Origin of the sequence: Paraburkholderia sp. CNPSo 3076, from assembly GCF_026343935.1 — a bacterium.
Lineage (GTDB): Bacteria > Pseudomonadota > Gammaproteobacteria > Burkholderiales > Burkholderiaceae > Paraburkholderia > Paraburkholderia nodosa.
Genome location: NZ_JAPMAL010000003.1, coordinates 279,925 through 393,003, shown reverse-complemented (window position 1 = coordinate 393,003; position 113,079 = coordinate 279,925). Strand labels below are relative to the sequence as shown.

General features: G+C 65.4%; 105 protein-coding genes and 2 pseudogenes (2 of these 107 cut by a window edge). 53 read left to right on the top strand and 54 right to left on the bottom strand.

From position 1 onward, the window contains the following. The 3 genes from M3A49_RS05640 to M3A49_RS05630 all read left to right on the top strand — a co-directional run. Positions 1–61, top strand: the 3' end of a protein-coding gene (locus M3A49_RS05640; protein ID WP_266227792.1) for a mechanosensitive ion channel family protein. The gene continues 2,834 nt to the left of window position 1, outside the view; only the last 61 of its 2,895 coding nucleotides appear in the window; its start codon lies off the left edge, out of view; it ends in the stop codon at positions 59–61. Positions 62–306: 245 nt separating this feature from the next. Beyond that, positions 307–768 (top strand): cupin domain-containing protein, encoded by a 462-nt coding sequence (locus M3A49_RS05635; RefSeq protein ID WP_266227790.1) that lies wholly within the window; start codon positions 307–309, stop codon positions 766–768. Positions 769–845: 77 nt separating this feature from the next. Continuing rightward, on the top strand, positions 846–1,244 hold the full coding sequence (locus M3A49_RS05630; RefSeq protein WP_266227789.1) for an FKBP-type peptidyl-prolyl cis-trans isomerase: 399 nt from the start codon (positions 846–848) through the stop codon (positions 1,242–1,244). An 85-nt stretch (positions 1,245–1,329) separates the two neighbouring features. Here the strand turns inward: M3A49_RS05630 and M3A49_RS05625 are convergent, their stop codons facing one another. From M3A49_RS05625 to M3A49_RS05600, 6 genes are all read right to left on the bottom strand, one after another. Then, positions 1,330–2,664, bottom strand: a complete 1,335-nt coding sequence (locus M3A49_RS05625) for an AAA-associated domain-containing protein (protein ID WP_028207896.1) — start codon at positions 2,662–2,664, stop codon at positions 1,330–1,332. A gap of 14 nt (positions 2,665–2,678) precedes the next feature. Then, positions 2,679–4,427: an ABC transporter permease gene (locus M3A49_RS05620; RefSeq protein ID WP_254353515.1), complete on the bottom strand. Its 1,749-nt coding sequence runs from the start codon at positions 4,425–4,427 to the stop codon at positions 2,679–2,681. Positions 4,428–4,633: 206 nt separating this feature from the next. Then, positions 4,634–4,804, bottom strand: a complete 171-nt coding sequence (locus tag M3A49_RS05615) for a hypothetical protein (protein WP_154677869.1) — start codon at positions 4,802–4,804, stop codon at positions 4,634–4,636. 889 nt (positions 4,805–5,693) lie between these two features. Continuing rightward, the gene (locus tag M3A49_RS05610; RefSeq protein ID WP_266227788.1) at positions 5,694–6,092 is read right to left on the bottom strand and encodes a hypothetical protein; all 399 of its coding nucleotides are present in this window, start codon (positions 6,090–6,092) and stop codon (positions 5,694–5,696) included. A 210-nt stretch (positions 6,093–6,302) separates the two neighbouring features. Continuing rightward, positions 6,303–6,767, bottom strand: a complete 465-nt coding sequence (locus M3A49_RS05605; protein ID WP_266227787.1) for a zinc-finger-containing protein — start codon at positions 6,765–6,767, stop codon at positions 6,303–6,305. Between the two features lie 158 nt (positions 6,768–6,925). Next, the gene (locus M3A49_RS05600; RefSeq protein ID WP_266227786.1) at positions 6,926–8,194 is read right to left on the bottom strand and encodes an MFS transporter; all 1,269 of its coding nucleotides are present in this window, start codon (positions 8,192–8,194) and stop codon (positions 6,926–6,928) included. Between the two features lie 192 nt (positions 8,195–8,386). On the opposite strand from M3A49_RS05600, the gene M3A49_RS05595 reads away from it, so the two are divergent. After that, positions 8,387–9,007 carry a hypothetical protein gene (locus M3A49_RS05595; RefSeq protein ID WP_266227785.1) on the top strand — a complete coding sequence of 207 codons (621 nt, stop codon included), beginning with the start codon at positions 8,387–8,389 and terminating at the stop codon, positions 9,005–9,007. A gap of 146 nt (positions 9,008–9,153) precedes the next feature. Here M3A49_RS05595 and M3A49_RS05590 read toward each other — a convergent pair whose 3' ends face one another. From M3A49_RS05590 to M3A49_RS05575, 4 genes are all read right to left on the bottom strand, one after another. Continuing rightward, the gene (locus M3A49_RS05590) at positions 9,154–9,447 is read right to left on the bottom strand and encodes a hypothetical protein (protein ID WP_266227783.1); all 294 of its coding nucleotides are present in this window, start codon (positions 9,445–9,447) and stop codon (positions 9,154–9,156) included. A gap of 93 nt (positions 9,448–9,540) precedes the next feature. Then, positions 9,541–9,954 carry a winged helix-turn-helix domain-containing protein gene (locus M3A49_RS05585; protein WP_254353522.1) on the bottom strand — a complete coding sequence of 138 codons (414 nt, stop codon included), beginning with the start codon at positions 9,952–9,954 and terminating at the stop codon, positions 9,541–9,543. Positions 9,955–10,003: 49 nt separating this feature from the next. Next, positions 10,004–10,612 carry a nitrogen fixation protein NifQ gene (locus M3A49_RS05580; protein WP_323183109.1) on the bottom strand — a complete coding sequence of 203 codons (609 nt, stop codon included), beginning with the start codon at positions 10,610–10,612 and terminating at the stop codon, positions 10,004–10,006. 25 nt (positions 10,613–10,637) lie between these two features. After that, positions 10,638–11,066, bottom strand: a complete 429-nt coding sequence (locus M3A49_RS05575; protein WP_266227779.1) for a TOBE domain-containing protein — start codon at positions 11,064–11,066, stop codon at positions 10,638–10,640. A 173-nt stretch (positions 11,067–11,239) separates the two neighbouring features. Here M3A49_RS05575 and M3A49_RS05570 point away from each other — a divergent pair, with 173 nt between their 5' ends. Beyond that, positions 11,240–12,133 (top strand): extracellular solute-binding protein, encoded by an 894-nt coding sequence (locus tag M3A49_RS05570; protein WP_266227778.1) that lies wholly within the window; start codon positions 11,240–11,242, stop codon positions 12,131–12,133. Then, entirely contained in the window at positions 12,130–13,998 is a 1,869-nt protein-coding gene (locus tag M3A49_RS05565; protein WP_416338920.1) for an ATP-binding cassette domain-containing protein, read from the top strand. The genes M3A49_RS05570 and M3A49_RS05565 overlap by 4 nt, the downstream gene beginning before the upstream one ends. A gap of 414 nt (positions 13,999–14,412) precedes the next feature. Here M3A49_RS05565 and M3A49_RS05560 read toward each other — a convergent pair whose 3' ends face one another. Then, positions 14,413–15,435 (bottom strand): hypothetical protein, encoded by a 1,023-nt coding sequence (locus tag M3A49_RS05560; protein ID WP_266227776.1) that lies wholly within the window; start codon positions 15,433–15,435, stop codon positions 14,413–14,415. 743 nt (positions 15,436–16,178) lie between these two features. Between M3A49_RS05560 and M3A49_RS05555 the strand changes: the two genes are divergently transcribed. The 10 genes from M3A49_RS05555 (at position 16,179) to M3A49_RS05510 (ending at position 27,627) form a co-directional block, all read left to right on the top strand. Further along, positions 16,179–17,591, top strand: coding sequence for a DUF2957 domain-containing protein (locus M3A49_RS05555; protein ID WP_266227775.1), 1,413 nt, complete (start codon positions 16,179–16,181; stop codon positions 17,589–17,591). Positions 17,592–17,696: 105 nt separating this feature from the next. Then, positions 17,697–18,962, top strand: a complete 1,266-nt coding sequence (locus M3A49_RS05550) for a DUF2957 domain-containing protein (protein ID WP_266227774.1) — start codon at positions 17,697–17,699, stop codon at positions 18,960–18,962. A gap of 205 nt (positions 18,963–19,167) precedes the next feature. Continuing rightward, the gene (locus M3A49_RS05545; protein WP_266227772.1) at positions 19,168–19,992 is read left to right on the top strand and encodes an OmpW/AlkL family protein; all 825 of its coding nucleotides are present in this window, start codon (positions 19,168–19,170) and stop codon (positions 19,990–19,992) included. A 133-nt stretch (positions 19,993–20,125) separates the two neighbouring features. Further along, on the top strand, positions 20,126–21,073 hold the full coding sequence (locus tag M3A49_RS05540) for a MerR family transcriptional regulator (RefSeq protein WP_254353532.1): 948 nt from the start codon (positions 20,126–20,128) through the stop codon (positions 21,071–21,073). A 214-nt stretch (positions 21,074–21,287) separates the two neighbouring features. Beyond that, complete coding sequence (locus M3A49_RS05535) at positions 21,288–22,832, top strand: flavin-containing monooxygenase (protein ID WP_266227771.1); 1,545 nt, start codon at positions 21,288–21,290, stop codon at positions 22,830–22,832. A gap of 32 nt (positions 22,833–22,864) precedes the next feature. Further along, positions 22,865–23,749 (top strand): SDR family NAD(P)-dependent oxidoreductase, encoded by an 885-nt coding sequence (locus tag M3A49_RS05530; protein WP_266227770.1) that lies wholly within the window; start codon positions 22,865–22,867, stop codon positions 23,747–23,749. 32 nt (positions 23,750–23,781) lie between these two features. Continuing rightward, entirely contained in the window at positions 23,782–24,681 is a 900-nt protein-coding gene (locus tag M3A49_RS05525; protein WP_266227769.1) for a metal-dependent hydrolase, read from the top strand. An 8-nt stretch (positions 24,682–24,689) separates the two neighbouring features. Next, positions 24,690–25,580: an alpha/beta fold hydrolase gene (locus M3A49_RS05520; RefSeq protein ID WP_266227768.1), complete on the top strand. Its 891-nt coding sequence runs from the start codon at positions 24,690–24,692 to the stop codon at positions 25,578–25,580. Further along, on the top strand, positions 25,577–26,623 hold the full coding sequence (locus tag M3A49_RS05515; protein WP_266227767.1) for an alpha/beta fold hydrolase: 1,047 nt from the start codon (positions 25,577–25,579) through the stop codon (positions 26,621–26,623). The genes M3A49_RS05520 and M3A49_RS05515 overlap by 4 nt, the downstream gene beginning before the upstream one ends. A gap of 110 nt (positions 26,624–26,733) precedes the next feature. After that, positions 26,734–27,627, top strand: coding sequence for a DUF1571 domain-containing protein (locus M3A49_RS05510; protein WP_266227766.1), 894 nt, complete (start codon positions 26,734–26,736; stop codon positions 27,625–27,627). Positions 27,628–27,755: 128 nt separating this feature from the next. Here M3A49_RS05510 and M3A49_RS05505 read toward each other — a convergent pair whose 3' ends face one another. The 6 genes from M3A49_RS05505 to M3A49_RS05480 all read right to left on the bottom strand — a co-directional run bounded on the left by M3A49_RS05505 (position 27,756) and on the right by M3A49_RS05480 (position 32,478). Then, positions 27,756–28,409 (bottom strand): thioredoxin fold domain-containing protein, encoded by a 654-nt coding sequence (locus tag M3A49_RS05505; RefSeq protein ID WP_266227764.1) that lies wholly within the window; start codon positions 28,407–28,409, stop codon positions 27,756–27,758. Between the two features lie 114 nt (positions 28,410–28,523). After that, complete coding sequence (locus M3A49_RS05500) at positions 28,524–29,108, bottom strand: hypothetical protein (protein WP_266227762.1); 585 nt, start codon at positions 29,106–29,108, stop codon at positions 28,524–28,526. 187 nt (positions 29,109–29,295) lie between these two features. Further along, positions 29,296–29,775, bottom strand: coding sequence for a nuclear transport factor 2 family protein (locus M3A49_RS05495; RefSeq protein ID WP_266227761.1), 480 nt, complete (start codon positions 29,773–29,775; stop codon positions 29,296–29,298). Next, a complete protein-coding gene (locus tag M3A49_RS05490) occupies positions 29,768–30,490 on the bottom strand; it encodes a TetR/AcrR family transcriptional regulator (protein WP_266227760.1) in 723 nt (240 codons plus the stop codon). Before M3A49_RS05490 ends, M3A49_RS05495 begins: the two co-directional genes overlap by 8 nt. Before the next feature lie 98 nt (positions 30,491–30,588). After that, positions 30,589–31,563, bottom strand: coding sequence for a DMT family transporter (locus M3A49_RS05485; protein ID WP_266227759.1), 975 nt, complete (start codon positions 31,561–31,563; stop codon positions 30,589–30,591). A gap of 90 nt (positions 31,564–31,653) precedes the next feature. Beyond that, entirely contained in the window at positions 31,654–32,478 is an 825-nt protein-coding gene (locus tag M3A49_RS05480; RefSeq protein ID WP_266227758.1) for an AraC family transcriptional regulator, read from the bottom strand. A gap of 202 nt (positions 32,479–32,680) precedes the next feature. Here M3A49_RS05480 and M3A49_RS05475 point away from each other — a divergent pair, with 202 nt between their 5' ends. Continuing rightward, positions 32,681–33,358: a YceI family protein gene (locus M3A49_RS05475; RefSeq protein ID WP_266227757.1), complete on the top strand. Its 678-nt coding sequence runs from the start codon at positions 32,681–32,683 to the stop codon at positions 33,356–33,358. Between the two features lie 24 nt (positions 33,359–33,382). On the opposite strand, the gene tdh is transcribed toward M3A49_RS05475, so the two are convergent. Both tdh and M3A49_RS05465 read right to left on the bottom strand, forming a co-directional pair. Continuing rightward, a complete protein-coding gene (gene tdh / locus M3A49_RS05470; protein WP_266227756.1) occupies positions 33,383–34,414 on the bottom strand; it encodes an L-threonine 3-dehydrogenase in 1,032 nt (343 codons plus the stop codon). A 17-nt stretch (positions 34,415–34,431) separates the two neighbouring features. Next, positions 34,432–35,631, bottom strand: coding sequence for a glycine C-acetyltransferase (locus M3A49_RS05465; RefSeq protein ID WP_266227755.1), 1,200 nt, complete (start codon positions 35,629–35,631; stop codon positions 34,432–34,434). Between the two features lie 152 nt (positions 35,632–35,783). Between M3A49_RS05465 and M3A49_RS05460 the strand changes: the two genes are divergently transcribed. The 3 genes from M3A49_RS05460 (at position 35,784) to M3A49_RS05450 (ending at position 38,041) form a co-directional block, all read left to right on the top strand. Continuing rightward, the gene (locus M3A49_RS05460) at positions 35,784–36,446 is read left to right on the top strand and encodes a helix-turn-helix domain-containing protein (protein ID WP_266227754.1); all 663 of its coding nucleotides are present in this window, start codon (positions 35,784–35,786) and stop codon (positions 36,444–36,446) included. Between the two features lie 98 nt (positions 36,447–36,544). Further along, positions 36,545–36,952, top strand: coding sequence for a DUF2471 family protein (locus tag M3A49_RS05455; RefSeq protein ID WP_266227751.1), 408 nt, complete (start codon positions 36,545–36,547; stop codon positions 36,950–36,952). A gap of 96 nt (positions 36,953–37,048) precedes the next feature. Then, positions 37,049–38,041, top strand: a complete 993-nt coding sequence (locus tag M3A49_RS05450) for a tyrosine-type recombinase/integrase (RefSeq protein WP_266227750.1) — start codon at positions 37,049–37,051, stop codon at positions 38,039–38,041. A 65-nt stretch (positions 38,042–38,106) separates the two neighbouring features. Here M3A49_RS05450 and M3A49_RS05445 read toward each other — a convergent pair whose 3' ends face one another. Beyond that, on the bottom strand, positions 38,107–39,309 hold the full coding sequence (locus M3A49_RS05445; RefSeq protein ID WP_266227749.1) for a DNA-binding protein: 1,203 nt from the start codon (positions 39,307–39,309) through the stop codon (positions 38,107–38,109). A 1,876-nt stretch (positions 39,310–41,185) separates the two neighbouring features. Between M3A49_RS05445 and M3A49_RS05440 the strand changes: the two genes are divergently transcribed. After that, positions 41,186–42,544, top strand: a complete 1,359-nt coding sequence (locus M3A49_RS05440; RefSeq protein ID WP_254353553.1) for a replication initiation protein — start codon at positions 41,186–41,188, stop codon at positions 42,542–42,544. Positions 42,545–42,682: 138 nt separating this feature from the next. Here the strand turns inward: M3A49_RS05440 and M3A49_RS05435 are convergent, their stop codons facing one another. Then, entirely contained in the window at positions 42,683–43,762 is a 1,080-nt protein-coding gene (locus tag M3A49_RS05435; protein WP_254353554.1) for a ParB/RepB/Spo0J family partition protein, read from the bottom strand. A 24-nt stretch (positions 43,763–43,786) separates the two neighbouring features. Beyond that, the gene (gene parA / locus M3A49_RS05430) at positions 43,787–44,449 is read right to left on the bottom strand and encodes a ParA family partition ATPase (protein WP_042271984.1); all 663 of its coding nucleotides are present in this window, start codon (positions 44,447–44,449) and stop codon (positions 43,787–43,789) included. Positions 44,450–44,938: 489 nt separating this feature from the next. On the opposite strand from parA, the gene arsC reads away from it, so the two are divergent. Beyond that, entirely contained in the window at positions 44,939–45,292 is a 354-nt protein-coding gene (gene arsC / locus M3A49_RS05425; RefSeq protein WP_266227748.1) for an arsenate reductase (glutaredoxin), read from the top strand. A 362-nt stretch (positions 45,293–45,654) separates the two neighbouring features. Then, a complete protein-coding gene (locus tag M3A49_RS05420) occupies positions 45,655–46,209 on the top strand; it encodes an NADPH-dependent FMN reductase (RefSeq protein ID WP_266227747.1) in 555 nt (184 codons plus the stop codon). A gap of 39 nt (positions 46,210–46,248) precedes the next feature. Here the strand turns inward: M3A49_RS05420 and M3A49_RS05415 are convergent, their stop codons facing one another. Together M3A49_RS05415 and M3A49_RS05410 are read right to left on the bottom strand one after the other, a co-directional pair. Beyond that, positions 46,249–46,980, bottom strand: coding sequence for a hypothetical protein (locus M3A49_RS05415; protein ID WP_266227746.1), 732 nt, complete (start codon positions 46,978–46,980; stop codon positions 46,249–46,251). A gap of 166 nt (positions 46,981–47,146) precedes the next feature. Then, positions 47,147–49,426 carry a hybrid sensor histidine kinase/response regulator gene (locus M3A49_RS05410; protein WP_266227745.1) on the bottom strand — a complete coding sequence of 760 codons (2,280 nt, stop codon included), beginning with the start codon at positions 49,424–49,426 and terminating at the stop codon, positions 47,147–47,149. Positions 49,427–49,465: 39 nt separating this feature from the next. Between M3A49_RS05410 and M3A49_RS05405 the strand changes: the two genes are divergently transcribed. From M3A49_RS05405 to M3A49_RS05365, 9 genes are all read left to right on the top strand, one after another. After that, positions 49,466–49,672, top strand: coding sequence for a hypothetical protein (locus tag M3A49_RS05405; RefSeq protein WP_266227744.1), 207 nt, complete (start codon positions 49,466–49,468; stop codon positions 49,670–49,672). Between the two features lie 372 nt (positions 49,673–50,044). Next, positions 50,045–50,413 (top strand): response regulator, encoded by a 369-nt coding sequence (locus M3A49_RS05400; protein ID WP_028202798.1) that lies wholly within the window; start codon positions 50,045–50,047, stop codon positions 50,411–50,413. Continuing rightward, on the top strand, positions 50,406–51,029 hold the full coding sequence (locus tag M3A49_RS05395) for a chemotaxis protein CheC (RefSeq protein WP_110383369.1): 624 nt from the start codon (positions 50,406–50,408) through the stop codon (positions 51,027–51,029). The genes M3A49_RS05400 and M3A49_RS05395 overlap by 8 nt, the downstream gene beginning before the upstream one ends. Continuing rightward, the gene (locus M3A49_RS05390) at positions 51,026–51,970 is read left to right on the top strand and encodes a diguanylate cyclase (RefSeq protein ID WP_254353561.1); all 945 of its coding nucleotides are present in this window, start codon (positions 51,026–51,028) and stop codon (positions 51,968–51,970) included. The genes M3A49_RS05395 and M3A49_RS05390 overlap by 4 nt, the downstream gene beginning before the upstream one ends. A gap of 268 nt (positions 51,971–52,238) precedes the next feature. After that, a complete protein-coding gene (hpnD, locus tag M3A49_RS05385) occupies positions 52,239–53,090 on the top strand; it encodes a presqualene diphosphate synthase HpnD (RefSeq protein ID WP_266227743.1) in 852 nt (283 codons plus the stop codon). Further along, positions 53,090–54,358 (top strand): hydroxysqualene dehydroxylase HpnE, encoded by a 1,269-nt coding sequence (hpnE, locus tag M3A49_RS05380; protein ID WP_266227742.1) that lies wholly within the window; start codon positions 53,090–53,092, stop codon positions 54,356–54,358. Before hpnD ends, hpnE begins: the two co-directional genes overlap by 1 nt. Before the next feature lie 47 nt (positions 54,359–54,405). Beyond that, positions 54,406–56,385, top strand: a complete 1,980-nt coding sequence (gene shc, locus M3A49_RS05375) for a squalene--hopene cyclase (RefSeq protein ID WP_266227842.1) — start codon at positions 54,406–54,408, stop codon at positions 56,383–56,385. A gap of 53 nt (positions 56,386–56,438) precedes the next feature. Beyond that, positions 56,439–57,104, top strand: a complete 666-nt coding sequence (locus tag M3A49_RS05370; RefSeq protein ID WP_266227841.1) for a phosphorylase — start codon at positions 56,439–56,441, stop codon at positions 57,102–57,104. A 118-nt stretch (positions 57,105–57,222) separates the two neighbouring features. Beyond that, positions 57,223–57,708, top strand: coding sequence for an acyl-CoA thioesterase (locus M3A49_RS05365; RefSeq protein ID WP_266227741.1), 486 nt, complete (start codon positions 57,223–57,225; stop codon positions 57,706–57,708). Between the two features lie 102 nt (positions 57,709–57,810). On the opposite strand, the gene M3A49_RS05360 is transcribed toward M3A49_RS05365, so the two are convergent. Then, positions 57,811–58,872: a VacJ family lipoprotein gene (locus tag M3A49_RS05360; protein WP_266227740.1), complete on the bottom strand. Its 1,062-nt coding sequence runs from the start codon at positions 58,870–58,872 to the stop codon at positions 57,811–57,813. After that, positions 58,869–61,496: an MMPL family transporter gene (locus M3A49_RS05355; protein ID WP_266227739.1), complete on the bottom strand. Its 2,628-nt coding sequence runs from the start codon at positions 61,494–61,496 to the stop codon at positions 58,869–58,871. Before M3A49_RS05355 ends, M3A49_RS05360 begins: the two co-directional genes overlap by 4 nt. 242 nt (positions 61,497–61,738) lie before the next feature. Here M3A49_RS05355 and M3A49_RS05350 point away from each other — a divergent pair, with 242 nt between their 5' ends. Then, on the top strand, positions 61,739–62,347 hold the full coding sequence (locus M3A49_RS05350; RefSeq protein ID WP_254353567.1) for an MlaC/ttg2D family ABC transporter substrate-binding protein: 609 nt from the start codon (positions 61,739–61,741) through the stop codon (positions 62,345–62,347). A gap of 67 nt (positions 62,348–62,414) precedes the next feature. Here M3A49_RS05350 and M3A49_RS05345 read toward each other — a convergent pair whose 3' ends face one another. Together M3A49_RS05345 and M3A49_RS05340 are read right to left on the bottom strand one after the other, a co-directional pair. Next, on the bottom strand, positions 62,415–63,080 hold the full coding sequence (locus M3A49_RS05345) for a response regulator (RefSeq protein ID WP_254353698.1): 666 nt from the start codon (positions 63,078–63,080) through the stop codon (positions 62,415–62,417). 2 nt (positions 63,081–63,082) lie between these two features. Next, positions 63,083–64,576 carry a cache domain-containing protein gene (locus M3A49_RS05340; protein ID WP_266227738.1) on the bottom strand — a complete coding sequence of 498 codons (1,494 nt, stop codon included), beginning with the start codon at positions 64,574–64,576 and terminating at the stop codon, positions 63,083–63,085. A 338-nt stretch (positions 64,577–64,914) separates the two neighbouring features. Between M3A49_RS05340 and M3A49_RS05335 the strand changes: the two genes are divergently transcribed. The 3 genes from M3A49_RS05335 to M3A49_RS05325 all read left to right on the top strand — a co-directional run bounded on the left by M3A49_RS05335 (position 64,915) and on the right by M3A49_RS05325 (position 69,496). After that, entirely contained in the window at positions 64,915–67,002 is a 2,088-nt protein-coding gene (locus tag M3A49_RS05335; protein ID WP_266227737.1) for a carbon starvation CstA family protein, read from the top strand. 26 nt (positions 67,003–67,028) lie between these two features. Continuing rightward, positions 67,029–67,235: a YbdD/YjiX family protein gene (locus tag M3A49_RS05330; RefSeq protein WP_028202784.1), complete on the top strand. Its 207-nt coding sequence runs from the start codon at positions 67,029–67,031 to the stop codon at positions 67,233–67,235. Positions 67,236–67,522: 287 nt separating this feature from the next. Then, entirely contained in the window at positions 67,523–69,496 is a 1,974-nt protein-coding gene (locus M3A49_RS05325) for an SMP-30/gluconolactonase/LRE family protein (protein ID WP_266227736.1), read from the top strand. A gap of 76 nt (positions 69,497–69,572) precedes the next feature. On the opposite strand, the gene hpnH is transcribed toward M3A49_RS05325, so the two are convergent. Together hpnH and ispH are read right to left on the bottom strand one after the other, a co-directional pair. Then, complete coding sequence (gene hpnH / locus M3A49_RS05320; protein ID WP_266227735.1) at positions 69,573–70,724, bottom strand: adenosyl-hopene transferase HpnH; 1,152 nt, start codon at positions 70,722–70,724, stop codon at positions 69,573–69,575. A gap of 12 nt (positions 70,725–70,736) precedes the next feature. Beyond that, a complete protein-coding gene (gene ispH, locus M3A49_RS05315) occupies positions 70,737–71,681 on the bottom strand; it encodes a 4-hydroxy-3-methylbut-2-enyl diphosphate reductase (protein ID WP_028202780.1) in 945 nt (314 codons plus the stop codon). Positions 71,682–72,089: 408 nt separating this feature from the next. On the opposite strand from ispH, the gene hpnC reads away from it, so the two are divergent. Next, on the top strand, positions 72,090–72,959 hold the full coding sequence (gene hpnC / locus M3A49_RS05310; protein ID WP_266227734.1) for a squalene synthase HpnC: 870 nt from the start codon (positions 72,090–72,092) through the stop codon (positions 72,957–72,959). After that, complete coding sequence (locus M3A49_RS05305) at positions 72,956–74,134, top strand: glycosyltransferase (RefSeq protein ID WP_266227733.1); 1,179 nt, start codon at positions 72,956–72,958, stop codon at positions 74,132–74,134. Before hpnC ends, M3A49_RS05305 begins: the two co-directional genes overlap by 4 nt. An 82-nt stretch (positions 74,135–74,216) precedes the next feature. Here the strand turns inward: M3A49_RS05305 and M3A49_RS05300 are convergent, their stop codons facing one another. Together M3A49_RS05300 and hpnA are read right to left on the bottom strand one after the other, a co-directional pair. Continuing rightward, positions 74,217–74,846 (bottom strand): hypothetical protein, encoded by a 630-nt coding sequence (locus M3A49_RS05300; protein ID WP_266227732.1) that lies wholly within the window; start codon positions 74,844–74,846, stop codon positions 74,217–74,219. Positions 74,847–74,955: 109 nt separating this feature from the next. Then, on the bottom strand, positions 74,956–75,978 hold the full coding sequence (gene hpnA, locus M3A49_RS05295) for a hopanoid-associated sugar epimerase (protein WP_266227731.1): 1,023 nt from the start codon (positions 75,976–75,978) through the stop codon (positions 74,956–74,958). 127 nt (positions 75,979–76,105) lie between these two features. On the opposite strand from hpnA, the gene M3A49_RS05290 reads away from it, so the two are divergent. Continuing rightward, entirely contained in the window at positions 76,106–76,402 is a 297-nt protein-coding gene (locus tag M3A49_RS05290) for an acylphosphatase (protein WP_254353576.1), read from the top strand. Positions 76,403–76,469: 67 nt separating this feature from the next. Here M3A49_RS05290 and M3A49_RS05285 read toward each other — a convergent pair. Next, a pseudogene (locus M3A49_RS05285) lies at positions 76,470–77,308 on the bottom strand (L-histidine N(alpha)-methyltransferase). Between the two features lie 465 nt (positions 77,309–77,773). On the opposite strand from M3A49_RS05285, the gene rarD reads away from it, so the two are divergent. Continuing rightward, entirely contained in the window at positions 77,774–78,667 is an 894-nt protein-coding gene (rarD, locus tag M3A49_RS05280) for an EamA family transporter RarD (RefSeq protein WP_266227730.1), read from the top strand. Positions 78,668–78,685: 18 nt separating this feature from the next. On the opposite strand, the gene M3A49_RS05275 is transcribed toward rarD, so the two are convergent. Next, on the bottom strand, positions 78,686–79,225 hold the full coding sequence (locus tag M3A49_RS05275) for a DUF962 domain-containing protein (RefSeq protein WP_266227729.1): 540 nt from the start codon (positions 79,223–79,225) through the stop codon (positions 78,686–78,688). A gap of 115 nt (positions 79,226–79,340) precedes the next feature. On the opposite strand from M3A49_RS05275, the gene M3A49_RS05270 reads away from it, so the two are divergent. From M3A49_RS05270 to M3A49_RS05260, 3 genes and pseudogenes are all read left to right on the top strand, one after another. After that, complete coding sequence (locus tag M3A49_RS05270) at positions 79,341–80,066, top strand: Crp/Fnr family transcriptional regulator (RefSeq protein WP_266227728.1); 726 nt, start codon at positions 79,341–79,343, stop codon at positions 80,064–80,066. A 177-nt stretch (positions 80,067–80,243) separates the two neighbouring features. Beyond that, positions 80,244–80,924 carry an HAD family hydrolase gene (locus M3A49_RS05265; RefSeq protein ID WP_266227727.1) on the top strand — a complete coding sequence of 227 codons (681 nt, stop codon included), beginning with the start codon at positions 80,244–80,246 and terminating at the stop codon, positions 80,922–80,924. 41 nt (positions 80,925–80,965) lie between these two features. After that, positions 80,966–82,206: pseudogene (locus M3A49_RS05260) on the top strand (dienelactone hydrolase family protein). Between the two features lie 24 nt (positions 82,207–82,230). Here M3A49_RS05260 and M3A49_RS05255 read toward each other — a convergent pair. From M3A49_RS05255 to M3A49_RS05245, 3 genes are all read right to left on the bottom strand, one after another. Beyond that, on the bottom strand, positions 82,231–82,491 hold the full coding sequence (locus tag M3A49_RS05255; protein ID WP_028202769.1) for a hypothetical protein: 261 nt from the start codon (positions 82,489–82,491) through the stop codon (positions 82,231–82,233). A 34-nt stretch (positions 82,492–82,525) separates the two neighbouring features. Further along, positions 82,526–83,314, bottom strand: a complete 789-nt coding sequence (locus M3A49_RS05250) for a DNA/RNA non-specific endonuclease (protein WP_266227726.1) — start codon at positions 83,312–83,314, stop codon at positions 82,526–82,528. A 242-nt stretch (positions 83,315–83,556) separates the two neighbouring features. Then, the gene (locus tag M3A49_RS05245; protein WP_028202768.1) at positions 83,557–83,916 is read right to left on the bottom strand and encodes a DUF3564 domain-containing protein; all 360 of its coding nucleotides are present in this window, start codon (positions 83,914–83,916) and stop codon (positions 83,557–83,559) included. 307 nt (positions 83,917–84,223) lie between these two features. Between M3A49_RS05245 and M3A49_RS05240 the strand changes: the two genes are divergently transcribed. The 3 genes from M3A49_RS05240 (at position 84,224) to M3A49_RS05230 (ending at position 86,765) form a co-directional block, all read left to right on the top strand. After that, complete coding sequence (locus M3A49_RS05240) at positions 84,224–84,646, top strand: rubrerythrin family protein (protein WP_028202767.1); 423 nt, start codon at positions 84,224–84,226, stop codon at positions 84,644–84,646. Positions 84,647–84,791: 145 nt separating this feature from the next. Further along, on the top strand, positions 84,792–86,144 hold the full coding sequence (locus M3A49_RS05235) for a heterodisulfide reductase-related iron-sulfur binding cluster (protein WP_266227725.1): 1,353 nt from the start codon (positions 84,792–84,794) through the stop codon (positions 86,142–86,144). Positions 86,145–86,183: 39 nt separating this feature from the next. Then, complete coding sequence (locus tag M3A49_RS05230) at positions 86,184–86,765, top strand: DUF3501 family protein (RefSeq protein ID WP_266227724.1); 582 nt, start codon at positions 86,184–86,186, stop codon at positions 86,763–86,765. Positions 86,766–86,783: 18 nt separating this feature from the next. On the opposite strand, the gene M3A49_RS05225 is transcribed toward M3A49_RS05230, so the two are convergent. Continuing rightward, on the bottom strand, positions 86,784–87,248 hold the full coding sequence (locus M3A49_RS05225; protein WP_266227723.1) for a GNAT family N-acetyltransferase: 465 nt from the start codon (positions 87,246–87,248) through the stop codon (positions 86,784–86,786). Positions 87,249–87,350: 102 nt separating this feature from the next. Here M3A49_RS05225 and M3A49_RS05220 point away from each other — a divergent pair, with 102 nt between their 5' ends. Then, positions 87,351–88,883 carry a PLP-dependent aminotransferase family protein gene (locus M3A49_RS05220; RefSeq protein WP_266227722.1) on the top strand — a complete coding sequence of 511 codons (1,533 nt, stop codon included), beginning with the start codon at positions 87,351–87,353 and terminating at the stop codon, positions 88,881–88,883. On the opposite strand, the gene M3A49_RS05215 is transcribed toward M3A49_RS05220, so the two are convergent. From M3A49_RS05215 to M3A49_RS05160, 12 genes are all read right to left on the bottom strand, one after another. Beyond that, entirely contained in the window at positions 88,831–89,805 is a 975-nt protein-coding gene (locus tag M3A49_RS05215) for an aldo/keto reductase (protein WP_266227721.1), read from the bottom strand. The two genes, M3A49_RS05220 and M3A49_RS05215, sit on opposite strands and share 53 nt — an antisense overlap. 115 nt (positions 89,806–89,920) lie before the next feature. Beyond that, positions 89,921–91,225 carry an NAD(P)/FAD-dependent oxidoreductase gene (locus M3A49_RS05210; RefSeq protein WP_266227720.1) on the bottom strand — a complete coding sequence of 435 codons (1,305 nt, stop codon included), beginning with the start codon at positions 91,223–91,225 and terminating at the stop codon, positions 89,921–89,923. Continuing rightward, on the bottom strand, positions 91,225–92,517 hold the full coding sequence (locus M3A49_RS05205) for an NAD(P)/FAD-dependent oxidoreductase (RefSeq protein ID WP_266227719.1): 1,293 nt from the start codon (positions 92,515–92,517) through the stop codon (positions 91,225–91,227). The genes M3A49_RS05210 and M3A49_RS05205 overlap by 1 nt, the downstream gene beginning before the upstream one ends. Positions 92,518–92,578: 61 nt before the next feature. Continuing rightward, positions 92,579–94,162 carry a DUF3138 family protein gene (locus tag M3A49_RS05200; RefSeq protein ID WP_266227718.1) on the bottom strand — a complete coding sequence of 528 codons (1,584 nt, stop codon included), beginning with the start codon at positions 94,160–94,162 and terminating at the stop codon, positions 92,579–92,581. 94 nt (positions 94,163–94,256) lie between these two features. After that, positions 94,257–95,168 (bottom strand): ABC transporter permease subunit, encoded by a 912-nt coding sequence (locus M3A49_RS05195; protein ID WP_266227717.1) that lies wholly within the window; start codon positions 95,166–95,168, stop codon positions 94,257–94,259. Then, the gene (locus tag M3A49_RS05190) at positions 95,165–96,136 is read right to left on the bottom strand and encodes an ABC transporter permease subunit (RefSeq protein WP_266227716.1); all 972 of its coding nucleotides are present in this window, start codon (positions 96,134–96,136) and stop codon (positions 95,165–95,167) included. Before M3A49_RS05190 ends, M3A49_RS05195 begins: the two co-directional genes overlap by 4 nt. A gap of 13 nt (positions 96,137–96,149) precedes the next feature. After that, positions 96,150–97,301 carry a polyamine ABC transporter ATP-binding protein gene (locus M3A49_RS05185; protein ID WP_266227715.1) on the bottom strand — a complete coding sequence of 384 codons (1,152 nt, stop codon included), beginning with the start codon at positions 97,299–97,301 and terminating at the stop codon, positions 96,150–96,152. Positions 97,302–97,551: 250 nt separating this feature from the next. Then, entirely contained in the window at positions 97,552–98,673 is a 1,122-nt protein-coding gene (locus M3A49_RS05180; protein ID WP_266227714.1) for a polyamine ABC transporter substrate-binding protein, read from the bottom strand. A 75-nt stretch (positions 98,674–98,748) separates the two neighbouring features. Then, positions 98,749–100,191 (bottom strand): aspartate aminotransferase family protein, encoded by a 1,443-nt coding sequence (locus M3A49_RS05175; protein WP_266227713.1) that lies wholly within the window; start codon positions 100,189–100,191, stop codon positions 98,749–98,751. 18 nt (positions 100,192–100,209) lie between these two features. Continuing rightward, a complete protein-coding gene (locus M3A49_RS05170) occupies positions 100,210–101,544 on the bottom strand; it encodes a glutamine synthetase family protein (RefSeq protein ID WP_266227712.1) in 1,335 nt (444 codons plus the stop codon). A gap of 32 nt (positions 101,545–101,576) precedes the next feature. Beyond that, entirely contained in the window at positions 101,577–102,386 is an 810-nt protein-coding gene (locus M3A49_RS05165) for a gamma-glutamyl-gamma-aminobutyrate hydrolase family protein (RefSeq protein ID WP_266227711.1), read from the bottom strand. A 278-nt stretch (positions 102,387–102,664) separates the two neighbouring features. Further along, positions 102,665–102,889, bottom strand: coding sequence for a hypothetical protein (locus M3A49_RS05160; RefSeq protein WP_233271840.1), 225 nt, complete (start codon positions 102,887–102,889; stop codon positions 102,665–102,667). A 444-nt stretch (positions 102,890–103,333) separates the two neighbouring features. Between M3A49_RS05160 and M3A49_RS05155 the strand changes: the two genes are divergently transcribed. After that, entirely contained in the window at positions 103,334–103,885 is a 552-nt protein-coding gene (locus M3A49_RS05155; protein ID WP_028202752.1) for a cupin domain-containing protein, read from the top strand. An 80-nt stretch (positions 103,886–103,965) separates the two neighbouring features. After that, positions 103,966–105,456, top strand: a complete 1,491-nt coding sequence (locus M3A49_RS05150; RefSeq protein ID WP_266227710.1) for an aldehyde dehydrogenase — start codon at positions 103,966–103,968, stop codon at positions 105,454–105,456. Between the two features lie 19 nt (positions 105,457–105,475). On the opposite strand, the gene M3A49_RS05145 is transcribed toward M3A49_RS05150, so the two are convergent. Continuing rightward, positions 105,476–105,919 (bottom strand): MarR family winged helix-turn-helix transcriptional regulator, encoded by a 444-nt coding sequence (locus M3A49_RS05145; RefSeq protein ID WP_254333113.1) that lies wholly within the window; start codon positions 105,917–105,919, stop codon positions 105,476–105,478. 233 nt (positions 105,920–106,152) lie between these two features. Here M3A49_RS05145 and M3A49_RS05140 point away from each other — a divergent pair, with 233 nt between their 5' ends. The 3 genes from M3A49_RS05140 (at position 106,153) to M3A49_RS05130 (ending at position 108,919) form a co-directional block, all read left to right on the top strand. Continuing rightward, positions 106,153–107,640 (top strand): DHA2 family efflux MFS transporter permease subunit, encoded by a 1,488-nt coding sequence (locus M3A49_RS05140; protein ID WP_266227840.1) that lies wholly within the window; start codon positions 106,153–106,155, stop codon positions 107,638–107,640. A 69-nt stretch (positions 107,641–107,709) separates the two neighbouring features. Beyond that, positions 107,710–108,651 (top strand): AEC family transporter, encoded by a 942-nt coding sequence (locus M3A49_RS05135; protein ID WP_266227709.1) that lies wholly within the window; start codon positions 107,710–107,712, stop codon positions 108,649–108,651. A 64-nt stretch (positions 108,652–108,715) separates the two neighbouring features. Continuing rightward, positions 108,716–108,919, top strand: a complete 204-nt coding sequence (locus M3A49_RS05130; protein ID WP_254353597.1) for a glycine zipper 2TM domain-containing protein — start codon at positions 108,716–108,718, stop codon at positions 108,917–108,919. Positions 108,920–108,974: 55 nt separating this feature from the next. On the opposite strand, the gene M3A49_RS05125 is transcribed toward M3A49_RS05130, so the two are convergent. The 3 genes from M3A49_RS05125 to M3A49_RS05115 form a co-directional block, all read right to left on the bottom strand. Beyond that, a complete protein-coding gene (locus tag M3A49_RS05125) occupies positions 108,975–109,820 on the bottom strand; it encodes a carbohydrate ABC transporter permease (RefSeq protein ID WP_254353598.1) in 846 nt (281 codons plus the stop codon). Continuing rightward, the gene (locus M3A49_RS05120) at positions 109,817–110,722 is read right to left on the bottom strand and encodes a carbohydrate ABC transporter permease (protein WP_254333111.1); all 906 of its coding nucleotides are present in this window, start codon (positions 110,720–110,722) and stop codon (positions 109,817–109,819) included. The genes M3A49_RS05125 and M3A49_RS05120 overlap by 4 nt, the downstream gene beginning before the upstream one ends. Before the next feature lie 184 nt (positions 110,723–110,906). Continuing rightward, complete coding sequence (locus M3A49_RS05115) at positions 110,907–112,139, bottom strand: ABC transporter substrate-binding protein (protein ID WP_028202744.1); 1,233 nt, start codon at positions 112,137–112,139, stop codon at positions 110,907–110,909. Between the two features lie 289 nt (positions 112,140–112,428). Here M3A49_RS05115 and M3A49_RS05110 point away from each other — a divergent pair, with 289 nt between their 5' ends. Next, a protein-coding gene (locus M3A49_RS05110) for an SDR family oxidoreductase (protein WP_266227708.1) crosses the window boundary here: on the top strand, positions 112,429–113,079 show its 5' portion. Its footprint extends 132 nt past the window's final position; the window shows 651 of its 783 coding nt (coding positions 1–651); its start codon is at positions 112,429–112,431; the stop codon falls past the right edge of the window.

The following is a 113,079-nucleotide window of genomic DNA, read 5'->3' as shown; positions in this document are numbered from 1 at the left end:
CAATGGCCGCGCCGGCGCATCGGGCGACGGTAGCGGGTCGTCGAGCGGCAAGCCGAATTGATGCGTCGACACCCTGGCCGGTGCGCGGCTCGCGCGCACCGGGCTCACCCTTTGCTTCGCTCGATCGATCTCCTGAAAAGTCTCACCGATGCAGCGCAAGCAACCTCGCGGCGCAACGCTGACAGGATAAAGTTCTCCGTCTAATCAAGGGTCTGCGAGCGGTGGCACGGTGCGCCGCACGCGCGGCGCGGTGGGTCCCGAAGAAGCTCACCTTATCCTCTGCCTTCGCAAATTGTGGAGTCGTCTATGCCGAAGATCGACATCGCGAGCGTGCCGAAGCGTCAGGGCACCGGCTATCCCGCGCCATTCGACGCGCCATGCGCCGAGCGGATACGGCAGCGGCTCGGCGACGCCGGCGGTCTGCGCGACTTTGGCGTCAACTTGATGCACCTGCCGCAGGGGAACTGGTCGAGCCAGCGCCACTGGCATTCGGACGAAGACGAATTCGTCTACGTCCTCGAAGGCGAGTTGACCCTGATCGAGGACGACGGCGAAACCGTGCTGCGCGCGGGGGACTGCGCGGCGTTTGCGAAGCACTCCGGTAACGGGCACCACATGATCAACCGGTCGGATCGCGTCGCCGTGTATCTCGAAGTCGGCTCGCGTTCGCCGGCAGACGTCATCACCTGCTCCGACGTCGACATGATCAGCCCCAGCAGTGACGGACGGTTTCTGCACAAGGACGGCACGCCGTACGCCAGCGCCTGAACCGTCGCACCGGCAAGGAACCGGGACCCAGGCCGCGCGCCCGATATAATCGATTTGCCATTCAACGAGGACATCTCATGAAATCACTGATTGCCCTGGTCGCCGCTGCCACCGTTGCAACGACCGCGTTCGCCGCCAACACCATCGACAAGTTGCCGTCGGGCGTCGTCATCGAACACATCAAGCAAGGCACCGGTCCGCAACCCTCCGCCACCGACGTCGTGCGCGTGAACTATCGCGGCACGCTCGCGAACGGCACCGAATTCGACAGCTCCGACAAGCACGGCGGCCCGGCGACCTTCCCGCTCAATCGCGTGATTCCGTGCTGGACGCAGGGCGTGCAGAAGATGAAGGTCGGCGGCAAGGCAAAGCTGACCTGCCCGGCGGCGACCGCTTATGGCGATCGCGCGGTGGGCCCGATCCCGCCGAACAGCGACCTCACGTTCGAAATCGAGCTGATCGGTATCGGACAATAAGGCCAGCAGATTTTGAAGGTAAAAAGAACGGGCGGTTGAGGTGTCACCCTCGCCGCCCGTTCTTGTTTTTGCGACAACGCGGGCCTTACGCCTCGACGTCCTCGAAACTGAAGATTTCCGACTGGTCGTTGTACGAAAAGACCTCGCCATAACGCGCCCACTCGATCACGGTATCGAGCGTTTCTTCGGCGTCGACATCGGAAAGCACGTCCTCGAGCTCCTGCTCGAAGCGCACGCGCGGCGCGCGATGGCCCGGCCGCTCGTCGAGCACTTTCTTGATCCGCGCCGCGAGCGGCACGTTGCGCAGCAGGTGATCGGCGAACATGAGCTTGCGCGCCTGCGTGCCCATCTCCGAAAACACGCGTGCGGGCGGCGTGAGCAGCACGTCGCCTTCGCGCACGTCGGCAAAGCCGAGCTGCTGCAGCATTTCCACGATCGGGAACAGGTCGTCCACTTCCAGATGCAGCGAGCGCGCGATTTCCGGCATGTCGGCGCGGCCGTGATACGGCGCGGCCGCCAGTGTCTCGATCAGACCCGCCATGATGTTGGTCGACACGTCCGGCAGGCGGCTGCCCACTTCGAGACGGCGAGTCGTGGCCTCGGCGGCTTCGCGCGCCGTCATCTTCGCGTAGATGTCATCGACGAGCTTGCGGAACGCCGGGTCGAGACGGTTGCGCGGATGCTTGAACGGCACCTTGATCTCGGCCGACACGCGGCCCGGATTCGACGACAACACGAGAATGCGGTCGCACATGAACACCGCTTCCTCGATGTTGTGCGTGACGATCAGCACGGACTTGATCGGCAAGCGGCCTTGCGTCCACAGGTCGAGCAGATCGGTACGCAGCGTTTCGGCGGTCAGCACGTCGAGCGCGGAGAACGGCTCGTCCATGAGCAGGAGCGTCGGGTCGACCACGAGCGCGCGCGCGAAGCCCACGCGCTGGCGCATGCCGCCCGAAAGCTCACGCGGGTAGGCGTTTTCGAAGCCGTCCAGACCGATCAGGTCGATGGCCGCCAGCGCCCGCTCGCGGCGCTGGCGCGCGCCCACGCCCTGCGCTTCGAGGCCCGCTTCCACGTTCTGCAGCACGGTGAGCCACGGGAACAGCGCGAAGGTCTGGAACACCATCGACACGCCTTCGGCGGGCCCTTCGAGCGGTTTGCCGAGCCAGTTCACCTCGCCTTCGGTCGGCTCGATGAGCCCGGAGATGATCCGCAGCAGCGTGGACTTGCCCGAGCCGGAACGGCCCAGCAAGCCGACGATCTCGCCCTCGCGCAGCGAGAGGTTCACGTCGTCGAGCACGAGGCGTTCGTCCTCTTTCTTCGCGAAGCCGCGCGAAACATGCTTGACGGCGAGCACTTCCTGGCCGGGAGCGGGCCGCATCGGCAGCAGGTCGGATGAGACGATTTTCGGATTCAGCATGATGTCACTCCATCTCAATCGAGGCGCAGCCGGGACTCGGCGTACGTGTACAGCGGACGCCAGAGCACGCGGTTGAACAACGTAACGAACAGGGACATCATCGCGATGCCCAGAATGATCTTCGGGAAGTCGCCGGCGGCGGTCGTTTGTGCGATGTAGGCGCCCAGGCCGTGCGCGACGACTTTCGTGTCGCCCCATTGCACGAACTCTGAGACGATGCTCGCGTTCCATGCGCCACCGGAAGCCGTGATCGCGCCCGTGATGTAGTACGGGAAAATGCCCGGCAGCATGGCCTTCTTCCACCATTGCCAGCCGCGAATGCGGAAGTTCGTGGCCGCTTCCTTGTAATCGTTCGGATACGAGCTTGCGCCCGCGATCACGTTGAAGAGGATGTACCACTGCGTGCCGAGCACGATGAGCGGCGAGAGCCAGATGTCCGGGTTCAGGTGAAAGCGCACGATCACGATCACGAACACCGGGAACAGCAGGTTCGCCGGGAACGCCGCGAGGAACTGCGCGAGCGGCTGGACCTTCTCGGCGAGCGCCGGACGCAGGCCGATCAGCACGCCGAGCGGCACCCAGATCACCGAAGCGATGGCGATCAAGAGCAGCACGCGAAAGAGCGTGATGAGGCCGAGCACGAACACGTGCCAGACTTCATCGAGCGTAACGCCCGTGCGCACATAGGCCACCACGTGCCACACCACGAACACGGTCAGCGCGATCACGAACGCGGCCCAGACGATATCGCCAATGCGCGAGCGCTTGCTCATCGTGGTGACGACGGGCAGCGACTTCGGCAGTTGCACGCGCAACGGAATGCGCGCGAGCGTGGCGAGCAGGAAGCCCATCGGCACGAGCAGACGGTGAATGAGGCGCGTGCGGCGAATGAGGTCGAGCAGCCACGATTCCGGGGCGTCGCCCGAGCTCGTGTTCTCCATGCGGAACTTGTCGGCCCACGCCACGAGCGGGCGGAACAGGAACTGGTCGTACGCGAGAATCACCACGATCATCGCGAGGATCACCCAGCCCACGGCGTGCAGGTTCTTTTCCGCGATCGCCTGGGCCAGATACGCGCCGACACCCGGCAGCGTGATCGTGTTGTTGCCCACCGTGATCGCTTCGGAGGCCACCACGAAGAACCAGCCGCCCGACATCGACATCATCATGTTCCAGATGAGGCCTGGCATCGAGAACGGCACTTCGAGCTTCCAGAAGCGCTGCCAGCCCGTGAGGTGGAAACCTCGCGAGACCTCGTCCAGATCGCGCGGCACCGTGCGCAGCGACTGGTAGAAGCTGAAGGTCATGTTCCAGGCCTGGCTCGTGAAGATCGCGAAGATCGCCGCGAGTTCGGCCCCCAGCACGCGCGAGGGAAACAGCGCGAGAAAGAACGTGACCGTGAACGAGATATAGCCGAGCACCGGCACCGACTGCAGGATGTCGAGAATCGGCACGAGCACCTGGCCCGCGCGCCGGCTCTTCGCCGCGAGTGTGCCGTACACGAGCGTGAAGATGAGCGACGCCACCATCGCCGCGAGCATGCGCAGCGTGGTGCGCATGGCGTACTCGGGCAGGTTCGCGGGATCGAGCGAGATGGGCTGCGCCTTCAACGTCGCGATGGGCGCCATCGTTTCGTGAAAGCCCACGGCTGCCATCGCGATCAGGCCGATCATCAGCGGGAACGCCACGAAGTCCCAGCGGTTCGGCAGCACGCGCCACGCCGAGGCGTTGGCCGTGCGGTTCAGGTTGAAGCTGAACTCCATTAGCGGCCTCCGTTAGCGAGAACAGGCGTGGGCACGAGCACGCCGGCGCAGGCGCGCGCTGCGCGGCGGGTCGTTCGCAATGTGTGGTTGAACTGGTTCATGTCGAAGCACCGGCGATTGGTTATTGCGCGAATCCCTCGCGCGGCGCGTACGGCCGGCCGGGCCGGCTGGGCATACGCGCGGGGATCCGTTACAGCTTGTCTGATTCAGACCCGAAACACGCGCGCTCGCAGATCTCGCCAGCGCGCGGCGAGTCGCGATTTCCGGCAGGGCGGCGGGGCGCTCGCGCGCTCACGCGCGCCGAGCACATCGGGATGGAGGGTGTCCTGCGTTTGTTGCAGTTGCGACAGATGCGGCAAAAGAAGGCCGAAGTTCATACTGGTTCTCCTGGCGTCGCGGGGGGACGCGTTGGGGAGGAAAGCCAGCAGACCCGGCAGCGCGCTTTGTTCAGCGCGCGGCGGCTCGCGTCTGCCCGCTTTCCTCAATGCAATTCAAAAGGAAGCGGCATAACGGATAACTGTCACTGTCGGACATCGGAACTCCTCAACGTCACGGCGGCTGACCCTGGGGACTTGCATCGAGCCGTTGGCTCGAACGCGAAGCGGCTTCAAGGGCCTCAAGGCGCGCATGTGTCGATCCGCGCGTCGCGCTTGAGGGCGCAACGAACGAACCGTGCCGCAAGCGCGCATCGATCAGGGCGGGCTTACGGCGCGATGTCGGCCATCCGCGGCGCTCGATACGTTCAAGGCGCTGCGGCGTCGGTCGACGCTATTCAAGAGTGCACGAGGAGTTACTGCTGGACGCGCACCATCTGCCTGGCTGGCAAGACGGCGGCTGAAAGAAAGGGAGCGCGGACGTCCTGCCGGGTCAGGCAGCGAAACTGTTCGAAGATCGACAACTGCTACTGTCCAAGGCGTCAGCCCCTTTTGTTAAGACGGGCGAATTTTAGGCGCGCCACCTGTCCGAAGTCAACACGATTCGCGTCCCGCGTCAAATCTCGTGCCAATGTCGCCACAGCGCCCGCTGGGGGCTCGCGTCGGGCTAGCCCCAGGTTCGCTCCAGTGCGCCCCAGGCTCGACTGGAGCGGCCATGCATTTTTTGGGGATGCATCGCCGGCAACCGTCCGTCTATCGCCCTCGATCCGGCTCGTCTCGCAAAGAGGGATCGTTCGCTTCACCCTACTGCCGGCTTATCCATTGCCGCTGTGCGACGACGACTATCGAACCTGGCCGCAAGGGGTGTACCCGGCGTGCCCCATCCCTCGCGTCACGCGCTCTTGCGCAAGGCCTGGTGGCTGGTTTCGCCGGCGCCCATGCGCTCGAGCCGCTCGCTTGCCTCGGTCAGCGCCCACAGCGGCGCGCTTTGCAACTGCCGGTCGTACACATTCACGAGCTGCGCAACCGCCTCGAAGCCCGCTTCTTCCAGTTGCCAGCCGCCGCCCGTGTTGCCGCGCTCGAAGCAGGCGATCAGCGCGGCATCGGCCGCCCGCACCTGGTCCGGCTCGAGCACGCCATATCCGGCCTCCGCAATCGATTGCGCGAGCACGTGAGCATGGAGCAAGGCGCGTGCGTCGTCGCCGGTGCCGCCGCGGCGCAGCGCGGCGAGCCCGAGATGCACCTGCAGCGCAAGCTCGTTGGCGACTGCGCGCGGGATCGGCAGCAACATCGACTTGCTGCGTCGGGGGCGACCGGCTTGCGAGCGCTGCGGAAAAGGGATGGTCCTGGCCATGGAAGGGCAAGTAAGAGTCTGTTCCGTGCAATAACGGCACGGCGCGCCGAAGGTTAAGCGCCGACCCTCAAATCGAATGTAACGAACAGTGACAGACATGCGCTGCGCATCGCCTGACGGGCGGGCAACCGGTCGGCCGTGGCCGGCTCAGCGCGGTTCGCGCTCGCCCCCGCCCTCCGCGCGCCGCGCAGCCATGAACGCCTCGATGTGGGCGATGGCCTGCTCGCACTGCTCGAGGCTCAGGAGGTGGATCGACGGATTGGGCAGGTCGAAGCCCAGCTCCTCCCCAAGCCAGCGGATGGCCTTGCCGCGCGCCTCGAAGGCGTTGACCTTGTCGCGCCGCATCTTCGCGGCCACCAGCGGCTCGAGCGCGTCGTGCAGGCGGCTCTTGGCGTCGCGCAGGGCGGCGTTGGCAAGCCGGCCGAGCGGCACGTTGCGCGTGCTGCGCGCGGGCACGCCGATCCAGGCCTCACAGGGCGTACAGACCCAGAGCGGGCCGTGATCGTCGCGATACGGGTAGGCCTCGTCGGCGAAGCGCGCGAGCACCGCTTTCGCGCCGCAGTAGTCGCACAGCGGCTGCGGCAGCGCCTTGACGGGGCGGCCTACGCGCATGCGGCGCTCCTCGGGGCGATGGTCGATGGATGCATGACTTGATGGGTGGATGAGAAAAACGGGGGTCCGCTGCTGCGAGCGGGCCCTGGAGAAAGGATAGCGGCAAACCCCGGCGCACGGCACCGGCGGGACGGGGCGCCGCAGGCGGCCTCGCGCGATCAGTTCGCGCTCGCCGTGGCGTGCGCCTCTTCGCGCTCGAGCGAGCGCGTGTCGCGCAGGGGCGGAAAGAGCCGCATCCACAGCAGCGCGACGCAGATCGTCGCCACGCCGCCCACGAGCACAGCGCGCTGCGCGCCCCACCAGCCAGCCGTGAGCCCCGATTCGAACTCGCCAAGCTGGTTCGACGTGCCAATGAAAAGCGAATTCACCGCGCTCACGCGGCCGAGCTTTTCGTCGGGCGTGCGCAGCTGCACGAGCGACGTGCGCACGACCACGCTCACCACGTCCGAAGCGCCCAGCACCGCCAGCGCCATCAGCGACACGACGATGTTGTGCGACAGCCCGAACGCGATCGTCGCGCAGCCGAACACGATCACGCCGCCGAACATCGCGAGACCCGGGCGCCGCCGCAGCGGAAAGTGCGCGAGCCAGATCGAGCCTGCCAGCGCGCCCGCGGCCGTCGCCGAGCGCAGGAGACCGAGCGCGATGGGCCCAGCGTGCAGGATGTCGCGGGCGAACACGGGCAAGAGTGCCGTCGCGCCGCCGAACAGCACCGCGAACAGATCGAGCGACAGCGCGCCGAGAATGACGGGCTGCGAACGGATGAACGCGATGCCCGAGAACACCGATTCGAGCGTGACGGGCGCGCGCGCGGGCGGTTTGGCGCGCAGCGGGATCGTGCCCGAGAGCGTGGCCGCCGCCGCGAACGCGAGCGAGCACGCCGCGTAGGCCGGCGTCGCGCCGATGCCGTACAGCAGGCCGCCCAGTGCCGGGCCGACGATGTTCGCAGTCTGGTTCGCCGAGGTCGACCACGCGGTCGCATTCGGCAGCTGCGAGCGCAGCACGACGCCCGGCAGCAAGGACGAAATGGCGGGCGACTCGAACGCGCGCGCCGCGCCCACGCACGCGGCGAGCGCGTAGATGAGCGGCGCGCTCAGCCAGCCGCCGACCGTGCCGGCCGCGAAGGTCAGCGCGGCGGCGCATTCGATGAGCTGGCAGACGGATGCGATGCGTCTGCGGTCGTACCGGTCCGCCACGTGGCCGACGACGAGCGTGAGGCAGAACATCGGCAGGAACTGCGCGAGGCCGACGAGACCGAGCGCGAACGCGCTATGCGTGAGCGCGTAGATGTGCCAGCCCATGGCGACGGCGAGCATCTGGAACGCGAGCGACGACAGCACGCGCGCGCCATAGAAGCGCTGGAAACCGCGATTGCGCGAAAGACTGGGCAGGTCGTCGGACGCCGCCTCCGATGAGGGTGTGGTCATTGAACAGCGAGAGAAAGCGAAAAGTCGGGTGCGTGCGCAACCAGGCACAAGCGAGGCGCAAAGCGGCAATTTTAGTTCATGCGGCGTGGCGCCACAGGAACACGAGGGGCCGCGCGATTCATGCACTCGCTCTCTGAGTCGTTATATCCTATTGAATACATCGAACGATCATCCAGCAGACGGAGGCAGGAATTGGCGAGTAGTCGGCGCCTCGTAAGCGCAACACCGATACCGCAGGCGCGTCGCGCACCCGCGCCGGCGGGCACGGACGGCTTCGCGGCCACGATCACCACGCTGCGTCCCACGTCGGGGTACGAGCGCGCGGAGCTGATCCGCGACGTGATCGACGCGTTCCGGCGGCTGCGCAACAGCATCGAGCGCTTCGAGCGCATGCTCGCGCGTGGCGAAGGCGCTGCCAGTGGTGGTGGCATCGGTGGCGCGCAAGCGGCGCCAGCCGGCGCGTCGCTGCAGCCACTCCTCGTCGCGCTCTCGCGGCGCATCGATCTGGTCCGCTTCGCCCGCCAGCGCGAACTCAAGCGCGCCATTCGCGACGCACGCCGCCTCGACAAGACGCGCGATGCGCTATTCAGCGACGCGTTCAGTCTCGATACCGAAGCGCTGCGCCGCGCCGTGGCCGAACTGGAGCGGCTCGATGCGGCCTTCGTCGGGCTCGGCGTCGAGCTTGTGCTCGCGCAGCATGCGAACGCGGCCGAAGCGCACTGCGAAGCGCATACGTCCGGGGCGGCCGCGGGCCGCTCAGTGGCCAAATCCGTCGCCGTCGCGACGACGCTCGTGCGCGAACCCGCCGCCTGAACCGCGTTCCTGACCGTCATCCGGCCTTCGTTATATTCCATGATATATTTCGCTGTCGGCGCGCAGCCAGCCGGGGGCGCCTAGCCGGGGGCGCCTAGCGCGAGACAACGCCGCAGCACGCGCAGCGCGAAGCGCTGCAGGAAGCGCTAGCGGCGCGCGACGCGCGGGTCGCGTTGCACACGAGCCGCCGCGAAATCGCCGAGCAGCGCGCGAACGCCGATGCCGCCGCGCTCCACACCCTGCGCGCGCAGCTCGACGAAGCCCACGCGCTGATCGACGCCTTGCGCGCCGAAGTCCACGCGATGGAGCAGACCACGCAAGCGCACGAAGACCCGCAGGCCCAACGCGCGCTTCCGGAGGATGCGCTCAAGGGGCGCCGGATCGTCTATGCCAGCTTTCGTCGAGTTGATGATGCGGCTACATGCGAACGCGACGCCCACGCTCGCCGCGGTGTCCGTCTCGCGTTTCTGCTTGCGCCACGGCTAGGCGCCTGGCGTTGGCGGCACTGCGCCGCCGCGTCACGTCACATCGCGTCAGGCCTTCACGAGTTTGACGAGCGCTTCGATCTCGGCCTCGCAGACCGCTGCGGCGCGCGCCTCGATGCTGCGATACAAGCGCACGATCTCTTCGCCCACGGGCGTGAGCATGCTGCCGCCGCCGCTCTGCCCGCCATGCTCCGAAACCGTGGCCGGCGACTCCAGCGCGCGGTTGAGTTCATCCATCAGCAGCCACGCGCGGCGGTACGACATGTTCATGCTGCGCGCCGCAGCCGAGATCGAGCCATGTTCGCGAACGGCTTCGAGCAGCGACACCTTGCCTGGCCCGAGCGCGATCGTGCCGTCCTGAATGATGCGCATGCGAAAACGCACCTCGGGTTGGGCCGGTTTCTGCGCCTGTGCGGGCGCGGGAGCGTCTGCGTGCGGTTGAGCGTTGGGGGACTTGGTCATGCGCGCAAGCATACACGATGCGTTTCGCGCGCCGTTCCCCTCTGGATGGCTAATGGCCAGCAGGAAAACAGAAACCGAAATCCTCGCAGCCGGGACAACCGGGTGCCGGGCCCGGCGTGGCGCCCGATGCCAGCGCAAGTTCGCGCGCCAGCAGTTTCTTCCAGCGCAAGCCTTCCACGTTGCGCGCCACGACCGCAGGGAAAAAGCGCTCCAGCATGCGTGTCACGTCATCGCGGCCACGCAGGCCGAGATCGCGCCACAAATGATCGGGTCGCAGGCACGCGTGGGCAATGATCGCGGCGAGGCAACGCACGTCGTCGGGGTCGGCTTGCGGCGCGGCAAGCGCAACGAGAAAGGCCTGCATTGCCGTAGCAAATGCAGCATGCGACGCATCCGCCATAACGTGCGTGTGCGGCGCTTCACTCGTCACCGCACACACGAAGTGCCGCGCCCCGAGCGCGTCGATCTGCGCGCGCGTTAAACCGAGCAACGGCAATTCGCCGCGCACATCGCGCGCCGCGACGAGCCGCGCGACGAGCCAGGCGTCGGGCGTGCGCGGCGCCTCTGGCGCCCCCGTCAGGGCGTCGCAGCGCGCGGCGGCCAGCGCATCGAAATCGGGCGGCGGCGGCGTGGCGGGGTCCTGACTGCCCTGTGTCATTGCATTCACGCGCGTTCGCAGCGCATCAACCGTCTACGCCGACGATCACGCTCGATGCCTTGAAGAGCGCGGCAGCCTGCTTGCCTGCCGCGAGGCCGAGACGATCGACGCTGTCGTTCGTCACGATGGCCGCGATCTGCGCGCCGCCCGGGGCCGCGAGCACGACTTCCGCATTCACCGCACCCTTCGTGACCGACGAAACCGTGCCCGCCACGACGTTGCGCGTGGACACCTTGCTCGTGTCGCCGTCGACCATGAGGATCACCGACGATGCCTTCACGAGCGCGAAGGCCGGCTTGCCAGCGGCGAGACCCAGCGAAGCGGCGCTGCCATGCGTGATGATCGCGACAATCTCGAGGCCGCCGTCGGCGCGCAGTGTGACTTCGTCGTTGACAGCGCCGGCCTTGACCGCGCTGATCTGGCCGGAGAAATGGTTACGGGCGCTGGTACGCATGAGGGCCTCCACAATTGAACAGGACTATGAACCGGGAAAAGAACTGGCCCCCAGTTTAGGCGTATCAGTGTGACGCGCACAGGCACTGATTGCCAAAATAGCGAATTGGGCAAGCACATCAATACAGCAGTCCATCGTAATATATGGGCCTTTATAACGAACGGGTGTCGAACATGTTTGTCCGCAAGCTGGTGGCTTCAGTCGTCGTGATGAGCGGTGTAATTGGCGCGATGGGTGCAAGCGCCAACGCATTCGCCGACGAATCCGATGTCAACGTGCTCTATGCAGGCTCGCTCGTGAACCTCATGGAGAAGAGCGTGGGCCCCGCGTTCGAAAAGGAAACCGGCCTGCATTTCAAGGGCTATGCAGCCGGCTCGAACAAGATCGCCAATGAGATAAAGGGCAAGCTGCGCCGCGGCGATGTGTTCATCAGCGCGAGCCCGAAGGTCAACGCGAGCCTCATGGGCGAGGCCAACGGCAATCACGTTACGTGGTACGTAAATTTTGCCGAATCGCCGCTCCTGATCGGCTACAACCCGAAGAGCCGTTTCGCCAACGACTTCAAGACGAAGAAGTGGGATCAGGTGCTGCAGGAACCGGGCATCCGCCTCGGGCGCACCGATCCGAAGCTCGACCCGAAGGGCGCCTTCACCGTCGAGCTCATGACGAAGGCCGCGCAGGCGTACAACCAGCTTGACCTCGTGCAGAAAACACTTGGCGCGCCGGAAAATCCCGAGCAGGTGCTGCCGGAAGAAACGCTCGTTGGCCGTCTGCAGTCGGGTCAGCTCGACGCGGGCTTCTTTTACTCGACGGAAACGTCCGACCTGAAGATTCCGGCGATCCACCCCGCGCCCGAACTGAAGATCAAGGCGAACTACACGCTCACGGTTCTCAACGACGCACCCAACAGCGCCGGCGCCGCGCGCTTCGTAAACTTCCTGCTCTCGGCAGAAGGCCGCAAACTGCTCGCCGAGCATGGCCTGGATGTGACGAAGCCTGCCGTCAACGGCCAGACCCAGGCGATCCCGCCGTCGGTGCAAGCCGTGATCGACGCCGCACAGCAATGACACAAGCCGCGCAGCGTGCGGAGCAGGTTGCCGTGAAGCGCTCCCAGCCGCTCTGGTGGCTCGGCGCGCTGCTCGCGGTCTATCTGTGCGCGCCGTTCGTTGCCAGCATTCCGCAGATCGGCCAGGCGGACTGGGCCGGCGTCGACTGGCACGCCACCTGGTCGGCGGTGGGCGTATCGGTCGCGAGCGCGAGCGTGGCCGCGCTCATCATCCTGGTGGGCGGCGTACCGCTCGGCTACTGGCTCGCGCGGTCGCGCGCGCGCGGCATTGCCCTGCTCGGCTTCGTCGTGCAGTTGCCGCTCGCGCTGCCGCCGCTCACGAGCGGCGTGCTGCTGCTGTTTCTCATCGGACCGTATAGCGGCATCGGCCAGCTCTTCGGCGGCTCGCTCACCGACTCCTTCACGGGCATCGTGCTCGCCGAGACCTTCGTGGCGGCGCCCTTCCTGATCGTCGCGGCACGCTCGGCGTTCAGCGCCGTGGATCCCGTGTACGACGACGTCGCCGCCACGCTCGGCCATCACGCCGCCAGCCGCTTCTTTCGCGTCACGCTGCCCATTGCGTGGCCCGCCATCCGTGCAGGGCTCGCGCTCGCCTGGCTGCGCGCGTTCGGCGAATTCGGCGCGACCGTGATGGTCGCGTATCACCCGTATTCGCTGCCTGTGTATACCTACGTCGTGTTCGGCGGCCAGGGCCTGCCCGCGATGATGCCGCTCCTGCTGCCCACGCTCGGCATTGCAATCATCTGCGCGGTGCTCTCCGTCTATAGCCGCAGCGCACGCTCGACGCTGGCGGTGAACCTGGACAACGGCGACGAACTCACGACTATTACCCCGGCCGCCACCGCGGCCGACAATGCCGGCCTGCGTCTTGCCTTCGCGGTGCGCCGGAGGCTCGGCGCGTTCACGCTCGATGTAGCGTGGCATCCGCAAACGCGCCGGCTCGCGATCATCGGCCCTTCGGGCTCGGGCAAGTCGCTCGCGCTGCGCATCATCGCCGGGCTCGAACGCAACGACGCGGGCTCTGTCACGCTCGGCGCGACCGACCTCGGCGCGCTGCCGCCCGAGCGCCGCCAGATCGGCTACATGCCGCAGGATTACGGGCTCTTCCCGCACATGACGGTGGCGCAGCAGCTCGCGTTTCCCGTCGATGCCGACGCTGCCAGCGCACGCTACTGGCTCGCGCACCTCGGCCTCGACACGCTCACCGAGCGCCTGCCTCGCCAGCTCTCGTTCGGCCAGCGCCAGCGCGTGGCGCTCGCGCGCGCGCTCACGCGGCACACGCAACTGCTGCTGTTCGACGAACCGTTCGCCGCGCTCGACACGCCGCGGCGCCGCCGTCTGCAGCAGTCGTTGCGGGCGCTGCAACGCGAGGTAGGCGCGGTGACGGTGATCGTCACGCACGACCCCGACGAAGCGGCGCTGCTCGCCGACGAAGTGCTCGTGATCGAACAGGGAAGCGTGCTGCAAGCGGGCGCCGTGGCCGACGTGTTCCAGCGGCCCGCCACGCCGCGCGTGGCCGAACTGCTCGGCCTGCACAACGTCGGCGAGGGGATCGTGCGTGCTGGCGGCGCCATCGAAACGCCGACGGGACTGTGCCTGCCCCGCGCCGATACCTCGCTCGCGGTGGGCTCGCGCGTGATGTGGCGAGTCTCGCCGCGCGCGCTCGTCGCGACGCAGGAAGGCGCGTGGCAGGGACGCGTTGCGGGCACGTCGCTGCGCCACGGCGACCGCTACGTTACCGTCGAGATCGCCGGAGAAACCTTCGATATCGCCGCAGAAGATGCGCCTGCATCGCATACCGGCGCGCTGCGCTTCTCGATCGACGCGAACGGCGTGCTCGCCTGGCCGGCGTCGCAGAGCGCCTGACTCACGAGTCCTGAAAACGCTCACCTTTGGCACCGACATACCTGCACCGATGCCGCGCCCGTTGACGAAAAAGCCCCTGTAAAAGGGGCTTTTGGCATAAGCGGTTAGCGATTCGGTGCGCAATTTCGCACCGTTGCTCACAGTTCCCGAAAACGCTCACCTTTCGGCTTCTCGCGCTCGAGCGCGCAAGGTTTCGACTGCCAACACCTGGTAGTCGGCAATATTCGCATCCCTTAACCTGGGACTACCAGGAAAATCTTGCGCGGCAGAACCAGGTTCTCCTGTCCATCGGGATCACGAAACTTCCGCAGCCGATCACGCGCGACGGTGATTTCCCCACGCTTTGTCAACGAACCGTCGCAATCCCATGCACACGGCTCCCGGATCTTCTCACCTATGACCGCGACGCCGCGCTCAGATCATGAAGCGGCTGTCTTCGACGAGCACGCGCGGCAACGGTTGCAGGTCGGTGCGCGCGAAGCGCACCAGAGAGAAGGCGCGCAAACCTTGCGGGCTCGACGGCAGCCGCGCGAGCGGAAACATGATCGAGGCGCTGTTGCCCGGGCCGCCGTTCGCGAGCAGGACATTCATCGGACTCAGGCAGATCTCGCGCATTTCGACGTTCGTGTATTGCGCGGGATTCGCGAGCACCCTGCAAATCACCGTGAGCTGGTGTTCGAGCGCTTCGCTCTTGAGGCCGAGCGCGGCGATCTCGCTCTCGTTCTGCGCAATCTGCGCCTCGACCTTCGCCACTTCGGCGACGTTTTGCACGGCGTGCTCACCCAGCATGCGTTGCGTCCCCGCGCCGTGACGCGTGAGCAGTTGCAGGCGCGTTCTGAGCAGCGCGCGCTCCTGTTCCAGCATGTCGCGGCGCGACTCGTCAGCGCCGATCTGCTCGAGGCCTTCCAGTGCGATCTGCTCGACCACGCGCTGTACGATCTGCTCGCGAAGGTCACTTTCGGTTTCGCCGCACACGCGCACCTGATGGTCGTCGAAGCTCAACGTCGTCTGCATGACATCGGTGTGCACCTCGTCGCCATGCTGCTCGGCACCGAAGGCGCGCCGCTCGTTCAGGGCCATGCCGAGCACCGCGTAAGTCTCGCGCGCAAGCGGATGACTTTCGAACCAGGCATGCAGTTCTGGCGAGCGGCTCAGAACATGGCCGACCTCGTCGGGCGCGGCGAAAAACGCGTGGATATAGGGGTCGCTCGACCACGTGGCGGCACTCGCTTCGCGCGCGGGCGGCATGCGGTCCACCACGTCGCGCACGTACGCGACCGATTGCGCGAGCGAGGGCGCAAGCCGCTCTCGCCACTCGGGCACGAGCTTGAGCGTTGGGCTGAGCACGAGCAGACGCGCAATCAGCGTCTGGATTTGCGGCGATTCCGGCGCCTGCTTCGCGCGGGCGCGCGGCCAAAGCCAGTCCAGGATACCCATGGATAACTCCGTTGCAGACCGCTCGAACGCGGCGGCGGTGAGGCGCAGGGCGCACAACGAGGTCTCTTGTCGCGAATGACTATACCGCGAATCACGACCCGGCCGCGGCGACGCTGCCGCGGCGCAGCAACGCCTCGCGTTGCGCACATGTTCCCGGAAACACTCACCTTTGGCTTGCGTAACGCGCGCCACGTAGACTTGAACCTGACCGCCGATGTGCGAAACGATGCGACGAAAAACCGCGCGACGCACACCGCAGTGAACTTACGCTCCCGCACACGCTCACCTTTGGTTTTCTTTGCGATGCCCACCGTGTTACGCATGTTTGTGCAGTGCCTTCGCCCAGGCCATTCCCGTAAGTACTCACCGCCCAGCATTGCGGCGCATTGCCTGCTCCCGAATATCCTCACCATCAGACGGTACGTGCATTCATCTGCAATCCGAACTAACTGATCAGCTAACGCGATTCCATCGCCGGCTTTCCTCTGCCTTTCAGCGACCGTCGCGCACGCAACGAATCGCGATGACATGTCAACGAGGCGTTTTCAGGCACGCCAATTGCGCAGGGGCGCGCGGCGCGTGCACGGCGGCCTCGGGAAAAACCCCGCTTGCTGCGTGCGCAAACCGCGAAGCATCAGGCATAAGCGACCTCGTCACGCGTTTTAGACGGTTCGCTCAATTGACAGTGGTCAATGTCATGATCCAATCTTCTGCGCATAAATACGACACAGGGAGGCAGAAAAATGGTGGAGAGCATTGTCCGCAGCAGCTTGATGCTGGCCGCGGCAGCGACCCCTTTGCTGGTCGCCTGCGGCGGAGGTACCGCCAGTAATCCGGCACCCATCACCCCGGCGCAATGCTCGGGTTCGTCATGCGCGAACCAGGGCCCGCCCAGCAGCGCACCTACGGCCACGGCGCTGTGTCCCGCCGCTTCGGACATCGCGGCGAACACGTATCTGGGCGGTGCGGGCAGCGGCGAGGTCGTGAGCCTGAACATCGACCCGACGAAGATGACGTACAAGCTCTCGTTCCTCGCCTCGCCAATTCCCGTGGCCGCGAGTTCGGTGCAAAACACGCGTGCGGGCCTCACGATCACGGGTGCCGTGCAGCATCCGCCCGCGGGCTCGCTGCCAACCGCCGCGCAGATCACGTGTGCGTTCCAGCTTCAGGCGGGCACGGGCACGATCAACGGCAGCACCTACACCACGGCGTACAACGCCAACAATCCGCCCACGATCTATGTTGGCTTTGGCGTGGCGGGCGGCGGCATTCCTGGCGCGACCGTGAACATCGACGGCGACACCACCGCGAATCTGCTCTTCAGCGGCGTCGCGCCACGCACATTCGACTTCTATCCGTTCGTCGGCTTTTCGTCGGTGAGCACGAGCCTCGCCGATCTCAAGGGCTCGTATAACGCGCTGCTTTATCACATCCTGCCTTCCAGCAGTTTTGCGCCGGCGGCGAAGGTAACACAGGAGCAGTACGACGCCAGCGGCAATTGCAGCGTGCCCGGCGGCGCGACCAACACGAGCTGCGCAACCGCTGCGAATGCCTGGACGGCAAGCACCAGCGGCAGCTATTTCGACAGCGCCGACGCACCGCAGATCGAGACGCCCACACCGTTGCCGTTCCCCTTGAGCCTCGGCAACAACGTCATCGTCAGTCGCCAGGGCGGCGCCGGGCACCTCATCCTCGGCAAGCTCAACGGGGCCATCGTGCCCGTGGTCGTACGCACCGGCTACGTGAACGAAACCATCAGCCTGAGCAACCAGATCGCCGTGGACGACGAGTCCGGCATCGCCCTGCTCGCGCCCGCCACGACGCTCACGTCGGGCGCATTCGACGGCAGCTACATTGGCGCGGACTCGAACTTCGCCTACACGGCAACGCTCATCAACGGCCAGCAGGCCGGCTTCCTCAAGCCCTCGACGATGACGACCCAGAGCCAGTTCACGCTCGACTACACGCAGACGCACCCCGGCCTGATCGGCGTAACCGATACCCAGGGCAAGGCGGGCAATCTGATTGCGGTGGGCGGCCTTTACGGCATCTTCATCGACGGCGAGGAAAACGGCGGGGTCACGGCCAGTTCGGCGAACAGCGCCACGCCCAATCAGCCTTACTTCGGTGTCGGTGCACTGATCCAGCCACAGTAGTCCATCAGGCGGTCACGCCAGTCCGAGCCGTCGCGACCGCCTTAATTTCGCACTACGAATGACTGGCAGGCGCTCTCGCCAACAACAAGACTCTGGAGACGCGGTATGAAATGGATACTTTACGCGGCGCTCTCGCTTGCCGCACCGTTGATCGCAGCGCTCAGCGCATGCGGTGGCGGCAACGGCAGCAGCAGTAGCCCGCCGCTCGTGGAAGCAGCGCTTTGCCCCACTTCGCTCGACTACAACACGGTGTACACCGGCGGCGGCGGCGACGGCGAACTCGTCAAGCTGCAGCTCGACACAGCCAAAATGACCTGGCAGATCACCTATGTCGAGTCGCCGATCCCGCAGACCACTGGCACCGTGACGCCCACGCGCAAAGGCCAGGTCGCCGCCGGCACGCTGACGGCGGAAACCGGTCTCCCCACGGCGAAGCTCAACCAGTGCGCGTTCCGCCTGAATGGCGCGAGTCTCGATCCCAACCGCCCGGCGCGCGTATTCATTGGCGAAGGGGTGGCGGGCGGCACGATTCCGGGCGCTGAGATCGCCTACAAGGGCTCGGGCGGGATTGGCGTCGTGCCGGACACGACATTCCCGTACTACCCGTTCATCGGCTTCTCCGCGATCGAAACGAATCTCGCGAACGTCGCCGGCACGTACAGCCAGCTCGGCTATCACCAGGTGCCTTCGCAGAATTTCCAGCCCGCTGCGGTCGACGCGAAGATCACGATCAACGCCGACGGCACCTGGGCCGAATGCGACAACACGGGCGTGAACGCCGGCAAATGCCAGCAGCCCGGCACCAACTTCGCGCAGTCGGCCGATGGTAGCGGCGCGTTCGAAACCGATCACTTCCAGGGGCAGGTCAAGCCGACGCTCGTCACCACGGAGCCGGCCGGCAAGGGCTTCATGATCGTCGGCAAGTTGCGCGGCCAGCTCGTGCCCGTGCTCGTGCGCGCCGGCGTGGCGTATCCGCAGGTCGGCGTCGATCCGCAAAGCGGCGCCACGGGCCCGGTGGCCGACGACGAATCGGGCATCTCTGTGCTCGCGCCGCAAACGGCCATCGCGCAGGGCTCGCAGAACGGCGAATACATCGGCGTGGACAGCCAGTTCGACTATCGTACGCTCGCGCTTGAGGGCACGCAGGCCACGCTGCTCGATCCGTTCAACGCCTCGCAGGCCGCGCTCGCCACTGCCCTCGATCTGAACTTCGCCCAGACCGTACCGGGCACGGTGACGACCACGCACGTGGGTGCCTCCACCGGCACGACAGCCACCGGCAAGATGATCTTCACGGGCGGCGTGTTCGGCTACCTCGACATGACGACGCCATCGGACCCGTACTTCACGGCCGGCGCGTTCGTTCAGTAAGGATCACGAAGCAATGTATCGAACAATAACGGCGCGGCGAACCGCGCCATTCACGAGGTGGCCACTCCCGGCCGTCGCGCAACACGGCGGCGGCCGGGCCACAAAGGCGCGTGCAGCAAAGGCGAACGACGCATGCCGGGCATCCCGAAGCATGCATCGGGCCGCCGCGCGCGGGTAAGGCACACCCGCACCTGGGAGGGACATCATGAAACGCATTGCAGTGGCGGCGCTGACCGCCGGGCTGACGGCGAGCGCGTACGCGCAGCACGCCGGCGACAACGTCGTCGCACTTGGCTGGTTTCACGTCACGACGCAGAATTCGAGCACGCCGCTCACCACGGACGTCGCGCCCGTGCCGATCAACACGCCGCTGCGGCTGCCCAGCTCGTTTACTTCGGCGGGCACGGGGCTTTCGGCATCGAACGCGGATACGGTCGGCCTCGTCATCAGCCACTTCTTCGCGGACCATATCGCGCTCACCACGGTGGCGGGCGTGCCGCCCACGTTCAAGCTCTATGGTCACGGCACCATCAAGCCGCCAGGCCCGGCGGGCGCGCTCGGCAGCCAGAATCTCAGCGACCCGGCGACGAACCCCATTGTCGGCAGCGTGCGCCAATGGAGCCCGGCGCTGATCTTCCAGTACTACTTTCGCGACGCCGATGCGAAATTCCGTCCGTTCCTCGGCATAGGCGTGTCGTACAACTGGTTCTCGGATATCCAGCTCAATCCGAACTTCGTGAAGGCCACCCAGGACGATCTCGGCTCCGTGCTCGCGGCGGGCGCGGGCAAGCCGGGGCAAACGCAGATCAGCGCGAAGGCGTCGTCGTCGTGGTCGCCGGTTTTCAATCTCGGGGCCACCTACAACGTCACAAAGCATCTGGGGCTCGTTGCGTCGGTCACCTATATTCCGCTGAAGACGACGTCTTCGGTGATCGTCAAGGCAGCGGACGGCAGCGAGCTCGGCGTGAGCCGGGCCGACCTCAAGGCCGATCCGATCATCTCGTTCCTTGCGCTCTCCTACCGCTTCTAAGGGCGCGCCGTGCCTGCATAGCGGCGAGGCGGCGCATGCGCGTAAGGGCGAGAAACGCCGCGGCGAGACACGGACCTGAGCGTGCACCCAGGCGCGCTCGCGTGGGCCGGGCCGCTCGCGCTAAAATCGCGGCATGCCGAAAACGCCCAAAGCCCCCGTAACCGGTACCGCGCCCGAGCGCGCCACCGACAGCGAATACACCGTCGACGAACTCGCGCGCGTCGCGGGCACGACGGTGCGCAACGTGCGCGCCTATCAGGACCGCGACCTGCTCATGCCGCCCGAGAAGCGCGGCCGCGTAGGCATTTACAACGACTCGCACGTTGCGCGGCTCAAGCTCATTCACCATCTGCTCGCGCGCGGCTACACGCTCGCCAACATTCAGGATCTCATCCTGGCGATCGACGACGGTGGCGACCTGCGCTCGATCCTCGGCCTGGAGAATGCGATTGGCGGTCCCTGGTCGCACGCGCGGCCGAAAACATATTCGCTGCCGCAGCTCATCAAGCTGTTCGGGCCGCAAGCGCCGAGCAGCCTTGCGCGTCTCGCGGACCTCGGGCTGCTCGAACGCCAGGGGCTCTCCTTCGTTTCGCGCAATCCGGGCATGCTCGACGCGGCGGCCGCGACCGTGCGCGAGGGCATTCCCGCGCGCGAGCTGCTCGACGTGCTCGAAGAAACGCGTCCGCATTTCGACGCCATCGCGCGCGTGCTGGTGGAAATGGTCGTGCGCCATCTGGACCGCTACGATCAGGGCGCGCTGCCGCCAGCCACGGACATGCCCGCGCTCGTCGACGCGATCTGGCGGCTGCGGCCGCTTTCCACAGTGTTCGTCGAGCACGAGATCCTGCGCGCGCTCGAAGCGCAGTCGAGCGACTACCTGGGCGGCCGGGTCGCGACGATCCTCGACAAGACGCTCGGCCGCGAGCGCGCAAGCGAAGCCGCGCCTTCGGTCGCCTCAGTGCCTGTCGGCGCCGCGAAGCAGCGCGCGCCCAAATCCGCGCCCCGCAAGAGCGCCGCACGCGCGCCGGCTGCAGCAAAATCCGCTCGCCCCGCGAAGAAAACCGCGCTCAAGAAGCGTTAAACGCGCACGCCCTCCCTGCTGGTTTCTGCTTTGCCGAACGCGTGAAAGGCCCCGTCAGGCAGCCTTTCGCGCGCTCGCGCCCCCTTACGCCCCTACGGTTGTTCATGTGTTAGAGCGCTGAATCTAGCCCCTTGCGCATCGGCGCCGATCGCACTATGTTTACATCCATCAATGTCACAGTCATAGATGGATCGACAACAGGGAGACGCTCCGGATGAACGCACCCGCCCGTACCGGCGACGCGATCGGCATCGCCATCATCGGCACTGGCTTTGCCGGCCTTGGCATGGCGATCCGCCTGCTGCAAAGCGGCAACCAGGACTTCGCGGTGTTCGAGAAGGCCGACTCCGTGGGCGGCACCTGGCGCGACAATCATTACCCCGGTTGCGCCTGCGACGTGCAATCGCATGTGTACTCGTTTTCGTTCGCGCCGAATCCGCGCTGGACGCGCATGTTCGCGCCGCAGCCCGAGATACGCGCCTATTTGAACCGCTGCGTCGATCGCTTCCGGCTTTTTCCGTGGCTCAACTTCGGGCACGAACTCACGAACGCGACATGGGACGAGGCCGCGCACTGCTGGCGCCTCGCGTTCGCCAATGGCCGGCGCGTCAGCGCACGCGTGCTGATCTCGGGCATGGGCGGCCTCTCGCGCCCCGCGTTGCCGGCGATTGTGGGACTCGACACCTTCGAAGGCAAGACCTTCCACTCTCAACATTGGGACCACGGCTATGCGCTCGATGGCAAGCGCGTCGCCGTCATCGGCACGGGGGCAAGCGCCATCCAGTTCGTGCCGCAGATCACGCCGCGCGTGGCGCAACTCGCGCTCTTCCAGCGCACGCCGCCGTGGATCATGCCCAAGCCCGACCGCGCCATTTCGGGCTTCGAACAATGGCTGTTCCGCACGCTGCCGTTTACGCAAGCGCTCGCGCGCGCGGGGCTCTACTGGATGCTGGAAACGCGCGTGCTCGGCTTCGCGGTGCATCCCGCGCTCATGAAGAACGTGCAGAAGCTCGCGTTGCGCCATATCCGCCACCAGGTGCCCGATCCTGAACTGCGCGCGGCCGTGACGCCCGACTACACGATCGGCTGCAAGCGCGTGCTCATTTCGAACGACTACTATCCGGCGCTCTCGCGCAAGAACGTGCAGGTGGTGACGAATGCGATCGCGCGGGTGGACCGCACCGGCGTCGTGACCGCCGACGGCGCGCATCACGAGGTCGATTGCCTGATCTACGGCACGGGCTTTCAGGTGGCCGACCCATTTCCGCCGGGCGCGATCGTGGGCCGCGGCGGCATCGATATCGTCGAGACCTGGCGCAATGGCGCGCATGCCTACCTCGGCACGAGCTTGCCTGGTTATCCGAACTTTTTCATGCTGGTCGGCCCGAACACCGGCCTCGGCCATAACTCGATGGTGTTCATGATCGAATCGCAGATCGAGTACGTGCTCGGCGCGCTCGCCGCCATGAAGAATGACCGCGCGGATTCGATCGACGTGCGGCCCTATGTGGAAGCGCGCTACAACGAGCGCATCCAGAACAAGCTTGGGCGCGCGATCTGGTCGGTGGGCGGCTGCAAGAGCTGGTATCTCGACCCGCGCAACGGCCGGAACACGACGCTGTGGCCCGGTTTCACCTGGCGCTTTCGCCGCGCCACGGCGCACTTCTCCCTCGCGGATTACCAGGTCTATCGCGCGCCGCACGCCACGCAGCACGAAGCGCCGCTCACCGCTGCCACGCAACCCACCGAGGCCGCCTGAACAGGCGCACCCAACCCACCCGGAGCCCGCCCATGAAACGCTTTGACAACAAGGTCGCCGCCATCACCGGAGCCGGTTCGGGCATGGGCCGCGCGCTCGCGCTCCAGCTTGCCGGCGCCGGCTGCCATCTCGCGCTCGCCGATCGGAACGCCCCGGCACTCGAGGAGACCGCTCGCATCGTCGGCGCGCTTGCCCCTTCGGTGCGCGTGAGCACGCGCTTACTCGATGTGAGCGAGCGCGACGCCGTATTCGCGTGGGCCGACGAGATGGCGGCTACGCACGGCGGCGTCAATCTCGTCTTCAACAACGCGGGCGTCGCGTTGTCGAGCACCATCGAAGGCATGGCGTACAGCGACCTCGAGTGGATCGTGAACATCAACTTCTGGGGCGTAGTGCACGGCACGAAGGCATTTCTGCCGCATCTGAAGGCAAGCGGCGACGGACACATCGTCAATACATCGAGCGTGTTCGGTCTCTTCGCACAACCAGGCATGAGCGGCTACAACGCGACCAAATACGCCGTGCGCGGCTTCACCGAAGCGCTGCGTCAGGAACTTGACATGATGCGCTGCGGCGTGTCTGCGACCTGCGTGCATCCGGGCGGCATCCGTACGAACATCGCGCAATCGAGCCGCGTGGCGCACAACATGGTGGGCTTCATGGTGGCGAGCGAGCAGCAAGGCAAAGACGACTTCGAGAAGTTCTTCATCACCACCGCCGACGACGCGGCCCGCGCCATCCTGAGCGGCGTGACGCGCAACGCGCGGCGCGTGCTGATTGGCCGCGACGCGCGCGCGGCGGACTGGCTCGCGCGCACGCTGCCCGCCGCCTACCAGGCGCTGGTCGTGATGAGCGCGCGGCGCGAAGCCGCGAAGGCAGGCCGCCGCGCCGCGCGCGGGTCCGCCGCCACGCAATGAATAACAGCAGGCACACAACAGGGAGCCATAACATGATGCCGATACGGCGCGACATCCGCTTCGCATTGCCGCCCGAAAGGGCTTGTGACTGGCACGTCGAGGGCGTGCCAGTCACCCACTTCTTCAACGCGCTTTCGCTGCTTTTTCCCGCGGGCGAGCGCTTCTTCATGGATTCGGTGCGGCATTACCGCGACCGCATCGAAGACCCCGAACTCAAGAAGCAGGTCATGGGCTTCATCGGCCAGGAAGCGATGCACACGCGCGAACACGTCGAATACAACGACTTGCTCCAGGCGGCGGGCTTGCCCGCGCACAAGCTCGACAAGCGGCTGTGGGCCATCCTCAACTTCGCGCGCAAGGTGTTGCCGCCTTCGCTGCAACTCGCGCAAACCGTGGCGCTCGAACACTACACGGCCATGCTCGCCGACCTGCTGCTCGCCGATACGGGCACGCGCATCGAAGGCTCGGTGGCGGGCTACAAGCAGATGTGGCTCTGGCACGCGCTGGAGGAAACCGAGCACAAGTCGGTCTCGTTCGATGTCTGGAATCTGGTGATCGAGCCGGGCGTCAAGCGCTATCTCATGCGAACCGGTACGATGCTCGCCACCACGGTTCTCTTCTGGCTCATCGTGTTCGACTATCACCTCGCGCTCTTGCGCGCGCACCGCCGCCGCCAGGGCAAGGTGCGCGGCATGGGGAAGCTCGTGAAGTTTCTCTACGGGCCGCGTCACGGCGTGTTCCCCGGCATCGCGCTCGAATGGCTGCGCTTTTTCAAGCCCGGCTTTCATCCGTGGGATCACGACAACCGGCGGCATCTCGCGCGCCTCGACGGCCTCGTTGCGCAGATCGACGAGACCAACGCGCAGTACGCCTCGCGCGCCGCCCCGCGCCGCGTGCCGCTGCATCCGGCGGCAACGCCGCGCGCGGTGTGAGGCAGGTCATGCGCGGCGCGCCCGAACCCGTGTTCGTCTGGTCCGACGACGTGCGCCTCGCGGTCTACGTCAGTGGGCCCAACGATGCGCCGCCCGTCGTGCTCGTGCACGGCTACCCCGACTCGGCGCGCATCTGGAACGCGTTGCGCAGCGAACTGGAGACGCGCTTTCGAGTGATCGCCTACGACGTGCGCGGCATGGGGGCATCCGTTGCCCCGCGTGCCCGCTCTGGCTACGCACTCGCGCAACTCGCGCGCGATCTGCTAGCGGTCGCCAATGCCACCTGCGGCACGCGTGCGTTTCATCTGCTGGCGCACGACTGGGGGTCGATCCAGTGCTGGGAAGCCGTGACCGATCCGGCGAACGCCTCGCGGATCGTTTCGTACACCTCGATTTCCGGTCCTTGTCTCGACCATGTTTTTCTCAAGCCGCGCGTTCCCGCGCAGTTGCTGCAGTCGTGGTACATCGCGTTCTTTCATCTGCCGCTCGTGCCCGAACTCGCCTGGCGGCTTGGCGGAGCGGCGTTGTGGCCGTGGTGGCTGCGCAAGACCGAGCGCGTGCGCGTCGAGCCGGATCCCCAGCAGTTGCGCAACGCGCTCAACGGGCTGCAACTCTATCGCGCGAATTTTCTCGCGTGCGCGCGGAGTCCGCGCGAGCGCCGCACACGTATTCCGGTGCAGATCATCGTGCCGCGTTTCGACCGCTACGTGACCCCGGCCATGTCCGAAGGCGTCGAGCGCTGGCTCGGAGCACACCAGCGCGAAATCATCGCCGCGCCGCATTGGGCCGTGGTGAGCGAGGCACGGCAGATCGCGGCGCGCTTCACGCGTTTTGCCACGTGCGCTTCGCCATGCGTACAAGGCTTCGACCCCAACCTGCACACAGAGGACCGCCAGTGAACCCACTTGCCCTGCCTGCCGCGGTCGTTGCCGCTGGGGCTGCACTCGCCGCGCTCGCCGCATTCACGCGACGCGCCACGCGCCGCATCGAAGCCGCCGTGCCGATGGACGGCCAACTGATCGACATCGACGGCGACCGGATTCATTACGTCGAGTTCGGCAACGGGCCGCCCATTGTGTTCATGCACGGGCTGAGCGGGCAAATGCGCAACTTCGCATGGCTACCCATGCAGGCGCTCGCGCGCGAACATCGCGTGATACTCATCGACCGCCCAGGTTCCGGCTACTCCACACGCGGGCCGCACGCGTCGGCGAATATCCGCGCGCAGGCGCGCACGGTCGCGCGCTTCATCGGAGCACTCGGTCTCGAATCGTCGGCGCTCGTCGGGCACTCGCTCGGTGGCGCGATCGCGCTGGCCATCGCACTCGATCACCCGCACGCCGTTTCGCGGCTCGCGCTGATCGCGCCGCTCACGCACGTACAGACCGAGGTGCCGAAAGCCTTTCGCGCGCTCGTGCTGCGCTCGAACGCCGTGCGTCGCTTCGTGGCGCGCACGTTCGCGACGCCCATTGGACTCGCGACCAGTTCCGCCGTTCTCAAGCAGGTATTCGCGCCCGAGGCCGTGCCAAGCGATTTCCGCACGCGTGGCGGCGGACTGTTGAGCTTGCGGCCCAGCGGCTTCTACAACGCCTCCGCCGATCTCATCGCGATTGAAGACGCCGACGATCTCGCGCAGATGGAACGACGCTACGCAGAATTGAGCGTTCCCGTGGATATTCTGTTCGGACGCGACGACGTCGTGCTCAACTGGACCCGACATGGCGATGCGCTCAGCCGCCTCACAAGCCAGGTGACGCTCAAGGTGGTGAGCGGCGGCCACATGCTGCCCGTCACCGCGCCGTCCACGACCTACGACTGGCTGCTCTGCGCACTCACGGGCACGGTGCACGCGGGCCTCGCGCGCGCGATCGAGGCGGATCAGCTGGGCACGGACATCGGAACGCCTGCACCGGGCGTGCTGGGCAATCCGTCCGCGACTTAGCCGGCGTTGCCACGCGGCGTGCGCTGCGTGAGGCGAAATCGCGAAGCTGATAATGCGTCGGTCCGCGTGGGAACGTGTGGGCGGCAAGCATTCATCAAGGGAGACAGGAGATGAAAGTTCATCAGGCACGCACGCTCCTCGCGTGCGCCGCACTCGTGCTCGCCAGCGCCACGGCGTTCGCCCAAGGAGACGGCGCAGAAACGGGCAACGCATCCCAAGGCGCAACGCCCGCCGCCGAAGTCGCGAAACTGAGCGTCGATCAACAGGTGCGCTGGCTGCAGCGCGCGCAGAAGAACGACGCGCTCACGAAGCTGGACGACGCGCAGCTCACCGCGCTCTTCGAAGCGTTCGACCCGCTCGTCGTGCCCACGCTCATCAAGCTCGGCCCGGCGGGCTATCCCTCATACGAATTCGTGCTGTCGCGCTGGGAGCGACTGAACGGCAAGTGGCCCGCGAAGCCCGCGCACATGGTCGTGAAGCTGGCGCACGAGCCGCTGCGCATCTACGCGAAATGGCTGCCTGACGGCGATCATTCGGGCGAGGAGGTGATCTACGACGCCTCGAAGCGCCGCGACGAAATGTACGGCCACCTCGGCGGCCTGCTCGGCGTGATGCCGATGTGGACCGCGCTCGACGGCACGCTCGCACGCTCGCAGTCGAATCACAAGATTACCGATCTCGGCACCGAATTCATCGTGAGCCAGTTCATGACCGACGCGAAGAAGTACGTGGAAGTGGGCGCGTCCTACAAGCCGCAAGTCGAGGTGAAAACGAAGGACGGCGTGCGCGTGGTGGCGCTCACCTACGTTTCGCCGAGCGGCAAACCGCAGTTCTACGCGAAGAAGCAGACGCTCGGGCTGGATCTGCGGCATCCGTATTTCCGCACCGTCGAAGCCTATGGGGACGACGGGCAGATGTTCGAGAAAATCGTCATCGACAGCATCACGCCGAAGTCATTCGACGACGAAGCATTCGATCCGAAGAATCCCGATTACAAGTTCTGAAACTTGGGCAGTGAACGCAAAGGTGAGGCTTTTCGGGAGGAGCGCACGACATTCGACTCCTGGAACTCCTCACCTATCGTTGTATCGGTGAACTCACGATGCGGTGAATGACTCACCGCCGTGCGCGTTCAACGATACTTCTGCAACTCGGCATCGGTGATCGGTTGCGCCGGCAGATTCAGCATGCCCGGCAGATCGCCGAGTTTCGGCAAGCCGCTGACATTGGCCCAGCGTCCGCCCGAGCCCTGATAAATAAGCGTAGGCGTACCGTCGAAACCGAGGTCCTGAAAGAGCTTGATGTTGTCGTCGAGCTTGTTCTTGTCGGCGGCGGGAATGTGCGCGAGCGGGGCGATGCCGCCCGACTCGTCCTTCTCCGAGTAGTGAGTTTCCAGCTCTTTGAGCAGCGCGGCGCCGTCTTTCGCCTCCAGCAGCGCGGCCGCCTTGCCCGCCGAATCGGGTTTCAGAAAACCCATAGGAATCCAATGCACCTGCAGGCCGACCGCTTCATACGGTTGCAGCGCTTTCCACACCAGGTGACAGTAAATACAGTTTGGGTCCATAAAGACATAAAGTGTCGACTTCACATTCGACCCATTCGCGCCTTCGACGATCGCACTCGCATTCTGCAGGCTTGCAGCCGCCGTTGCGGGCAACCAGGTGGGCTCAGGCGCCGCGGCGGCCATGGCGCCGGCGCTCATGGCTAGCGCGCCTGCGGCGATCAGCATGCGTGTGAACTTCTTCATTCTTTTCCTCTGACTTGGATAGCGCGTCACGTCGCGCACCTGTGAAGCGAAGGCTCGTATCTTAGGGTCAGGCCGTGGCACGTCACTGACGCCAATATGGCAAAGGCGTCAGGTGAGCAGCAAAGGTGAGAGTTTGCGGGAGGACGTTGGACCCTAGAACTTGAACCGCAACTGAAACCCGATGGTAAACGGCAGATCGTCAGACGGTATCGGCGGAATGACGATGAAGTTCACGCCCACGCGCTTGTACGCGACCATCACGATAGGCGCGACCACGGGCCCGATCGTATGGTCGTGGCCGAGGCCCCAGTTGCCATAGTTGTAGCCGGAGATGATGCCGCCCATCGCCGCGAGCCGCACGAAACCCCAGTGCAGAAACTCGGGCGCCCACACTGCGCCGCCATAGTAAGAGGGCCGGCGCAACGAGTTGCGAAAGCCGCCTGCCGTGAGCGCCCACGTATCGCTGGGCCAGCATTCGATGCCGAGGCCCGGGTTGAATTGTTCGAAGTCCTTGTCGGGATGGATATGGTACGAGCCCACCATCGCATCGACCCACAGGCCCGAACTACACCAGTTCGCCGCGTGCGCCGACTGCGCCGTGCCGAACAGCAGCAGCGGCAGGAGCAGCAGGGCAGCAGCCGCGCCGCGTTTCGTTCTCTTCGCCTGCGTTGTCGCCGTCGTTGTCGCCGTCGTTGTCGTTATGGTTGCTGCGCCACCTTGCTTCTGCCAAAACCGCATGGGCTCTCCGTCCTTTCTTGCGCCGATCCACCTGGGGATCGTCTGTTTTCTGATTGCTGGTTCGCGGTGAATGACGAACTGTACCGCAACCCGATGCGTGCGCAATGGAGTCCAGGCTCGGATCGGGCAACGCGCTCGCTGCCGGCATGGTGCCAGCGTAGCGAGTCGTCCCGATGAAAGCGAAGCGTCAGAGGCCGAGGTCGGAGAGGCCCGGATGATCGTCGGGACGGCGCCCGAGCGGCCAGTGGTAGAGACGATCCGCCTCGCGGATCGGCAGGTCGTTGATCGATGCGTGACGATGCGCCATCAGGCCGTTCGCGTCGAATTCCCAGTTTTCGTTGCCATACGAGCGGAACCAGCTGCCCGAATCGTCGTGCCACTCATAGGCGAAACGCACCGCGATGCGATTGTCCGTGTACGCCCACAACTCCTTGATCAGGCGATAGTCGAGTTCACGCGCCCACTTGCGCGTGAGCAATTGGACGATGGCCTCGCGGCCCGTCACGAACTCGGCGCGATTGCGCCACACGCTTTGCGGCGTGTACGCAAGCGAAACGCGCTGCGGGTCGCGCGTATTCCAGCCGTCTTCCGCGGCGCGCACCTTCTGCATGGCGCTCTCGCGCGTGAACGGCGGCAGCGGCGGACGCACTTCGGGCGAATCACTCATGGTCTTGCTCCTTGCGTTGGTCGGCGCGCCGGGACGGTGCGCGCAATGGGGATCGGGTTTGGGATGGGCTGCGGGAACCGGAACCGCTTTTCGGTGCGAAGGCGTCGAGCAACGACCGGCCTGCCGCGCGTGCGTCGAGCGCCGCATCGGCGTCGCCGCTTACTAGCGCGACGCCGATCGCGCCGTCGATCAGGATCAGCCATTGCCGCGCGAGGCGGGCGGCGACCCGGCGATCGACGCGGATGCTCGCGGCCCACGCATCGCTCTGTTCGCGCACGAAGTCGAGCAGGCGCTCCTTGTGTTCGCGCGCGACCACACGCACGGGGTCGTCGGGCGACGCGATTTCGCCGGCGGCGTTGAGAAACGCGCAACCGTGAAAGCCTTCGGACGTGAACCACTCGCGCAATACGTCGAACATGCCGACAAGGCGTGCCTGCGGCGTGCGTCCGCGCGCGAGCGTGCCGGCGACGAACCAGCGCATCCAGCGCTCGTCGCGCCGCGCAAGCGCAGCCGCGACCAACGCGTCTTTCGATTCGAAATACGTGTAGAAGCTCTTGCGCGCCGCACCCGCCGCGCGAACGATCGCATCGACGCCCGTTGCGTGAATGCCGCCCGCGTAGATCAGCGCCTCGGCGGCTTCGAGCAGGCGCTCGCGCGCGTCGGCCTGCGGCGTGTCTGCGTTCGCTTCGGGGTCCGTTACAGCGAGCGGGCTCATGACTAGTCTCGTTCAGCGCGATTGCGGCGGGATGGCGAAGATCGGCGGGAGAATGATCGTTCTCCCAGTCCGCAATGTAGAACGATCATTCTCCCAAGTCAAGATACTTTGCTCTCTCGCGCGCCGCGCTGCGCGCTAGTGCGATCCCAAAGCGCGCGTCCTGAAACCGCGAACACGGCGGCCACGACCAGGGTGAGGCCCAGCACGCGCGTGAGCGTAAGCGGCTCGCCGAGCACCACCGTGGCCAGCGCCACGCTCGATACCGGCGCCACCGCAGTAAACACCGCAGCCTCGCCGCCTGGCACGCGCGCCGCACCCGCATACCAGAGCCAGAATCCGCCCACGGTCGGCACGAGCGCGTAATACGCCACGCCAAGCACGGCGTTCAACGGCACGGCGTGGGCCGCGCCCAGCCAGCCGGGTAGCGCGCATAAGCCCGATACGACGAAGCCGATTCCCGTCATCGCGCTTGCCTGCGCAAGGGGCGGCCACGGCCGCGACAGCCGTTTGTTCAGCAGGACGAACAGGCTTTCGCACACGACGGCGCCGAGTATCATCGCGTCGCCCGTGAGCGAACGTGCGCCATCGCGATGCTGCCCGGGTGCAAGTGTGACCAGCGCCACGCCGAGGCTCGCGATCGTCACCGAAACAAGCGTGCTCGCACGCAGCCGCTCGCCCAGCACCAGCGCCGCCGTCACCGCGCAAACGGCCGGCAGGGTGCCGAGGATGATGCCGGCGTCGCTCGCCGAAGTGCGCTGCGTGCCCGCGATCAGCAAGACCGTATAGCCGACGCTGCCGATGGCCGCCTGTGCGACGAGCAATAGCGCGTCGCGCAAGCCGGGACGCGGAAGCGCCGTACCGGTGAGACGCATGAGCAGCAGAAAAACCGGCAGCGCCATCCCGAAGCGCAGCGCGGTGGCAGGCAGCGGATCGAGCCCCGCGCCGATGGCCTTGCTCGCAATGACCGTGCTGCCGACGGTGAGCATGGCCGCCGTCAATTGCGCCTGCGCGACGGATCGGGGGGAGAGGGTCAAGCGCCGCGCGTTTTCGCGCGACGGCAATCGTATCGACATGGAGCGCTCCTCGTGGTGATACGCCTGTATAGGCTCACCACGACGCGCCGTCTTGGATCGTTGTGCGTCAGCGCCTGGCGCGCGTGCGACTCATGCCGCGCGCGCGAGCCGGTAACGCCCCGGCGATACGCCGAACTGCCGCGCGAACGCGCGGTTCAGGTGGCTCTGGTCGCAGAAACCGGCGGCCAGCGCGGTCTGCGCCGGGGCATGGCCCGCCTTGAGCAGGCGCCGCGCGAGCGCCACGCGGCGATGCAGGATGTAGCCGTGCGGCGCGACGCCGAACGCACGCAGGAAACCGCGATGGAGCTGGAAGCGGCTCAGCCCCGCCGCCTGCGCCAGCTCGGCGAGCGAGAACGGCTGGGCCGGGTCGGTGTCGATCATCTCGCGCACGCGCGCAAGCGACGCCGGTGAAGACTGCGCGAGCGCGCGTCGGTGGCCGAGCGCCTCGACAAGCCGCGTCATCACCTCGAGCGCGGCGGCGTCGAAGGCCATGTGCGAGAGGTCGCTGTTTTGGTTGGTTACGTGTGTGAAAGCCGCATCGAACAGCGCGCGCAAACGCGGTTCGCTGATCACCGGCGCGTGCAGCGCAAAAGCCGCGTCGTCACCTTGCGTGACGTCGGCTTGCAGCGCGTCGACCCAGCGCGGCTCGAAATACAGCATGCGCCACGCGCGCCCGGCGGTGTCGAGCGGACGGCCGTCGTGCACCTCGCCCGGATTGACGAGGATGAGGTCGCCCGGCACGGCCTCAACCTGGCCCGCATCGCTGAGCGAGACATGGCCACCGCGATCGATCACGCCAATGCCGTACTGGTCGTGTGTGTGACGCCCGAACGCGCGCGCCGTGGCGGCCGTCATCGCGTCGACGTCGCGCACGAGCGTGGCGTGAAAACGCACGGCGTGGTTCGTGGCTGGCATGGGCGGCTCTCCGCTCGTTCGGGCTCCAATGGGAGTATGAGACCCGAGTTTCGTGCCGCGCGCAATGTGCGCGTGACGCGGTTGGGCAACGACGCGGGTCGCTGCGATCCGGCCCTGTCGCGTTATGCTTCGCGAACCGGATGGAAGAAACACACGTCGCCAAACGTCATTACGGATGTCGACAAGTCAAAGGGGAGATGAGATGAAAGACCGGCCGCTGGTATCGCTTGCGCCTCTCGTTCGCGGCTCGCGCCGCGCCTTCTGCGTGGCGCTGTGCGCAGCGAGTCTCGCCGCGTGCACGCCGCTGCGCGTGGTCACGCACAGCGTGAGCCGCACGGAAGCCGACGTGCCGGCGGGACACTACGTGATGGACGCGCATCACTGGAGCATCGTGTTCGACGTCGATCACTTCCACTACACGCGCTTCGTCATGCGCTTCGACCGCGCACAGGCGACGCTCGACTGGCAGGCAGGCGGCCTCGAAGCGGCCACCGTCGACGCGACCATCGACGCCACGAGCCTCGACACCAACGTCGGCGCACTCGACGCCATGGTGAAGGGACCGCAGATGCTCGATGTGCAGCGCTATGCCCAGATCGGCTTCACGAGCACGCACTTCGAACGCACGGGCGAAGGGCGGGGCACGCTCACGGGCAATCTCACGATCCGCGGCGTGACGCAACCGGTCACGCTCGACGTGACCTTGAACGGCTACGCGCCGAATCCGCTCACGAAGCAGCCCACGCTCGGCTTCACCGCATCGGGCCATTTCAAGCGCTCGGCGTTCGGGTTGACGAGCTGGTATCCCGCCGTGGGCGACGAGATCGACGTGCGCATCGAGGCCGAATTCGAGCAGCCGGCGTCGGGCGCAGCGCCGTAAAAGCCTCACTAAATCAATGCGCGTTCAGGGCGTGGTCCAGTCGAGAATCACCTTGCCGCTCTCGCCCGAAAGCATGGCCGCGAAGCCTTTCTCGTAGTCATCCACGTCGAAACGGTGCGTGATGATGGGCGAGAGATCGAGCCCGCTCTGCAGCATCGCGACCATCTTGTACCAGGTCTCGAACATCTCGCGGCCGTAAATGCCCTTGATTTCCAGCCCCTTGAAGATGACCTGGTTCCAGTCGATGGCGGTTTGCGCGGGCGGAATGCCGAGCAGCGCCACCTTGCCGCCGTGGTTCATCGACTCGAGCAGCGCCGTAAACGCGCTCGGCACACCCGACATTTCGAGGCCCACGTCGAAGCCTTCGGTCATGTGCAGTTCGTTCATCACGTCGCGCAGCGACTCGCGCGCAACGTTCACGGCGCGCGTCGCGCCCATCTTGCGCGCAAGCTCGAGCCGGTAGTCGTTGACATCCGTGATGACGACATTGCGCGCCCCCACGTGCTTCGCGATCGCCACGGCCATGATGCCGATCGGCCCCGCGCCCGTAATCAGCACGTCCTCGCCCACGAGGTTGAACGAAAGCGCCGTGTGCGTGGCATTGCCGAACGGATCGAAAATCGCGGCGAGATCGTCGGAGATCTCGGGCGGAATCTTGAACGCGTTGAAGGCCGGAATCACGAGGTATTCGGCGAACGCACCTTCGCGGTTCACGCCCACGCCCGTGGTGTTGCGGCACAGGTGGCGCCGCCCCGCGCGGCAGTTGCGGCAAAAGCCGCAGGTGATATGCCCTTCGCCCGACACGCGGTCGCCAATCTGGAAGCCGCGCACCTCCTGGCCCATCTCGACGATCTCGCCCACGTATTCGTGGCCCACGTGCATCGGCACCGGAATGGTCTTCTGGGCCCAGTCGTCCCATTTCCAGATATGGATGTCCGTGCCGCAGATCGCTGTCTTGCGGATCTTGATCATCACGTCGTTATGGCCGACTTCGGGCTTCTTTACGCGCGTGAGCGTGAGTCCGGGCGCGCGTTCGAGTTTGGCGAGTGCTTTCATTTGATTCGCAATCCTTGTTAAATCACGCCGAGCTGCTTGCCTACGTGCGCAAACGCTTCTACGGCGCGCCCGATCTGCGCGGACGTGTGCGCGGCGCTCATCTGCGTGCGAATGCGCGCGCGGCCCTTGGGCACGACCGGATACGAAAAGCCGATGACGTAGACGCCCTCGTGCAGCAGCGCGTCGGCCATTTTCGAGGCGACCTGGGCGTCGCCGAGCATCACCGGAATGATCGGGTGCTCGCCGGGCACGAGCGTGAAGCCGAGCGCGCTCATTTCGCGGCGGAACTGCGCGCCGTTCTCGCGCACCCGGCGGCGCAGTTGCGCGCCTTCGTCGCTTGCAATCAGTTCGAGCACCGCAAGCGTGGCGGCCGCGATGCTCGGCGTCAGCGTGTTCGAGAAAAGATACGGGCGCGAGCGTTGGCGCAGCAAGTCGACGACTTCCTGCTTCGCCGCGATATAGCCGCCCGACGCGCCACCCAGCGCCTTGCCGAGTGTGCCGGTAATGATGTCCACGCGCTGCAGGACGCCGCAGTGCTCGGGCGTCCCGCGCCCATGCTCGCCGATGAAGCCCACCGCGTGCGAGTCGTCGACCATCACGAGCGCGTCGTAGCGGTCCGCGAGATCGCAGATGCCCTTGAGGTCGGCGATGATGCCGTCCATCGAGAACACGCCGTCGGTGGCGATGAGCTTGTAGCGTGCACCGGCTTCGTCGGCTTCTTTCAGCCTGGCTTCGAGATCCGCAAGATCGTTATTCTTGTAGCGGTAGCGGCGCGCCTTCGAAAGGCGCACGCCATCGATGATGCTCGCGTGATTGAGTTCGTCGCTGATGATGGCGTCTTCCTCGCCGAGCAGCGTTTCGAAGAGACCGCCGTTCGCGTCGAAACAACTGGAATAGAGAATGCAGTCTTCGGTTTGCAAAAACGTGGCGAGCGCGCTTTCGAGCTGCTTGTGCACGGTTTGCGTGCCGCAGATGAAACGCACCGACGCCATGCCGAAGCCATCGCGCTCGAGGCCGTCTTTCGCGGCGGCGATGAGCCGCGCGTCATTGGCTAGGCCGAGGTAGTTGTTCGCGCAGAAGTTGAGCACGTCGCTGCCGTCTGCGAGCCGGATGTCGGCCGACTGCGGCGTGGCGATCACGCGCTCGTTCTTGTAGAAGCCATCGGCGCGGATCTGGTCGAGCGTCGCGCGCAAGTGGTCGAGATACGGGGTACGCATGAATCGTGCTCCTCACAACGCTGCGGCCTGCCGCAGTCTTGCTGCGGTTTGCCTGCGGTTTGCTATAGTCGCCGTCAACCGTTGGCGAAAATTTCCTTTATTTCGAACCCAAGTTCGATATGTCGAACGCACTCTAATCGATGAGGCCGTGAATGGCAAGCACCCGCAAACCGCGCACCGCCCCGGCGGGCACCGTTGCCGACGCACCGGCGTCGGCCGCATCCGCTGCAACCAACGTACCGGCTGCATCCGCCGCACCTGCCACCGCGCCGCCGCGCGTGGGCGAGCAGATCCAGCGGCTGCGCACCGAGCGCAAGATGACGCTCGACGACCTCTCGCGCGCCGCGGGCGTCTCAAAATCCATGCTATCGGAAATTGAGCGCGACAAGGCGAACCCGACCATTGCCGTGGCCTGGCGGCTCACGAACGCGTTGGGCGTCAAACTCGATTCGCTGTTCGCCGCCCCGAAGGCGCCCGAAGCGATCGCCGTGGCCGGGCCGCACGACATCCCGACGCTGCACGGCCACGACGCGGGTTACCAGTTGCGCGTGTGGGGGCCCATCGAACTGGCCGGCCACTTCGAATGGTATGAGTTGACGCTCAAGCCAGGCGGGGCGCTGGTGTCGGCCGCGCACGAACCGGGCACGCGCGAGCATCTCACGGTGCTGCAGGGAAGCATCGAGGTCGAGGCGGCCAGCGCGACGCAGCGCCTGAGGGCCGCGGACACGGCGCGTTATATCGCCGATCAGCCGCACGCGATCCGCAACGCCGGCAAGGGCGAGGCGCGCGCGCTGCTGGTGGTGATCCACGGCTGACGGTCCGCCTCACCGCTCGCCCTGACCGAACGGACGAGGCTGCGCAATCGGACTGACTACTGTATATTTATACAGTGAAAGTCCGACTGGAGCCGTCGATGTCCCTCCCCACCGAACCGCCGCGCGAGCCCGCTTTGGCGGCCTTGCGCTTTCAGGCCGCTGCGCGCGACCTCGAGCACATCGTCCGCAACATCGCGCACCGCTATATCGCGCGGCAGGTGCCGCTCACCTGGCGCCTGTTGCATGCCATCGAGGCCGAAGCCCTGGCGGATCTCGGCTTCGCCAGCCGCCACGACGCCCTCATGCTTGGCCTCTTTCAGCGGCCGGGCGACCTCGCCTGGCCGGAAACCGACGAGACCGTCGACTTCGGACACTCCAATGCGCTGCCGGCTGTCTTCGCGTTCGCGGTCTCGGCCTACGAACGCGCCGCCCAAGGCGCAGAAGAATCGCGCCGGCAGGCAAGACGCACCGACGCTGTACGGCGGGCAAGGGCTTGGGGTGGCTGATCGCAGGCCGGCGCGGCATCGCGCGGAACAATAGCGGCAGCCAGGATCCCGCTATCGCTATAATGGCCTTGTTACGCAACTAACGGAATGATAGAGATGGCGTCCTCCACTTCCTCACGCGACCTCTTCGACCAGCAACGCCAGGACTGGCAACGCGACCCCGTCGCCGCGTTCGACGCGTGGCTCGCCTCGCAGGACTTGCGCCGTTCCTCCGCCGAGGTCTATCGCGTGCAATGGGGACGCTTTCTCGAATGGCTCGCGCTCAGGCGCAAGACGATCATGACCGTGGATACCGGCACGATCGCCGAATTCGTCGCAAGCCTCGACGTGAAGAAGCCGCAACGGCTTCGCTACCTGCGGCTCATCGAGCGCGTGCTCGATCACGTGCGCGAAATCGAACTCGCCTCGACGAATCCGGCGCGCTTCATCGCCCAGGACGGCGAGGCCGCATGGCGCAATGCGCGCGAAAACGAGCCGACCGGCTTCCTTGCGCCCGCCGAGCGCGCCGCGATCATCGGCCAGTTGTTCTCGCCGCTCGTCGAACCATCGGCTGCGAAACGATGGCGCGAACGCCGCGACCGGGCGCTCGTCGCCATCTTTCTGGGCGGCGGATTGAAAACGGGAGACGCCATCGCGCTCACGCTCGATTGCGTGGCGATCGGCTCGGAGTGGGTCACGATCGAAGCCGCCAACCCGGCGTTTACGCGCGTCACGCGACTGACGCCATTTGCCGTCGACGTGCTCGGCGCCTGGCTCGAAGCGCGCCGCCTGGCCGGACTGCCAGGCCAGCTGGTGTTTCCGGGCTCGCCCTCGGGGCGCCCCATGCACAAGGCCACGGTGCTGCGCGCCATCGACGCATTGATGGAAGCAGCCGGCGTGGCGGAAACGCGCGCCGAGCGCGCGAGTCCGCAGACCTTGCGCAACACGTTCGCGGCGGACCTGTTCGAGCGCGGCGTGGATACCGATCAGGTAGGGCAGTGGCTCGGTTTCCTGCAACCGATCTCCGCGGGGCGGCTCCATCGCGCATGGAAAACGTGGGCGGAACGCGAGGCGTCCCCGCACGTATCTACGCAAGGTGACGAGGCGTGAAACGCCACGTCGGCCGGCGATTGGGCGTTTAAGAGGCGCGTGCGCGCCTCCCGTAAAAGCTCACGTCAAGCCTGTTCGTGCGAATGCTTGCCCGCCATGAAGCGCGCGTACGCCGCAAGCTTCGACGCCCCCGTTCCCGAGGTGTGCTCGCACTCCGGGCACGTGAATTCGAAACCATCGTCCACTTCGGACAATTCCGGTTCCCCTTCGTGGCAGTTAGGACAACGCGCCGGCAACGCGACGTAACCGTCGACCACGGTGCCGAGGCTCGCCAGTTCGGTTGCGCCCAGCCGGCCCGCGGCGGCGAGTGAACAAAGCAATGACGCGACCGAGGTGTCGAGTCCTTGCTGTGCGCGCAATGCCGTGACCTGCCGGGTGAGCCCTTCCACTTCGTCGGACCGTTCGCGCAGCACGGCGTCGAGCCGGTCGGCGCGGGCCTTCGCCGTCGCCAGCTGCTGGATGAAATCGAATTCCTTCTTGCTGGCATCGCGCTGGGCCGCCTGCCAGGTCGACGACATCGAGCGCAACGAATCCAGTTCGACCAGCATCGGCTTGACGCGCCGTTCGGCCTCGGCGAGCGCGTCCTTGATCTGTTGTGCGTAGTGCTCTGTGCTCTTGCGCATTTCCTCGTGCAAGCCGTCGATGCGATCGCGCAACCCCGCGTTGGTGGTCTGCTCCGCCTCGACTCGTTTGCGCAGGGCGTCGTTTTCCGTCTCCAGACGCTGTACCAGCACTTCGCGGTTGCCATGCGCCGCAACGCCCTGCGCGGACGCCGCGGCAAGCCGGCTTTCGAGCTCGCGCACCCGCTCATAGGCGGCTTCCACGCGCGCTTCGCTGCGTTTCAGCATCTCCTCGGAGGCTGAACGACGGGCCTCGGCGTCCCGGGTCGCCTGCTCGGCATGGAGGCGGCCGGCTTCGAATTCCGTGCGTTCAGCCTGCAGGGCTTCGCCCGCGAGCGCGAGCGCCTCCTCGAAAAGCGCGCCCAGCAGTTCGCCGGCGCGCTCTTCCAGCGCGGGCGGAATCGCCCCGGCGCCCACACGCACTTTGGAGGTCGCGCGAATGCGTTGCCAGAAAAGCTCGATGTCCTTGGGGATGTCGCTGGCGCTCCCGGTTTGGGTCAGCTCACGGACGGCAGCCATCGAGGGCTTGATCTCGAAATCGAAGAACAAGCGTTTGCAGGCGTGTAAGGACAGTTCTTGCCTGCGTGCTCCGTTTTTGCGCAAATCCTCGATTTCTTCGCGGATTGCCTGGCGGTCCTGGTCTCGCATATTCGTCTTCTCGGCAGGGGAGTGGACGAATAATAACAAATTACGTTCTATTTGCTACGTTTTTACGGATCGAGATTGCCAGTAGTCGCGAAATGGCCATCAAGAGGCCTTTTATCGCATCGCGGGAGGAGATCAGCGTGGATCTTCCGTGAAACAAATCGAACTTTGTTTCATAAGCCCTTGTAAACGCGCGAATTTCTCTGCTAATTCTACTGCGATCCGTTGTTTCACGCGAGCCGCCACTTGGACGTGGCGTGGCGTTTAGTTTGGGATGTGGATATCCTGGGTAGCTCGCGGGGGATTCTTGCTTGAGAGATATAAAAGTAAACACCCTTGATACCGGTTAAAAACGTTAACGCCACGGCAAATCCTTACCTGGCGGGGCTTTCCGGCCGAGCAGGTGAAGCTTTACGGGACCCTGGGTGAGCGCCTGCAGGACAGATGGGTGGCGGGCTTCGGGAACGCTGGTGAGTCGCTGCAGGAAAGGACGTGAGCGGGTTCGGGAGCGAGGGGATTCTTGACTTCCCGGCAAGGGTGAGGCGATACGGGAGGCCACGGCCGGGCAGATCACGCTCGGCCGGGCCCGGCTTCGATGTTACGGAAAATGCAACGGTGAGGGGATTCGGGAGCGACGATTGGCGCCATTTTTCAGCTAAATCGAGGGGCTGAAGCGCGTGGGGTGAGAAGAATCGGGAAAAAATGCGCATCGAAGGTGAAGTTTTTCGGGAGCCAACGCCCGAAATCGGGCGAAACGGGCGCTTTCGGGGCCCAGAGGTGAGCTTTTTCGGGAGCTTGCACGCGAGCCGTGCGGATCTGCCGACTGCTCGCAGGACGTTCCCGAGGACATTTCGCGACACAAGGTGAGAATTTTCGGGAGATTGCCGCAGTGCCGCGAAACCCGCAGCGCCCGCCCGCGCCTGGATGGCTAAGGTGTGGCTTTTCGGGAGCGTTTTCTGGCATATTTCCTGCCCAAGGTGAGCAAATTCGGGAGAAAGTTGGCGTTCACTACGCTGCAGGCAGCGAGATTACGGGCTCCCGGATGATATTTCTCCCGGTTGGAATCCGGCATGGGTGAGATTATTCGGGAGGGTTTTTCTCGGCAAACTCGCAACTGGCCGAATCTCGCGTCTCGATCTGAGGTGAGGGAATGCAGGACCCGATTTCGCCTGCCCCCGCCTGCGACGCATGTGGATAAGTCACGGAATCCATTGGTTTTTTCTTTTCGGCGCCACGAATGGTGAGGACTTCCGGGAGGTGTCGTGACGGTGCAGTAAAGCCGTACCGGGACGCCAAAGGTGAGGGTTTTCAGGAGCGATTGCGGCGTGGCAGCCGCAGCGACGGCCTTCGGGAGCGGATCGATGCGTCTGGCTCGCGCGACGACTGGTGAGAATTTCCGGGATGCGTGGGGCACATATCGGCGCCCCGTCGATGATTTGGTGCTTCGATCGCCGGGTCGGGCAGCCTTGGCCGCCACTATTGGGACCTTCCGATCGCTTTGTCCGGGCGGCGCGCCATGTTTTGCTGCAGTGCGATCGCATCATTGCGGATTGTTTAGCCGGCAACCGGCGGGTCGCCAGGATTTGGCGACCGCCCAGGGACTTTTTTCACCGGTGCGTGAAAATATTTAAGGTGAGCGAGTACGGGAGCCGATGGCAACCCTTGGCACACAGGCACAAATACGGGATACGCCCGCATCGTGCATGACGCAAAGCGCCCCGCTGGATGGGCGTCTGGCCAAAGGTGAGGCGATACGGGAAGGTGCCGCGGTGAGTGGCGTGCGCGAGATGCGCATCACCGGCAATGGTGAGGGAGGCCCTATAGACGCCTATCACCACAGACGGTATCCTTTCGCGAAATTCTCTCCTCGACCCGACGCATGGCCACGAAGCGCGTGAAAAAGACCGATGTGGTAAGCCCCAGCTCGGCTGAATTGCGCAAGGCCGTCGAGGCGATCGCGATCCAGCCGAAGAGCGGCAAGATCACCCTGCTGACCCGCAAGCTGTTCAACGTCCTGCTGGCCGTCGCTCAGCAGGCCGACGAGTCTGGCGATACCTACCGTGCGCTGCTGTCCGACATCGTCGCCAACTCGGCGTTCGATTCGAACGATACGGCGCTCGTGAAGGAGCACCTGCGCCGCATGGTGTCGGTGCAGGTCGAATGGAGCCAAGGCACGTCGAGCCAGAAGCCCGGCCGCAAATGGGGTATCTCCACGCTGATTGCGGACGCGGAAATTCTCGAGGATCCGCAGACCCGTCGCGTCTGGGTGGAGTTCTCGTTCGCGCCGAAGATCAAGAAGAAGCTGCTGGATCCGGTCCAGTACGCGCGCCTGAGCCTGCAATTCCAGAGTCAGTTGCGCAGCAGCGCAGGGCTGGCGCTCTACGAGATTTGCGTGCGCTATCTGACCAACCCTAGCCATCTGACGATGCGCGAGACCTGGGAATGGTGGCGCCCGATCCTTTCCGGTACCCCGGACACGGAAGCGGGCGACGAAGCCAAACGCGAATACAAGTATTTCAAGCGCGATTATCTGCGGCCCGCGATTGCCGAAGTCAACGCGGTGACGAACATCTTCGTCGAGTTGATCGAGCATCGCGAAGGGCGCCGGGTCGCCGAAATCCAGTTTCGCGTGACCGAGCGCAAACAGCCGATGCTTGCGCTCGACGAGCATCCGAATGTGTTCGACAGCACGCTCGTCGACCGCATGGTCAAGATCGGGATTCCGCTCAAGGAAGCGCAGTCGCTCTACGCCGACAGCGAGGAAAACCGCATTCGCGCCGCGTTGCAGCTGACCGAACAGCGCATGCGCAGTACGAGCCTGCCGCCGGTGCGCAGCGCTGCGGCGCTGTTCAAGGACGCGTTGAAGAAGGGCTATGCGCCGCCGGTCGAGACCGCGGCAGGCGCCACACCGGCCGTTGGCCGCAGCGCGGCGGCAGCGGTCACAGCCGACGATCCGAAGGCGCGGCTGCTCGATGAATACGCGGCTTATCGGCGCAAGGAAGCGCGCTCGCTCTACGAGGAGCAGGGCGACATGGAGCGCGAACTGGCGCGTCAGTCGTTTGAGACGGATGAACTGCCGGGACTGGGCTCGCATTTGCGCGACGACTGGCGTCGTCGCGGGCTCGAATCGAAACTGGGCGATACGGCGTTTTTCGACTGGCTGGCGCGCAAGACCTGGGGCGAGCCGACCGACGGCGATCTGCTCGCGTTCACGTTGAGCCAGACGCGCGCTGCCTGAGCGTCAGGGGTGGCCGGCCCGTGCAATGCGGGGCGGTGGTGGCGAGGCCGTTTGGCCGATCGTGAGGCGTGAAACGATTTTGCTTCCATCGTCGACGGTCCGCCCAATGTATGGCAGCCGTCGACACATTTTCCAACCTTATTTCGTCTTCAGGATCTGCTCGATCTGCTGAAGAATTGCGTCGCGCCGATCTTTGGTGAGTCCCTTCAGGCGCAACTCGAGCCGGTCGTCGCCATATGACTTCAGGTCGCCGACGGCGACACCATCCAGTTTGATCTCCAGCCGTTGCGCGTAGCGTTGCCGCCCAGCCGGTTTCGGGCTTTCCTGCGCGCTCGCCCGGCCTTTCACGATATCCGCCACCTGACGCGTGCTGAGGTCGTCGGCCACGATGCGGTTGATGAGACGCAGCGTGGCGTCGGTGCCGCGCGCGCCGTGATAGCGCCCGACCTGATAGGCCATGTTCGAGCCAAAGCGGTCCGGGCGCGCCACCATTTCCTGCATGACCGGTTCCGGCAACTTGCCGATCGCTAGCGCAACCGCCACCGTCGATTCGTCGAGGCCGAGGTGATCGGCAAGTTCGCGTTGACTCTGGAAATGCTTTTCGTCGATGAATCGCTTCCACACCACCGCGTTATCGAAAACGGTTTGCGAGTCGCGCTGGACGTTCAGGTCGTAGCCGAGTTTGTAGCTCTGAATGCCGATCGGCAGATCGACGACGATTGCCTTGACGACTTCCTTGTTCGCTTCTTTCAGTGCCCGCACGCGGCGGCCGCCGTCGCTCACGTAGTAGCTGCCCGGCGCCGCGTAGTCGGGAATCACATGGATCGCCTGCTGCTGTCCTTGCTTCGCGAGATTGACAGCGAGTTCGGCGATCGAGGCCTTCAGATAAAAATGACGCGGATTGAAGGGGCTTGGCTTGATGTCCTTGAGTGGCAACTCGATGATCTGCCCCGGACGGTAGCCTTGGGCGATGCGCCAGGCGCGGTATTCGACCGACTCGTGTTCGAGGCCGGGGGCGTCGTCGAGAATCGGTTCGACGGCAGAATCAAGGCCGGTCACAAGCGCAGGCTGGCTCGAGCGCCCAGCAACATCGCGCGTTTTTGGCTTGTCCTGGACGAGTCCGTCGATGGCGTTGAGGCGGTCGAGCGCAGTGCGCTTCTCGCTGCTCGTCGTATCAGGGCGAGCCTGAAAGCCTTTGGCGAATTGGGAGGGTTTCATTCAGGGTCCTTTATGCGCATAAAGTCAGGGGAGCATCGCCGCGATCTCGTCGGCGCATGCGCGCACTTCCACTGCGGCGAGGCGAGCGCCGCGGTCGTTCATTTGCAGAACCGTCTGGCCCAAGGCCATCGCCTGCTTGTACGCTTCACGTGTGGGAATCTGCGTTCTGAGCAGAGGGAAACCAAGCTCTTCGAGGGCGCGCTTCAACTCGCGGGTGAGCATGCGCTTCTCTTCGGTCTTGTTCAGCAGGAATACCGCGCGCAGATCTTCGTTCATGACCTGGGCCTGCTGGATCAGCTTCACGAGACCGACACTCGACCAGTAGTCAGCCGGAGAGGACGAAGTCGGAATGACGGCGACGGTCGCGGCCAGCAATACCACGCCGGAGACCTTTTCCGTGATCGACGGCGGGCAGTCCACGACGATCACGTCATAGTCGTTGACGAACTTCTTGATCTCCCGGTGGATCTGGCCACCGGCTTCGGAGAGATTGACGACCGGGAACGGGATGCCGGTGTCACCGTCGGCTGACGCACTGGCCCAATGGACCAGCGTGTTTTGACCGTCGGCATCCACGACGAGAACCCGCTTCCCCTTCTCGTGAAAGGCCGCGCCGAGATGCATCGCGATCGTGCTCTTGCCGACCCCGCCCTTTTGTTGCGTGACTGCGATTATCTCTGCTGCCAATTGGTATTCTCCTTTTTGCTATTAGCTTGGGATTTTACCTGGAATGTTTTTCAGTTCAATGATTTTTGGCGTAATTCGTGGCTGAATTAGCCATTCGGACAAGGTTTATGCGCATAAAGCTCGGGCGGGGTTTGGGGATACCACATAGCGGTCGCGTGCGGGATGGGATTCCCGTCTCGGCGACGCCTTCGATGTGTGGTGTCGATCGGTGGCGTAACGGGCACACTGGAAGATGTCCATGCGCGCACCTCACCGCTTTATGCGCATAAAGTCGGCCTCACTCCATCGCAACGCCGTCTCGCACAAGCGCGACCGGAAGACATCACCGCGAATCCCGCACGCGATCCCATGGCAACAAGCTGTGCCAAGAGAGTCACGCCTCGTCGGTTGAAGCTCCCTACGCGCGCCACCGCGCCCCCGGTAAAATCGCAGTGATGCCCCGGTCTCACCGAGGCTCAGCCATTACTCCCATCTCGCACTTCCGACGTCATGATCACGATCTACCACAACCCCCGCTGCTCCAAGTCCCGCGCGGCTTGCGAGCTGGTCTCCACCGCGAAGGCGAACGAGCCAATCGAGGTGTTTGAATACCTGAAGCAGCCGCTCACCGTCGACCAACTGAAGACGCTGCACGCGATGCTGGGCGGCCCGTTGCTCGACATGATTCGCACCAGCGAAACCGAGTACACGGAGCTCGGCCTCGATGTACCCGGCGTCACAGATGATCAGCTCTACGAAGCAATTGTGCGGCATCCGGTTCTACTGCAGCGACCCATCGTCGTACGCGATGGCCGCGCCGTGATCGGACGCCCGACCGAAAACGTCGCGGCGCTGTTCAGTTGACATCGCCGGGATGAAGGCATCGGGTTGCTCACGCGCCAAAAGCGAGCGAATCGCGAGCACGAGCGCCCGCGTGCATGGACGAGGCGCAATCCTCGCCATGCACGCATGGAAATTGCATCTTTGCTAACCTGCAGACGAATCCGACGCGAGGCCCGTGTTCATCGGCTCTCCACGCAAGTTGTCCACAAGCTTATGCCCAAAATCTGTGGATAAATTCGCGTTACCCCGGGTTATCCACAACGCCTCGCCGATGCCGATATCGGGCAGGCCCGAGCGAGCGTGCGCGCATCGCCGGATTGTGCAGGCGTCTATGATGATGTTTCCTACCACTGCGCTTCGCGCGCGCTTCCGAGGAAACCGAAATGGCCTACAAGATCGCAGTTGTGGTCGGCAGTCTGCGCAAGGATTCATTCAACCGGCAACTCGCACACGCGGTGACGTCGCTGGCCCCCGCCGATTTTACGTTCGAGTATCTCGACATCGGGGTGCTGCCGCTCTACAGCCAGGAATACGACGCCGACTATCCCGAGGTGGCGCGCCGCTTCAAGCAGCAGATCGAAGCGGTCGACGCCCTGCTGTTCGTCACGCCTGAATACAACCGCTCGATTCCGGGCGGGCTGAAAAATGCGCTCGACTGGGGTTCGCGGCCGTGGGGCGCGAATTCGTGGCGCGGCAAGCCGGGCGCGGTGCTCGGCACGTCGGTGGGGGCGACCGGCACCGCGCTCTCGCAGCAACATCTGCGCAACGTGCTCGCCTATCTCGAGGTCACGTTGCTCGGTCAGCCCGAGATGTTCATCAAGCACGACGCGAGCCGCATCAACGAGAAAGGCGAGATCGTCAGCGAGGATACGCGCAAGTTCCTGCAGGGCTTCGTCGATACCTACGTAGCCTGGGTCAAGCGCCAGCTCGGCCGCTGACGCCTGATCACGATCCGCGCCGCATTTACGCGGGGGGCTTCAGTGCAACGTGCGGCGCTGCCCCGGCATGTCCTTGTGGTGTTCGGGCGTGTCTTCCTCGTACTCGAGGAATTCGTCCGGAATTTGCGGCGCGGCGCCGGCTGCGGGTCGCGTCGCTTCGGGCGCGCCAGGAACGTCCACGTGATGCGCGCCCATCACCGCTCCGGCGCCGGGTGCGCTTGCCGATGTGAGCACGGTCGCTTCGGCTTCGCTCGTCGGCCGCATCGGTTCGACGGTGCGTTCGATGTTGGGATCGAGCGTCGGGTCAACGGAGCCTTGTTCGCGCGCGGCTTCAGTTTGCGCGGCACGGCGGCGCATGGCATCGGCGAATTCGGAGAGCCCGAGTTCGTCGAGCGCCGAGTGCTCGCGCGCGACCGGACGGTCCGTCGCGGGCCACGCCCACGGCGTGCCGCGTAGCGCGACTTCCGTCGCGTGCTCCTCGCGCAGCGTCTCGTACGCGAGGTTGGCGTGCGCCTCGTCGCTCACGTGCACGCCGATGCGCACCGCTTCGCCCGGCGGCGGCGTCATGCCCGTCTGGGCCTCGGTGGTGCGACGCACATCGCCCGTCGACGAGAAAAAACTTCCCACGAGCCGCTCGATGCCGGCCAGCACGCCCTCTGTGCGCGCCGGCAGGTCGATGTCGCCCGCCGCGAAGCCGCGTTGCAGCAGCGCGTCCTGCGCGTGGCGTGCTTCGTCGTAGGTTTGGAAAACGCCGGTCACGGTCTGTTTCATGGCAGCCTCCTTCGCCAGATGGCGACGCCCGCTTACATCATGCGCCGATTGTGCGTGGCTCGTGCACCGGCTGGCGCATGCTGTGCGCGACGTCTAACCGCCCGATTCTGCGGGTCGTGCTGCCTGTCGCAAGCCTCGTGCCGCAAGGCGTGTCACCCGCGTCCTGTCATGCACGCGGGCTCGGGAGCGTCGCATCGTGCTCGGGCTTCGCACGCGCCTGGCGGTCCTCGCGAATCGCCTCGAGGATTTTCTCCAGCAGCGCGATGTCGAACGGCTTCGACAGCACGCGCACATCGGCATTGCGCGTGCGCTCGAGCTCCTCCGCGTAGCCTGTCACGAGGATCACGGGCAGGTCCGGCTCGAGCCCCTGCAGGGCCTCGGCCAGATCGATGCCATTCATCGTCCCCGGCATGTGGATGTCGGAAAGTACGAGGTCGAAGCGCGGCCTGGGCTCGCCCTCGGCACGCGGCGCTTCGACCCGTTCCAGCGCGCTCGCCGCGTCGCTCGCGCAGGTCACGCGGTGGCCCATCATCTGCAGGAGCGCCTCGGTGCCGGCCGCGACTTCGTCGTTGTCCTCCACGAGCAGCACGTTCAGCCCGTGGTGCACCTGGGCGCTCTCCTCGCGCGGCTCGCTCGGACGCGGCGCGGGCGGCTCGGCGAGCGAGCGCGGCAGATACAGATGCACCGTCGTGCCCGCGCCAATCGCACTGTCGATGGCGGCGAGTCCGCCGGTGCGCTCGCAGAACGCAAACACCTGCGGCAGCCCGAGGCCGGTGCCCGTGCCCTTCGACTTGGTCGTGTAGAGCGGCTCGAACGCGCGCGCGAGCACGTCCGGCGGCATACCCGTGCCGGTGTCTTCGAGGGTGACGTGCACGAAGTCGCCGTCGAGCGGGAAGCCTTCGCCGGGCCGGAAGCTGATGTTGCGCGCGCGCACCGTGAAGCGGCCGCCGTTGGGCATTGCGTCGCGCGCGTTCACGGCGAGATTGATGAGCGCGAGCTCGAATTCGGCCACGTCGACGAGCACGGGCCACACGTCGTCGTCGACTTCGACGACGAGCGACACCTTCGCGCCGAGCGACGCGCGCAGCAGTTCGCGGGCCGCCGGCAGCCAGCGTCCGACGTGGATGGTCTCGTTGCGCAGCGGCTGCTTGCGCGCCACGCCGAGCAGTTGGCGCGTGAGCGACTGGCCGCTCTTGAGCGCGCGCTCGACCGCCGAGAGCTCGCGCTCGAAGCCCGCCGCGCCGCGCCGACGCGCGATCTGCACGTTGGCGGAGACGATCATCAGCAGGTTGTTGAAGTCGTGCGCGACGCTGCCCACGAGGTTGCCGAGCGCTTCCATCTTGCGCGACTGCCGGTAGGCGGATTCGATCGAGCGGCGCATCGAGGCCTCGGCCTGCCAGCGCTCCCACGCCTCCTCTTCGGCGGCGAGGCGCCGCAGCGACAGCCAGATCACGTACCAGAGGGCAATCGACGGCGTGAACATCGAGATGATGAGCACGCTCAGGTGCCGGTACCAGGCCGTCCAGATCGCCGGCGTGCGATACGCGCAGGTCACGTAGACGGGGTACGCGCCCACGCGCCGGAACGCGAGGATCACGTTGCTGCCGAGCAGCGCGGAATGCATGCGCACGACGCCGGACTCGGCGCCGCGCAGGAGCGCGGCACCCAGCGGCGAGTGCGGTGTGATCGCCGGGCCGTCCACGCGCGGCGGCGGATCGAACGCGAGGATCGTGCCGTCGCTGCGCACGAGGCCGAGCGACATCGGCGAGTCGGGGCCGAGCAGGTCGCGATAGAACGAGCTGAAATAGCCGGGGCGCAGGGCGACCGAGACGAGACCCGCGAATCCGCCGGCGTCGTCGAGGCGCGCCACGCCCATGTTGAACACGGTCTCGCCGCTCACCTGGCCCTGCATCACGCGCGAGACGTGGTCGAGCACGCGGCCGTCGCGGATGCCGGTGAAGTCCTCGCGCGCGGCGATCGACATGGGCGGCGGCGGCGAATAGCGGCTGCTCGCGAGCAGGTCGCCGTCAGTCCCGAAAATCGACACCGCGGCCACCTGCGGATAACCGCCGCCGATCGCATCGAGTTTCTCGTGGATCTGCGGTTCGCTGGCGCGGATGCCGTCGTCGTTCAGGCCGCGCACGAGGTCGACTACGCGCGCGTCGAGCGCCTCGTTCATGTCGAACACCTTGAGCGCGTGCTCTTCGGCCACGCGCACGGTGCGCAGCGTGGTGTCGGTGGCGTCGGCTTCGCGCGCGCGCAAGTCGTTGTACGCCATGGCGGCGACGTAGATGCACGGCAGCACGATCGCCGCGGCGAGCAGCGCGAGCAGCGTGCGTCGGCGCACCGTGAAGTCGTGGCCCGGCGCGGCCGGAAACGGCGCGTCGTCGGCAGGGGGCGGCTGGGCTATGCGTTCGTCTGGCCGCTCGGGCCGGTCAGCAATCATCGTACGGAAAAGCAGGGAAAAGGCGGCGGGGCAGTCGACATGATAAACGACCGCGATGACGCCCCGACGGCCGGCGCATCCCCGGCGCGCGGCAAGCATGGTCCCACGAGTACGCCGCCAGGGGTTTTCCTCTCGCTGGATGCCGAATTCGCGAAAATCGGCGAAGCGCAAACGTACCACAAAGGGATAATCGACGTTCTTTATTTAGGGGGTGGATCATTTATTTCTAAAAATCAGCCGAAATGAGTCGATTTTGTTCGTTGATTGATTAACGGCGAGTTGCATTTGTTTCAATTTGATTCGAGAATCGCGGACACGATAAATAACGCATTCGCATGAACGCCATGCCCGCCGTCACGGCGCATGGCCATGCTACGGGGTGGCTGCAGGCATGCAGACAAGGGCCTTCACGACCGGCGCACGGGTTGCCGGTATCCATTGGGCAGCGGCGCGGCCATGCGCCTTGCGTCGGCGCGCCAATGCGCGGGCCCGTTCATGCGTTATGCATTATTCGGCCTGTTCGCAATTTTCTTTGAAGTTTCCCCTAAAGTAATTGCCCGTGCCGCCGTTAATCCGTCGAAACGCACTCCGTCCAACGCACACTCATTCAGCATATCCATGTCCTTGCCCATCGTGATCGCCGATGACTCGCTGTTAGCCCGCAAGGTGCTCACGAAGGCGCTGCCCGAGGACTGGGACGTGGCGATTTCGTACGCATCGAACGGACACGAAGCGCTTGCCCATTACCGCGCCGGTCGCGCGGCTGTGATGTTCCTCGACCTCACGATGCCCGACCTGACGGGCTTCCAGGTCCTCGAAGCGTTGCAGCACGAAGACCTCAATACGTTCGTGATCGTCGTTTCTGCGGACGTCCAGCCTCGTGCCCGCGAGCGCGTGCAGGCACTCGGCGCGGCGGCGTTCGTCGCAAAGCCGGTAACCCAGGAGGCGCTGCTGCCCATCCTGAAGGAGTACGGGTTGTATGCCTGATCGAGTGTTCACGGAACTCCAGCGCGACGCGCTGCAGGAGATCGCCAATCTCGGCATGGGGCAGGCTGCGACGCGACTGTCGGGGCTGCTCAATGCCTTCATCGAGCTGTCGGTGCCGCGCGTGCGCGTGGTTGCCGTCTCCGAGGCGGCGGCGGCGCTGCGCGAGATGACCGGTATCGACGGCCCGGTTGCGGCCGTGCGCCAGGGCTTTCGCTCGGAGATCAAGGGCGAGGCGCTGGTGATTTGCCGCAGTGGCGAGATCGCCGAACTTGGCAGCCTGGTCGGCGGACCTTACGCGACGATCGGCGACGATGCCCTCACCGAGGAAGAGCTGATGTTCGACGTCGCCAACGCGCTCACGGGCGCGTGCGTGTCGTCGATGCTCGACCAGCTCGGACGCATGCCAGTGTTTTCGCAGCCGGGCCTGCTCGGCGAGGCGATCATGCTCGACGAGGTGTTCCAGCCGGGCCTGCTCGCCTGGGACGTCGCGCTGCTCGTCGAAGTCAATTTCGCGCTGGAAGACCAGCGCTTTCGTGCCCACCTCGTCATGCTGATGGCCGAGGAGTCGATCCATGTCGTGAGCCGGGCCATCGACGCGTTGTTACATAGCCTATGAACGAGCCAGCCGGGTTGCCAACACTAGCGGACCTCGTGGTCGAACGGGTGGGTTTCGGCATCTTCGTGGTCGATCGCGACATGAACGTGCTGAGCTGGAACCGCTTCATGCAGGATCACAGCGGCGTGACCGCCGAGGACGTGATCGGCCGCTCCATCTTCGAACGTTTCCCCGACCTGCCGCGCGCGTGGCTCACGCGCAAGGTGGAAAGCGTGTTCCAGCTGGGCAGCTTCGCGTTCAGCTCGTGGGAGCAGCGCCCGTATCTGTTCCAGTTCGACCATGACCGGCCGATCACGGGCGGCGTGGACTACATGCAGCAGGACTGTACCTTCATGCCGCTCATGCGCGGGCGCGACGTGATCGCCGTGTGCGTGACCCTCTCGGATGTCACGCACGTGAGCGTCATGCAGCGCGAGCGCGAGGAGGCCGTGGCCAAGCTGCGCGAATACGCCGACCGCGACGGCCTCACCGGCATCGCGAACCGGCGCTTTTTCGAAACGCGCCTCGCCGACGAATTCCTGCGCTGGCAGCGCTACGGCGGCGAGCTGTCGATGCTGCTGTTCGACCTCGACCACTTCAAGCGCATCAACGACGAGTTCGGCCACGTGGCCGGCGACACGGTACTGCGCTCGATGGCGCAACGCGTGTCGGGCGTGGTGCGCAAGCAGGATGTGTTCGGACGCTTCGGCGGCGAGGAATTCGCGCTGCTCCTGCCGTGCACGCCGCTCGACGACGCGCTCTACGTCGCGGAGAAGATCCGCCGCACGATCGGCGACGAGCCGATCGAGGTGCAGGGCGTGATCGTGCCCGTGACGGCCAGCGTCGGCGCCGCCACGGCGCGCACGGGAGCGCCCGACTACGAAGGCATGATTAACGAGGCGGACGCCGCCCTCTACACGGCGAAGCGCCAGGGGCGCAACCGCTCGGTCGCGCTCGCCTGATCCCCGCCGGGGCGCAGGCAGTCCCCGCCTCGATCCGCCTCATCGCCCCATGCCCGGGGCTGTGCGTCCCTGTCTCCACTGCGGCCCCCCTCGGCGGGCCCCCCTAAAGGTTGATATACTTTTGCCCGTTTCCGGCCTTGCGCGCCTCCTGGCGAGCAATTTTAGGGTCGGGTGCCTCGCGCGTGTCCGCGCGCGCGGGCGACCCGCGGCAATGCGGGCCCGAATAGAGTCGAACGCCCGGTGAGGGCGCCCCCCAGCGGAGATCGTCTTGGCTGTTTCCAATCTCGTCGTGGACGATACACAACAAACCGACGCTGCCGCCGCTTCGTCGGGCAGCTCGTTTTATCTGGCGATGCGGATCCTGCCTCCCGCGCAGCGCGACGCCATGTATCAGGTCTACGCCTTCTGCCGCGCTGTCGACGACATCGCGGACAGCGCCCTGCCGCGCGCCGAGCGCGCGGCAGGGCTCGACCAATGGCGCGCCGACATCGACGCGTGCTATGCCGGCACGCCGCGCGCCTCGCTCGCGGCGCTCACGCGCCACATCCATACGTTCGGGCTCCAGCGCGAAGATTTTCACGCAATGATCGACGGCATGGCCATGGACGCCGCCGAGGACATCTGCGCCCCCGACGAGGACACGCTCGACCTCTACTGCGACCGCGTGGCGAGTGCCGCAGGCCGGCTGTCGGTGAGAATTTTCGGGATGCAGGAGCAGCCGGGCCGCTTGCTGTCGCACCATCTGGGGCGCGCGCTGCAGCTCACCAACATCCTGCGCGACATCGACGAAGACGCGGACATCAACCGCTGCTATCTGCCGCGCGAGCTGCTCGCGCGCGAAGGCATCGCGGCGGGCAATCCGCACACGATCGCCGCCGACCCGTCGCTGCCGCGTGTGTGCGAGACGCTCGTGCAGCGCGCCCGCGCGCACTTCGCGCAGGCCGACGCGATCATGGACGCCGCGCCGCGCGCGCAGGTGAAGGCGCCGCGCATCATGTCGGGCGTCTACCGCGTGCTGCTCGAGCGCACCGTGGATCGCGGCTTCGACCTGCCGCGCACGAAAGTCAGCAAGCCGCGCGCACGGCTCATGTGGATCGTCGCGCGTTACGCGCTGTTCTGATGCCTCGGCTAGTCCACGTCATCGGCGCTGGGCTTGCGGGCCTCGCGACGGCCGTGCGGCTTCAGCGGCGCGGCGTGCAGGTGGCGCTCTACGAGGCCGCCGGCCAGGCAGGTGGACGCTGCCGCTCGTACTACGACCGCACGCTTTCGGCGACGCTCGACACGGGCAATCATCTGGTGCTGGCGGGACATGCGCGCACGCTCGAGTACGTGCGCACGATCGGCGCCGGCGACGCGCTCGCCGGCCCCACCGAGCCGGGCTTCGCGTTCATGGATATCGCCGCGCGCTCGCGCTGGACGGTGCGCTTCTCGCGTTCGCGCATGCCGTTCTGGATCGGCGACTCGCGCTCGCGCGTGCCGGGTACGCGCGCCGCGGACTATCTGGGGCTGCTGCCGCTCCTGTTCGCCAAGCCAGGCCGCACGATGGCGCAGACCATGCGCTGCGAAGGCGTGCTGTGGGACCGGCTGCTGCACCCGTTCTTTCTCACGGCGCTCAATGTCGAGCCGCGCGTGGGCAGCGCGGAGCTGGCGGGGGCGATGCTGCGCGAGTCGCTCACGGCGGGCGGCGAGTCGTTCCGGCCGCTGGCGGCGCGCGGGGGCCTTTCCAGCGCGTTCGTCGATCCGGCCTTGCGCATGCTTCAGCACGGCGGCGCGGCGATTCGCCTCGACTCGCCGCTCCGGGAGATCGTGTACGACGACGCGACGGGCCGCGTCGTCGCACTCGATTTTCCAGACGGGCGTATCACGCTCGCGCCCGACGAGGCGGTGGTGCTGGCCGTGCCCGGCGCGGCCGCCGCGGCGCTCGTGCCGGCGCTGCAGGCGCCGCAGCGTCACAATGCGATCGTCACGGTGCACTACGCGGTGACGGCGCCGGCGGGCCTCGTGACGCCGATGGCGCTCGTCAACGGCACGGCCCACTGGCTGTGCACGGCCGAAGGGCGGCTCTCGGCGACGATCCACGACGCGCACGGCGTGCTCGACCTCGATCCCGAGGAAATCGCGCGCCGCGTGTGGGCCGACGTGGCCGAGGCGGCCTCGCTGCCGCTCGAGCCGCTGCCCGCCTGGCGCGTGTGCGCCGATGCGCGCGCGACCTTCGCCGCGGTGCCCGACGAGGAATGGCGCCGCCCCGCGACGCGCACGCGCTGGAACAATCTGATGCTTGCAGGCGACTGGACGGCTACCGGTCTGCCCGCGACGATCGAAGGAGCGATCCGCTCGGGCCGCAAGGCCGCCGAGCTGCTCCTCACCGAAAATTTGGAACGTAGATGAACGATTTATCCCAGGACATGCTCGGCGTCGCCACGCCGGGCGTGGCGATGCCCACTCCCACGTTTGCCGGCGAGACGGCCGCGGCGGTCGCCGCACCGCTCGCGACGCTCGACTCCGCCGTCGCGCGCGCGACCGACGCGATCCTCGCCGACCAGCGCGCCGATGGCCATTGGGTCTACGAACTCGAAGCGGACGCCACGATCCCGGCCGAATACGTGCTGCTCGTGCATTACCTGGGCGAAACCGCGAACCTCGAGCTCGAACAGAAGATCGCGCGCTACCTGCGCCGCATCCAGCTGCCGGACGGCGGCTGGCCGCTCTTCACCGACGGCGCATTGGACGTGAGCGCGAGCGTGAAGGCTTACTTCGCACTCAAGATGATCGGCGACGCCGACGATGCCGAGCACATGGTGCGTGCGCGCGAGGCGATTCTCGCGGCGGGCGGCGCGGAGCAGGTCAACGTGTTCACGCGTATCCTGCTCGCGCTGTTTGGCGTGGTGACGTGGTACGCAGTCCCGATCATGCCCGTCGAGATCACGTTGCTGCCGCAGTGGTTCCCGTTCCATCTGTCGAAGGTGTCGTACTGGGCGCGCACGGTGATCGTGCCGCTGCTCGTGCTGGGCGCGAAGCGTCCGGTGGCGCGCAACCCGCGTGGCGTGCGCATCGACGAGCTGTTCCGCGGCGCGCCGGTCAGCGTGGGCCTGAACGCCCGCTCCCCGCATCAGAGCAAGGGCTGGTTCGGTTTCTTCCGCGCCGTGGACGGCGTGCTGCGCGTGACCGATCCGCTCTTTCCGGCCTACCTGCGCCAGCGCGCGATCGACGCCGCAGTGGCGTTCGTGGACGAGCGCCTGAACGGCGAGGACGGCCTGGGCGCGATTTTCCCCGCCATGGCCAACGCCGTGATGATGTACGACGTGCTGGGCTATCCCGCCGATCATCCGCATCGCGCGATCGCGCGCCAGTCGCTCGAAAAGCTGGTGACTGTTCACACAGAGGAAGCGTACGTCCAACCCTGTCTCTCGCCCGTGTGGGACACGTCGCTGGCGGCGCACGCCCTGCTGGAGACCGGCGACGCCCGTGCCGAGGATGCCGCGCGCCGCGGCCTCGAGTGGCTGCGCCCGCTGCAGATTCTCGACGTGCGCGGCGACTGGATCTCGCGCCGTGAGGCGGTGCGCCCCGGCGGCTGGGCGTTCCAGTACGCGAACCCGCACTACCCCGACGTCGACGACACGGCCGTGGTCGTGGCCGCGATGGATCGCATGGACAAGCTCGACAACACGAAGGCCTATGACGCCCCGATCGAGCGCGCGCGCGAATGGGTGGTCGGCATGCAGAGCAGCAACGGCGGCTGGGGCGCGTTCGAGCCGGAAAACACGCAGTACTACCTGAACAATATCCCGTTCTCGGACCATGGCGCACTGCTCGATCCGCCGACCGCCGACGTCTCGGGCCGCTGCCTTTCGATGCTCGCGCAGCTCGGCGAACTGCCGGCCGCGAGCGAGCACGCGCGCCGGGCGTACAACTACCTGCTCGAAGAGCAGGAGGCCGATGGCAGCTGGTACGGCCGCTGGGGCATGAATTACATCTACGGCACGTGGACGGCGCTGTGCGCCCTCAACGCGGCCGGCCTCGGTCACGACGACCCGCGCATGACGCGCGCGGTGCAATGGCTCGTGCAAATCCAGAACGACGACGGCGGCTGGGGCGAAGACGGCACGAGCTACAAGCTCGAATACCGCGGCTACGAGCGCGCCACGAGCACCGCTTCGCAAACGGCCTGGGCGCTGCTCGGCCTGATGGCCGCGGGCGCGGTCGATCATCCGGCGGTGGCACGCGGCATCGAGTATCTGCAGACAACGCAGCAGGAACACGGCCTCTGGGACGAAACGCGCTTCACGGCCACGGGCTTTCCGCGTGTGTTCTATCTGCGCTACCACGGCTATCGCAAGTTCTTCCCGCTGTGGGCGCTTGCGCGCTACCGCAACCTCAAGCGCGCGGGCGTGACGCGTGTCACGGTCGGTCTGTGAGCGCGGCGGCTGGTATCAAGGCGCGCGCCCTGCCCGTGATCGCGGTGACGGGCATGGCCTTCGAGGCGAGCATTGCCGCGGGCAAAGGCCAGGACGGCGTGCGCGCCGTCTACGCCGCGCGCGCCGATCTGCTGCAGAGCGCGCTTGCGGCGGCGCTCAAGGACGGCGCGGCGGGCATCGTCAGCTTCGGCACGGCGGGCGGCCTTGCGCCCGATCTCGAACCGGGCACCCTGGTGATCGCGCAAGCGATCGACGGGCCGTTCGGGCGCGTCGCGACCGACGCCGCCTGGAGCGCACGCATGGCCGACGCGCTGATGGCCTCGCCGCTCGCCGCGAAAACCCGGCGCGGCGTGGAGGCAGCCGTTGCCGCGCCGCTCACCGGCGCGGCGGACAAGGCAGCGCTGTTCAGCGCGTGCGGGGCGCTCGCCGTCGACATGGAATCGCATCTGGCTGCCGCCGCGGCGGCCGCGCATGGCGTGCCGTTCGCGGTGTGCCGAGCGATCGTCGATCCGGCGTGGCGCAGTCTGCCGAAAGCGGCCATGGCCGGCTTGCGCGACGACGGCACGACGGCGGTGCTTCCTGTCCTGCGCGAGCTGGCGCGCGACCCGGCGCAACTGGGCGGCCTGCTGCGCGTGGCGGCGGATGCGAAAGCGGCGCGCCAGTCGCTGAGCGCCGCGCGGCAGGTGCTGACGGCCACCGGCGCCTTTTTCCCGAAATGACCCAGGCGGGTTATTGAAATGCCTAGGGTAAACCCCTATCTCTGGTAACATCTCAGTGTTAACCCTAGGTTCGTATCGGCGAGCTGGGGACGAATCACATTTCGGGGAGTTACCAGCCATGAATTTTCATACTCGCAAGTGGGTCAAGCCTGAAGACCTGAATCCGAACGGCACGCTGTTCGGCGGCAGCCTGCTGCGCTGGATCGACGAAGAAGCGGCGATCTACGCGATCTGCCAGCTCGACAACCAGCGTGTGGTGACCAAGTTCATGTCGGAGATCAACTTCGTGAGCTCGGCGCGTCAGGGCGACATCATCGAGCTCGGCATAACGGCCACCGACTTCGGCCGGACGTCGGTCACGCTGCGCGCCGAAGTGCGCAACAAGATCACGCGCAAGAGCATCCTGACGATCGAAAAGATGGTGTTCGTGAACCTGGGCGCGGACGGCATGCCGGCCCCGCACGGCCGCGAACGCATCCGCTACGCCGACGAAGCCTACGAGCGCTATCGCCAGACCGTGCAGACGACGGCGGACGCCACGGCGCTCGCGGCGGCGAACGAAGCGGAGCGCCAGGCCGAGAGCGAGGACGCTTCAGTGCATTGAGCGGTGCGCTCGGCAGGATAAAAAACCCGGCAACCTTTCCAGGTTGCCGGGTTTTTTGCGTTCAGACGCCGCCGGCCCGCAAACGGGGGCGCTATGTTGCTTTCAGGGCGCCGACGCAGGCTTCGCTGGCACCGCCGTCCCACCCGAAGGCGCGAGAGGCGCGGATGCCGTCGCCGGTGCGGAAGCGGCCGCCTCTGCCGCGACACCCGCCGTGCCGGCCGCCGCAGCCGCACCCGGACCCGCGCCCGCCGCGGCCGCACCCGTCGTCGCCGCAGCCCCGGCAGCGCCCGCCGCGCTCCCCTCGCCCGGATCCTCGTAATTCGGCAGACCATTGTTCGAAGCGCCGGGGGCGGCCGCGCCACCCGCGCCGCCGGCACCGCCCGACTCGCCCGGGTCCTCGTAATTGGGGGCCCCATTCTCGTTCGGTGTCTCGTCGCCGCCCGGTTCGCCGTAATTGGGCAGCGGCGCATTGCTGCCGCGCGAGCCGCGAATCAGCGATTCACGCTGCTGGCGGTAGGCGTCGCGCACGAACGAATACGGGTCGAGCGCGGCCTGCTTGAGCAGGTCGGTTGCGCCGAGCAGGTCCGCGCGCGCGCTGATGAACTCCGCGAGATACATCGGGTTGCGCACCGCCGGCTCGAAGTAGTTGATGACGTTGAACTTCACGTCCACGGCCATGCCGATGCCGTCGCGCACCGAACTGGGCCCGAACAGCGGCAGCACGAGATACGGGCCGGCCGGCATGCCATAGTGGCCCATCGTGAGGCCGAAGTCCTGATGATGCTTGGGCAGCCCCGCCGCCGTCGCGAAGTCGATCAAGCCGCCCAGACCGAAGGTCGTGTTCATCGCGATGCGCATCAGATCCTCGACGGCGTCGGTGATCTTCAGCTGCAGCACGTTGTTCGCAAAGTTGTCGACGTCTCCGATGTTCGAGAAGAAGTTCGTGATCGCCTGGCGCAGCGGCTGCGGCGTCACCTTTTGGTAGCCTTTGGCGACCGGCTGCGCGATGTAGGTGTCGAGTTTGTCGTTGAACGTGAAAATTGCGCGATTCGCGGGCTCGAACGGATCGCCCGGCTTGCGGTCGGGGCCCGTGGCGCAACCCGACGTCACGAGGAGCGCCAGGCCCGCCGCCGCCATGGTGAGCGCGGCTTGATTCTTCTTCATTGGTCGATCCCCTGAGTTTCCGATCTCTGGCGCTTTGCGCGCGGCTTGCCCATCAGCACCGGCTGGAACACCACGGCGCCTATCAGCGTACAGAACAAGGACAGTGCGAGCAGCTTGCCCATGCTCGACGTGCCCGGATGATGCGATAGCCACAGACTTCCGAACGCCGTGGCCGTGGTCGCGGCGGAAAAAAGCACCGCGTGTGTGAGGCTCGAATGCAGGAGGCCGGTTTGCCCCGCGCGCCAGGCCATCACGAAGTAGATTTTGAACGCGACGCCGACGCCGAGCATCAGGGGAAGCGCGATGATGTTGGCGAAATTTAGCTGAATTCCGAAGACGACGCACAGTTCGAGCGTGACGAGCGCCGATACCAGCAGAGGAATGATCGTGCGCAGCACGTCGCCGAAATTGCGCAGTGTGATCCAGAGCAGCGCCGTGATGAGCAGCACCGACCACCCCGCTGCCTGGAAGAACGCGAGGATGATCACGTTCGCCGAGTGCAGGATCGAGATCGGCCCGCCGATCGCGTTCGGCTCCGCCGCCTTCACTGCGTGTGCGAAGCGCGCGAGCATCACGTCGTCGTTGGAATCGACGCCCGGCGGCACGCGCGGCGCGATGTCCACGATCGCCTGGCCGGTCGGTGCCACCCAGTCGCGCGCCATCTCGGGCGGCAGGTTCTCACGCGTGATTTTCGAGGGCTGCAACAGGCGCGCGAGCTGCGCGAAGGCGAGCTTGAGCGTGAGGCTGAAGGCGGTTTCCGCGCGGTCGCGCGTGGCCGGGCTCGCGTTCGCGAGCTTCGCGAGCGAGTCGGACAGATGCTGCGCCTCGGCCGCGCCCTGCCCCGGATGGTCGCTTGCGGCGAGCGAGAGCTGGTTGGCCGCGCGCTTGAGCGTCTGCACGCGCACTTCATCGGTCACGGGCGAGGACGGCTGCTGCGTGAGCGCGGGCAGAAGCTGCTGCGCGGCGCTCGAGATCAGCATGAGCTTTTGCTGCTGATCGTCGGGAATCAGCGAACTGAGCGTGGTGGCTCGCGCCACATCCGGCAGCTTCGAGAGCCGCGCGGCGATCTTGTCGGCTTCTTCGAGCGACGGCGCGAGCACGCTCACGTCGTTGATCGAGATGACCGGCGAGTTCTTGAGCGCGAGCAGCGTCGCCATCGACTCGGTATGCGGATCCTTAAGATGCAGCGGATTGAAGTCGAAGCGCAGATGCAGCAGCAAGGGCGTCGCGCCCACCACGATGATGAGCGTGGTGATCAGCACGGGCTTGCGGTGCTCGGCGAGCCACTTGTCGACGGGCGCGAGGAACGCGAAGCCCGGCGAGGCGCGCTCGCCCCTGGGATTGAACACGCGGATCAGCGCCGGCAGCACCGTCATGTTGCAGACGTACGCCACGAACATGCCCACGCCCGCGATCTGCCCGAGCTCCGAGAGGCCCTTGTAGGCGGTCGGCAGGAACGAAAAGAAACTTTCGGCCACGGCGATGGCCGCGAGCGTGAGCGGCACGCCGATGGTGCGCGCCGTCTTGAGGAGCGCGGCGTCGAGCCGCTCGTCCTGAAAGCGCTCCTCGCGATACTTCACGCCGAACTGCACGCCGAAATCGACGCCTAGCCCCACGAACAGCACCATGAACGCGACCGAGAGCATGTTGAACGAGCCGATCATCATGAGGCCGAGCGCGGCCGTGATGACGAGACCGATCACGAGCGTGATGAGCGTTGCGCCGATCAGCTTGCCCGAGCGCAGCGCGAGCCACAGGATGACGAGCACGACGACGAGCGTGATCACGCCGTTGAGCGCGGCGCCGTCCTGCACCGAGGCGAACTCGTCGTCGGCGAGCGGCTGTTCGCCCGTGAGGCGCACGCGCGCGCCGAATTCGCTGTCGAGATGAAGCGAGGCGGCGGTCGTGCGGATCGCCTCCGACGCGTTCGCGCCCGCCTTGAGCGCGGCGAAGTTGAGTACCGGCTGCACGGTGATGAACGCGAACGCGGGCTTCGTGGCCGAGTCCTTGTCGACGAGCGCGCGCCACGAGAACGCCGCGGGCTTGCCGGCGAGCACCTCGTCGACGACGGTGGCGGCGCTGCCAAGCAGATTCGCCATTTGCGGCAACTTGATCTGGCCGATCGTGAGCGGCAGTTGCAGCGTGGTCGTGAGCGTGCCGGCCAGACCCGCGAGACTCGGGTCCTTCGCGAGCTGGTTCACGAGCGGGCGCGCCTGCACGAGCTGGCCCGTGGTCGAAAGCACGGTGGCCGTGGACGGAAAGAGCAGGCCGTTGTGCTGGAAGAACGGGCCGCCCGCGGGCTGTGAGACGGCGCTGAATTCGCGCGAGTCGGCCTTGAGCGCTTGCGCGAGCTTGTCGGCGGCGGCGTCGGCAAGCTCGGGCGCGTCGGCTTCGACCACCACGAGCAGCGAGCTCGCGCGCTGCGGGAACGCCTTGTCCTTGGCTTCGCTCAACGCGGCCCATTGGGCCGTGTTCTCCACGAGACCGCTGACGTCGGTATTGATCTTGAAATGCTTCGCAACGTACACGCCGGAGAGCACGGCAAGCACGATCGCGAGTGTGATCACCCACGCCGCGCGGCGCACCGACCAGGCGACGAGGCTAATGATGAATGGCTTCAGCATACAGGCGAGGGGGCCCTGTCAATTAGGTTCTTTGACGCGAAACGCACAAGTATACCGGCCCCGCCCGTCCCGGCGCGGGTCATGCACACCTGGGCTCAGGCGGCGCCCCGGCAGCGCATCTGCCAAAGCCGTTATACTGGCTCAGCCGGCGGCGCGACCGTTACGTGATTGCACTTGCACGTAACCGCACGCACTGAGTCGCACTGTACCGGCGCCTGAATTTCACTGTTCCAGAAGAGCGTATGAAACGTTACCTGACCGCATTTTTCGTCGCCGCCTGTTTCACGGGCGTTTCGGGCGCCGCGTTCGCGCAGACCACGCCGGACACCATCGTCAAGGCCGCCGTGGAGGGCACCGTGAAGGCGATGCAGGCCGACCCGCAGGCACGCGGCGGCGACATGAACAAGATCACCCAGGTGGTCGAGACCCATTTCGTTCCCGCCACCGACTTCAAACGCACCACGCGGATCGCCGTTGGCAAACCTTGGGCGACGGCTACGCCCGAACAGCAGCAGAAGCTGTATGAGCAATTTCAACTCCTGCTCGTGAAGACGTACGCCTCGTCGCTCTCGCAACTTCGCGATACCCAGGTGACCTTCAAGTTCGCCCCCTCGAACACCGGTGGGGGCGCGAAAGACACCGTGGTGCAGTCGCATGTGATCAGCAACGGCGGCGACGACGCCATCGACTACCGTCTCGCGCAAACGCCCAACGGCTGGAAGATTTACGACATCAACATGATGGGTGCGTGGCTGATCCAGGTCTACCAGACGCAATTTGCCGACCAGATCGCCAAGGGCGGCATCGACGGCCTCATCAAGTTCCTCGTCGACCACAACGCGCGCAGCTGATCGTCGATCGGTGGTTGCACACGCACTGTGACTTTGCGGGCGCTCCGGGTAAGCCGGAGCGCCCGTTTCACTTTCTGCGGTACTCCACCGCGAACTTGATCAACTCCGCCTGGCCTTCGATCTCCAGCTTGCGCTTGAGGTTGAGCCGGTGCGTTTCCACCGTGCGCACCGAAAGCCCCTCGCGCTGCGCGATCTGCTTGCTCGAAAGACCTTGCGCGAGCGCGTCGAGAATATCCCGCTCGCGCGGCGTGAGACGCTCGACGGGCGTGCTGCGCGCCGACGCCTGGATCATGCGTGCACTCAAGCCCGCGCTGAAATACGTGCGCCCGGCCAGTACCGCCTCGATCGCGCGGATGATCTCGGTGGCCGGCGAATCCTTGAGCACGTAGCCGCTCGCGCCCGCGCGCACCGCCTCGGTCACGTATTCGACGTTGTCGTGCATCGACAGCATCAACACGCGGATGGCCGGAAAGCGCTCGTGGAAAATGCCCGCGAGCGCGATGCCGTTCACGCCGGCCATACCCACGTCCATCAGCACGAGATCGGGTTCGAGCGACGCGGCGAGCGCGATGGCCTCGTCGGCGTTGCCCGCTTCGCCTGCCACCTCGAAACCCGGCACGGCTTCGAGCCGTGCGCGCAGGCCGTCGCGCACGAGCGGATGGTCGTCCACGAGGACGAGGCGCGCGGGCCTGGCACCGGGGCTGGTCAAGTCGTTCACGTTTGCATTCGTCATCGTCATGTCGGCGTTCCTGATACAGCGGCGGCTCGGGATGCTGCATTGGACGCCGTATTGGACGCAATAGGCGCCCACGCGGTGACGAGCGTATGGCCAGGCTGCGAGGTGATGTCGAGGCGGCCGCCCAGCGCCTCCAGGCGCTCGCGCATGTTGCGTAGGCCCAGACCCGCGCGCGGGTCGGCCAGCGCGTGCGCCACGTCGAAGCCGCGGCCGTTGTCGGCAACGCCGAGTGTCACGCCGCTCCCGGCGACCTCCAGCGTGAGCGCGGCGCGCGCCGCTTGCGCGTGCCGCACGATGTTGGTGAGCGCTTCCTGCGCAATGCGAAAGAGCACGGTATTGACCGCGTCCGGCAGCGCGGGCACCGGCGCCTTGCGGCTCGCAGGCTTCGGCGGGGCTTGCGTGAAGGCGATCTCGATGCCCGTTTGCTCGGCCATCTCGCGCGTGAGTTGCTCCAGCGCGGCGGCGAGGCCCAGGTCGTCGAGCATCGAGGGGCGCAGGGCGTGCGAGATGCTGCGCACTTCGCGCAGCGTGTCGGAAAGACGTGAGAGGCCGGTGGCGAGCGACGCTTCGGCGGCAGGCACGCGCGTTTCGCCGCGCTCGAAGCGCGCCAGCGCCGACTCCAGCAATAGCTTCACCGAAACGAGCATCTGGCTGATGCCGTCGTGCAGTTCGCGCGAGAGCCGCGCCCGCTCCTGCTCCTGCGACTCGACTACCTGCTGCGCGAGGCGTTTGAGTTTGGCGTCAGTGCTGCGGTGCTCGCTCACGTTGAGCACGAGCGCACCGAGCGCGATCACGAGCACGCCCGCGAGTGCAATCACGCCGAGCCATTGAATGGTGTGCTCGATATTCGCGGACGCGCGCTCGTCGATGTGCGCGAGCGTCGAATCGACGTCGTCGAGATAGATACCGGTGCCGATCATCCAGCCCCAGCGCGGCAGCGGCACGACATAGCCGAGCTTGGGCGCGAGCTTGCCCGTGGACGGCCGGTGCCACATATAGCGCACGTAGCCGCCGCCGCGCTGGGCTGCGGCAATCAGTTGCTGGATCGTGAGCGCGCCCTGCGGGTCACGCAGGTTCCAGAGATCCTGGCCGACGAGCGCGGGTTCGCGCGGATGCATGAGCGAGCGTCCGTGCATGTCGTAGACGAAGAAATAGCCGTCGGGGCCGAAGTCCATCTTCTGCAGCACGGCTAGCGCGGCCAGCTGGCGGTCGGCTTCGCTCTCGGGGGCGGGCAACGCGGCGCTGGCGTTTTCCTCGGGCGCGTAGAGCGGCGCGATGGCGCTCGTGGCCAGCTCCACGTAGTGACGCAGCTCGATCTCCTTGCTCGACAGATAGGCGCTCTGCATGGTCGCGTGCTGCGTTTGCGCGAGCTGCGTGGCCTGCTGGCGCACGCCGATCCCGATGCCTGCAATGGCTGCGAGGAATGGCACGACCGCGAGCAGGAAGATTTTCGTCTTCAGGCGGCGATCGGCGAAGAAAAATGGGGCGGGCATGACGGCGTTCGGAAGCTGAGTCTGCAAGCATAACCGGGCGCGCGCGGCGCAGGCGCCAATTTACGCGCCGCGCGAGAGGGTGTCCTTGCGCGACGCGTTGCGCGCCGGGTACGACTATCGTTGCGCACGCAACTAACTGTTGCCTTCCCTACGTAGTTCTACGTAGCGCGCTTACGTAGTTGTCCGGTTGTGGCTGACGGTCTGAAAGCGAATACTACCGCCCACGACATGGCGCAATGCGTCATGCATGCGCCGCCCTCGCCACGATGCTGTGGACGGCGCGCGAGGGTCCGGTTCCGATGCCGGACACAAAGCTAAAAACACAATGGAGACACCGCATGAGTCGGACATCCAGTTTTGTCGTCTGGACGCTGGTCGCGCTGCTTGGCGCGTTCGCGTTTGGCACCATCGCGCTCGCGCACGGCGAGCGAATCAGCGCACTGTGGATCGTGATCTGCGCCGTGTGCGTCTATCTGATCGCGTATCGCTTCTATAGCCGCTTCATCGCGAGCACGGTCCTGCAGCTGGACGGCCTGCGCATGACGCCGGCCGTGCGCCACAACGACGGGCTCGACTTCGTGCCCACCAACAAATACGTGCTGTTCGGCCATCACTTCGCGGCGATCGCGGGTGCGGGTCCGCTCGTGGGCCCGGTGCTGGCCGCGCAGATGGGCTACATGCCCGGCATGCTGTGGATTCTCGCCGGCGTGGTGTTCGCGGGCGCCGTGCAGGACTTCGTGGTGCTGTTCCTCTCCACGCGCCGCGACGGCCGCTCGCTGGGCGACCTCGTGAAGATGGAACTCGGCCCGGTGCCCGGCGTGATCGCGCTGTTCGGCACCTTCCTCATCATGATCATCATTCTCGCGGTGCTCGCGCTGATCGTGGTGAAGGCGCTCACGAATTCGCCGTGGGGCACGTTCACGGTGGCCGCGACGATTCCCATCGCGATCTTCATGGGCCTGTACGTGCGCTACATCCGCCCGGGCAAGATCGGGGAAATCTCGATCATCGGTTTCGTCCTTCTGATGGCTTCCATCGCCTTCGGCCAGCACGTGCACGATTCGCCCACGCTGGCAGCCTGGTTCACGTTCACGGGCACGCAGCTCACCTGGATCCTGATCGGCTATGGCTTCGTCGCTTCGGTGCTGCCGGTGTGGCTGCTGCTCGCGCCGCGCGACTACCTCTCGACGTTCCTCAAGATCGGCACGATTCTCGCGCTCGCGATCGGCATTCTGATCGTCGCGCCGGAACTGAAGATGCCGGCTTTCACGAAGTTCATCGACGGCACGGGCCCGGTCTGGTCCGGCAACCTGTTCCCGTTCCTCTTCATCACGATCGCATGCGGTTCGGTATCGGGTTTCCATGCACTGATCTCGTCGGGCACGACGCCCAAGCTGCTCGATAACGAAACCAACGCGCGCTTCATCGGTTACGGCGCGATGCTGATGGAATCGTTCGTCGCGATCATGGCGCTCGTAGCCGCCTCGGTGATCGAGCCGGGTGTGTACTTCGCGATGAACGCACCGCTCGCCGTGCTTGGCACGACGCCGGACGCCGTCGCGCAAACCGTGGGTCACTGGGGCTTCGTGCTCACGCCGGAGATGCTCACGCACACCGCGCAGGCCGTGGGCGAAACGACCATCGTCGCGCGCGCCGGCGGCGCCCCGACGCTGGCCGTGGGCATGGCGCAGATCCTGCACCAGGTGGTGGGCGGCGAGGCGATGATGGCCTTCTGGTATCACTTCGCCATCCTCTTCGAGGCGCTCTTCATCCTGACCGCCGTCGACGCGGGCACGCGCGCGGGCCGCTTCATGCTGCAAGACCTGCTCGGCACGTTCCACCCGTCGCTCAAGCGCACGGAGTCGCTGCCGGCCAACCTGATTGCCACGGCCTTGTGCGTGGCCGCGTGGGGCTACTTCCTCTACCAGGGCGTGGTCGATCCGCTTGGCGGCATCAATACGCTGTGGCCGCTCTTCGGCATCTCGAACCAGATGCTCGCCGGCATCGCGCTCATGCTCGCCACCGTCGTGCTCTTCAAGATGAAGCGCGAGAAGTTCGCGTGGGTCACGGCACTGCCTACGGTGTGGCTCCTCATCTGCACGCTCACGGCGGGCTGGCAAAAGATTTTCGACAGCAACCCGAAGGTGAGTTTCGTCGCGCACGCACAGAAGCTGTCGGCGGCGATCGCGGATGGCAAGATCGTCGCGCCCGCCAAGTCGCTCGAGCAGATGCAGCGCATGGTCTTCAACGACTACGTCGATGCCGCGCTCTCGGGCCTGTTTATCTTCGTTGTGGTGAGCATCGTTGTGTATGGCCTGATCGCGATTGCGCGTGCGCGCCGCATCGACCGTCCGACCGTGCAGGAAACGCCGTATCAGGCGATGCCGGCTGGCGGCGCGGCGGCCGTGACGAATCGCGTGCATTGAATCGACGTTACTGAACGGAGCACATCATGTTCTCGGGACTTCGCGACAACGTACAGACGGCCGGGCGCTATCTCGGCCAGGCCATGCGCTTGATGGTCGGTTTGCCGGACTACGAGGGCTACGTCGCGCATGCGCGCGAGACGCATCCCGACCGCCCGGTCATGACCTACGAGGAGTTTTTCCGCGAGCGGCAAAACGCCCGCTATGGGTCGGGCGCAGGGAAGTGCTGCTGACTGCCGACTGAGCGGATACGTTCAGCATGAGGCGCGACGGCGAAGGCCGTCGCGCCTTTTTTACGCCTGTAATCTTCGCGGCTCGGCGTTCGCTCAAAAAGCACTCAATTCTTGCAGTGCGGCTGCCGTTAACTTTGACGAAGTTCCACACCAGTTCGACGCATGACGCCGCGCGCGGCGGCGCGCACGGATTCGAATCGTCGGGAATCAGACTGCGCGTTTGCCGCGTGGGCAACGCCGCATCTTCAACCGTTGCACCGTAAGGTGTACGAATCAGAAAATCTTTCATGAACTTGCATCGAATCGGCGCAGCCTGGCTTGCCGCCGCTCTCACCGCGACGGTTACGCCCGTTTGCGAAGCGCAATACTCCACCGACTGGATTGCGAACACCTATGGCACCAACGCGACGCACGTGGGCAACGTGGCCCGCTCGATGTGGGTCGCGCCCGAAGGCGTCATCTACACGTCGTCGATGTGGGATGAGAACGAAGGCGGCGTGGCGATCTACCAGAACGGCCAGAACCTGGGTTCGATCGGCGGGCACGGCGACTTCCAGGGCGGCGCAATCACGGGCAACGCGACTTCGCTGTTCGTCGCGATGCAGTACAACGCCACGTATGGCAGCGGCAACGTGGGGCGCTACAACCGCACGAGCGGCGCGCGCGACCTGCTGATCGCCGCGAGCGCCGATACGACCGAAAAGCTCGCCGATGTCATCACCGGACTCGCGACCTCCGGCTCGCTGCTCTACGTGAGCGATTTCCCCGGCAACCGCGTGCGCGTGTACACCACGGACGGCGTCTGGCAACGCGATATCGGCGTGGCGGGCCCGGGCGCGCTGACGCTCGACGCGGGCGGCAACCTCTGGGTCGCCCAGAAGAGCGCGGGCGCCGTGCTCGAATTCAGCGCCGGTGGCCAGCTCCTGAACACGATCCAGCTGGCGTCCACGGCGCGGCCGTCGTCGCTGTATTTCGATTCGCAGACCTCACAGTTGATGATCGGCGACTCGGGTCCAGACATGAACATCAAGACCTTCAGCGTAGCGGGCACGCCTTCGCAAACCGGCACGTTCGGCGTGCTGGGCGGCTATCTCGACACGACCACGGGCATCAAGGGGCAGGTGGGCGACAAGCGCTTTACGCGTGTGGTCGGCATCGGCAAGGATTCCGCGGGCACGCTGTACGTGCTGAACAATCCGTGGGGCGGCTCGTGGGACCTCGGCCGCAACGGCGGCACCGATCTGCAGGCTTACGACGGCACCGGCACGCTGCGCTGGAAGCTTCAGTCGCTCAACTTCGAAGGCAACGCGGCGCCGGATCCGGGCACCGATGGCACGCTGTTCTACGGCGGGATGAACCTCTATTCGGGCACGGCTGGGGGCACCTTCGTGGCCAACACCATCGACCCGATCACGTATCCGTCCGACCCGCGCATCAATCTCGCCGACACCGCGCGCGGCGAGCATTTCGCGCAGGTGGCGAGCGTGGGCGGCCAGCGCATTCTCGTGGCGGCCGGCCAGAATCCCGATACGTTCTACTTCTTCCACTTCAATGCGGCGAGCGGCTATATCGCGATTCCGGATTACACGTTGCCGGGAACGGCGTTCAATACGACAGCCCCGGTGCGCAACGGCTTTTGTCTCGACAGCAAGGGCGATCTGTGGGTCGGCCTCGACAAGACCAACGTCATTTCCCACTACCCGCTGTCCGGCTTCGACTCGACCGGCAAGCCGCTCTGGGGCGCCGCGACCACCACGCCGATTCCCGCCACGATCTCGCGGCTCACCCGCATCGTCTATCTGCCCGAAAGCGACACGATGATACTCACGGGTGAGGACGCGAGCATCACCGACTGGACGGCGGTCGGCACGCGCGTCGAGGTGTATCACGGCTGGCTCGCGGGCAATACGAGCGCACCGAATCCGGCGATCACGCTCACGAGTGCGAATCCCAAATCGATTGCGGCCGCCGGAAACTATCTGTTCGTGGGCTACGTGCACACCGTGCCGAACATCGATGCGTTCAACCTCACCACGGGCGCGATCGACACGACGCTCATCAACAGCAACTCGAACGCGGTGTACGTGGGCAATGACGTGGATTCGATGTACGGGCTGCGCGCGTATCGGCGCTCGACGGGCGAGTATGTCGTGACGAAGGACAACTACAACGCTGCGAGCGCGGTGGTGTACCGGTGGACGCCTGCGGCGGCGAGCACGACCACAGCGAATGCAACGGTGTCGCCATTCAGCGCGAAGTGACGAAAAAGACAAAGGGCGCAACGGCTAAAACCGTTGCGCCCTTTTCGCGTTTCATTCGCCTGTGGCGAAAACCGCTTTAGCTCGCCGCGACCGTGGCCGGCTTCTTCGTCTTGGCCGAGTTCTTGATCTCTTCGAGCTTGATCTCGACGTGACGCGAGAACACGTACTCAGCCGGACGCGCGCCTTCGAGCGGGATGTCCTTCGCGAACGCGCCCGTCGTGCGGGGGCCCGAGAGGGCGATGCGCGCGGCCTTGAGCGGATGCGCGACGGTGTCCATCACGGCGGTGGCTTCGAAGCCGCAGTGGACCATGCAGTCCGCGCACTTCTCGTACTTGCCCGTGCCGTACTTGTCCCAGTCGGTCGTTTCCATCAGCTCCTTGAAGGTCTTCACGTAACCTTCGCCGACCAGATAGCACGGCTTTTGCCAGCCGAACACCGTGCGCGCCGGGTTGCCCCACGGCGTGCACTGGTAGCTCTGGTTGCCGGCCAGGAAGTCGAGGAACAGGCTCGACTGGCTGAACGACCACTTCTTGCCGTTGTTGCCGCGCTTGAAGATCTCGCGGAACAGGTTCTTGGTCTTGTCGCGGTTCAGGAAGTGCTGCTGGTCCGGGGCGCGCTCATACGCATAGCCCGGCGACACCGTGATGCCGTCCACGCCGATCTCGCCGACCGTGTCGAAGAACTTCGCCACGCGCTCGGGCACGGCGTCGTTGAACAGTGTGCAGTTGATGTTCACGCGGAAGCCGCGGCGCTTGGCTTCCTTGATCGCCGCGACGGCCTTGTCGTACACGCCTTCCTGCGAGACCGAGTGGTCGTGCGCTTCGCGGTCGCCGTCGAGGTGCACTGACCAGACGAAGTACGGGTTCGGCTGGTAGTCGTCCATCTTCTTTTCCATGAGCAGCGCGTTCGTGCAGAGATACACGAACTTCTTGCGCGCCATGATGCCCTTGACGATCTGCGGCATTTCCTTGTGCAGGAGCGGCTCGCCGCCTGCGATGGAAACGACCGGCGCGCCGCACTCATCGACGGCTTCGAGACATTCTTCCAGCGACAGGCGCTGGTTCAGGATCGGATCCGGATAGTCGATCTTGCCGCAGCCATTGCAGGCGAGATTGCAGCGGAACAGCGGCTCGAGCATGAGCGCGAGCGGATAGCGTTTGTTGCCGCTGAAATGCTGGCGGAAGATATACGAACCAACGCGGACTTTTTGTAGCAGCGGAATAGACAAAACGTGTCCTCCTTAAACTTCGCGCGCGACGAGCGGTTGCAAGAGCTTCGACGGCAGCTTGAATTCGACTTTTTCTTCACGGCCCGCCATCGTCGACACCTCGACAGGCCCCAACGCGCGCAGCGCGTCAATGACGTTCTCAACCATTTCTTCAGGCGCCGATGCGCCGGCCGTGATGCCGACCGTTTGCACATTGGCGAACCACTCGGCCTTTACTTCCGAGCCGTCGGCGACGAGGTAGCTCGGCACACCCGTTTCGCTGCCGATCTCGCGCAGACGATTCGAGTTCGAACTGTTCGTCGCGCCAACGACGAGCAGAACGTCCACCTGATCAGACAGTTCGCGCACCGCTGCCTGGCGGTTCTGCGTCGCGTAGCAGATGTCGCGCGTGTCCGGACCGACGATGTCGGAGAACCGCGCGAGCAGCGCGTCGATGATGCCGCGCGTGTCGTCCACCGAAAGGGTGGTTTGCGTCACGTATGCGAGCGGTGCATCGAGCGGCAGATCGAGCTTCGAAACATCGGCTTCGCTCTGCACGAGCAGCACGGTGCCGGGAATCTGGCCGATCGTGCCCTCCACTTCAGGGTGACCGGCATGGCCGATCAGGATCAGCGTGCGGCCCGCCGCGACGTACTGGCGGCCCTGCACATGAACCTTCGTGACGAGCGGGCAGGTGGCGTCGAGCACGTCGAGGTCGCGTTCCTCGGCGGCGCGTTCCACGGTCTTGGCCACGCCGTGGGCGCTGAAAATCGCCACGGCGCCTTCAGGCACTTCGTCGAGTTCTTCCACGAAACGCGCTCCCTTGTTGCGCAGGTTTTCGACCACGTGACGGTTGTGGACGATTTCATGGCGCACGTAGACCGGCGCGCCGTGTTTCTGCAGTGCGCGATCGACGATTTCGATAGCGCGGACAACCCCCGCACAAAAGCCGCGGGGTTGGGCAAGGATCACTCGCATAAGGTGGCGAACTCCGACTGCCGCAAAGGCGAGCGAATCGGTAAAAATGACCTGATCGCCTGCGGCTGTCTAATTATTAAGGATGCAAAAATCCGCCAAAGGGGTGACGGAGTAAAAACCAGACGCGCATTTTAACCCCTTCGCCTTTCGTTTGCTGTGTGGAGCACGCGCAAGTGCGGCGTGCGCGCGACGGCGCAGCCCGGTTAGCGTCCAATTTTTCCCGAAAAGCCCGCTGCGTGGCGCTCCCACGGCCCGCGCAACGCGCGTCGCGCACGCTGGGCAGCACGGCGCCCGAAGCCGGCGTCCGGGCGTTGCGCGGTGCAACATACTCCGGGAACCCTTAAAATATGGCGTCTTGCGGGTCGCCTGGATGGCGCCCGGGGATACGACCCCATTCTGGACGCCTTGATGGAACCCGACCACTACGACGATTTTCCGGTAGCGCGCGTATTGCTGCCGAAGGCGCTGCGCGCGCCTGTCGGCGTGATCTACCACGTCGCGCGCACGCTCGACGACATCGCGGACGAAGGCGACTGGAGCCCGGAGCAACGCCACACGCGCCTCGCCGATTTTCGCGAAGGCCTGAATGCCGTGGCCGAAGGCCGGCCCGCGCGCGTGCACCCCATGCTGTTTGCGCAGCTCGCGGAGGTGGTGCGCGAGTGCCGCCTGCCGCTCGCGCCGTTTTACGACCTCGTCGCGGCGTTCGATCAGGATATCGACACGACGCGCTATGCCGACCGCTTCGAACTGCTGGACTTTTGCCGTCGTTCGGCGAACCCGGTCGGCCATCTGATGCTGCATCTGATCCACGCAGCAACGCCCGAGAATCTTGCCGATTCCGACGCGATCTGCACCGCCTTGCAGCTCGTCAGCTTCTTGCAGGACGTGAGCGCCGACTGGGCGCGCGGCCGCATTTACCTGCCGCTCGCGGATCTTCAGCGCTACGGCGTGACGGAGCCGCAGATCGCCGCTGGCGTCGTGGACGACGCCTGGCGCGGGCTGATGTCGAACGAAGTGGCGCGGGCGAAGGCGCTGATGGTAAGCGGCGCGCCGCTCGCACTGCGCGTGCCGGGGCGCTTCGGCCTCGAACTCTGCAGCGTCGTGCACGGCGGCCTGCGCATGCTCGAAGTCATCGAGCGTAACGACTACGATGTGTTCCGCGCGCGGCCTGCGCTGCGCGCACCCGACTGGGCCGTGGTGCTTCTGCGCACGGCGGCCATGTGGCTGTCGCGCCGCGTGGGCGTGCGCGCCCCTTCGATCGAGAGTAACAACGCATGACTACGACCATTCTGTTTGCCGTCTCCTGTCTCTCGCTGCTGATCTGGCTCGTGCTGCTGTTCGGGCGCGGCGGTTTCTGGCGCGCCCGCCCGGCCGAGCCGCTGCCGATCGTCGAGCCCGCGGCCGGGTGGCCTGCCGCGTGCGCCGTGGTGCCGGCGCGCAATGAGGCCGACGCGATCGGCGAGGCCGTCAGCTCGCTGCTCCAGCAGGACTACGGCGGCGAGTTTCACGTGATCGTGATCGACGACCACAGCACCGACGGCACTGCGGAAGCCGCGCGCGCCGCCGCGCTCGCGCTGCAGCGCCCGGAAAAGCTCAGCGTGATTACGGCCAAGCCGCTGCCGGCGGGCTGGTCGGGCAAGGTGTGGGCGCAGTCGCAGGGCATCGAGGCGGTGCGCACGCTCAAGCTGCCCGCCGACTACCTGCTCCTCACCGACGCCGACATCGGCCATCCGCCCGAAGCGCTCGCGCAGCTCGTGGTGCGCGCGCAGGCCGAAGGCCGCGACCTCGTCTCGCTGATGGTGCGGCTGCGCTGCGATTCCTTCTGGGAAAAGGCGCTGATACCGGCGTTCGTGTTCTTCTTCGCGAAGCTCTATCCGTTCTCGTGGGTCAACAACCCGAAGAACCGCACGGCGGCCGCGGCCGGTGGCTGTATGCTGGTGCGCCGCCAGGCGCTTGAAGAGGCGGGCGGCATCGAGTCGATCCGCGCCGAGCTGATCGACGACTGCAGCCTCGCCGCGCGCATCAAGCATCGCGGCGAAGGGCATCACCCGATCCGGCTCGACATTGCCGCGAAGAGCGTGTCGCTGCGCCCGTACGATTCGTGGAAAGACATCTGGAACATGATCGCGCGCACGGCCTTCACGCAGCTGCATTACTCGGCGTGGCAGCTGGCGGGCACGCTGCTCGGCATGACGGTCATCTATCTCGCGCCTCCCGTGGTCGCGCTCGTGCTCGGGCCGCAGGGCTGGCCCGCGTGGATCGCCTGGGCGCTGATGTGCTGCGCCTACGCGCCCATGCTCGCCTACTACCGGCGCTCGCCGCTGTGGGCGCCGTTCCTGCCGCTCGTCGCGCTGTTCTACGTGGGTGCGACGTTCGCGTCGGCATGGCGCTTCTGGCGCGGCAAGGGCGGTCAGTGGAAGGCGCGCGTGCAGGCGCCGGTGCAGGGGCGTTGAGGCGCTCGTAACCAGGCGCCGCCAATAAAAAAAGCCGTCGGTTTCGACGGCTTTTTTTATTTTGATGGTGTCCGCGCGCGCGTTAGCGCTGCGTGAGCAGCATGTACATCTGCACGACGATGTCGGGCGAGAACGTGAACGGCACCCAGCCGTGGCCCGTGTGCCGCAGCACCAGCAGGCGGTCGCCGCTCGATTGTTTCTGCACGGCCATCATCGGATTCTTCGTCGATGCGAAACGCCAGCCTTGCGGAATGCCGGGCGGCGGTTCGGGCTGCATCGAAGCGCGTGCGTTCGCCAGCTCCTCGATCATCTGGCCGACTTGCAGCGCGTTGAGCGTCACCGTCTGGCCGCCGATCGTCAGCGTGATCTCGTTTTGCGACGGGCGCGCCACGTGCAATTCGTGCTGCGCAGACGCAGCGTTGGCCGCCTCGGCAGCGGGTTCGATGGCTTCGGCAGTGTCGGTCACGGTTGCATTGACGGCTTCAACGGGTTCTGCGGCCGCGGCATCGGCACCCTCCGCGGCCGTATCGACGGCGACGGTGTGCGGCTGCTCAGCGACGGCTTGCTCCGCTTCGCTGCTTGCAATGGGAGTGTCCTGCTGGGGAACTGCGGCGGCGCGTTCATCGGCGCGCGGTGCGTGCGCGGCGGCGGCGGCCTGAAGGAGCTGATCGACGCCCGCTTCGAGCACGCCAATCTGGTCTTGAAGATTCATGCGAGCTTCTCAGGTAAGACCCGCGATTCTACCCGCAGCTTGCGCGCATTGCCCTTCAGGCGTTGTACGCATGTCGCAAGAAAAGTTGTAACAGTTTCCTCGGCTTCCCTCATTTGGCGTTCAGATAGCCGGCCTCGCGGAACCACGCGAGCGCGTCTTTCAGGCCCTCGCGATACGGCCGCGCGCGATAACCCAGTTCGCGTTCCGCCTTCGCCGACGTGAAATACATCTTGTTTTTCGACATCTTGAGCGCATCGACGGTCACGAACGGCTCGCGCTTCGTGAAGCGCGCCACGGCTTCCGCGCCCATCGCGAGCGGGTAGAGCGGCCAGCGCGGCAACGCGATCGTGGGCGGCTTGCGGCCCACCATGCCGGCGATGTTGGTGAGCATCTGCTGCAGCGGCAGATTCTCGCCACCGAGGATGTAGCGCTCGCCAATGCGTCCGCGTTCCAGCGCGAGGAAGTGGCCGTTTGCCACGTCGTCCACGTGCGCGAGGTTCAGGCCGGTGTCGACGAACGCGGGAATCTTGCCCGTCGCCGCTTCGACGATGATGCGGCCCGTGGGCGTGGGCTTCACGTCGCGCGGTCCGATCGGCGTGGACGGATTGACGATCACGGCGGGCAGGCCGTCGCGCTCGATCATCCGTTCCACGGCTCGCTCGGAAAGGACCTTGCTGCGCTTGTACACGCCAATGGCCTGCTCGGGGGTGAGCGGCGAGGTTTCGTCGGCGGAGTTGCCCGAACTCGTGACCTTGAGCGTGGCAACGCTGCTCGTGTAGACGATGCGCTCCACGCCCGCGTCGAGCGCCGCGCGCATGGTGGCCTCGGCGCCTTCGAGGTTGGCGCGCTCGATCTCGTGCGGATCGGGCGCCCACAGGCGGTAGTCGGCGGCCACGTGGAAGAGGTAGCGCACGCCGTCGAGCGCACGGCGCATGGAGGCGGCGTCGCGCATGTCGCCGGTGACGATTTCGGCGTCGAGCGCTTCGAGGTTCTTGCGCGGGCTCGTCGCGCGCACCAGCACGCGCACGGCATAGCCCTTTTCCTGCGCGATGCGGGCGACGGCCGAGCCGACGAAGCCGGACGCGCCGGTGATCAGCACGAGATCGCGGTTGGCTCGGGAGGTGTCGGTCATTGCTGGGTCGTTTCCATGTTCGGTGTCGGCGCGGCGGCGTGGCACGGATTGTACGTGCCGCGGGGCGGCGCGTGCGCGCGTTGGCGTCTACAATGCCGACCGTAAAGCCTGCATGGAGAAACGAACAATGAGCGAACCGGATCTGGATACGCGCCTCGAAACGTATTACGTGCGCGTGCGCGGGACGGTGCAGGGCGTGGGTTTTCGTCACGCGACGGTGCGCCAGGCGCACGCGTTGCGCATTCGCGGCTACGTCGCGAACATGGAGGATGGCTCAGTCGAAGCCGTGATCCAGGGCACGGCGAACCAGGTGGACCGCATGCTTTCGTGGCTGCGCCACGGGCCACCGGCCGCGCATGTCAGTTCGGTGGAAAGCGAGGAACGCCTGAGCGAAAAACGTTACGAACGCTTCGAGCAGCATTGAACATCGCCCGATAAAAAAGCGGTGCGCCAGGCATCTTGGCGCACCGCTTTTTCGTTTCGGACGCCGCTTACTTCACGGCCACCAGGCTCTCCGCGAATCCCCATTCCTTTTCGACCCACTGACGCGTGCATTCGAAGCCCGCATCGGCGCGACGTGCTCGAAGTCGTGCAGGTCGAAGTCGGCGTCCAGCTCGCGGTTGATGCGCGACAGCAGGTTCAGGTTGAACGCGGCCGTGGCGCCGATGGCGTCGTCGTAGGCGGCGATCAGCGTGTCCACGGGCTTGACGAGGTCGGTGCCGAGCAGCAGCGTGTCGCCGGGACGCAGCATCGCGCGGATGTCACGCAGGAAGCGCGTAGCCGCGAGGCGCGCGAAGTTGCCGATCGTGCTGCCGAGAAAGAGCACGAGCAGTTGCTCGCCCTCTTTGCGCTGGCGGCTCACTTCGGACAGTCCGGCGAGATAGTCGCGCTCGTAGCCGACGATCGAAATGCGCTCGATGTCGGCCAGCTCGCGCCGGCACAGCTGCAGCGCGGTGCGCGAAATCTCGATCGGGCAGTACGACGTCGGGCGCTTGCGGCAAAGCGCTTCGAGAATGCGGCGCGTCTTGCGGCCGCTGCCGCTGCCGAGTTCGGCGACTTTCACGTCGGAGGGCAGCGCCTCGACGATCTCGGACGCGTAGCGCGTGAGCAAGCGCTCTTCGCTGCGCGTGACGCCGTATTCGGGCAGCACGGTGATGACCTCGAAGAGGGCCGAGCCGACTTCGTCATACAGATACTTCGACGGCAGTTCCTTTTGCGGCGAGCGCATCAAACCGGCGCGCACTTCGGCGGCAAATGCGCTGGCGGCGGGGGAAAGGGCAAATGCGCTGGCGGGGTCGGCAACGGCGTGGCGGGGCGCAGAAGATGGCATGCGGGCTCCAGGGGGCGTTGGACGTTGGGGACGGCGTCGTGAATCGCAGCGGCGGGCGTTGGCGTGGCGCTCCGGGATAAGCCGGGCGCGGCTCCAGCGGCCCTGGTGAAATCTCGCTCGTCGAAGCGAATTCCAGCCACGAATTCCAGCCAGTTAAGGCGACGGCGGGCTGGCGTGGCGAGACTTACGTTCTAGTCCATCGTGGCCTGATCTGCCGGACAAAATTGCTCGGCCTGCACCAGATCGTCGAGCGCGCACGGCGTGTGCCCGCCTTGTCCGGCGTGGGTTTGCGCCGCCTGCCGCCGCCCAAACGCGACTAGAATGCGGTCTCGCCGACGCTTTCGCCGGCCCGCGCCTTATTCAATATCCAATTCAAATGACAACCTTTTTACCCGCGCGTGCGAAAACTACGCACCGCGCCGCTCGCGATCACTGCGTTTTCGCTTTCCGTCAGCGCGTGTCCCGATGAACCAGTACGAACCGAGGCGCGGCATTGCGCTTTCCGTGGGCGCTTCGGCGCTGTTCGCGCTGATGTCGGCCTATACACTCCTGCTCGCGCCGCTCGGCGGCCTCGATATTTTCGCGTGGCGCGTGATCTGGACCGCGCCCGGCGCGCTGGCCCTGCTGGTGCTGCGCAAGCGCGCGCCGCAGTTGCGCGCGCTCGTCGCGCGCATGGTGAAGGAGCCGCGCACCGCGCTCGCTCTGGTGGCGAGCGCCGCGCTGCTGGGCTCGCAGCTGTGGGTGTTTCTGTGGGCGCCGCTGCACGGGCGCATGCTGGAGGTGTCGCTCGGCTATTTCCTGCTGCCGCTCATCATGGTGCTGGTGGGGCGCTTTTACTATCACGAGCGCCTCGAACCGCTGCAATGGCTCGCCGTGGCGTGCGCCGCTGTGGGCGTGGCGCACGAGTTGTGGGCGACGCACGCGTTCTCGTGGCCCACGCTGCTCGTCGCGTTCGGCTATCCGCCGTATTTCGTGCTGCGCCGCAAGATTCACGCGGATTCGCTCGTCACCTTCGCCGTGGAAATGCTGCTGCTCGTGCCGGTGGCGCTGATCGAAGCGCGTGCGGGCGGCTCGCTCGCGCTGCTCGATGCGCACAAGTTCCTCGCCTTCGTGCTGCTGCCCGGACTCGGCGTGCTCAGCACCGTCGCGCTCGCCTCGTACCTGAAGGCGAGCCGGCTGCTGCCGATGGCGCTCTTCGGCATCCTCGGCTATGTCGAGCCGGTGCTGCTCGTGATCGTTTCGGTCACGCTGCTGGGAGAGCACCTCGGCATGCGCCAGCTCAGGACTTACGTGCCGATCTGGCTCGCCGTCGCGCTCACGGCAGTGCACGCGGCGCGGCTCATACGGTTCGAGCGCTGAGGACCGTTCAACGGCCGATTACTGCCGCGCTTCCCGGGCGCGCGGCGGATTGATGCGCGTCGGTCCCACCTTCGCCTCGATCGCCGCGCGCAGTTCCGGGCGCCAGCCGATGCCGAAGAGCGCTTCGGCGAGCACGAAGAGCGGGCCGATCATGAGGCCGATGAGATCGTCGACGAAGGCCGGCTTGCGATGCTCCCACGCGATATGCCCGACGAACTGGAGGATCCAGCCGACCACGAACAGCGCCACGCCGCCGCCCAGCCACGCGGCGGTGCCTTGCTGCGCGAGCCAGGCGCCGAAGGCCACGCACGCGACGCAGACGAGCGCCATCATGAGGCCGAGCGGCACGTCCAGCACCAGGTAGTAGAGCGTCGCGGCGCCGAACAGGAGCCACGCGGGCGAGACGGGAACCGGTGGCCCGAGCGCGATCACCGGGCGCGAAAGCAGCACCGCAAGCGCGAGCACGATGAGCGGAATGCCGATGAAATGGGTGCCGATGTTGCGCGCGTCGCGGTGATAGGCCGCGTACTGGGTGAGTTGCTCGGTCAGGTTTCTCATGGGTGTCTCTTTGTCTCCAAAATCATTATGATCGTCGGGCTGACGAGCGCAAACCTTCGGCTAGCCGACAATTGCGCCGCTTTGTGACTCGCCTGGCCCCGCTCACCCTGTCCCGATGACCTCACGTTCCATCCCGCCTGTCACCGCCAGTCCGCCGTCCGCCGCGCTCGAGCGCAGCGCGTGGTTTCGCGGCGCGCCCGAACCGTTGCGCGACGCGCTGCGCGCGGCGGGGCGCGTGCGCACGCTGCAGGCGGGCGAGCGCCTCTTCATGCGCGGCGACGCCGACGACGGTCTCTACTGCGTGCTGGAAGGCGCGGTGCGCGTGGGGGCGGCGAGCGTCGCGGGCCGCGAGGCGCTGCTCGCCGTGGTCGGGCCGGCGCACTGGTTCGGCGAGATCGCGCTCTTCGACGGCGGCGCGCGCACGCACGACGCCTACGCCGAGCGCGACTCCACGCTCTTTCACATGCCGCGCGCGGCGCTCGTGGCGCTGCTCGACGCAACGCCGGCATACTGGCACGCGCTTGGCCTGCTCCTCGCGCAAAAGCTGCGTCTCGCGTTCGACGCGATCGAGGAAACCGCGCTGCTGGGCGCTTCCGCGCGCGTGGCGCGCCGGTTGCTGCTGCTCTCGAACGAGTACGGCGAGGCGGCCGGTACGCAAGGCATGCCGTGCGCGCGCCGCGTGATCAACGTGCCGCAGGAGGATCTCGCGCTGATGCTCGCGCTCTCGCGGCAAACGGTGAACCAGATCCTGCGCCAGTTCGAGCGCGAGGGGTGGCTCGCGTTGCGCTACGGCGAAATCGAGATCGTCGATGTCGCGGGTCTGGCGTCAAACGCGCAATGACGCTCAGGCTTCGGCATCCATGCACGTCCATATCGATACATGTTGACGAATTACGTCAACATCGCGCAGCGCGCCTGGGCCGCGTTGCAGCCGGATCGCGTTTGCGCCGACAATGACGCCCGTTCGGCGCGCCCAGCCGCGTCGCCTTTCCCTTCCACGTCAGGCTCATATCGCTTCATGAACGACCGCGTCGTCGCCGCATTCGATTTTGATGGCACCATCACCACGTCCGACAGCTTTCGCGCGTTCATGCTCGACGCCGCCGGCCCCGCCCGCTTCACCGCCGCCGCGCTGCGCTGCCTGCCTTCGCTCATCGGCGTCCCGCTCGGCTGGTCGTCGCGCGGGCCGACCAAGGCGCGCTTCCTGTACGCCGCGCTGGGACGCGTGCGGCGCGAGGTGCTCGAAGCCGCCGCGCAGCGCTTCGTCGAGCGCCGTCTCCCCGCACTGCTGCGCCCCGACATGCTCGCGCGCGTGGCCGAACACCAGGCGCTCGGACATGAGGTCGTGCTGGTGAGCGCGTCGCCGTCGATCTATCTGCGCATGTGGGCAAAGACAGTCGGCATCGGCACTGTGCTCTCGAGCGAGCTCGAATGGCGCGATGGCGTGTACACGGGCCATCTGGCGGGCAACAACTGCTGGGGGCCGGAGAAGGTCGCGCGGCTGCGCGCGTGGTGGGGGGAGAACGCGCCCGCCACGCTCTACGCTTATGGCGACAGCCGCGGCGACAAGGAAATGACCGAGCTGGCGCAGTACGCATGGATACGCGGCGAGTCGGCGCTGCCGCCGCTCGCGATGGCGGGCGGCTTCGGCGCGGCGCGAATGGTTCGACGCGCTGCCGCGGCGCGAGATCGACGCTAACCTACGGCAACTAACTGCACCCAAGAGAGGAGACAGCCCCAATGAACGGACAATGGACTCAGGTGAAGTCGCACGACGGCGGCGAATTCCGCGCCTACACGGCGCTGCCGCCCGAGGGCAGCGGCCCCGGCCTCGTGTTGCTGCAGGAGATCTTCGGCGTGAACGGGTCATGCGCGCGCTCGCCGACCGCTACGCCGAGGAAGGCTACGTGGTGATGGTGCCGGACCTGTTCTGGCGTCTGGAGCCGAACGTCGATCTCGGCTACGAAGGCGCTGACGCGCAGAAGGCGTTCTCGCTCTATGAGCGCTTCGACGTCGATCTCGCGATGCAGGACGTGGCGCAAACGCTTGCCGCGCTGCGCGCGCATGCGCAGCACCGCGGCAAGGCCGGCGTGGTGGGTTTCTGCCTGGGCGGCAAGCTCGCGTACCTGAGCGCGACACGCACCGATGTCGATTGCGCGATCGGTTATTACGCCGTGGGCCTCGAAAACCATCTGGACGAAGCCTCGCGCATCACGTGTCCGCTCATGCTGCACTTCGGCGCCGACGACGCCCACTGCGACGCCGCCACGCGCGAGCGCATCACGCAGGCGCTGGCGGGCAAGCCTGGCGCCGAGCTGTATACGTATCCGGGTTGTGATCACGCGTTCGCTTCGTCTTCGCGCAAGACGTACGACAAGCCCGCCACGATGATGGCCTACTCGCGCACGCTCGCCATGCTGCGCCGAGTGCTCGGCCCGATCTACGACTTCAACGCGCTGTGGGAAGAGCACTGCTATCACGAATTCGTGGCGCGCAACCCGAGCGACGTGATGCCGACCATGGTCGCGCAGCCCTACGTCAACCACATTCCCACGATGACGGGCGGCGTGGGCCACGACGAGCTCAAGCGCTTCTACACGCACCACTTCGTGCATTCGAACCCGGAGGACACGCGCCTCATCCCGATCTCGCGCACGATCGGCTCGGACCGCGTGGTGGACGAGTTCATCTTCTGCTGCACGCACGACCGCGAGATCGACTGGCTGCTGCCGGGCCTCGCGCCCACGGGCAAATACTTCGAAGTGCCGATGCTCGCCGTGATCTGCTTTCGCGGCAACAAGCTCTATAACGAGCACATCTACTGGGACCAGGCTTCGGTGCTCGCGCAGATCGGCGCGATCGATCCCACCGGCCTGCCGATCGCGGGTGCGCAGAGCGCGAAGAAGCTGCTCGACGAAACTTTGCCCTCGAACACGCTCATGGCGCGCGCCTGGAGCGAGAGCGAAGGCAAGCCTTTCTAACGCGCACGTTTCGCGCGCGCCTGCTCAGTTGAACGGATTGTCGACGACGCCGGGCTTCTGGTCCGGCTCGTCGGCGACCTTCGCGGGCAGGTGCGGGTCGGCCTGCAGTTTCTTCACGACGTCGTCGAGCGCCGCCTTCAGCGCCAGCGCGGCGGCGAGCCCGCGCTTGTCGCGCGTGAGTTCCAGCGTGCCGGCGAGCGTCACGCGCGTCGTGCCGTTCGTGAGCGTGAGCGCGTCGCCTTGTACGTTAAGCACGTCGTTGTCATTTGCGTATGCGTCGAACACCGTTCCATCCTCCTTCTGCGTGACGGGGGCGCGCCTACCAGCCCCATTTGCTCACGGCAAAGCCGCGGCCATTGAATGAGACTTTTTCCTTTGCCGCGACATTCGCCGGAATGCCCGGGAACGCAATGCCGCTCTGCGCTTCGAGATCGCGTACCGAGCGCACGTCGTAGCGATCGACAGCCGTATTGTCCGCGACGATTGCGAACGCGAGCTGCTGCGAAGGCACGTACACGACCTTGAAGATCTGCGTCGGCACGAGCACGCGCGTTGCGCCGATCGTCTGGAGCTGTGCGCCCGTGAAGAGCGGGCCGGTCACGACATACGCTTCGCCATACTTCGACGCGAGCTTGCGCACGGCGGTTTCGATATGGGCCCAAAGGCGCTGGTTGTTGTCGCGATTCTGCGGAACCATGTTGGCGAGTGAAAACGATTCCGCCATGGCCTGTGCGTTCCAGCGGTTGCCCGCGGGGCTCATGTGGCCGCGGTCGAAGCCGCTGCGCTTGTAGTCGGCGAGCGTCGCGCCTTCGCCTTCGGGCAGGCGGTCGTCTTCGAAGAAGCGGTTCGTGCGCGTCATGTCCTTCGCGGCTTCGAGGTGATCGCGCGTGAGATGCTCGGCGGACCACAGCGGCCCGTGCGTGACGCCCGAATGCAGCACGACAAAATCCGAATAGCAGAGCATGCGCGTTTTCGGCGCCATGCGCTGATTCGTGAGCGTCGGGAACTGGCCGTCGGGCACGAATTGCGAACAGGCCGGTGCGGCGATTGCATGGCTCGCGGCGGCGAGCAGCAGGGAGGCAACAAGCGAGGCAAACAGCTTCTTCATCGAAAGGACAGGCTGGACTGGGGTGGGATCAAGCGGGCTGAAAGTATAGCGGGCACATGGCGGCGCGTGGAGGCGGGAGAAAAACGCGGCGCAAAAAAACGCGCGCCCGCTCAAGGGCGGGCGCAAGCGAGAGGTGACGCACAAACAGATGCAATGAGCGCGGCAGCGTTGCGTTGCTGCGCGAGGAGCGAGGCGGCAAATGATGCCGCCTGCATTCAATCGGTCAAATCATCAACAACGACTCAGCCTGCAAAAAGCGAATGCTCGGCGCGGACCATCTGGCGGTCCACGGCCTGGAGGCGCCATTGGCCTTCCATTGGCGAGTGCGAGGTTTCGCACGACCATGTCGCGTCGCCGTGTGCGGAACTGATTTCCTGGCGGCGGTTCACGTGCAGGCCGCGTAGCGTGCACAGCGGCTCGTTTTCGAGCGGTGCGCAGAGCGATGTGACACCATTCGTGTCGCGCAATTCACCCCATTCTGGCAGGTCGATCCCTTCGTGAGACTCGCGGGACCAGCGTTGCTGGTCGGTGTCGAGCCAGAGCACTGCATAGTCGTGATTGACGGTCGGATCGGAACCGTTGATCAGGATCGTAAGTCGCATGGCATCTCCGCAAAATTGATCGGGCGCGTCGGCAATTTCCAAGTCTAGGACGACTCCGCGCGCGCGCAAAGTGAAGAGTGCAGGACAGATGGTCGCACGCATGGCGCGTGCCTGGAGCGGCCCTGTTTGCGCTCGTTTCTGCCCGCGTAAACCCGGCTACGCTATCACCGGGATTGAAATTCACAATTGGGAACGCAAACGCCACAACCTAGATTGATAGTGCGGCGAACTCGCCCACGCATGCTGCATTGCACGAAGGCGAATGGCGTCGCGTCCCCACATTTCAGGTCGAACGATGGAGGCACAGATGGCACAGCTAAAGGGCTCGAAGACGGAACAGAACCTCAAGGATGCATTTGCCGGCGAATCACAGGCCAACCGCCGTTATCTGTATTTCGCGGCCAAGGCCGACGTAGAAGGACAAAACGATGTCGCGGCGCTGTTTCGCTCGACCGCTGAAGGCGAAACCGGCCACGCGCACGGCCACCTCGAATATCTGGAAGCGGTAGGCGACCCGGCAACCGGGCTGCCGTTCGGCACCTCGCGTCAGAATCTGCAGGCGGCCATTGCGGGCGAAACGCACGAATACACCGACATGTATCCCGGCATGGCCAAGGTCGCGCGCGACGAAGGCTTCGACGAAATCGCGAACTGGTTCGAGACGCTCGCCAAGGCGGAGCGCAGCCACGCCAACCGCTATACGAAGGCGCTGGACGTGCTGGCGGACTGAGGCGGGCCGGGCGTCGCTGCGTGCCTGACGGCACGCAGCCATGACGCGCGCGCTTTTTGTTTCGCGTGCCGGGCAAGCACCGGCGCGCGTTCGCGCGCGCCCACCTAGCCGCGTATTTGGCTGATAAATAAAAGCAGGAGACGTCATGCCCCACAAGGAAGGCAGTCTCGAAGCGCCGACCCGCCATCCGCTCGACTGGCGCTCCGACGCTTTTTACGACCAGGCGCAGCTCGATACGGAACTCGCGCGCGTGTTCGATATCTGTGCGGGCTGCCGGCGCTGCGTGTCGCTATGCGGCGCGTTCCCCACGCTGTTCGATCTCGTCGATGAAACCGATAGCGGCGAAGCGCACGACGTCGACAAGGCGTCGTTCGACAAGGTCGTCGACCAGTGCTATCTGTGCGATCTCTGCTACATGACGAAGTGCCCCTATGTGCCGCCGCATCCGTGGAATGTGGATTTTCCGCATCTGATGCTGCGCGCCAAGGCCGTTCACTATCGCAAGGGCGAAGTGAAGCTGCGCGACCGCGTGCTCTCGAATACCGACGCGCTCGGCCAGATCGCCGGTATTCCCGTCGTCACGCAAACAGTCAACGCCATCAATCACACGAAGGCGATGCGCGGCGCGATGGAAGACATGCTGGGCGTCGATCGCAAGGCGTGGCTGCCCGACTTCGCCACGCACAAGTTTCGTAACGCTGCAAAACGCGCGGCCTCGAGCGAGGTGCGCGACGGCGAACGCACGCCGGGCAAGGTCGCCATTTACGCGACCTGCTACGTGAACTTCAACGAGCCCGGCATCGGCCACGATCTGCTCGCGGTGCTCGACCACAACGAGATTCCCTACGAGCTGGTGAAGAGCGAATGGTGCTGCGGCATGCCGCTGCTGGAGCAGGGCAATCTGGAGGGCGTGGCGCACAAGCAGTCGCAGAACATGCCGATGCTCGCGCGTTACGCGCGCGAAGGTTATGCGCTGATCGGCGCGGTGCCGAGCTGCGTGCTCATGTACAAGCACGAACTGCCGCTGATGTTCCCCGACGACGCCAACACGAAAGCCGTGAGCGACGCGTTCTGGGACCCGTTCGAGTATCTCGTGGCGCGTCATCGCGACGGCCTGCTCAAGACCGATTTCCGTGCGCCGCTTGGCAACGTGTCGTATCACGTGCCGTGTCATGCGCGCGTGCAGAACATCGGCCGCAAGACGTTCGACCTGCTTTCGCTCGTGCCCGAAACGAAAGTGACCGTGGTCGAGCGCTGTTCGGGCCACGCGGGCACGTTCGGCGTGAAGAAGGAATTCCACGCCATGTCGATGAAGATCGGCACGCCCGTGTTCAAGCAAATGGGTCAGGCCGAGCCAGGCCAGGCCGGGCCGAACTTCATCTCGTCCGATTGCCAGCTCGCGGGGCATCACATTGCGCAGGGCATCCAAGAGAACCAGCTAGGCGAGCCGCCGCTCGCTCACCCCATTACCTTGCTGCGCCGCGCCTATGGCATTTAGGCCCCGACGCCAACCCGCAACATTCACGAGGCACGACTCATGACGATCGCGAGAAATTCGCTGTTGACGCTGGAAGCCTACGCCAGGGTGCGGGGCGATATGCGCAAACGCATCATCGAGCACAAGAAGCAGCGCGTGGTGTCGCTCGGCAATCACCTCACCTTCCTGTTCGAGGACGAGACCACGATCCGCTACCAGATCCAGGAGATGCTGCACATCGAAAAGATCTTCGACGAAGACGGCATTCAGGGCGAACTCGCGGCCTATCTGCCGCTCGTGCCCGACGGCGGCAACCTGAAGGCGACCATGCAGCTCGAGTACGAAAGTGAAGTCGAGCGGCGCGCGGCGCTGGCGCGGCTGATCGGCATCGAGGACAAGGTGTTCGTGCAGGTGGATGGCGAGTCGCCCGTCTACGCGATTGCCGATGAGGACCTCGAACGCGAGAACGCCGAAAAGACCTCGGCGGTGCATTTCGTTCGCTTCGAACTCACGCCGCAAATGAAAACGCGCCTGCGCGAAGGCGCCACGCTCACGATAGGCTGCGATCATCCGAATTACCGCGTGTCGACGCAGACCATCGACGGCGAGGTGCGCGCCTCGTTGCTCAAGGATCTCGCCTGAGTCGCTTCACATGCCTTGTCAAACGTCCTTGCGGTACATGACGAAGCCGGGCTTCACGGCCACGTCGTCGTAAAGCCGCATCGCCGTGTGATTCGTCTCGTGCGTGTGCCAGTACACGCGCGACGAATTCGACGCCTTCGCGTGCGCATACACGGCCTCGATCAGCGCGCGGCCCACGCCCTGGCCGCGCGCGTCTTCCACGGTGAAGAGATCCTGCAAATAGCAGATCGGCCCTTCCAGAATCGTGTTGCGGTGATAGATGAAGTGCACGAGGCCGAGCACGCGTTCGCCGCGCACGGCGATGAACGCGTGCATAGGCTCGTAGCCGTCGAAGAAGCGCGACCAGGTCGTGCGCGTGATGTGCTCCGGCAGCGCGGTGGCGTCGAAGCGGCCGTAAAAGCGGTTGTAGCCGTCCCAAAGCGGCAGCCATGCAGCGAAATCGTCGGGTGCGACGGCGCGAACTTGCAGCGTCGTGTCGGTCATGCGTTGTCTCCTTGTCGGCAGGCTTGCCCGGACTCCCAAGCGTAAGCGACTTGTGGCACCATTGTTAGTCCCACCGAAACCAAAAGCAATGGAGCCAGAGGTTTGGACTACGCGTTGATGATGACGGCCTATGCGAAGCGCGCCGTGCGCAAGCTCACGCAGCAGGACCTGCTGTACGAGAGCCTGCGCCGCGCGATTCTCGACGGCGACATTGGCCGCGGCACGCGCCTCGCGTCGAGCCGCGCGCTCGCGGAGCAGCTCGGGATCGCGCGCAATTCGGTGCTCTATGCGTATGAGCGGCTCGTGGAAGAGGGCTTCGTCAGCGCTACGCGCCATGGTTCGGTCGTCAACGCGGTCAGCGCCGGCGCAGCGGCAACGCCTGCCCACACGGCGCAGCGCGAAGATCCCTTGCCTGCGCTTGCGCGCCGCGTGCGCGAATTGCCGCCGCGCCGCGCGGGCCGCGACGGTTCGAAAGCGCTGCGCCCAGGCGTACCCGCACTGGACGCGTTCCCCTACGCGCAATGGCGCACGGCGGTCGAGCGCGCATTGCGCGAGTTGCGCGCGCACGATCTCGGCTATGGCGACAGCGCGGGCATGCCGGCGCTGCGTCAGGCGATTGCGCAATACGTGCGCGTGTCGCGCGGCGTGCGCTGCCAGCCCGGCCAGGTGTTCGTCACGGACGGTACACAGTCGAGTCTCGACCTGTGCGCGCGTCTCTTCGCGGATGAGGGCGAGCGCGCGTGGATCGAAAATCCAGGCTACCTCGGCGCGCGTGTGGCGTTCACGGCCGCCGGGCTGGAACTCGTGCCGATGAGCGTGGATGCGGCGGGCATGGCGGCGCGCCCCGAGGAATGGCGCGAGCGGCCGCCGCGACTCGTTTATCTCACGCCGTCGCACCAGTATCCGCTGGGCTGCGTGCTGAGCCTCGAGCGACGGCTCGCGCTGATCGAGCAGGCGCGTGCGTGCGGCGCGTGGATCGTCGAGGACGACTACGACAGCGAGCTGCGCCACGACGGACCGCCGCTGCCGTCGATCCAGGGCCTCGCCGACGACGCACCCGTGATCTATCTCGGCACCTTCAGCAAGACGCTGTTTCCCGCGCTGCGCATCGGCTTCATGATCGTGCCGCAGCGTGTGGCGGCGCCGTTCGCGCAGGCGCATCACACGCTCGTACGCCAGGGGCGCGTGGCGGAACAACTGGCGCTGGCGGAATTCATCGAAAGCGGGCGCTACGCGCGCCATTTGCGGCGCATGCGCAAGCTCTATGAAGAGCGCCGCGACGGCCTGGTCGCCGCAATCGACAAACACCTGGCCGGCATGATGACGGTGTCGGCAGACGCGGGCGGCATGCATTTGAGCGTACGCCTCGATGCGCCGCTCTCCGATGCCGATGTGAGCGAAGCCGCGCGCCCACACGGCCTGCATCTCTCGCCGTTGAGCGCGTATTGCGTCAATGCACCGGACGCCACGCGCTACAACGGCTTCCTGCTCGGCTATGCGGAAACGCCGCCGCAAGTTGCCGACACGCTCATGCAGACGCTCGCGCGCATCATGCGTGAACGTCTGCCGGCGGCTTCATCGCTTACTGATGGCCCGCAATCACATGCGGAAGATAGGGCGCTTCGAGCGTCTTGATCTCTTCGTCGGAGAGCTTGAGCGAGAGCGCGGCGACAGCGTCTTCGAGATGCTGCGGTTTCGACGCGCCGATGATCGGCGACGTGATGGCGGGCTTGCGCAGCAGCCACGCGAGCGCGACCTGCGCCCGCGAGACGTTGTGCGCCCGCGCGATGGTGGCAACCGCATCGATGATGGCTTTGTCCGCATCGGCGCCATAGAGCGTCTTGCCGAACTTGTCGGTGGCCTCGCGCTCGCTCGATTCGTTCCAGTCGCGCGTGAGGCGGCCGCGCGCGAGCGGGCTCCACGGCATCACGGCAATGCCCTGGTCGGCGCACAGCGGCAGCATTTCGCGCTCTTCCTCGCGATACAGCAGGTTCACGTGGTCCTGCATGCTGATGAACTCGGTCCAGCCGTTCAGGCGCGAGGTGTAGAGCGCCTTGCTGAACTGCCACGCATGCATGGACGAAGCGCCGATATAGCGCGCCTTGCCGGCCTTCACGACATCGTGCAGCGCTTCGAGCGTTTCTTCGATGGGCGTGTTGTAGTCCCAGCGATGGATCTGATAGAGATCGACGTAATCGGTGCCAAGGCGCTTGAGGCTATGGTCGATTTCCGTGAGGATGGCCTTGCGCGACAGACCCTGGCCGTTCGGGCCGGGCCGCATGCGGTTGTAGACCTTCGTGGCGAGCACGATGTCGTCGCGCTTGACGAAGTCGCGCAGCGCGCGTCCGACAATCTCCTCAGAGGTGCCGTCCGAATAGGTGTTCGCGGTGTCGAAGAAGTTGATGCCGGCGTCGAGCGCCTGGCGGATGAGCGGGCGGCTGGCGTCCTCGCCGAGGGTCCACGGGTGCGTGCCGCGCTCGGGCAAGCCGTAGGTCATGCAACCGAGACAAAGACGCGAAACCTGCAGCCCTGTCGAGCCGAACCTGACGTAATCCATTGCTGTTGCTCCTGGCGAAAAGGCGAATCAAGCAGAGGAAGTGCGTGCGCCGCGCGAGGGCGGCGGACTTTCGCAAGGGTATAACAGGCCCGGAGTTCGTGCAGGGCGTGCCGCGTCAGAACATCTCCATCACGCGGTGATAGAGCATGCCGATTTCCAGCGCGGGCCGCCGCCACGCGGGGCCGCCGGGGAAGCGCGCGTGCTGCAGCTGCGCGAACAGATCGAACGAGGCGCGCTCGCCGACGATGGCCTGCGCAACGAGACGCCCCGCCATGCCCGTGAGCGCGACACCGTGCCCCGAAAAGCCTTGCACATAGTAATAATTCGGGTCGATCGCGCCGAAGTCGGGCGCGCGGTTGCGCGTGACATCGACAAAGCCGCCCCATGCGTATTCCACGCGGGCACCGGCGAGCTGCGGGAAGGTATCGCTCATGCGCGTTTGCATGGCCGCTGAAAGGCGCTCGGGCGCGGCGCCTGTCGAATCGGCGCGGCCGCCGAACAGCATGCGGTTGTCCGCCGAGACGCGGAAGTAGTCGAGAAAGAAGTTGTTGTCGCACACGGCGGAACGTTGCGCGATCAACGAGTCGGCCAGCTCGCGGCCTTGCGGCTCCGTTGCGATGATGTACGAGGCGATGGGCGCGATGCGCGCGGCCACGCCGCCGGGCAGCACACCGCCCGGGGCGGCGTTGCAGCACGACACCACGAAGCGGCAGCGGACTTCGCCGTGTGTGGTCTTGACGACGGGCCGCGCGCCGCGTACGACTTCGAGCGCACGCGTATGCGCGAAGAGTTGCGCGCCTTCGCGGCGCGCGGCGGCGGCGAGGCCAAGACAGTACTTGAGCGGATGCAGATGCCCCGAGACCGGATCGTAGACGCCCGCGATATAACGCTGCGACGCCACGCGTGCGCGCGTGGCGTCGGTGTCGAGCCATTCGAGGCGATCGTAGCCCCAGCGCGTGCGTGCGGCGTCCATCCATGCGCGTAGATCGGGTACGCGCTTCGTTTTCGTTGCGACGGTCAGATAGCCCGGCGTGAAGTCGCAATCGATGCCATAACGCGCAATGCGCTCGCGCACGAGTTTCACGCCCTCGATGGAGAGCGCCCACGCCGCGCGTATGCCTTGCGTGCCGAGCTGCTTTTCGAGCACTTCGTCTTTCGCGAAGCCCACGAGCGTCTGCCCGCCGTTGCGGCCCGAGGCGCCCCAGCCGGGACGATGGGCGTCGAGCACCACGACCGAAAGGCCGCGTGCGCGGCACTCGAGCGCGACCGAGAGCCCGGCGAAGCCCGCGCCGATCACGCAGACGTCGGCGTCGAGCGTGCCTTCGAGCACGGGGTCGTCGTCGGCGGGGCGCGTGGCGGTGGCTTCGTAGTACGAGTGGCGGGCGAGGGCGTCCGCCTGGGCGTCGAGGTCGAGTGTCATCAAAGCAGGTCCTTCATTCGATACCACGCCATCGCGAGCACGAGGGCAGGGGTTCGCAGTGTAGCGCCGCCGGGGAATTCGCGGTGACGGATCTTGCCGAACAGGTCGAAGCGCGCGGCCTGGCCGTGGATCGCTTCGGCGATCAGCGTGCCCGCGAGCCCTGTGACGTTCACGCCGTGGCCCGAGAACCCCTGCGCGAAATACACCGTTGGCGAGAGGCGCCCGAAGTGCGGCGCGCGATTCATCGTGATGTCCACGTAGCCGCCCCACGCGTAATCCACCTTCACATCAGCGAGTTGAGGAAACGTTTTCAGCATGTCGCGGCGCATGGCTTCGCCCAGATTGGGTGGCGCGAAGGTGGAATAGCTCACCTTGCCGCCCCAGAGCAGGCGTGTGTCCGCCGCGGGACGGAAGTAGTCGAGCACGAAGCGGCTGTCGCATACGGCAGCTTGAGCGGGCATCAGCGCGTTCATCCGTTCGGCGCCGAGCTTTTCGGTGGCGATCACATAGGTGCCCACGGGCATGATCTTGCGCGAGAGCGCCGGGGCGAGATCGCCCAGATACGTATTGCATGCGAGCACGACGAATTTCGCGCGTACGTTGCCGCGCGCGGTTTCGACCACATGCGCGCCGCTTTCTTCACGCAGTCGCGTGACGGGACTGTTTTCGTACACGCGCACGCCCGCTTCGACCGCCGCGCGCGCCAGCCCGAGCGTGTAGTTCAGCGGATGCAGATGCCCGCTATCGGGATCATAGAGGCCGCCGGGATAGCGCGACGACGCCACGTAGCGCCCCACTCCGTCGCCGTCCACGTACTGGAAGCGGTCGTAGCCGAAACGCTGCGCCGCCTCGTCGCGCCAGCGCTTGAGCGCATCCACGTCGCGCGCCTTGTTTGCGGCGGTGAAATAGCCGGCCGTGAGCGCGCAGTCGATGTTGTGCTGCTTGACGCGCCGATTCACGATGTCGAGCGTCTCCAGGCCCATGTCCCAGATCTGCCGGACCTCAGCTTCGGACATGAACTGCGCGAACGTGTCGATATCGCAGGCAAAGCCGCCAATCAACTGCCCGCCGTTTCGCCCGCTTGCGGCCCACCCCACGCGCGAGGCTTCCACGAGCGCGACGCGATGGCCGCGTTCGGCGAGGTTGAGCGCGGCCGAAACCCCCGTGAGGCCCGCGCCGACCACGCAGACATCGGCATCGAGCGCACCTTCGAGCGTGGGGTGCGCGGTGGTGTCGTTGGCGGTGGCCGCGTACCAGGACGGGGCGTGAGGCTGATTGGCGAATTTGAGCATAGGGAAAGCGAATCAGGAAACGGCGGGCGACAGCACGAGGCCGGCGCCCGCCGCGACTTCATCAGAACGAGTAGATGAACTGCGCGCCCAGCAAGTCGTTGCTCTTGCCGTACGAGCCGTCGCTGTTCAGGAACACGCGCTGCGTGGCCCAGTCGTGACGATATTCCACCTTCACCTGGATCTGCTGCGTCGGGTAGAACAGCAGGTCGAGCGCGACGTCCTGGCGTGTTGCGCCTTTGCACTCGAAGCCGAAGCCGCCGCCGGCCTTCGAGTTCGCCAGGCAGTCGGCGCCAATGCCGAAGCCGTTGTACGGGTCCATGCCGTTCGAGTTGAGCACGATGCCACCGCCGCCGCCGCCGTTCTTGCCGTTCGCGAGCAGGTCGTAGCGCGCCGTCACGCCCATGCGGCCCACCACCGGCGCGTTGAACTTGCGGTGCGCGAGCAGCGAGAAGCCGTACCACTGCGCGTTGCCGCCGTTGAACGCCGCGCGCTGCTGCTGGCCGTAATCGACTTCGGCGCTGTACTGGATGTCCGCGAGCGTGTAGGTCGCGTCCATTTCGCCGAAGAAGAAGTAGCCGCCCGAGCTCGACGCCTGGCCGCCCACGCCGTACACGGCCTGGCCCGTCGTCGAATCGAATGCGCTCGGCAGCGTCTGGCGGCCGATGTTGAACGAGCCGCCGATGTCGAGTGCGCTGGACCACGTGTAGTCGGCACGCGCCGTGAACGTCGGGATCCTGTTGCTGGTGGTGATCGGGTCTCCGAGCGCGTTCTGGCCCGTCTGCACGACCGCGCCATTGGTGCGGTACTGCTCGTTGCCGATCATGAACTTGAACGCCCACTGGCTGCCGTCCGGCGTGTAATTCCAGCCAATGCCCACATAGCTGCCCGGATCCGAGAAGTCGTAGAGCAGGTTGTGCGTGAGCGTGAGCATCTGGTTCGACTGCTGCACCTCGTAGCCGCCGAAGCTCGGCATGAGACCGGCGACGAACGTGCCCGTGGAAGTCACCGGCACGGTCACGACGGCGGTGTTCAGGATATTGTTGCCAATCTCGCCGTGCTCGTTCTGCAGCAGCGTGATGCCGTTGCCGCGGTTGGGCATGAGCGTGATTTCGGCAGAAGGCGCCATCGGGCCCACGCCGAAGGTCTTCTTGATGTCGAGATAGACGTCGCCGAACGTGCTGTTGAAGTAGTTATACGCACCGGTGTGGTTCGCGAACAGAAACGACGAGGTGCCCGGCGCGCGGTTGTAGATGTACGTCGGGTCGATGTAGCCGGTGATCGAGAGGCCCGCGAGCGGACCGGTGTTGGCGGCGTCGGTGAGCGAATCGACCTTGAGTTGCTGGCTCGCGATCTGCTGCTTCATCGCATCGACCTGGTCGTTGGTCAGGTTTGCCTGCGCCTTGCCGTAATCGGGCGAGCTGATGTCCACGACCGGCGCGGCTGCGGTGGCCGGTAGGACCGGCGCTGCGGGTGCGGTCTTCGCCGTGGTCTTCGATTGCGCCAGTTCGGTCTTGAGCGATTTCACCTCTTTTTGCAGGGCATTCAACTGTGCCTGCAGGGCCTTGATCTGTTCGCTGGTCGAGTCCGCTAGCGCGAGCCCTGGCAGCGCCCCGGCCACCAGCAGACAGATTAACTTCTTCTTCATCGAGATTCTCCTTGTGGGTCGTTATTGCAATCAGTTCGAGTTCGAGTTCGGTGAGAGGCGGCGTACGCCGCCCCTCCCTGCCTGGCAATCCACATCAGGCGGCGCGGCGACCGATCGGCGCACCGACTGCGCCAGCGGGCGCGGCTGGCGTGATAGCTTCGGCGGCATCGGGCTGGACGAAGGCGAGTTGCATGTCGCGCATGCGCTTCTTCTCGCGTGCGCTCATCAGCTGGTTCACGGCGATCACGCCGATCGTCACCGCGCTGATGAAGAGCGTGGCGAGCGCGTTCATCTCCGGGTTCAGGCCGAGGCGCACGCGCGAGAACACGACGAGCGGCAGCGTGGTCGAGCCCGGTCCGGAAAGAAATGCGGACAGCACGAGGTCGTCGATCGAAAGCGTGAACGAGAGGAGCCAGCCCGAGAGCAGCGCCTGCGAGATGAGCGGCAGCGTGATGACGAAGAACACCTTGAGCGGCGTGGCGCCGAGATCGAGCGCAGCTTCCTCGAGTGATTTGTTCATCTCCTTCACACGCGACTGCACGATGATCGCGACATACGACACGCACAGCATCACGTGGCCGATCCAGATCGTCACGATGCCGCGACCCTTGGGCCAGCCGAGCATCTGTTCGAGCGCGACGAAGAGCAACAGCAGCGAGATGCCCTGAATGACTTCGGGAATCACGAGCGGCGCGTTGATCATGCCGGTGTAGAGCGTGAAGCCGCGAAACCGCCCCATGCGCGCGAGCACGAAGCCGGCCCACGTGCCGATCACAACCGAGGCGAATGCGGTCATGAGGCCGATCTTCAGCGAGAGCCATGCGGCGCTCAGCAACTCTTCGTCCTGCAACAGCGCCGCATACCACTTGAGCGAGAAGCCGGACCACACCGTGACCAGCTTCGATTCGTTGAACGAGTAGACGACGAGACTGATGATCGGGATATAGAGGAACAGGAACCCGAGCGTGAGAACGCCGGTGGAGAGCGTACGGTTGGGTTTGATCATTTGCCTTCCTCCAGTTCCTTGACTTGGTAGTACTGAAAGATCGCCATCGGCACGAGCAGCAGCAGCACCATCGCCACCGTGACGGCGGAGGCCATTGGCCAGTCCATGTTGTTGAAGAACTCGTCCCACATCACGCGGCCGATCATGAGCGTGTCGGCGCCGCCGAGCAGTTCGGGAATCACGTACTCGCCCACCGCGGGAATGAACACGAGCAGGCTGCCCGCGATGATTCCGTTCTTCGAAAGCGGCAAGGTGATCTGCGTGAACGCCACCCAGGGCTTGGCGCCCAGGTCGTAGGCGGCTTCGAGCAGCGTGAGGTCCATCTTCACGAGGTGAGCGTAGAGCGGCATCACCATGAAGGGCAGGTACGAATAGACCATGCCGATATAGACGCCCGCGTCGCTGTGATAGAGCCGCAGCGGCGAATCGATCAGGCCGATGCCAATGAGCGCGTGATTGAGCAGGCCGTCGTCCTTCAGAATGCCGATCCACGCGTACACGCGGATCAGGAACGACGTCCAGAACGGCAGCATCACGCCCATCATGAGCAGGTTGCGCGTGGCTGGGTTGGAGCGCGCGATGTAATAGGCGATCGGGTATCCGATCAGCAGGCAAAAGATGGTGGAGACCGCCGCCATCTTCAGCGAGCTGATATAGGTGGCGATATAGAGGCTGTCCTGCAGCAGGAACGCGTAGTGCCCGAGTTGCAGCGCGAAGTGCACCATGCCGTCCTTCATCTCGACCAGGTTCGAGTAGGGCGGAATGCCCATGACCTGGTCGGCGAAGCTGATCTTCAGCACGAGCACGAAGGGCAGCGCGAAGAACAGCGTGAGCCAGATGAACGGCACGCCGATCACGGCGGTGCGGCCCGACGGCACGAATCGCGAGAAGAAGCGCGCGAGCGCGCCGCGGCGGGCGTCTGCGGCTGCGCGGCCGGATCGAGGCGTGGTGGGAAGAGTGGTACTCATGATTGAGGCCTCCTTACTGCGTGAGCACGACGCCGCTGGCCGGCGACCAGGACACGTAGACATCGTCGTTCCAGGCGGGCGCGCCCTCGTTCATGAGGTGCGAGCTGGAGAGGTTCGAGACGACCACCTTGCCGCCCGGCAGACGTACGTGATAAAGCGAATAGCTGCCCATGTAGGCGACATCCGTGACCACGCCGCGCGCCCAGTTGTGCGGCGTGCCAGGCTTTTCGCGCGTCACGCGCACGCGCTCCGGCCGCACCGAAATGCCCACGGGCATGCCGAGCGGGCCGCTCACGCCGTGGCTCACGTACATGCGCGTTTCGAGGTCTTCGCTTTCCACGAAGATGTGATCCGGCTCGTCCTCGACGACCTTGCCTTCGAACAGGTTGGTCGAGCCGATGAACTCGGCCGAGAAGCGGCTGTTGGGGAATTCGTAGACTTCGCCTGGCGAGCCGATCTGGACGATGCGGCCTTCGCTCATCACCGCGAGGCGGTTGGCCATGGTCATCGCCTCTTCCTGATCGTGCGTGACCATCACACAGGTGACATCGACTTTCTCGATGATGTTCACGAGTTCGAGCTGGGTCTTCTGGCGGATCTTCTTGTCGAGCGCCGACATCGGTTCGTCGAGCAGCAGGAGCTTGGGGCGCTTCACGAGCGAGCGTGCCAGCGCCACGCGCTGCTGCTGGCCGCCGGAAAGCTGATGGGGTTTGCGCCTGGCGTAGCGGCCCATCTGCACGAGGTTGAGCGCGTCGGCCACGCGCTCGCGAATTTCGTTCTTCGGCACGCCTTCTTGCTTGAGGCCGAACGCGACGTTCGACTCCACGCTCATGTGCGGGAAGAGCGCATACGACTGGAACATCATGTTGACGGGGCGGCGGTACGGCGGCAGCGACGCGAGGTCTTCGCCATCGACGAAGATGCGGCCCGACGTGGCCGTTTCGAGGCCCGCGAGCATGCGCAGCAAGGTGGACTTGCCGCAGCCCGAACTCCCGAGCAATGCAAAAAGCTCGTTCTTGGCGATGTTCAGGCTCACGTTGTCCACGGCGGTGCTCTCGCCGAACTTCTTGACGACGTTTTCGATGCGCACGAACGCATCGTTCGTTGCCGGGGTCGCGTCGGCGCGCGGCGCTTCTGGAGCGTTGACTTTAGACGTCGAATTCATGATCTGACCTTGGTTCCTTTCTGATCGCAGTACACGTTTTTCAGGCGCGAGCCGGCTCGCACGGGGCGCTGGCGCGACTCGCGATTAGTACTGCGAACGGAGCTCGGGAAAGGCTCGCGCGCGTCGTCAAAAATGGGGGGCGGCGCCGCGCGGCCTGACTTCGGAATTGCGCACTTCAGGCGGAGAGGGGTCGAGCGATCCCTCTTCCGCGTCGTCTCCTTCTTGTTTCCTTCAGGGGGGAATCAGCGTGTCAGCGGCCGGTCTTCAACTGGGCCCACAGACGGTTTTCGAGGCGCAGGATGTCGGCCGGCATCGGCTTCATCAGCGTCATCTTCTTGAGGACGTCTTCCGACGGGTACACCGTCGCGTCCTGCGCGACAGCCGGCGTGACGAACTGGCGTGCGGCCTTGTTCGCCGTCGGGTAGAACACTTCGTTGGTGATCTGCGCGTTGACCTTCGGGTCCGAGATGTAGTTGATCCACTTCATCGCGTTTTCGGGGTGCGGTGCATCCTTGGGCACGACCATCACGTCGAACCACAGCAGGCCGCCTTCCTTCATGTTCGAGAACTTGACGTCATACGAGCGCTTGGCTTCCTCGGCGCGGCGGTGCGCGATGCCGACGTCGCCCGACCATGCCACGGCTACGCAGATATCGTTGTTCACGAGGTCGTTGATATAGCCCGACGAATTGAACTGGGTGATATACGGGCGGACTTTCTTCAGCACTTCGAATGCGGCCTGATAGTCGGCGGGGTTCGTGCTGTTGGGGTCCTTGTGCATGTATTGCAGCGTGGCGGCGAACACGTCCACGGCCTGGTCGAGGAACGACACGCCGCAGCCCTTGAGCTTCGAGAGATTTTGCGGATCGAGCACGAGCGCCCAGCTATCGACCGGTGCGTTCGGTCCGAGCGCCTTTTCCACCGCCTGTTTGTTGTAGCCGATGCCGTCGGTGCCGAACGCCCAGGGCACGCCGTACTGATTGCCCGGGTCGGCGTCGGCGATCATGTGCATGAGCACGGGATCGAGGTTCGCGAGGTTGGGGATCTTCGACTTGTCGAGCTTCTGGTAGACGCCGGCCTGAATCTGCTTAGCCATGTAGTTCGAGGTGGGCACGACGATGTCGTAGCCCGAGCTGCCGGCCAGCAGCTTGGCTTGCAGCGTGTCGTCGCTGTCGTAGTTGTCGTACTTCACCTTGATGCCGTCTTCCTTTTCGAAGTTCGGGATCGTGTCTTTCGCAATGTAGTCGGACCAGTTGTAGACGTTCAGATCGCCGTCGGCCGCGTGCGCTGGCTCGCTCGGAATGGCCGTGAGGCCTGCACACGCTGCGAGGGCCGCGATCGCGACCGCATGACGAAGATGACTAACACTCATGTTGCTTTCCCCTGAAGATGAAGATCGGCGGGAGGCCCAGCACCCCGTTGCGCCGCCCGCCGTGGACAAGTCGCGTTAAGAAAGACCCAGTTGTTGCGCAGTTGCGTCGATGGCCTTCTTCGCCTTCGACACGATTTCATCGATCTCGCCGCGCGTGACGACGAGCGGCGGCGAGAGCAGCATGCGGTCGCCCGTGGCGCGCATGATGAGGTTGCCGTTGAAGCAGAAGTCGCGGCAGAGCGTGCCCACATCGCCGCCATTCGCGAAGCGCTTGCGCGCCTTCGGATCTTCGGCGAGCTGCAGGCCCGCCACGAGACCCGCGCCCGAGATGTCGCCGATGATCGGATGATTGGCGAACGTCTCGCGCAGGCGTTGCTGGAAGTACGGGCCGGTGTCGTTCTTCACGCGCGTGACGATGCCTTCGTCGCGCAGCAGCTTGAGGTTCGCCACGGCCACGGCGGCGGCGACCGGATGCCCCGAGTACGTGAGGCCGTGATTGAACTCGCCGTTCTCGATGAGCGCCTTCGCAATGCGGTCGTGAATGCCCACTGCGCCCATCGGCACATAGCCGCTCGTGAGGCCCTTGGCCATCGTGATGAGGTCGGGCTCGAAGCCGAAGTGCTGATGCGCGAACCATTCGCCGGTGCGGCCAAACCCGCCGATCACTTCGTCGGCGCAGAGCAGGATGTCGTACTTGCGGCAGATGCGCTGAATTTCCGGCCAGTAGGTCGAGGGCGGGAAGATCACGCCGCCCGCGCCCTGGAACGGTTCGCCGATGAAGGCGGCCACGTTCTCCGCGCCCACTTCGAGAATCTTCGCTTCGAGCTGCTGCGCGCGCGCGAGGCCGAACTCCTCGGGCGACAGGTTGCCTTGCGCTTCGCCATAGAAGTACGGCTGGTCGATGTGCACGATGTTCTCGACCTTCGAGGGCATCTGCTCGTGCATGTAGCCCATGCCGCCCAGCGTGCCGCCTGCGATGGTCGAACCGTGATACGCGTTCCGGCGTGAGATGACGACCTTCTTCGAGGACTTGCCTTGCGTGTGCCAGTACTGATGCACGATGCGCAGCACCGTGTCGTTGCCTTCGGAGCCGCTGTTGCAATAGAAGAAGTGGTTGAACGGCTCGGGCGAAAGCTGTGCGAGCAGCGCCGACAATTCGATGACCGGCGGGTGCGTCGTCTTGAAGAACGTGTTGTAGAAGGGCAGTTCCTGCATTTGCTCGTAGGCGGCGTCGGCCAGTTCCTTGCGGCCATAACCCACGTTCACGCACCAGAGCCCGGCCATGCCGTCGATGATCTGGTTGCCTTCCGAGTCCCACAGGTACACGCCTTTCGCTTTCACGATCACGCGGCTGCCTGTCTTGTTGAGCGAGCCCATGTCGGAAAACGGGTGAATGTGATGCGCGGCGTCCAGCGCGCGATACTCGCTCGTCGAGCGCGTCGTTCGGCTGGATTGCGCGCGCAGCGTGGTCGGCACGTCCTGCAGCGCGCTGGCGGGGGCGTCGATTCGATAGCTCATTGCTGTCTCTCCTTTCGTCTACACGTGCAGCAGCAGGTGCTTGCGTTCCCACGAACTGATCACGCGGAAATAGGCTTCGTATTCGGTTTCCTTGAGCGCGAGGTAGGCGCGCACGAACTTCTCGCCGAGAATGTCCTTGAGCGGCTCGCACGAGCCCATCAGCGTGAGGCCTTCTTCGAGGTTGCGCGGCAACTGGTAGGGCAGCGAGTAGCCGTCGCTCACGAGCGGCTCGGTGGGCTTGAGATGCTGCGTCATGCCCAGATAGCCTGCGGCCAGCGTGCCGGCGATCGCGAGGTACGGGTTGGTGTCCACGCCGGGAATGCGGTTTTCCACGCGGCGCGCAGCCGGCGACGAATACGGCACGCGGAAGCCCACCGTGCGGTTGTCGTAGCCCCATGCCACGTTGATCGGCGCGGCCATGAAACGCGAAAGGCGGCGATACGAGTTGATGTACGGTGCGAAGATCGGCATGAGCGCGGGCGTGTACTTCTGCATGCCCGCGATATACGCGTAGAACATGTCCGTCGGCTTGCCGTCCGAACCCGTGAAGAGGTTCTGGCCGCTTTCCGCCGAAACGAGGCTCTGGTGCACGTGCATGGCCGAGCCCGGCTCGTTCTCCATGGGCTTCGCCATGAAGGTGGCGTACATGTGGTGGCGCAGCGCCGCTTCACGCACCGTGCGCTTGAAGAGGAACACGCGGTCGGCGAGATTGAGCGGATCGCCATGCAGGAAGTTGATTTCCATCTGCGCCGCGCCCACTTCGTGGATGAGCGTATCGACTTCGAGGCCCTGAATATCGCAGTACTCGTAGATGTCTTCGAAAAGCGGGTCGAACTCGTTCACCGCTTCGATCGAATAGGCCTGACGGCCCGTTTCCGGACGGCCCGTACGGCCGATGGGCGGCGCGAGCGGAATATCTGGATCCTTATTCATATCGACGAGATAGAACTCGAGTTCGGGCGCGATCACCGGCTTCCAGCCCTTCGCGGCATAAAGGTCGAGCACGCGGCGCAGCACGCGGCGCGGCGAGATCTCGACCGGCGTGCCGTCGAAATGCACGCAGTCGTGAATCACTTGTGCGGTGGGATCGATGGCCCACGGAATGATGCGGATCGTCGAGGGGTCGGGCACACACACCATGTCGGGGTCGGTGACTCCCGTAAGGCTCCCGTCTTCGGGGTAATCGCCCGTCACGGTCTGGATCATCACGGCTTGCGGCAAGCGCATCGACTCGCCCGATTCGAACTTGCTGCGCGGGATGATCTTGCCGCGCGCAATGCCCGCCATGTCGGGGATGATCGCTTCGATTTCGGTGATGTGGTGCTTTTTGAGGAATTCGTCGATTTCATGCATGATGGGTTCTCTCTGTTCTGTATGGGCCGGCATCAGGCGTGGGCGGTGCGCGGCGCGTGCGCCACGTCGTGTCCGGCCCCGCCCGGTATTCGGGCCAGCATGTGGTTGCGGCAGGCTTCGCCGAACGCGTGGAAGATGGCGGTGGACAGCGCGTCGTCGGCATATTTCCATTCGGGGTGCCACTGCACGCCAAGCGCGAAGCGCTGTGCGTTCGCGACGCTCACGGCTTCGATGAGGCCGTCGGGTGCGAAGCCTTCAGCCACGAGGCCCGCGCCCAGCCGTTCGATGCCCTGGCCGTGCAGCGAATTCACGCGTGCTTCGCGCGCGCCCCCCGCAATCTGCTGCAGCACACCGCCTTCCACGAGCTTCAACGCGTGCGCCGGACCGTATTGCGTGTCGAGCGGATCGTCCTTGTTCTCGCGGTGGTCGTCGTAGCGTGCAACGTTGTGCACCTGCTGATGCAGCGTGCCGCCGAACACCACGTTCATCTCCTGGAAGCCGCGGCAGATGGCGAGCACCGGCACGCCAGCCTCGATCGCGGCGCGCATGAGCGGCAGCGTGGTGGCGTCGCGAGCGGGGTCGTGCAGCGTGCCGCTCTCGCTTGCCGGGCCGCCATAACGGTGCGGCTCGACATTCGAATAGCTGCCCGTGAAAAGCAGTCCATCCACGGCTTCGAGAATGTCGGCCGCAGCCTGCCGCTCGCCCAGGGCGGGCAGTACGAATGCGAGTACGCCTGCTCCATCCACAGCCGCGGCGATGTACTTCTCGCCGGCAACATGCGACGCGTGCGGTCCCATCATCGTGCGGTCGGCAGTAACGCCAACTACTGGTCTGGTTCGCATGACTAATGATTCGCTTGCTTGCCCGTGCGCGGTGTGTCGGCGCTACGGGCGTGACATGACCTTGCAGCCTTGCGGGACGCAAGGCTGCAAACCCTGTGTGCTCCGCGCAGCGGCGCTAACGGATGGCGCTGCGCGTGGAGATCATGTAGGCGGTTCGTTTCTTGCCGTTGTGAGGCGCGACGGTGTTCAGGCGTGCGCAGCCACATCGCGAAGGCGTGACAAGACACTTCGCGAACCAACGACGGCGAAGAAAACGAACGGCGCGGGAAGGAGAGGCGCTAGGGCAGAAGCGACGCGACTTCGTCCGTGTGGACGGCAATGAAGGCGCGTGCGGAGACCGAGTTGTGACGCCGCACTGAGCGGCGGGAAAGGATCGTGAAGACGGACAGGAACAGGCGAGAGGCAAGCCTGCCGCTACTGCCGTCGGCGATGGCGGAGCAGTCACTGCGAAGACACCTCGCATGACTACGATCCCACCTCACCAGAGGGCCACGGACTCTCACAATAACACTCGACTGGTTGCGTTGAAAAAGACGTCTGGTTAAAGCATTCGAGGTCGTAATATGAGTGAGGCATTAAACATTGAACGACATCGATGTATTGCTTTCCAAACTCAGCCGACTTGCTATGTTTCTCGCATAAAACGCGGTTTTTGCGTTGCAACGCGGCAGAAACGATGCAGTGTTCGACCTGTAGTCCAGCATATACGAGCCAAAAAGGGCGTCAATTATTTTTTCAAGTTTTTGATGTCAGCACTTTCCCCGAGAGCCCTGTGAATTAGCACGCTGTGCGAAATATCGGCTCCTGCACTTATATTTCGAATAACTTACAGGGGTTTGTACTGACGCAAAATAAAGCAAACTGATTAGAATAATCAACACGTCCACCGCGCCCTGTCCACGCGGTCTCACCCCCAACGGTCCTTCATCGTGTCCGAGTCCGCTTCTGTGTCGTCCGAAGTCGCCACGCGCCTGCGCTATGTTCGCAAACGCTATGGCTTGTCGCAGCGCGAACTCGCCAAGCGCGCGGGCGTGACCAATGGCGCGATCTCGCTGATCGAGCAAAGTCGTGTCAGTCCCTCTGTGGGCTCGCTCAAGAAGCTGCTCGAATGCATACCGATGAGCCTCGCCGAATTCTTCACATTTGACCTGACCGAAGGGACAGAAGTCGTGTCGCGGCGCGGCGAAATGCCGAACCTCGGCAACGAGTCGATCGAGTTCTATCTGGCCGGCGCGAATGTGAAGGACCGCAACATGGGCATCATGCGCGAGGTCTATCAGCCGCTTGCCGATACCGGCCCTGAAATGCTGGTGCACGCGGGGCACGAAGGCGGTGTGGTGGTCGCCGGGCAACTCGAACTGACCGTGGAGAGCACGACGTGGCTGCTCGACCCCGGAGACAGCTACTACTTCGAAAGCCGCTTCCCGCACCGGTTTCGCAATCCGAGCGCGAACGAAGTCTGCGAAGTGGTGTCGGCCAATTCGCCGCCCACCTTCTGACCCCCTGATCGCGCGAACCCGTTTCACCTGACGCCGCGTTGCGGCGTGCAAGGTGGATCGCAAATCATTGAGGCATCCTGATGGAAAAGAAAACTTTGGCTTACTGGCAAGACAAGGCCGCGACGCTTTCGATCGAAGGCCGCGCATTCATCGACGGCGCGTATCGCGACGCGTATTCGGGCCGCACGTTCGATTGCGTGAGCCCGATCGACGGCCGCGAGCTCGCGAGTGTCGCCGATTGCGGCGCAGCCGATGTCGATGCCGCGGTCGGCGCTGCTCGCCGCGCGTTCGGCGCAGGGGTATGGGCAGGCCTGAATCCGCGTGCGCGTAAGGCCGTGCTGCTGCGCTGGGCCGCGCTCATGCGCGAGCATCTCGACGAACTCGCGCTGCTCGAAACGCTAGACGCAGGCAAGCCGATTGGCGACACGACGACCGTGGACGTGCCGGGCGCGGCTTATTGCGTGGAATGGTTCGCCGAAGCCATTGACAAGGTGGGCGGCGAAGTCGTGCCCGCCGATCATCATCTCGTGGGCCTCGTCACGCGCGAGCCCATTGGCGTGGTCGCCGCCGTCGTGCCGTGGAATTTCCCGATCCTGATGGCCTCGTGGAAGTTCGGACCCGCGCTCGCGGCGGGCAACAGCGTCGTGCTCAAGCCTTCGGAGAAGTCGCCGCTCACGGCCATTCGCGTGGCGCAACTCGCGCACGAGGCCGGCATTCCGGCGGGCGTGTTCAACGTGCTGCCGGGCGGCGGGGAGCCCGGCAAACTGCTCGGCCTGCACCGCGATGTGGACTGCATTGCGTTCACGGGCTCGACGAACGTGGGCAAGCAGATCATGCAGTATGCGGGCCAGTCGAACCTCAAGCGCGTTTGGCTGGAGCTGGGCGGGAAGTCGCCCAATATCGTGCTGCACGATTGCCCGGATCTCGACCGTGCGGCGAGTGCGGCGGCGGGCGCCATCTTCTACAACATGGGTGAAATGTGTACGGCGGGCTCGCGCTTGCTGGTCCATCACGAGATCAAGGACGTATTCCTTGCGAAGCTCGTCGAGGCGGCGAAGGCCTATAAGCCTGGGAATCCTCTCGATCCCGAGGTGTCGATGGGCGCGATCATCGACAAGATTCAGCTGGAGCGGGTGCTGAGCTATATCGAAGCCGGCCGCAAGGACTCGAAGCTGCTGACCGGCGGCGAACGTGTGAATGCCCAAGGCGGCGGCTTCTACGTGGAACCCACGGTGTTCGATACGCATCACGACACGAAGATCGCGCGCGAGGAAATCTTCGGGCCGGTGCTGTCGGTCATCACGTTCAGCACGATCGATGAAGCGGTGCGCATTGCCAACGACAGTGACTACGGGCTCGCGGCTGCGGTCTGGACCGCGAACCTCACGCACGCGCATGAAATTTCGCGCAGGCTGCGCGCGGGCACGGTGTGGGTGAACTGCTACGACGAAGGGGGGGACATGAACTTCCCGTTCGGCGGCTTCAAGGAATCCGGCAACGGCCGCGACAAGTCGTTGCACGCGCTCGAAAAGTACACGGAACTCAAGTCCACGCTCGTGCGCCTGCGCTAACGCGCGTTATCGCATCGAGTTACCGCTCCACCAGCGCGCCGAGATTGGCGCGCACCCGCTGAAGCATCGCGCTGAACTGCTCGGCTTCTTCAGGCGTGAAGCCCGCCAGGGCTTCCGCCTGGACTTCGTCGCCCACGCGGCGTGCGCCCGTGAGCACGCCTTCCGCCTTGGGCGTGAGGCTCACCAGCCATTCGCGACGGTCGTCCGGGTTGGGCGTGCGCGCGACCCAGCCGCCTTCTTCCATGCGCTCGAGCAGTCGCCCCGCGGAAATGGGCGCCACTTCCAGCAGTTCGGCGAGGCGCGCCTGGTTCATGTCGCCGTAGTGCGCGAGGTACGCGATCATGCGGCACTGCGCGCGCGTGAGTTCGAGCGACGACTTCGCAAGCTCGTCGTAACGTTTGCCATAGAGCCGGCCCACGTCGACGACCAGGAAGCCAAAGCGCTTTTCGAGGTCGGTAGTCATCGCGCGATTATACGGGCGGGCGGCGTGCGCCTTCTCGCGAGCGTCCTCTGCCTGGCGATACCGATTGCGTCGGCGGGGGCGAGTCGTATAATAAGCAGGCTTATTAATTCGGCACGCTCCGCCCCCAATCAAGATAGCCGCAAGACAACCGCACGATGACCGCAGTCATGCAGGACGGCGCCGCCGCGCAGCATCGGGCGGAGTCGGGCAAGGAAGCCCCGCTCAATCGCGGCATGATCACGCTCTCGATCATGCTCGCCACGCTGATGCAGACGCTGGACAGCACGATCGCCAATGTCGCGCTGCCGCACATGCAGGGCACGCTGTCTGCCTCCCAGGACGAGATCACCTGGGTGCTCACCTCGTATATCGTCGCGGCCGCCATTGCGACGCCGCTCACGGGCTGGCTCGCCGACCGCTACGGCGTGAAGCGGTTGCTGGGAGTCGCGATTGCGGGCTTCACCGTGGCCTCTGCGCTATGCGGGCTTTCCGAAACGCTCGGCGAGATCGTCGCTTCGCGGCTGTTGCAGGGCGTGTTCGGCGCGTCGCTCGTGCCGCTCTCGCAGTCCATTCTTCTTGACATCAATCCGCGCGAGCGCCAGGGTCAGGCCATGGCGGTGTGGGGCATGGGCGTGATGGTCGGCCCCGTGCTAGGGCCAACGCTCGGCGGCTGGCTTACGGATAGCTACAACTGGCGCTGGGTGTTTTTCATCAACGTGCCGGTGGGCCTGTTCGCGTTTTTTGGCGTCTCGACGTTCATGCCCGCGCGTGTGCCGGGCCGCACTCAGCGCTTCGACGTATTCGGCTTCGCCACGCTCGCGCTTGCCATCGGCGCGCTGCAGGCCTTGCTCGACCGCGGCGAGCAGCTCGACTGGTTCGGCTCGCTGGAGATCCGCATCGAGGCGCTGGTTGCGGCCATTGCCTTTGCGTTCTTCATCGTGCATACGGCCACCTCGGGGCCCGGCACGTTCTTTCGCTACCAACTGCTCAAGGACCGCAACTTCGCGACGGGCACACTCTTCATCTTCGTGATCGGCGCGGTGCTCTACGCCACGCGCGCGCTGCTGCCGCCCATGCTGCAGAACCTCATGGGCTATCCGGTCGCCACTACGGGGCTTGTGACCGCGCCCAGCGGCGCGGGCACCATGGTCGCCATGCTGATAGCGGGGCGCATACTGAAACGCGTGGACGCGCGCGTCATGCTGTTGTTCGGCTTCATGGTTTCCGCGTACGCGCTTTGGCAAATGATGCAGTACACGCTGGTGCTCTCGCCCTCGGATATCGTGTGGCCGGGCGTGGTCCAGGGCTTTGGCCTCGGCTTCGTGTTCGTGCCGCTTTCCGCGCTGACTTTCTCGACGCTGACACCGCAACTGCGCGCGGATGGCACGGCCACCTATAGCCTCATGCGCAACATCGGCAGCAGTATCGGCATTTCGATCGTGCAGACATTCGTCACGCGCGGCACGCAGATCGCACATTCGGACCTCGCCGCGAACATCACGCCGTTCAATCCGGCGGTTCAGCAGATGCTCGAAAGCGGTTCGCGGTACGATCTCGCCGTGCTCAACCAGTCGATCACGCAGCAGGCTCAGATGATCGCGTATCTGAACGACTTCAAGATGATGTTCGTGGCGACGCTGCTCGTGATTCCGCTGCTCTTTCTGATCCGCACCGGCCCGAGCGCCGCCACCGTCGATACGAGTCACGCGGCGATGGATTAGCGAAACTGTTCGTCCTCCGTTTCACTCTGGCGCGCGGCACGTCCGCGCGCTTTGCATTCACGACTCACGATGTTTTCTGCCGTCTCCATTCTCCTGCCGGTTTTCGGCCTCATTTTCGCGGGCTTCGCCTGCCGTCGCACGAATGTCCTCGGCCCCGCCGCGGCTTCCGAGCTGAACCGCTTCGTCGTGTGGCTCGCGCTTCCCGCGCTGCTCTTCGATATCCTTGCGCACGCAACGTGGCACGAGCTGTATCAGCCGGCGTTCGTCGCCGCGTTCGATCTTGCGGGGCTCGCCGTGTTCATCGCCGTGGTGGGCGCGCGCGTGTTCCTCGGCCGCCCGCTCGCGGATGCGAGCATCGACGGGCTTGCCGCCGCCTATCCGAATACCGGCTACGTGGGCTTCCCGCTGTGCATGATCGCATTCGGGCCGTCGAGCCTCACGCCCACGACCATCGCGACGATCCTCGTGGTCTGCGTGCTGTTCGCCATCGCGATCGTGCTGATCGAAACGGGGCTGCAAAGCGAGCGGCGTCCGCACCGGCTTGCCATCAAGGTCGTGCGCTCGCTCCTGCGCAATCCGCTGCTGGTTGCGCCGGCGCTGGGGGCGATCGTTTCGGCCGCGCACGTCACGCTGCCCGCTAGCGCGGAAACGCTCCTCAAGCTGCTGGGCGGTGCGGCGAGCCCGTGCGCGCTCGTCAGCCTCGGGCTCTTTCTCGCCGAACGCCGCGCGAGCGGCGAGGCGCCGCGTGAGTCGTCGTGGTGGCTCACGTTCTGCAAGCTCGTTGCGCAGCCGCTGCTTACGTGGTGGCTGGCCGATCGCGTATTCGGGCTGCCCGACCAGCTCGTGGAAATCGCGGTGTTGCTCGCGGCGCTCCCCACGGGCACCGGCCCGTTCATGCTCGCCGAGTACTACCGGCGCGAAGCGCACGTGACTTCGCGCACCATTTTGCATTCCACGCTCGGTTCGCTGGTTACGCTCACGCTGATTCTGCTGCATCTGCACCACGGCTGAAAGCCGGTCGAGGCACGAGGCTTGCTGGCATGAAAGCCACTACCATCGATCAGGAGAATCGACGATGAACTGGCTACGACGCTCAAGCGCCGCGCGCGCCTCACTCGTCATCACCGTCGTGCTCACGGTTGCGGGCACGGGAGCTTGCACGCTGGGCGGCGCCGCCGCGGGCGGCTATGTCGGCAACCGGGCCACCAACGGCAGCGCGGTCGGCACCGTGGGCGGCGCCGTGGCCGGCGGCGTGATCGGCCATGAACTAAGCAAGTAGGCGCAGCGCGCGCACGTCAGGACGTTGATGCTGCGCCCGCGCGCGAGACTTCCTGTTACTTCACTGCGCCTAGCGCGAGTCCCTTCACCATGTAGCGCTGCAGCCAGGCGAACACCACGGAAACCGGCAACGTGGCCGCGAGCGTCGCCGCCATCACGAGCTGCCATTCCACGGTGTACTTGCCGGCCACCATGTCGGTGACCTGCACCGTGAGCGTCTTGTTTTCGGGTGAGCGGATCAGCGTGTAGACCACGGCGAATTCATTCCACGCGCTGATGAACGTGAAGATCGCCGTGACCACCACGGCCGGCACCGCAAGTGGCAGGAACACGCGGAACACGGCGCCCGTGCGGCTGCAGCCTTCGAGCCACGCCGATTCTTCGAGATCGCGCGGCACGGTCTGGAAATACGACGAGAGCATCCATACGGCAAACGCGATATTGAACGCCGCATACGAGACGATCACGCCGATCTTCGAATCGATGAGATTGCCATCGCCGTACGGAATCATCGCGGCGAGCCGGAACAGGCCGACCACGAGCAGGATGGGCGAGAGCATCTGCGTGACGAGCAGGAACTGGCGGTAAAGCCCGCGCCCGCGGAACGGAAAGCGCGCGAGCGCGTAGGCGGCTGGCAGGCTTACGGCCAGCGCAAGCGCCGTGGAAAGACAGCTCACCACAATGCTGTTGCGCAGCGCGACGCCGAAGTTCGCGGCCTGCCACATGTCGACATAGTTCTGCCAGCGCCACTGCATCGGCAGCCAGCGCGCCGGATAGACGAACACTTCCGAAGCCGGCTTGAACGAGGTGAAGAACATCACCGCGAACGGGAACAGCACGGCCACGACGAGCGGCGAGAGCGCGAGCCAGCACCAGATCGAGCGTTTGAGCTTGCGGTTCATGCCAGGTCTCCTTCGGCGCTGCCGCGTTTTGCCTGCAGGCGCAGGTAGACCACCGAGAATGCGAACAGGATGACGAGCATGATGAGCGAGACGGCGGCGGCTTCGCCTGGTCGCCCTAACCGGAAGCCGAGTTCGTAAAGGTACGTGACGAGAATATGCGTGCTGTCGTCGGGGCCGCCTTGCGTCATCACCCAGATGATCGGGAACGAGTTGAACACGTAGATCACGTTCAGCAGGATCGCCATGTTGATGAACGGCTTGAGCAGCGGCAGCGTGAGCTGGCGGAACTGTTGCCAGGCGCTCGCGCCGTCGATGCGCGCGGCTTCGTAGATATCGCCCGGCACCGAGGAGAGGCCGCCCAGCAGGATCGTGGTCGTGAAGGGTATCGACACGAGTATGCCCACGCAGATTTCTACCGGGAACGCATACTCGGGCGTCGCGAGCCAGTGGATGGGCCCCGAAGTGAGGCCGAGGCGCTGCAGCGTGACGTTGACCATGCCGTAGTCGTCGTTGAACGCCCAGCGCCAGACCACGGCCGTCATCGTGAGCGAGACGGACCACGGCAGCATGACGATCGTGCGCGCAATGCCGCGGCCATAAAAGTCCTGATTGAGCACGAGCGCGACCGGCACGGAAATCCCCACCGTGCCCACCACGACGAAGAATGTCCAGATCAGCGTGTTCCTCAGGGCGCTCATGAACACCGGGTCGCCGAACACGTTATAGAAGTTCTGCAGGCCGCTGAAGTCGCGAATCTGTCCGAAGCGCGAGACATCGTGCAGCGACTGATACACGATGTTGAAGATCGGATAGCTGATGATGAAGAGCGCGAGCACGAGACTCGGCACGATCAGGAGCCAGGGCGCGCGGGGCGCGGAAACGGCGCGGGGTTGTCGGCTCATGCGGGTTCGTGCGCGTGATCGGTCGGGGGCATCGCCGGCCGGTGCTGTGGCGGGCGAGGGCTTCAGGGGACCCGTAGTCATGTCGAATCGTCAGTGCTTCGAAACATCGGTTCTCAGGCGCTCCGGCGCGCGCCGGGAACTTCGGGCGCGCGCCGGTGTTGCCATCAAGGCTTGTTTGCCGAACTTACTTGCCAAGCGACTTGTTCGCTTCGGTGGCCGCCTGGTTCAGCGCATCGGCGGGCTTGGCCTTGCCGAGGTAGACCGATTGCATGGCGTTAGTCACGGCCTTGGCGGTGTCTTCCCAGCCCGTCACGGTCGGCGCGAACTTCGCATGCGGCAGGAGCGCGATGAACGCTTGCGTGTCCGGGTCCTGGAACACCGGGTCGGTCGCTTCAGCCTTCGTGGTCGGCAGGAAGCCTTCCGTGCTCGTGAACTGCACGCGCGGTTCCTTCGTGAACAGGTAGTCCAGGAACTTCCAGGCGCTCTTCTTCACCTTGGAGTTCTTGAACATCATGATCGAGTCGGTCACCGCGTAGGTGGCGGGCGTCGTCGCAACCGGGATCGGGTCGATGCCGTACTTGATGTTCGGTGCTTCCTTCTTCAACTGCTTGGCGAGGAACGGCGCCGAGATCATCATCGCCACGCGGCCCTGCTTGAAGAGGTTCTGCACGTCTTCACGGCTGTAGCCCGTCACGCCCGGCTGCGTGAGACCTTCGTCGATCATGGTCTTGTAGAGCGTCGCGGCCTTCACGCCAGCCGGCGAGTTGAATGCCGCCTTGCCGTCCTTGCCCACCACCTCGCCGCCGTGGGTCCACAGCGCGTAGTAGAAGTACACGTCGGTTTCGATTTCCTTGCCTTGCAGACCAAAGCCCGCAATGCCCTTCGCCTTCAGCTTCTTCGAGGCGTCGATCACGTCGTTCCAGGTCTTCGGGCCGTTCGGATAACCAACCGAAGCGAGCATGTCCTTGTTGTAGTACAGCGCGCGGGCCGAAGCGGCGATCGGCAGGCCGTAGGTCTTGCCGTTGATTTGACCCGGGGCCAGGAACGGACCGATGAAGCGGCCCTTGAAGTTCGCGTCCATGTACGGGTCGAGCGGCTCGGCAATGTCGTCCTTCACGAAGTCGAGGAGCCACCGCGTGCCGATGATCGCGAGGTCGGCGTTCGCGCCGCCGGAGATGTCCGTTTGCAGCTTCTGTTGCAGCGAGTCCCAGTTCACGTCTTCGATCTTGATCGTGATGCCGGGGTTGGCGGCCTCGAACTGCTTGGCCATTTTCTCGAAGTACGGAGCGGTGGCGTCGCTGTAGTGGGCGACGGTCACGCGGACCGTATCGGCGTGCGCCGCGGCGGTGATGCCGGCAAACGCTAGCGCGACGGCGAGCTTGCCGAGCATGGTGGTTGCACGTGCCTGAAACGACATTCTCTTTCTCCTGGTGGTTGTTCCTGCTTATGCCGCCGCCTTGACCCGGCTGCTGGGTTGCGTTGTTTGAAAAAATCCTACAGGATGAAAAAAGCGTTGTCACCTGGTAAACGCGATATTGTTTCGAGCGCCGAATTTTGCATAACATGCTGTAAAACAGGGGAAATTCATGCGCTGCAGCAGCGCAGCGCGCTCGGTATAAACCCGTATACGGGCAACCGCGCGCCATTCGTATGTAGGAAATTTTCAGGCTCTCCGGCCAGGCTGGCGAGCCGCACGGAGAATCGACATGAGCCGGGTGGTGCTGGTGACGGGCGCGAGCGGCGGCATAGGCCGCGCGCTGTGCAAACGGTTTCTGGAAGCGGGCAACACGGTGCTCGCGCTCGACCGCGATGCGGCGGGCGTGCAACAACTCGCGGCGGAGTTGGGCGAAGCGGGCGCGGCGCGCCTCGAACCGCTCGCCGCCGACGTGAGCGATCAGGCCGCCGTGACCGCAGCCGTGGCGCGCGGCGTGGCGGCGCGCGGCCCTGTGGACGTGGCCGTGGCGAACGCGGGCGGCGCGCTCGGCACGACGCTCGCGCATACCGACGCCGCGAGCTGGCGGCGCGACATCGACCTGAACCTGAACGGGACCTACTACACGGTCGAAGCCGTGCGCGCCTCGATGATCGAGCGCCGGCGCGGCGCGCTCGTGCTGATCGGCTCGGTGAACGGTTTTTCGGCGCTCGGCCACCCTGCATACAGCGCGGCGAAGGCGGGCCTCGTGAGCTACACGAAGGCGCTCGCCATGGAACTTGGGCCGCACGGCATACGCGCGAACATCGTTTGCCCCGGCACGGTGAAGACGCCCGCGTGGCGCGCGCGTGTCGAGCAGCATCCGAAGATCTTCGAAGAACTAAGCAAATGGTATCCGCTCGGCGACGTGGCCACGCCCGAGGAC

Excerpts from the sequence above, each read along its gene's own strand:
- M3A49_RS05635 (WP_266227790.1), top strand. The coding sequence starts at position 307 with ATGCCGAAGATCGACATCGCGAGCGTGCCGAAGCGTCAGGGCACCGGC.
- M3A49_RS05630 (WP_266227789.1), top strand. The coding sequence starts at position 846 with ATGAAATCACTGATTGCCCTGGTCGCCGCTGCCACCGTTGCAACGACC.
- M3A49_RS05625 (WP_028207896.1), bottom strand. The coding sequence starts at position 2,664 with ATGCTGAATCCGAAAATCGTCTCATCCGACCTGCTGCCGATGCGGCCC.
- M3A49_RS05620 (WP_254353515.1), bottom strand. The coding sequence starts at position 4,427 with ATGGAGTTCAGCTTCAACCTGAACCGCACGGCCAACGCCTCGGCGTGG.
- M3A49_RS05615 (WP_154677869.1), bottom strand. The coding sequence starts at position 4,804 with ATGAACTTCGGCCTTCTTTTGCCGCATCTGTCGCAACTGCAACAAACG.
- M3A49_RS05610 (WP_266227788.1), bottom strand. The coding sequence starts at position 6,092 with ATGTTGCTGCCGATCCCGCGCGCAGTCGCCAACGAGCTTGCGCTGCAG.
- M3A49_RS05605 (WP_266227787.1), bottom strand. The coding sequence starts at position 6,767 with ATGCGCGTAGGCCGCCCCGTCAAGGCGCTGCCGCAGCCGCTGTGCGAC.
- M3A49_RS05600 (WP_266227786.1), bottom strand. The coding sequence starts at position 8,194 with ATGACCACACCCTCATCGGAGGCGGCGTCCGACGACCTGCCCAGTCTT.
- M3A49_RS05585 (WP_254353522.1), bottom strand. The coding sequence starts at position 9,954 with ATGACCAAGTCCCCCAACGCTCAACCGCACGCAGACGCTCCCGCGCCC.
- M3A49_RS05580 (WP_323183109.1), bottom strand. The coding sequence starts at position 10,612 with ATGACACAGGGCAGTCAGGACCCCGCCACGCCGCCGCCGCCCGATTTC.
- M3A49_RS05575 (WP_266227779.1), bottom strand. The coding sequence starts at position 11,066 with ATGCGTACCAGCGCCCGTAACCATTTCTCCGGCCAGATCAGCGCGGTC.
- M3A49_RS05570 (WP_266227778.1), top strand. The coding sequence starts at position 11,240 with ATGTTTGTCCGCAAGCTGGTGGCTTCAGTCGTCGTGATGAGCGGTGTA.
- M3A49_RS05565 (WP_416338920.1), top strand. The coding sequence starts at position 12,130 with ATGACACAAGCCGCGCAGCGTGCGGAGCAGGTTGCCGTGAAGCGCTCC.
- M3A49_RS05560 (WP_266227776.1), bottom strand. The coding sequence starts at position 15,435 with ATGGGTATCCTGGACTGGCTTTGGCCGCGCGCCCGCGCGAAGCAGGCG.
- M3A49_RS05555 (WP_266227775.1), top strand. The coding sequence starts at position 16,179 with ATGGTGGAGAGCATTGTCCGCAGCAGCTTGATGCTGGCCGCGGCAGCG.
- M3A49_RS05550 (WP_266227774.1), top strand. The coding sequence starts at position 17,697 with ATGAAATGGATACTTTACGCGGCGCTCTCGCTTGCCGCACCGTTGATC.
- M3A49_RS05545 (WP_266227772.1), top strand. The coding sequence starts at position 19,168 with ATGAAACGCATTGCAGTGGCGGCGCTGACCGCCGGGCTGACGGCGAGC.
- M3A49_RS05540 (WP_254353532.1), top strand. The coding sequence starts at position 20,126 with ATGCCGAAAACGCCCAAAGCCCCCGTAACCGGTACCGCGCCCGAGCGC.
- M3A49_RS05535 (WP_266227771.1), top strand. The coding sequence starts at position 21,288 with ATGAACGCACCCGCCCGTACCGGCGACGCGATCGGCATCGCCATCATC.
- M3A49_RS05530 (WP_266227770.1), top strand. The coding sequence starts at position 22,865 with ATGAAACGCTTTGACAACAAGGTCGCCGCCATCACCGGAGCCGGTTCG.
- M3A49_RS05525 (WP_266227769.1), top strand. The coding sequence starts at position 23,782 with ATGATGCCGATACGGCGCGACATCCGCTTCGCATTGCCGCCCGAAAGG.
- M3A49_RS05520 (WP_266227768.1), top strand. The coding sequence starts at position 24,690 with ATGCGCGGCGCGCCCGAACCCGTGTTCGTCTGGTCCGACGACGTGCGC.
- M3A49_RS05510 (WP_266227766.1), top strand. The coding sequence starts at position 26,734 with ATGAAAGTTCATCAGGCACGCACGCTCCTCGCGTGCGCCGCACTCGTG.
- M3A49_RS05500 (WP_266227762.1), bottom strand. The coding sequence starts at position 29,108 with ATGCGGTTTTGGCAGAAGCAAGGTGGCGCAGCAACCATAACGACAACG.
- M3A49_RS05495 (WP_266227761.1), bottom strand. The coding sequence starts at position 29,775 with ATGAGTGATTCGCCCGAAGTGCGTCCGCCGCTGCCGCCGTTCACGCGC.
- M3A49_RS05490 (WP_266227760.1), bottom strand. The coding sequence starts at position 30,490 with ATGAGCCCGCTCGCTGTAACGGACCCCGAAGCGAACGCAGACACGCCG.
- M3A49_RS05485 (WP_266227759.1), bottom strand. The coding sequence starts at position 31,563 with ATGTCGATACGATTGCCGTCGCGCGAAAACGCGCGGCGCTTGACCCTC.
- M3A49_RS05480 (WP_266227758.1), bottom strand. The coding sequence starts at position 32,478 with ATGCCAGCCACGAACCACGCCGTGCGTTTTCACGCCACGCTCGTGCGC.
- M3A49_RS05475 (WP_266227757.1), top strand. The coding sequence starts at position 32,681 with ATGAAAGACCGGCCGCTGGTATCGCTTGCGCCTCTCGTTCGCGGCTCG.
- tdh (WP_266227756.1), bottom strand. The coding sequence starts at position 34,414 with ATGAAAGCACTCGCCAAACTCGAACGCGCGCCCGGACTCACGCTCACG.
- M3A49_RS05465 (WP_266227755.1), bottom strand. The coding sequence starts at position 35,631 with ATGCGTACCCCGTATCTCGACCACTTGCGCGCGACGCTCGACCAGATC.
- M3A49_RS05460 (WP_266227754.1), top strand. The coding sequence starts at position 35,784 with ATGGCAAGCACCCGCAAACCGCGCACCGCCCCGGCGGGCACCGTTGCC.
- M3A49_RS05455 (WP_266227751.1), top strand. The coding sequence starts at position 36,545 with ATGTCCCTCCCCACCGAACCGCCGCGCGAGCCCGCTTTGGCGGCCTTG.
- M3A49_RS05450 (WP_266227750.1), top strand. The coding sequence starts at position 37,049 with ATGGCGTCCTCCACTTCCTCACGCGACCTCTTCGACCAGCAACGCCAG.
- M3A49_RS05445 (WP_266227749.1), bottom strand. The coding sequence starts at position 39,309 with ATGCGAGACCAGGACCGCCAGGCAATCCGCGAAGAAATCGAGGATTTG.
- M3A49_RS05440 (WP_254353553.1), top strand. The coding sequence starts at position 41,186 with ATGGCCACGAAGCGCGTGAAAAAGACCGATGTGGTAAGCCCCAGCTCG.
- M3A49_RS05435 (WP_254353554.1), bottom strand. The coding sequence starts at position 43,762 with ATGAAACCCTCCCAATTCGCCAAAGGCTTTCAGGCTCGCCCTGATACG.
- arsC (WP_266227748.1), top strand. The coding sequence starts at position 44,939 with ATGATCACGATCTACCACAACCCCCGCTGCTCCAAGTCCCGCGCGGCT.
- M3A49_RS05420 (WP_266227747.1), top strand. The coding sequence starts at position 45,655 with ATGGCCTACAAGATCGCAGTTGTGGTCGGCAGTCTGCGCAAGGATTCA.
- M3A49_RS05415 (WP_266227746.1), bottom strand. The coding sequence starts at position 46,980 with ATGAAACAGACCGTGACCGGCGTTTTCCAAACCTACGACGAAGCACGC.
- M3A49_RS05410 (WP_266227745.1), bottom strand. The coding sequence starts at position 49,426 with ATGATTGCTGACCGGCCCGAGCGGCCAGACGAACGCATAGCCCAGCCG.
- M3A49_RS05405 (WP_266227744.1), top strand. The coding sequence starts at position 49,466 with ATGATAAACGACCGCGATGACGCCCCGACGGCCGGCGCATCCCCGGCG.
- M3A49_RS05400 (WP_028202798.1), top strand. The coding sequence starts at position 50,045 with ATGTCCTTGCCCATCGTGATCGCCGATGACTCGCTGTTAGCCCGCAAG.
- M3A49_RS05395 (WP_110383369.1), top strand. The coding sequence starts at position 50,406 with ATGCCTGATCGAGTGTTCACGGAACTCCAGCGCGACGCGCTGCAGGAG.
- M3A49_RS05390 (WP_254353561.1), top strand. The coding sequence starts at position 51,026 with ATGAACGAGCCAGCCGGGTTGCCAACACTAGCGGACCTCGTGGTCGAA.
- hpnE (WP_266227742.1), top strand. The coding sequence starts at position 53,090 with ATGCCTCGGCTAGTCCACGTCATCGGCGCTGGGCTTGCGGGCCTCGCG.
- shc (WP_266227842.1), top strand. The coding sequence starts at position 54,406 with ATGCCCACTCCCACGTTTGCCGGCGAGACGGCCGCGGCGGTCGCCGCA.
- M3A49_RS05370 (WP_266227841.1), top strand. The coding sequence starts at position 56,439 with ATGGCCTTCGAGGCGAGCATTGCCGCGGGCAAAGGCCAGGACGGCGTG.
- M3A49_RS05365 (WP_266227741.1), top strand. The coding sequence starts at position 57,223 with ATGAATTTTCATACTCGCAAGTGGGTCAAGCCTGAAGACCTGAATCCG.
- M3A49_RS05360 (WP_266227740.1), bottom strand. The coding sequence starts at position 58,872 with ATGAAGAAGAATCAAGCCGCGCTCACCATGGCGGCGGCGGGCCTGGCG.
- M3A49_RS05355 (WP_266227739.1), bottom strand. The coding sequence starts at position 61,496 with ATGCTGAAGCCATTCATCATTAGCCTCGTCGCCTGGTCGGTGCGCCGC.
- M3A49_RS05350 (WP_254353567.1), top strand. The coding sequence starts at position 61,739 with ATGAAACGTTACCTGACCGCATTTTTCGTCGCCGCCTGTTTCACGGGC.
- M3A49_RS05345 (WP_254353698.1), bottom strand. The coding sequence starts at position 63,080 with ATGACGAATGCAAACGTGAACGACTTGACCAGCCCCGGTGCCAGGCCC.
- M3A49_RS05340 (WP_266227738.1), bottom strand. The coding sequence starts at position 64,576 with ATGCCCGCCCCATTTTTCTTCGCCGATCGCCGCCTGAAGACGAAAATC.
- M3A49_RS05335 (WP_266227737.1), top strand. The coding sequence starts at position 64,915 with ATGAGTCGGACATCCAGTTTTGTCGTCTGGACGCTGGTCGCGCTGCTT.
- M3A49_RS05330 (WP_028202784.1), top strand. The coding sequence starts at position 67,029 with ATGTTCTCGGGACTTCGCGACAACGTACAGACGGCCGGGCGCTATCTC.
- M3A49_RS05325 (WP_266227736.1), top strand. The coding sequence starts at position 67,523 with ATGAACTTGCATCGAATCGGCGCAGCCTGGCTTGCCGCCGCTCTCACC.
- ispH (WP_028202780.1), bottom strand. The coding sequence starts at position 71,681 with ATGCGAGTGATCCTTGCCCAACCCCGCGGCTTTTGTGCGGGGGTTGTC.
- hpnC (WP_266227734.1), top strand. The coding sequence starts at position 72,090 with ATGGAACCCGACCACTACGACGATTTTCCGGTAGCGCGCGTATTGCTG.
- M3A49_RS05305 (WP_266227733.1), top strand. The coding sequence starts at position 72,956 with ATGACTACGACCATTCTGTTTGCCGTCTCCTGTCTCTCGCTGCTGATC.
- M3A49_RS05300 (WP_266227732.1), bottom strand. The coding sequence starts at position 74,846 with ATGAATCTTCAAGACCAGATTGGCGTGCTCGAAGCGGGCGTCGATCAG.
- hpnA (WP_266227731.1), bottom strand. The coding sequence starts at position 75,978 with ATGACCGACACCTCCCGAGCCAACCGCGATCTCGTGCTGATCACCGGC.
- M3A49_RS05290 (WP_254353576.1), top strand. The coding sequence starts at position 76,106 with ATGAGCGAACCGGATCTGGATACGCGCCTCGAAACGTATTACGTGCGC.
- rarD (WP_266227730.1), top strand. The coding sequence starts at position 77,774 with ATGAACCAGTACGAACCGAGGCGCGGCATTGCGCTTTCCGTGGGCGCT.
- M3A49_RS05275 (WP_266227729.1), bottom strand. The coding sequence starts at position 79,225 with ATGAGAAACCTGACCGAGCAACTCACCCAGTACGCGGCCTATCACCGC.
- M3A49_RS05270 (WP_266227728.1), top strand. The coding sequence starts at position 79,341 with ATGACCTCACGTTCCATCCCGCCTGTCACCGCCAGTCCGCCGTCCGCC.
- M3A49_RS05265 (WP_266227727.1), top strand. The coding sequence starts at position 80,244 with ATGAACGACCGCGTCGTCGCCGCATTCGATTTTGATGGCACCATCACC.
- M3A49_RS05250 (WP_266227726.1), bottom strand. The coding sequence starts at position 83,314 with ATGAAGAAGCTGTTTGCCTCGCTTGTTGCCTCCCTGCTGCTCGCCGCC.
- M3A49_RS05245 (WP_028202768.1), bottom strand. The coding sequence starts at position 83,916 with ATGCGACTTACGATCCTGATCAACGGTTCCGATCCGACCGTCAATCAC.
- M3A49_RS05240 (WP_028202767.1), top strand. The coding sequence starts at position 84,224 with ATGGCACAGCTAAAGGGCTCGAAGACGGAACAGAACCTCAAGGATGCA.
- M3A49_RS05235 (WP_266227725.1), top strand. The coding sequence starts at position 84,792 with ATGCCCCACAAGGAAGGCAGTCTCGAAGCGCCGACCCGCCATCCGCTC.
- M3A49_RS05230 (WP_266227724.1), top strand. The coding sequence starts at position 86,184 with ATGACGATCGCGAGAAATTCGCTGTTGACGCTGGAAGCCTACGCCAGG.
- M3A49_RS05225 (WP_266227723.1), bottom strand. The coding sequence starts at position 87,248 with ATGACCGACACGACGCTGCAAGTTCGCGCCGTCGCACCCGACGATTTC.
- M3A49_RS05215 (WP_266227721.1), bottom strand. The coding sequence starts at position 89,805 with ATGGATTACGTCAGGTTCGGCTCGACAGGGCTGCAGGTTTCGCGTCTT.
- M3A49_RS05210 (WP_266227720.1), bottom strand. The coding sequence starts at position 91,225 with ATGACACTCGACCTCGACGCCCAGGCGGACGCCCTCGCCCGCCACTCG.
- M3A49_RS05205 (WP_266227719.1), bottom strand. The coding sequence starts at position 92,517 with ATGCTCAAATTCGCCAATCAGCCTCACGCCCCGTCCTGGTACGCGGCC.
- M3A49_RS05200 (WP_266227718.1), bottom strand. The coding sequence starts at position 94,162 with ATGAAGAAGAAGTTAATCTGTCTGCTGGTGGCCGGGGCGCTGCCAGGG.
- M3A49_RS05195 (WP_266227717.1), bottom strand. The coding sequence starts at position 95,168 with ATGATCAAACCCAACCGTACGCTCTCCACCGGCGTTCTCACGCTCGGG.
- M3A49_RS05190 (WP_266227716.1), bottom strand. The coding sequence starts at position 96,136 with ATGAGTACCACTCTTCCCACCACGCCTCGATCCGGCCGCGCAGCCGCA.
- M3A49_RS05185 (WP_266227715.1), bottom strand. The coding sequence starts at position 97,301 with ATGAATTCGACGTCTAAAGTCAACGCTCCAGAAGCGCCGCGCGCCGAC.
- M3A49_RS05180 (WP_266227714.1), bottom strand. The coding sequence starts at position 98,673 with ATGAGTGTTAGTCATCTTCGTCATGCGGTCGCGATCGCGGCCCTCGCA.
- M3A49_RS05175 (WP_266227713.1), bottom strand. The coding sequence starts at position 100,191 with ATGAGCTATCGAATCGACGCCCCCGCCAGCGCGCTGCAGGACGTGCCG.
- M3A49_RS05170 (WP_266227712.1), bottom strand. The coding sequence starts at position 101,544 with ATGCATGAAATCGACGAATTCCTCAAAAAGCACCACATCACCGAAATC.
- M3A49_RS05165 (WP_266227711.1), bottom strand. The coding sequence starts at position 102,386 with ATGCGAACCAGACCAGTAGTTGGCGTTACTGCCGACCGCACGATGATG.
- M3A49_RS05150 (WP_266227710.1), top strand. The coding sequence starts at position 103,966 with ATGGAAAAGAAAACTTTGGCTTACTGGCAAGACAAGGCCGCGACGCTT.
- M3A49_RS05145 (WP_254333113.1), bottom strand. The coding sequence starts at position 105,919 with ATGACTACCGACCTCGAAAAGCGCTTTGGCTTCCTGGTCGTCGACGTG.
- M3A49_RS05140 (WP_266227840.1), top strand. The coding sequence starts at position 106,153 with ATGATCACGCTCTCGATCATGCTCGCCACGCTGATGCAGACGCTGGAC.
- M3A49_RS05135 (WP_266227709.1), top strand. The coding sequence starts at position 107,710 with ATGTTTTCTGCCGTCTCCATTCTCCTGCCGGTTTTCGGCCTCATTTTC.
- M3A49_RS05130 (WP_254353597.1), top strand. The coding sequence starts at position 108,716 with ATGAACTGGCTACGACGCTCAAGCGCCGCGCGCGCCTCACTCGTCATC.
- M3A49_RS05125 (WP_254353598.1), bottom strand. The coding sequence starts at position 109,820 with ATGAACCGCAAGCTCAAACGCTCGATCTGGTGCTGGCTCGCGCTCTCG.
- M3A49_RS05120 (WP_254333111.1), bottom strand. The coding sequence starts at position 110,722 with ATGAGCCGACAACCCCGCGCCGTTTCCGCGCCCCGCGCGCCCTGGCTC.
- M3A49_RS05115 (WP_028202744.1), bottom strand. The coding sequence starts at position 112,139 with ATGTCGTTTCAGGCACGTGCAACCACCATGCTCGGCAAGCTCGCCGTC.